General features: G+C 69.6%; 104 protein-coding genes, 1 tRNA gene, 1 pseudogene and 1 riboswitch (2 of these 107 running past the window's edge). Of the genes and pseudogenes, 43 read left to right on the top strand and 63 right to left on the bottom strand.

Translation table 11 applies throughout. The features are described from left to right. Positions 1-379 carry the 5' end (the start) of a transposase gene (locus tag AB0B91_RS11835; protein ID WP_358318256.1) on the bottom strand. 851 nt of this gene lie to the left of the window's left edge, so the window shows 379 of its 1,230 coding nt (coding positions 1-379); it begins with the start codon at positions 377-379; its stop codon lies off the left edge, out of view. Positions 380-515: 136 nt separating this feature from the next. Between AB0B91_RS11835 and AB0B91_RS11830 the strand changes: the two genes are divergently transcribed. Then, positions 516-1,649: a sensor histidine kinase gene (locus tag AB0B91_RS11830; RefSeq protein ID WP_358318255.1), complete on the top strand. Its 1,134-nt coding sequence runs from the start codon at positions 516-518 to the stop codon at positions 1,647-1,649. Then, positions 1,646-2,254: a response regulator transcription factor gene (locus AB0B91_RS11825; RefSeq protein ID WP_358318254.1), complete on the top strand. Its 609-nt coding sequence runs from the start codon at positions 1,646-1,648 to the stop codon at positions 2,252-2,254. Before AB0B91_RS11830 ends, AB0B91_RS11825 begins: the two co-directional genes overlap by 4 nt. Positions 2,255-2,257: 3 nt before the next feature. Here AB0B91_RS11825 and npdG read toward each other — a convergent pair whose 3' ends face one another. Next, a complete protein-coding gene (gene npdG, locus AB0B91_RS11820) occupies positions 2,258-2,908 on the bottom strand; it encodes an NADPH-dependent F420 reductase (RefSeq protein WP_358318253.1) in 651 nt (216 codons plus the stop codon). A 109-nt stretch (positions 2,909-3,017) separates the two neighbouring features. On the opposite strand from npdG, the gene AB0B91_RS11815 reads away from it, so the two are divergent. The 4 genes and pseudogenes from AB0B91_RS11815 (at position 3,018) to AB0B91_RS11800 (ending at position 8,998) form a co-directional block, all read left to right on the top strand. Then, complete coding sequence (locus AB0B91_RS11815) at positions 3,018-5,561, top strand: M14 family zinc carboxypeptidase (protein WP_358318252.1); 2,544 nt, start codon at positions 3,018-3,020, stop codon at positions 5,559-5,561. Positions 5,562-5,785: 224 nt separating this feature from the next. Then, a pseudogene (tnpA, locus tag AB0B91_RS11810) lies at positions 5,786-6,181 on the top strand (IS200/IS605 family transposase). Between the two features lie 6 nt (positions 6,182-6,187). Beyond that, positions 6,188-7,477, top strand: a complete 1,290-nt coding sequence (locus AB0B91_RS11805; protein WP_358318251.1) for a transposase — start codon at positions 6,188-6,190, stop codon at positions 7,475-7,477. Positions 7,478-7,582: 105 nt separating this feature from the next. Continuing rightward, positions 7,583-8,998: a hypothetical protein gene (locus tag AB0B91_RS11800; RefSeq protein ID WP_358318250.1), complete on the top strand. Its 1,416-nt coding sequence runs from the start codon at positions 7,583-7,585 to the stop codon at positions 8,996-8,998. Between the two features lie 50 nt (positions 8,999-9,048). Here the strand turns inward: AB0B91_RS11800 and AB0B91_RS11795 are convergent, their stop codons facing one another. The 5 genes from AB0B91_RS11795 to AB0B91_RS11775 all read right to left on the bottom strand — a co-directional run bounded on the left by AB0B91_RS11795 (position 9,049) and on the right by AB0B91_RS11775 (position 12,365). Further along, positions 9,049-9,492: a hypothetical protein gene (locus tag AB0B91_RS11795; RefSeq protein WP_358318249.1), complete on the bottom strand. Its 444-nt coding sequence runs from the start codon at positions 9,490-9,492 to the stop codon at positions 9,049-9,051. Between the two features lie 160 nt (positions 9,493-9,652). Continuing rightward, on the bottom strand, positions 9,653-9,916 hold the full coding sequence (locus tag AB0B91_RS11790) for a DUF3817 domain-containing protein (RefSeq protein WP_358318248.1): 264 nt from the start codon (positions 9,914-9,916) through the stop codon (positions 9,653-9,655). Positions 9,917-9,922: 6 nt separating this feature from the next. Next, positions 9,923-10,396 carry a hypothetical protein gene (locus tag AB0B91_RS11785; protein WP_358318247.1) on the bottom strand — a complete coding sequence of 158 codons (474 nt, stop codon included), beginning with the start codon at positions 10,394-10,396 and terminating at the stop codon, positions 9,923-9,925. A 224-nt stretch (positions 10,397-10,620) separates the two neighbouring features. After that, positions 10,621-11,382, bottom strand: a complete 762-nt coding sequence (locus AB0B91_RS11780; RefSeq protein ID WP_358318246.1) for a hypothetical protein — start codon at positions 11,380-11,382, stop codon at positions 10,621-10,623. Positions 11,383-11,405: 23 nt separating this feature from the next. Next, positions 11,406-12,365 (bottom strand): DJ-1/PfpI family protein, encoded by a 960-nt coding sequence (locus AB0B91_RS11775; RefSeq protein ID WP_358318245.1) that lies wholly within the window; start codon positions 12,363-12,365, stop codon positions 11,406-11,408. Between the two features lie 270 nt (positions 12,366-12,635). Here AB0B91_RS11775 and AB0B91_RS11770 point away from each other — a divergent pair, with 270 nt between their 5' ends. Continuing rightward, positions 12,636-13,106: a DUF5946 family protein gene (locus AB0B91_RS11770; RefSeq protein WP_358318244.1), complete on the top strand. Its 471-nt coding sequence runs from the start codon at positions 12,636-12,638 to the stop codon at positions 13,104-13,106. Positions 13,107-13,198: 92 nt separating this feature from the next. Here the strand turns inward: AB0B91_RS11770 and AB0B91_RS11765 are convergent, their stop codons facing one another. Continuing rightward, positions 13,199-14,092, bottom strand: a complete 894-nt coding sequence (locus AB0B91_RS11765) for a LysR family transcriptional regulator (protein WP_358318243.1) — start codon at positions 14,090-14,092, stop codon at positions 13,199-13,201. 125 nt (positions 14,093-14,217) lie between these two features. Between AB0B91_RS11765 and AB0B91_RS11760 the strand changes: the two genes are divergently transcribed. Beyond that, positions 14,218-14,727, top strand: a complete 510-nt coding sequence (locus AB0B91_RS11760) for a nuclear transport factor 2 family protein (RefSeq protein ID WP_358318242.1) — start codon at positions 14,218-14,220, stop codon at positions 14,725-14,727. Positions 14,728-14,759: 32 nt separating this feature from the next. After that, positions 14,760-16,067 (top strand): FAD-binding oxidoreductase, encoded by a 1,308-nt coding sequence (locus AB0B91_RS11755; RefSeq protein ID WP_358318241.1) that lies wholly within the window; start codon positions 14,760-14,762, stop codon positions 16,065-16,067. A 91-nt stretch (positions 16,068-16,158) separates the two neighbouring features. Here AB0B91_RS11755 and AB0B91_RS11750 read toward each other — a convergent pair whose 3' ends face one another. The 3 genes from AB0B91_RS11750 to AB0B91_RS11740 form a co-directional block, all read right to left on the bottom strand. Next, complete coding sequence (locus AB0B91_RS11750; protein WP_358318240.1) at positions 16,159-16,521, bottom strand: hypothetical protein; 363 nt, start codon at positions 16,519-16,521, stop codon at positions 16,159-16,161. Positions 16,522-18,023: 1,502 nt separating this feature from the next. Beyond that, positions 18,024-18,521 carry a hypothetical protein gene (locus tag AB0B91_RS11745; RefSeq protein WP_358318239.1) on the bottom strand — a complete coding sequence of 166 codons (498 nt, stop codon included), beginning with the start codon at positions 18,519-18,521 and terminating at the stop codon, positions 18,024-18,026. A 646-nt stretch (positions 18,522-19,167) separates the two neighbouring features. Further along, a complete protein-coding gene (locus AB0B91_RS11740) occupies positions 19,168-19,650 on the bottom strand; it encodes an RHS repeat-associated core domain-containing protein (RefSeq protein ID WP_358318238.1) in 483 nt (160 codons plus the stop codon). 196 nt (positions 19,651-19,846) lie between these two features. Here AB0B91_RS11740 and AB0B91_RS11735 point away from each other — a divergent pair, with 196 nt between their 5' ends. Then, complete coding sequence (locus tag AB0B91_RS11735; RefSeq protein WP_358318237.1) at positions 19,847-21,211, top strand: cellulase family glycosylhydrolase; 1,365 nt, start codon at positions 19,847-19,849, stop codon at positions 21,209-21,211. A gap of 87 nt (positions 21,212-21,298) precedes the next feature. Here the strand turns inward: AB0B91_RS11735 and AB0B91_RS11730 are convergent, their stop codons facing one another. After that, positions 21,299-22,498, bottom strand: coding sequence for a cysteine desulfurase-like protein (locus AB0B91_RS11730; RefSeq protein ID WP_358318236.1), 1,200 nt, complete (start codon positions 22,496-22,498; stop codon positions 21,299-21,301). Between the two features lie 93 nt (positions 22,499-22,591). Here AB0B91_RS11730 and AB0B91_RS11725 point away from each other — a divergent pair, with 93 nt between their 5' ends. Further along, positions 22,592-23,557 carry a LysR family transcriptional regulator gene (locus AB0B91_RS11725; protein WP_358318235.1) on the top strand — a complete coding sequence of 322 codons (966 nt, stop codon included), beginning with the start codon at positions 22,592-22,594 and terminating at the stop codon, positions 23,555-23,557. Here the strand turns inward: AB0B91_RS11725 and AB0B91_RS11720 are convergent. Continuing rightward, the gene (locus tag AB0B91_RS11720; protein ID WP_358318234.1) at positions 23,554-24,702 is read right to left on the bottom strand and encodes a lipase family protein; all 1,149 of its coding nucleotides are present in this window, start codon (positions 24,700-24,702) and stop codon (positions 23,554-23,556) included. The genes AB0B91_RS11725 and AB0B91_RS11720 overlap by 4 nt on opposite strands. Before the next feature lie 211 nt (positions 24,703-24,913). Between AB0B91_RS11720 and AB0B91_RS11715 the strand changes: the two genes are divergently transcribed. Continuing rightward, on the top strand, positions 24,914-25,492 hold the full coding sequence (locus AB0B91_RS11715) for a hypothetical protein (RefSeq protein ID WP_358318233.1): 579 nt from the start codon (positions 24,914-24,916) through the stop codon (positions 25,490-25,492). Between the two features lie 48 nt (positions 25,493-25,540). Here the strand turns inward: AB0B91_RS11715 and AB0B91_RS11710 are convergent, their stop codons facing one another. Further along, positions 25,541-26,497, bottom strand: a complete 957-nt coding sequence (locus AB0B91_RS11710; RefSeq protein ID WP_358318232.1) for a LysR family transcriptional regulator — start codon at positions 26,495-26,497, stop codon at positions 25,541-25,543. Between the two features lie 72 nt (positions 26,498-26,569). On the opposite strand from AB0B91_RS11710, the gene AB0B91_RS11705 reads away from it, so the two are divergent. After that, positions 26,570-26,821: a hypothetical protein gene (locus tag AB0B91_RS11705; RefSeq protein WP_358318231.1), complete on the top strand. Its 252-nt coding sequence runs from the start codon at positions 26,570-26,572 to the stop codon at positions 26,819-26,821. Next, the gene (locus AB0B91_RS11700; RefSeq protein ID WP_358318230.1) at positions 26,818-27,462 is read left to right on the top strand and encodes a cyclase family protein; all 645 of its coding nucleotides are present in this window, start codon (positions 26,818-26,820) and stop codon (positions 27,460-27,462) included. Before AB0B91_RS11705 ends, AB0B91_RS11700 begins: the two co-directional genes overlap by 4 nt. On the opposite strand, the gene AB0B91_RS11695 is transcribed toward AB0B91_RS11700, so the two are convergent. From AB0B91_RS11695 to AB0B91_RS11685, 3 genes are all read right to left on the bottom strand, one after another. Next, the gene (locus AB0B91_RS11695; RefSeq protein WP_358318229.1) at positions 27,437-28,438 is read right to left on the bottom strand and encodes an NAD(P)-dependent alcohol dehydrogenase; all 1,002 of its coding nucleotides are present in this window, start codon (positions 28,436-28,438) and stop codon (positions 27,437-27,439) included. The genes AB0B91_RS11700 and AB0B91_RS11695 overlap by 26 nt on opposite strands. A gap of 318 nt (positions 28,439-28,756) precedes the next feature. After that, a complete protein-coding gene (locus AB0B91_RS11690; protein ID WP_358318228.1) occupies positions 28,757-29,107 on the bottom strand; it encodes a hypothetical protein in 351 nt (116 codons plus the stop codon). 393 nt (positions 29,108-29,500) lie between these two features. Further along, complete coding sequence (locus tag AB0B91_RS11685) at positions 29,501-29,677, bottom strand: hypothetical protein (RefSeq protein WP_214637972.1); 177 nt, start codon at positions 29,675-29,677, stop codon at positions 29,501-29,503. Between the two features lie 32 nt (positions 29,678-29,709). Between AB0B91_RS11685 and map the strand changes: the two genes are divergently transcribed. Next, the gene (gene map / locus AB0B91_RS11680; protein ID WP_358318227.1) at positions 29,710-30,558 is read left to right on the top strand and encodes a type I methionyl aminopeptidase; all 849 of its coding nucleotides are present in this window, start codon (positions 29,710-29,712) and stop codon (positions 30,556-30,558) included. Here the strand turns inward: map and AB0B91_RS11675 are convergent. The 5 genes from AB0B91_RS11675 to AB0B91_RS11655 all read right to left on the bottom strand — a co-directional run bounded on the left by AB0B91_RS11675 (position 30,545) and on the right by AB0B91_RS11655 (position 36,889). After that, a complete protein-coding gene (locus AB0B91_RS11675) occupies positions 30,545-30,934 on the bottom strand; it encodes a hypothetical protein (RefSeq protein ID WP_358318226.1) in 390 nt (129 codons plus the stop codon). The genes map and AB0B91_RS11675 overlap by 14 nt on opposite strands. Before the next feature lie 205 nt (positions 30,935-31,139). Beyond that, entirely contained in the window at positions 31,140-33,116 is a 1,977-nt protein-coding gene (locus AB0B91_RS11670) for a bifunctional copper resistance protein CopD/cytochrome c oxidase assembly protein (RefSeq protein ID WP_358318225.1), read from the bottom strand. Further along, complete coding sequence (locus AB0B91_RS11665; RefSeq protein ID WP_358318224.1) at positions 33,113-33,727, bottom strand: copper resistance CopC family protein; 615 nt, start codon at positions 33,725-33,727, stop codon at positions 33,113-33,115. Before AB0B91_RS11665 ends, AB0B91_RS11670 begins: the two co-directional genes overlap by 4 nt. 44 nt (positions 33,728-33,771) lie before the next feature. Next, positions 33,772-35,055 (bottom strand): helix-turn-helix transcriptional regulator, encoded by a 1,284-nt coding sequence (locus AB0B91_RS11660; RefSeq protein WP_358318223.1) that lies wholly within the window; start codon positions 35,053-35,055, stop codon positions 33,772-33,774. A 334-nt stretch (positions 35,056-35,389) separates the two neighbouring features. After that, a complete protein-coding gene (locus AB0B91_RS11655; protein WP_358318222.1) occupies positions 35,390-36,889 on the bottom strand; it encodes a helix-turn-helix domain-containing protein in 1,500 nt (499 codons plus the stop codon). Positions 36,890-36,982: 93 nt separating this feature from the next. Between AB0B91_RS11655 and AB0B91_RS11650 the strand changes: the two genes are divergently transcribed. The 3 genes from AB0B91_RS11650 to AB0B91_RS11640 all read left to right on the top strand — a co-directional run bounded on the left by AB0B91_RS11650 (position 36,983) and on the right by AB0B91_RS11640 (position 40,882). Further along, positions 36,983-39,148 (top strand): molybdopterin cofactor-binding domain-containing protein, encoded by a 2,166-nt coding sequence (locus tag AB0B91_RS11650; RefSeq protein ID WP_358318221.1) that lies wholly within the window; start codon positions 36,983-36,985, stop codon positions 39,146-39,148. A gap of 29 nt (positions 39,149-39,177) precedes the next feature. Next, positions 39,178-39,408 (top strand): EF-hand domain-containing protein, encoded by a 231-nt coding sequence (locus AB0B91_RS11645; protein WP_358318220.1) that lies wholly within the window; start codon positions 39,178-39,180, stop codon positions 39,406-39,408. An 88-nt stretch (positions 39,409-39,496) separates the two neighbouring features. Then, positions 39,497-40,882, top strand: a complete 1,386-nt coding sequence (locus AB0B91_RS11640; protein ID WP_358318219.1) for an NCS2 family permease — start codon at positions 39,497-39,499, stop codon at positions 40,880-40,882. 21 nt (positions 40,883-40,903) lie between these two features. Here AB0B91_RS11640 and AB0B91_RS11635 read toward each other — a convergent pair whose 3' ends face one another. Further along, positions 40,904-41,395, bottom strand: a complete 492-nt coding sequence (locus tag AB0B91_RS11635) for an Rrf2 family transcriptional regulator (RefSeq protein ID WP_358318218.1) — start codon at positions 41,393-41,395, stop codon at positions 40,904-40,906. Positions 41,396-41,477: 82 nt separating this feature from the next. Between AB0B91_RS11635 and AB0B91_RS11630 the strand changes: the two genes are divergently transcribed. After that, positions 41,478-42,221 (top strand): NAD(P)H-binding protein, encoded by a 744-nt coding sequence (locus AB0B91_RS11630; RefSeq protein WP_358318217.1) that lies wholly within the window; start codon positions 41,478-41,480, stop codon positions 42,219-42,221. Between the two features lie 118 nt (positions 42,222-42,339). On the opposite strand, the gene AB0B91_RS11625 is transcribed toward AB0B91_RS11630, so the two are convergent. Then, a complete protein-coding gene (locus tag AB0B91_RS11625; RefSeq protein ID WP_358318216.1) occupies positions 42,340-43,326 on the bottom strand; it encodes an excalibur calcium-binding domain-containing protein in 987 nt (328 codons plus the stop codon). 171 nt (positions 43,327-43,497) lie between these two features. Here AB0B91_RS11625 and ald point away from each other — a divergent pair, with 171 nt between their 5' ends. Continuing rightward, the gene (ald, locus tag AB0B91_RS11620; RefSeq protein ID WP_358318215.1) at positions 43,498-44,619 is read left to right on the top strand and encodes an alanine dehydrogenase; all 1,122 of its coding nucleotides are present in this window, start codon (positions 43,498-43,500) and stop codon (positions 44,617-44,619) included. Between the two features lie 98 nt (positions 44,620-44,717). Here the strand turns inward: ald and AB0B91_RS11615 are convergent, their stop codons facing one another. From AB0B91_RS11615 to AB0B91_RS11605, 3 genes are all read right to left on the bottom strand, one after another. After that, on the bottom strand, positions 44,718-45,455 hold the full coding sequence (locus AB0B91_RS11615) for an alpha/beta hydrolase (RefSeq protein ID WP_358318214.1): 738 nt from the start codon (positions 45,453-45,455) through the stop codon (positions 44,718-44,720). 676 nt (positions 45,456-46,131) lie between these two features. Continuing rightward, positions 46,132-46,311: a DUF397 domain-containing protein gene (locus AB0B91_RS11610; RefSeq protein WP_358318213.1), complete on the bottom strand. Its 180-nt coding sequence runs from the start codon at positions 46,309-46,311 to the stop codon at positions 46,132-46,134. A 16-nt stretch (positions 46,312-46,327) separates the two neighbouring features. Beyond that, positions 46,328-47,263, bottom strand: a complete 936-nt coding sequence (locus AB0B91_RS11605) for a helix-turn-helix transcriptional regulator (RefSeq protein WP_358318212.1) — start codon at positions 47,261-47,263, stop codon at positions 46,328-46,330. 293 nt (positions 47,264-47,556) lie between these two features. Here AB0B91_RS11605 and AB0B91_RS11600 point away from each other — a divergent pair, with 293 nt between their 5' ends. Then, a complete protein-coding gene (locus AB0B91_RS11600) occupies positions 47,557-47,988 on the top strand; it encodes an ATP-binding protein (RefSeq protein WP_358318211.1) in 432 nt (143 codons plus the stop codon). A 128-nt stretch (positions 47,989-48,116) separates the two neighbouring features. On the opposite strand, the gene AB0B91_RS11595 is transcribed toward AB0B91_RS11600, so the two are convergent. Beyond that, on the bottom strand, positions 48,117-48,620 hold the full coding sequence (locus AB0B91_RS11595; RefSeq protein WP_358318210.1) for a DUF4265 domain-containing protein: 504 nt from the start codon (positions 48,618-48,620) through the stop codon (positions 48,117-48,119). A gap of 563 nt (positions 48,621-49,183) precedes the next feature. Here AB0B91_RS11595 and AB0B91_RS11590 point away from each other — a divergent pair. After that, on the top strand, positions 49,184-50,794 hold the full coding sequence (locus AB0B91_RS11590; protein ID WP_358318209.1) for an IS200/IS605 family accessory protein TnpB-related protein: 1,611 nt from the start codon (positions 49,184-49,186) through the stop codon (positions 50,792-50,794). Positions 50,795-50,800: 6 nt separating this feature from the next. On the opposite strand, the gene AB0B91_RS11585 is transcribed toward AB0B91_RS11590, so the two are convergent. Continuing rightward, entirely contained in the window at positions 50,801-51,508 is a 708-nt protein-coding gene (locus tag AB0B91_RS11585; RefSeq protein ID WP_358318208.1) for a DUF3105 domain-containing protein, read from the bottom strand. Positions 51,509-51,629: 121 nt separating this feature from the next. Between AB0B91_RS11585 and AB0B91_RS11580 the strand changes: the two genes are divergently transcribed. Further along, on the top strand, positions 51,630-52,271 hold the full coding sequence (locus tag AB0B91_RS11580; protein WP_358318207.1) for a DUF305 domain-containing protein: 642 nt from the start codon (positions 51,630-51,632) through the stop codon (positions 52,269-52,271). 140 nt (positions 52,272-52,411) lie between these two features. Beyond that, the gene (locus AB0B91_RS11575) at positions 52,412-53,818 is read left to right on the top strand and encodes an NAD(P)/FAD-dependent oxidoreductase (protein ID WP_358318206.1); all 1,407 of its coding nucleotides are present in this window, start codon (positions 52,412-52,414) and stop codon (positions 53,816-53,818) included. A 69-nt stretch (positions 53,819-53,887) separates the two neighbouring features. Here the strand turns inward: AB0B91_RS11575 and AB0B91_RS11570 are convergent, their stop codons facing one another. The 5 genes from AB0B91_RS11570 to AB0B91_RS11550 form a co-directional block, all read right to left on the bottom strand. Then, positions 53,888-54,934: a low specificity L-threonine aldolase gene (locus AB0B91_RS11570; protein ID WP_358318205.1), complete on the bottom strand. Its 1,047-nt coding sequence runs from the start codon at positions 54,932-54,934 to the stop codon at positions 53,888-53,890. Next, complete coding sequence (locus AB0B91_RS11565) at positions 54,931-55,560, bottom strand: SDR family NAD(P)-dependent oxidoreductase (protein ID WP_358318204.1); 630 nt, start codon at positions 55,558-55,560, stop codon at positions 54,931-54,933. Before AB0B91_RS11565 ends, AB0B91_RS11570 begins: the two co-directional genes overlap by 4 nt. Next, the gene (locus AB0B91_RS11560; protein WP_358318203.1) at positions 55,557-57,641 is read right to left on the bottom strand and encodes a DUF6421 family protein; all 2,085 of its coding nucleotides are present in this window, start codon (positions 57,639-57,641) and stop codon (positions 55,557-55,559) included. Before AB0B91_RS11560 ends, AB0B91_RS11565 begins: the two co-directional genes overlap by 4 nt. A gap of 88 nt (positions 57,642-57,729) precedes the next feature. Continuing rightward, complete coding sequence (locus tag AB0B91_RS11555) at positions 57,730-59,238, bottom strand: serine/threonine-protein kinase (RefSeq protein ID WP_358318202.1); 1,509 nt, start codon at positions 59,236-59,238, stop codon at positions 57,730-57,732. Continuing rightward, positions 59,238-60,761, bottom strand: coding sequence for a hypothetical protein (locus AB0B91_RS11550; protein ID WP_358318201.1), 1,524 nt, complete (start codon positions 60,759-60,761; stop codon positions 59,238-59,240). The genes AB0B91_RS11555 and AB0B91_RS11550 overlap by 1 nt, the downstream gene beginning before the upstream one ends. Positions 60,762-60,867: 106 nt before the next feature. Here AB0B91_RS11550 and AB0B91_RS11545 point away from each other — a divergent pair, with 106 nt between their 5' ends. Continuing rightward, positions 60,868-62,901 (top strand): hydantoinase/oxoprolinase family protein, encoded by a 2,034-nt coding sequence (locus AB0B91_RS11545; RefSeq protein WP_358318200.1) that lies wholly within the window; start codon positions 60,868-60,870, stop codon positions 62,899-62,901. Beyond that, positions 62,891-64,843 carry a hydantoinase B/oxoprolinase family protein gene (locus AB0B91_RS11540; protein ID WP_358318199.1) on the top strand — a complete coding sequence of 651 codons (1,953 nt, stop codon included), beginning with the start codon at positions 62,891-62,893 and terminating at the stop codon, positions 64,841-64,843. The genes AB0B91_RS11545 and AB0B91_RS11540 overlap by 11 nt, the downstream gene beginning before the upstream one ends. A gap of 15 nt (positions 64,844-64,858) precedes the next feature. Here AB0B91_RS11540 and AB0B91_RS11535 read toward each other — a convergent pair whose 3' ends face one another. From AB0B91_RS11535 to selD, 12 genes are all read right to left on the bottom strand, one after another. After that, positions 64,859-65,518 (bottom strand): adenosylcobinamide amidohydrolase, encoded by a 660-nt coding sequence (locus tag AB0B91_RS11535; protein ID WP_358318198.1) that lies wholly within the window; start codon positions 65,516-65,518, stop codon positions 64,859-64,861. 10 nt (positions 65,519-65,528) lie between these two features. Then, a complete protein-coding gene (locus tag AB0B91_RS11530; protein WP_358318197.1) occupies positions 65,529-66,410 on the bottom strand; it encodes an ABC transporter ATP-binding protein in 882 nt (293 codons plus the stop codon). After that, positions 66,407-67,405: an iron ABC transporter permease gene (locus AB0B91_RS11525; protein WP_358318196.1), complete on the bottom strand. Its 999-nt coding sequence runs from the start codon at positions 67,403-67,405 to the stop codon at positions 66,407-66,409. Before AB0B91_RS11525 ends, AB0B91_RS11530 begins: the two co-directional genes overlap by 4 nt. 14 nt (positions 67,406-67,419) lie before the next feature. After that, the gene (locus AB0B91_RS11520; RefSeq protein ID WP_358318195.1) at positions 67,420-68,367 is read right to left on the bottom strand and encodes an ABC transporter substrate-binding protein; all 948 of its coding nucleotides are present in this window, start codon (positions 68,365-68,367) and stop codon (positions 67,420-67,422) included. A 71-nt stretch (positions 68,368-68,438) separates the two neighbouring features. Then, positions 68,439-68,559, bottom strand: a riboswitch (cobalamin riboswitch). Positions 68,560-68,566: 7 nt separating this feature from the next. Next, positions 68,567-69,427 (bottom strand): Gfo/Idh/MocA family oxidoreductase, encoded by an 861-nt coding sequence (locus tag AB0B91_RS11515; RefSeq protein WP_358318194.1) that lies wholly within the window; start codon positions 69,425-69,427, stop codon positions 68,567-68,569. Between the two features lie 35 nt (positions 69,428-69,462). Next, positions 69,463-70,278, bottom strand: a complete 816-nt coding sequence (locus AB0B91_RS11510) for an SDR family NAD(P)-dependent oxidoreductase (protein WP_358318193.1) — start codon at positions 70,276-70,278, stop codon at positions 69,463-69,465. After that, positions 70,275-71,477 carry a cytochrome P450 gene (locus tag AB0B91_RS11505; protein WP_358318192.1) on the bottom strand — a complete coding sequence of 401 codons (1,203 nt, stop codon included), beginning with the start codon at positions 71,475-71,477 and terminating at the stop codon, positions 70,275-70,277. Before AB0B91_RS11505 ends, AB0B91_RS11510 begins: the two co-directional genes overlap by 4 nt. Further along, the gene (locus AB0B91_RS11500; protein ID WP_358318191.1) at positions 71,474-72,430 is read right to left on the bottom strand and encodes a phosphotriesterase-related protein; all 957 of its coding nucleotides are present in this window, start codon (positions 72,428-72,430) and stop codon (positions 71,474-71,476) included. The genes AB0B91_RS11505 and AB0B91_RS11500 overlap by 4 nt, the downstream gene beginning before the upstream one ends. Before the next feature lie 16 nt (positions 72,431-72,446). Beyond that, positions 72,447-73,208 (bottom strand): phytanoyl-CoA dioxygenase family protein, encoded by a 762-nt coding sequence (locus AB0B91_RS11495; RefSeq protein ID WP_358017153.1) that lies wholly within the window; start codon positions 73,206-73,208, stop codon positions 72,447-72,449. 45 nt (positions 73,209-73,253) lie between these two features. After that, positions 73,254-74,360, bottom strand: coding sequence for a hypothetical protein (locus AB0B91_RS11490; RefSeq protein ID WP_358318190.1), 1,107 nt, complete (start codon positions 74,358-74,360; stop codon positions 73,254-73,256). Then, the gene (locus tag AB0B91_RS11485; RefSeq protein WP_358318189.1) at positions 74,353-74,901 is read right to left on the bottom strand and encodes an RNA polymerase sigma factor; all 549 of its coding nucleotides are present in this window, start codon (positions 74,899-74,901) and stop codon (positions 74,353-74,355) included. Before AB0B91_RS11485 ends, AB0B91_RS11490 begins: the two co-directional genes overlap by 8 nt. A 141-nt stretch (positions 74,902-75,042) precedes the next feature. Further along, positions 75,043-76,038: a selenide, water dikinase SelD gene (selD, locus tag AB0B91_RS11480; protein WP_358318188.1), complete on the bottom strand. Its 996-nt coding sequence runs from the start codon at positions 76,036-76,038 to the stop codon at positions 75,043-75,045. An 18-nt stretch (positions 76,039-76,056) separates the two neighbouring features. Between selD and AB0B91_RS11475 the strand changes: the two genes are divergently transcribed. From AB0B91_RS11475 to AB0B91_RS11460, 4 genes are all read left to right on the top strand, one after another. Then, a tRNA-Sec gene (locus tag AB0B91_RS11475) sits at positions 76,057-76,150 on the top strand. 31 nt (positions 76,151-76,181) lie between these two features. Beyond that, on the top strand, positions 76,182-77,462 hold the full coding sequence (selA, locus tag AB0B91_RS11470; protein ID WP_358318187.1) for an L-seryl-tRNA(Sec) selenium transferase: 1,281 nt from the start codon (positions 76,182-76,184) through the stop codon (positions 77,460-77,462). Next, complete coding sequence (gene selB / locus AB0B91_RS11465; RefSeq protein ID WP_358318186.1) at positions 77,453-79,186, top strand: selenocysteine-specific translation elongation factor; 1,734 nt, start codon at positions 77,453-77,455, stop codon at positions 79,184-79,186. The genes selA and selB overlap by 10 nt, the downstream gene beginning before the upstream one ends. Continuing rightward, complete coding sequence (locus AB0B91_RS11460) at positions 79,125-79,610, top strand: rhodanese-like domain-containing protein (protein ID WP_358318185.1); 486 nt, start codon at positions 79,125-79,127, stop codon at positions 79,608-79,610. Before selB ends, AB0B91_RS11460 begins: the two co-directional genes overlap by 62 nt. Here the strand turns inward: AB0B91_RS11460 and AB0B91_RS11455 are convergent. The 6 genes from AB0B91_RS11455 to AB0B91_RS11430 all read right to left on the bottom strand — a co-directional run bounded on the left by AB0B91_RS11455 (position 79,603) and on the right by AB0B91_RS11430 (position 87,126). Further along, positions 79,603-80,799 (bottom strand): hypothetical protein, encoded by a 1,197-nt coding sequence (locus AB0B91_RS11455; protein ID WP_358318184.1) that lies wholly within the window; start codon positions 80,797-80,799, stop codon positions 79,603-79,605. The two genes, AB0B91_RS11460 and AB0B91_RS11455, sit on opposite strands and share 8 nt — an antisense overlap. Beyond that, positions 80,796-81,629 (bottom strand): PhnD/SsuA/transferrin family substrate-binding protein, encoded by an 834-nt coding sequence (locus AB0B91_RS11450; protein ID WP_358318183.1) that lies wholly within the window; start codon positions 81,627-81,629, stop codon positions 80,796-80,798. The genes AB0B91_RS11455 and AB0B91_RS11450 overlap by 4 nt, the downstream gene beginning before the upstream one ends. Then, entirely contained in the window at positions 81,626-82,756 is a 1,131-nt protein-coding gene (locus AB0B91_RS11445; RefSeq protein WP_358318182.1) for an acyl-CoA dehydrogenase family protein, read from the bottom strand. Before AB0B91_RS11445 ends, AB0B91_RS11450 begins: the two co-directional genes overlap by 4 nt. 286 nt (positions 82,757-83,042) lie before the next feature. Continuing rightward, positions 83,043-84,755 (bottom strand): PQQ-binding-like beta-propeller repeat protein, encoded by a 1,713-nt coding sequence (locus AB0B91_RS11440; RefSeq protein ID WP_358318181.1) that lies wholly within the window; start codon positions 84,753-84,755, stop codon positions 83,043-83,045. A 1-nt stretch (position 84,756) separates the two neighbouring features. Beyond that, positions 84,757-85,635: a hypothetical protein gene (locus tag AB0B91_RS11435; protein WP_358318180.1), complete on the bottom strand. Its 879-nt coding sequence runs from the start codon at positions 85,633-85,635 to the stop codon at positions 84,757-84,759. 132 nt (positions 85,636-85,767) lie between these two features. After that, complete coding sequence (locus tag AB0B91_RS11430) at positions 85,768-87,126, bottom strand: MFS transporter (protein ID WP_358318179.1); 1,359 nt, start codon at positions 87,124-87,126, stop codon at positions 85,768-85,770. Between the two features lie 167 nt (positions 87,127-87,293). Here AB0B91_RS11430 and AB0B91_RS11425 point away from each other — a divergent pair, with 167 nt between their 5' ends. The 4 genes from AB0B91_RS11425 (at position 87,294) to AB0B91_RS11410 (ending at position 91,853) form a co-directional block, all read left to right on the top strand. After that, entirely contained in the window at positions 87,294-87,971 is a 678-nt protein-coding gene (locus AB0B91_RS11425; RefSeq protein ID WP_358318178.1) for a GntR family transcriptional regulator, read from the top strand. Between the two features lie 47 nt (positions 87,972-88,018). Beyond that, positions 88,019-88,912 carry a dihydrodipicolinate synthase family protein gene (locus AB0B91_RS11420; RefSeq protein WP_358318177.1) on the top strand — a complete coding sequence of 298 codons (894 nt, stop codon included), beginning with the start codon at positions 88,019-88,021 and terminating at the stop codon, positions 88,910-88,912. A 170-nt stretch (positions 88,913-89,082) separates the two neighbouring features. Then, on the top strand, positions 89,083-90,216 hold the full coding sequence (locus tag AB0B91_RS11415; protein WP_358318176.1) for a sialidase family protein: 1,134 nt from the start codon (positions 89,083-89,085) through the stop codon (positions 90,214-90,216). Next, complete coding sequence (locus AB0B91_RS11410) at positions 90,213-91,853, top strand: hypothetical protein (protein ID WP_358318175.1); 1,641 nt, start codon at positions 90,213-90,215, stop codon at positions 91,851-91,853. The genes AB0B91_RS11415 and AB0B91_RS11410 overlap by 4 nt, the downstream gene beginning before the upstream one ends. A gap of 9 nt (positions 91,854-91,862) precedes the next feature. Here the strand turns inward: AB0B91_RS11410 and AB0B91_RS11405 are convergent, their stop codons facing one another. Next, positions 91,863-91,988 carry a hypothetical protein gene (locus AB0B91_RS11405; RefSeq protein WP_358318174.1) on the bottom strand — a complete coding sequence of 42 codons (126 nt, stop codon included), beginning with the start codon at positions 91,986-91,988 and terminating at the stop codon, positions 91,863-91,865. Between the two features lie 101 nt (positions 91,989-92,089). Then, positions 92,090-96,295 (bottom strand): HAD-IC family P-type ATPase, encoded by a 4,206-nt coding sequence (locus tag AB0B91_RS11400; RefSeq protein WP_358318173.1) that lies wholly within the window; start codon positions 96,293-96,295, stop codon positions 92,090-92,092. Positions 96,296-96,518: 223 nt separating this feature from the next. Here AB0B91_RS11400 and AB0B91_RS11395 point away from each other — a divergent pair, with 223 nt between their 5' ends. Then, positions 96,519-97,124 carry a hypothetical protein gene (locus AB0B91_RS11395; protein ID WP_358318172.1) on the top strand — a complete coding sequence of 202 codons (606 nt, stop codon included), beginning with the start codon at positions 96,519-96,521 and terminating at the stop codon, positions 97,122-97,124. Between the two features lie 1,032 nt (positions 97,125-98,156). Continuing rightward, complete coding sequence (locus tag AB0B91_RS11390; RefSeq protein WP_358318171.1) at positions 98,157-99,068, top strand: TIGR03621 family F420-dependent LLM class oxidoreductase; 912 nt, start codon at positions 98,157-98,159, stop codon at positions 99,066-99,068. On the opposite strand, the gene AB0B91_RS11385 is transcribed toward AB0B91_RS11390, so the two are convergent. Further along, on the bottom strand, positions 99,058-100,026 hold the full coding sequence (locus tag AB0B91_RS11385; protein ID WP_358318170.1) for a zinc-binding dehydrogenase: 969 nt from the start codon (positions 100,024-100,026) through the stop codon (positions 99,058-99,060). The two genes, AB0B91_RS11390 and AB0B91_RS11385, sit on opposite strands and share 11 nt — an antisense overlap. A gap of 59 nt (positions 100,027-100,085) precedes the next feature. Between AB0B91_RS11385 and AB0B91_RS11380 the strand changes: the two genes are divergently transcribed. Further along, positions 100,086-100,670, top strand: coding sequence for a histidine phosphatase family protein (locus AB0B91_RS11380; protein WP_358318169.1), 585 nt, complete (start codon positions 100,086-100,088; stop codon positions 100,668-100,670). Positions 100,671-100,725: 55 nt separating this feature from the next. Here the strand turns inward: AB0B91_RS11380 and AB0B91_RS11375 are convergent, their stop codons facing one another. The 6 genes from AB0B91_RS11375 to AB0B91_RS11350 form a co-directional block, all read right to left on the bottom strand. After that, positions 100,726-100,992 carry a sigma factor gene (locus AB0B91_RS11375; protein WP_358318168.1) on the bottom strand — a complete coding sequence of 89 codons (267 nt, stop codon included), beginning with the start codon at positions 100,990-100,992 and terminating at the stop codon, positions 100,726-100,728. Next, on the bottom strand, positions 100,992-101,879 hold the full coding sequence (locus AB0B91_RS11370) for a hypothetical protein (RefSeq protein ID WP_358318167.1): 888 nt from the start codon (positions 101,877-101,879) through the stop codon (positions 100,992-100,994). Before AB0B91_RS11370 ends, AB0B91_RS11375 begins: the two co-directional genes overlap by 1 nt. A 21-nt stretch (positions 101,880-101,900) precedes the next feature. Next, on the bottom strand, positions 101,901-102,659 hold the full coding sequence (locus tag AB0B91_RS11365) for a hypothetical protein (RefSeq protein WP_358318166.1): 759 nt from the start codon (positions 102,657-102,659) through the stop codon (positions 101,901-101,903). Between the two features lie 47 nt (positions 102,660-102,706). After that, positions 102,707-102,964, bottom strand: coding sequence for a hypothetical protein (locus AB0B91_RS11360; RefSeq protein WP_219533256.1), 258 nt, complete (start codon positions 102,962-102,964; stop codon positions 102,707-102,709). A gap of 87 nt (positions 102,965-103,051) precedes the next feature. Then, on the bottom strand, positions 103,052-103,288 hold the full coding sequence (locus tag AB0B91_RS11355) for a DUF397 domain-containing protein (RefSeq protein ID WP_214643800.1): 237 nt from the start codon (positions 103,286-103,288) through the stop codon (positions 103,052-103,054). Next, entirely contained in the window at positions 103,289-104,110 is an 822-nt protein-coding gene (locus AB0B91_RS11350) for a helix-turn-helix transcriptional regulator (RefSeq protein WP_214643811.1), read from the bottom strand. Positions 104,111-104,331: 221 nt separating this feature from the next. Between AB0B91_RS11350 and AB0B91_RS11345 the strand changes: the two genes are divergently transcribed. Further along, positions 104,332-104,838 (top strand): ATP-binding protein, encoded by a 507-nt coding sequence (locus AB0B91_RS11345; RefSeq protein WP_358318165.1) that lies wholly within the window; start codon positions 104,332-104,334, stop codon positions 104,836-104,838. A 79-nt stretch (positions 104,839-104,917) separates the two neighbouring features. Further along, on the top strand, positions 104,918-107,341 hold the full coding sequence (locus tag AB0B91_RS11340) for a helicase-associated domain-containing protein (protein ID WP_358318164.1): 2,424 nt from the start codon (positions 104,918-104,920) through the stop codon (positions 107,339-107,341). Here AB0B91_RS11340 and AB0B91_RS11335 read toward each other — a convergent pair. Next, positions 107,325-108,323, bottom strand: a complete 999-nt coding sequence (locus AB0B91_RS11335) for an ABC transporter substrate-binding protein (protein ID WP_358318163.1) — start codon at positions 108,321-108,323, stop codon at positions 107,325-107,327. The two genes, AB0B91_RS11340 and AB0B91_RS11335, sit on opposite strands and share 17 nt — an antisense overlap. A 134-nt stretch (positions 108,324-108,457) precedes the next feature. On the opposite strand from AB0B91_RS11335, the gene AB0B91_RS11330 reads away from it, so the two are divergent. Genes AB0B91_RS11330 through AB0B91_RS11320 form a run of 3 tightly spaced genes read left to right on the top strand, consistent with a single transcriptional unit; the run spans position 108,458 to position 111,281 of the window. Further along, positions 108,458-109,465, top strand: a complete 1,008-nt coding sequence (locus AB0B91_RS11330; protein WP_358318162.1) for an iron chelate uptake ABC transporter family permease subunit — start codon at positions 108,458-108,460, stop codon at positions 109,463-109,465. Continuing rightward, positions 109,462-110,469, top strand: coding sequence for an iron chelate uptake ABC transporter family permease subunit (locus AB0B91_RS11325; protein WP_358318161.1), 1,008 nt, complete (start codon positions 109,462-109,464; stop codon positions 110,467-110,469). The genes AB0B91_RS11330 and AB0B91_RS11325 overlap by 4 nt, the downstream gene beginning before the upstream one ends. Further along, positions 110,469-111,281, top strand: a complete 813-nt coding sequence (locus tag AB0B91_RS11320; protein ID WP_358318160.1) for an ABC transporter ATP-binding protein — start codon at positions 110,469-110,471, stop codon at positions 111,279-111,281. The genes AB0B91_RS11325 and AB0B91_RS11320 overlap by 1 nt, the downstream gene beginning before the upstream one ends. Positions 111,282-111,308: 27 nt before the next feature. Here the strand turns inward: AB0B91_RS11320 and AB0B91_RS11315 are convergent, their stop codons facing one another. Continuing rightward, positions 111,309-111,830, bottom strand: a complete 522-nt coding sequence (locus tag AB0B91_RS11315; protein WP_358318159.1) for an RICIN domain-containing protein — start codon at positions 111,828-111,830, stop codon at positions 111,309-111,311. Positions 111,831-112,078: 248 nt separating this feature from the next. Between AB0B91_RS11315 and AB0B91_RS11310 the strand changes: the two genes are divergently transcribed. Further along, positions 112,079-113,205 carry the beginning of an AAA family ATPase gene (locus tag AB0B91_RS11310; protein WP_358318341.1) on the top strand. It continues 1,870 nt past the right edge of the window, so only the first 1,127 of its 2,997 coding nucleotides appear in the window; its start codon is at positions 112,079-112,081; its stop codon lies off the right edge, out of view.

Here is a 113,205-nt window from a genome sequence, read left to right as displayed (position 1 = left end):
ACACGGTGCGGGCGTCACGATTGAAGCTCATCAGCCGGGCGTCGTAGGGGACGGCGCCATGCGGGCGGAAGATGTGGGCACGTTTCTTGCTGGCGCGCCGGTTGGCATACGCGCCGGCGACCCGGGCGATCGCCCGCACAGCCGCCTGCGCGCCCAGCCCCGCCACCTGCCCGCGCACCTCGTAATAGGCCAGCCGATGCAACTCCACCACAGCGAAGGTCCGGTGCTGCCAGGCCAGCCGGGACACGACGGTGGCCGCCTGATTGCACACCAGCACCGCCGCGGCCAGCGCGTCGGCCTGGGCCGGTGTCGGCGTGAGCCGCAGTTGCACGACCGTGGCCAGGCCGTGCCGTTTGGTGGCGGAGCGGCGGATCGCCATCACGCACCTCCTGTCACAGCGCCATCACTCACCGCACACATTACCTAACGTGACCGAGACTTTCCATACTGTTTTCGAAAGGAGTGGCGCCGCTTCCTCCCGGCCTGAAGGACCAGGTCTCCGCGCCACCATTCACATGAACTCCTCCTCCGCACAGCGGCTCGCCCGTGTCCTGATCACGACCGTCTCGGTCGCGTACTCGCTCATCGGGCTCATCTACTTCACCAGCGGCCCGCGGAACGGGTTCGTGGCGAGCGCGGCCGTGATCGGCGTCGTCGTCACCCATTACCTGAACATGCGGGCGGGCCTGCGCGGCGAGCGTCCGCCACTCTTCCCGCTCACGATGGTGCTGCAGGCGGTCGCCACGTACGTGCCCGACTACCTGCTGCCGTCAGGCTGGTCGGCCGTGTCGGCGCCGATGCTGGCCGGGAGCCTGCTGGTCTTCCTGCCGCTGCGCTGGAGCGGTCCGCTGGTCGGCGCGATTACGCTGTGGAACGGCGGCTCGATCTTCGCCTGGTCCGCCAATCCGGTTCTGGCCCTCTTCTACGGCCTCTCCGTAGCCACCACCGGCGCGATGATCTACGCCATGGTCCGGTTCGTCCGCGTGACGGTGGACCTCTCACACGCCAGGGCGGAGCTCGCCGAGGCCGCCGTACTCAAGGAACGCCTGCGCATCTCCCGCGACCTGCACGACGGGCTCGGCCGCAGCCTGACGGCGATCGCCCTCAAGGGCGATCTGGCCGGCCGCCTGATGGACCGCGACCCCGCCGCGGCGCGCGGCGAGGTGGGCGAGCTGGTGCAGGTGGCCAGGGAGGCGGCGCAGGACGTACGGCAGGTGGCGCGGGGGTATCGGGAGTTGTCGCTGGTGAGCGAGGTGGATCGAGCGGTGGCGCTGCTGGAGACCTCGGGGGTCGGTTGCCAGGCGCACCTGGTCGACGCCGCGCTGTCGAGGCAGTCGGAGGCGGCGTTGGCGTGGGGCGTGCGGGAGGCGGTCACCAACGTTTTGCGCCACAGCCGCGCCACTATGTGCACGATCAGCACGTCCCTGAAGGAGGGCCGGCTCCGGCTCGAAGTGGTGAACGACGGCGTCCCGGAAGCCCGCGACCTCAACGGGCATGACCCCAGCGACAGTGATCTCGGCCGCTGTTCTCCCGACTACGGCGGTGGGCTGACGGGGCTGGCGGAGCGGGCCGTCCAAGCGGGTGGGACGGCCACCGCCTCGGCGACCGGCACCGGCGGGTTCCGCCTGACGATGGAGGTGCCCGCGTGATCCGGGTCCTGCTGGCCGAGGACATGCACATGATCAGGGCGGCCCTCACCGCCTTGCTCCGCCTGGAGCCGGACATCGAGGTGGCGGCCGAGGTGACGCGCGGCGACGAGATCGTACCCGCCGCGCTGAAGACCCGCCCCGACGTGGCGATCGTGGACATCGACCTGCCGGTGATCGACGGCATCACCGCCGCCGCCGAGCTACGCGAACGGCTCCCGTCGTGCCGTGTCCTGATCCTCACGGCGATGGGCCAGCCCGGCCAGGTACGCCGGGCGCTCGCCGCGGGCATCGAGGCGTTCCTGGTCAAGGACGCGCCCGGCGACCGCCTCGCCGACGCCATCAGACGCACCGCCGCCGGACTCCGCGTGCTGGACGCGGAGCTGGTGGCCTCGGCGATGGAGTACGGCGAGAGCCCCCTCACCCAGCGGGAGACCACCGTGCTGAGGCAGGCCGCCAGGGGCGCGTCGGCCGAGGAGATCGCCGCCCGCCTCCACCTGTCGGCGGGCACCGTCCGCAACTACCTCACGGGGGCGATCACGAAGACGGGCGCCCGCAACAAGATCGACGCCATCCGCATCGCCGAAGACGCGGGCTGGCTCCTCTGACGGTCAGACGTCGGTGACGCGTACTCCGGCGTGGGCCTTGTAGCGGCGGTTGATGGAGATCAGGTTCGCCGTCAGCGCCTCGACCTGGAAGGCGTTGCGCAGCCGGCCACCATAGACACCGCGCACCCCGGGGATGACCGCCGCGAGCGCCTGCACCGTATCGGTGGCCTCGCGGTCGTCACCGAGCACCAGAACGTCCAGATCGACCTTGTCCACCGCCGGGTCCAGCAACACCACGGCCGACACGTGGTGGAACGCCGCCACCACCCGGCTGTCCGGCAGCACCGCCGCGGCCTGCTGGGCGGCACTCCCCTCCTCGACGGGCAGCGCGTAGGCGCCCTGCTTGTCGAACCCCAGCGGATTGACGCAGTCGACCACGATCTTGCCGGCCAGCTCGGTACGCAGCGACTCCAGCAGCGCCTTGTGCCCGTCGTACGGCACCGCGACGATCACCAGGTCGGCCTCGGTGGCGACCACCGCGTTCTCGGCCCCCCGGGCGCCGGAGCCGATCGACTCGGCCGCCTCCTGAGCCCGCCCCGCGCTCCGCGAACCTATCAGCACCGGGTGCCCGGCCAGCGCGAACCGCCGCGCCAGCCCCTTCCCCTGGTCGCCGGTCCCGCCGAGGATCCCGATCGAAACACCGTTCACAGTCATTCCGCATTCTTATCAGCCCGTTTCACGGCTGAGAACGCCGGGGCTGGTGCGTGGACCCGCTTCGTGGTACGGATCCGGCGAGATCACTTCCGTACCAGGGAGGTCTTCCTTGCGTTTATCCATCGCCCTCTTGAGCATCGCCATTCTCCTCACTCCCACGGCCGCGACGGCCCACGCCGTCGAGCCGCCCCCGCCGGCCGTACGGGACTTCGGCAACGGTCCCGAGCGGAACGAGCAGGCGGCAGAAGACTCCGCCGAGACCCTCCGCGCCCCCGCTGAGGAGCTGTTCCACGAGCGGGACCGCGGCTACCCCAGGCAGAACCAGCTCCCGATCCCCGCCGAGAACCCCGCCGACGCCTCCATCAAGCTGGGCCTCGTGCCGTACCACGGCATCGCAGCCAGGCTGAACGACCTGCAGAAGCGGAGCAAACGGGTGAGCGCCGAGATCATCGGCCGCTCGTACCAGGGCCGCGACCTCTACCTCGTCACCGTCACCGCACCGGAGAGCCGCGACGAGGCGCGCGAGCAGAGCAGGATCCGTGACCGCATCCAGCACGATGCGGCAGCGGCGGCCCGCGACCGGGGGCTGCCCAGGAAGTACAAGGCGCCGCTGTTCGTCAACAACAACATCCACGGCAACGAGTGGGAGGGCACCGACGCCGCTCTGCGCGTGATCGAGGAGCTCGCCACCAGCACGGATCCCCAGGTCGCCGACCTGCTCAGCCACACTCGGCTGTACTTCAACGTGACCGCCAACCCCGACGGCCGCGTCAACGGGGTACGCGTCAACGGCGCGGGCTTCGACCTCAACCGCGACTTCGTCACCGCCTCGCAGCCCGAGGTGCGCGCGATGCGCCAGGTGATGATCGACACCCAGCCGGTCACCATGATCGACCTGCACGGCTACGTCAACGGCACGCTCATCGAGCCCACCACCCCGCCGCACGGAGCCAACTACGAGTACGACCTGTTCATCAAGAACACCTACGCCAACGGGCTCGGCATGGAGGCCGCCATCAAGGCCCTGGGTCACACGCCCGAGGCCGACGGCGTGTACCCGCCGCAGATCCCGTTCCGCGACTCCGCGGAGGGCTGGGACGACTGGCCGCCGATCTTCAGCCCGCAGTACGCGCCGTTCCATGGCGCGGTCGCTTCGCACACCGTCGAGATCCCGCTGCGCGTCAACGGCTCCGACTACACTAATCTGCCCGTCGACGAGCTGCGCCGCCGTTCCGGGATCAACACCGCCATCGCCGCCGCCGCGATCCGGGCGACGTACGGCTTCGTGCGGGCCAGGCACGACCAGCTGATCGCCGACCAGATCGAGGTCTTCCGCCGAGGCGCCGCGGGCGAGCCTTCCCGGACCGTGCCGCTCGGCATCGTGCCCGGCTTCGGCCCCGAGGACGTCTACAACACCACCTTCCCCCGGGCGTACGTGATCCCCGTGGGTGGCGGGCAACGGTCCGCGACGGCCGCGGCCCGGCTGGTGGACCACCTCATCGCGAACGACGTCGAGGTGGGGCAGGCCAAGCGCTCGTTCAGGGCGGGCGGCAGGACGTACCCGGCGGGCTCGTACGTCGTCGACATGCGCCAGCCCAAGCGCGGCCTGGCCAACGTGATGCTGGAGGCGGGGGCCGACATCTCTCCCAGGGTCGATGCCATGTACGACATTTCCGGCTGGAGCCACGCCCTGCTCTGGGGCGCCACCGTGGACGGCGTCACCACCCTCCAGACAAAGGCGGAGCCGGTCAAGGCCGCCGCCCCCACGGGCTCGGTCCCGAGGGGCCACGGCCCGCTCGCGCTGAAGGTGATCGACGCCAAGGAGGTCATGGCGCTGAACGCGCTGCTGGCCCAGGGCGTCGCGGTGACCTGGGCGAACGACGGCACCGCGATCATCCCGGCCGCCGCGCGACAGGCCGCGCGCACGGTGTCCGACCGGTACGGCGTAGCGTTCACCCCAGCAGGTTCTGTAACGAGTACGCCGCTGTCCCAGGTGCGGATCGCGGCGGCCACCTCGGCGGACGAGCTGTTCACGCTGCGTGAGCTGGGTTTCCCCGTCACCCCGATCTCCACGGCCATCCTCAACGGCGGCTTCGACTGGAGCGGGACCGACGTGCTCTTCGTCTCCAGCGGGCTGAGCTACGCGGCACTCAACCCGGCGGCCAAGGCGGCACTCGACGCGTTCCTCGCCTCGGGCGGCGTGGTCACCCGAGGCAGCACCGGCGCCGCCTTCAACACGGCCGCCGGACTGCTCACCGCCACGTCCATCGCCGGGCGCGGCGATGCCAACGGCGTGGCTCGGGTCGTCTCCTCGACCGGTCCGGTGGGCAGCGGCTCGCCCGGCTACTCGTTCGTGTACTCGCCGCGCTGGTTCACCGGGCTCGGCCCTGAGGTCACGGTCGAGCAGACGTACGCGGCCGAGGGACCGCTCGTCTCCGGCCACTGGCGCCCCAACCCCGACGGGACCGGCGGCCAGGACGCGGCCAGAGGCCAGGCGGCCGTGGTCAGCGGCCGCGACGAGCGGGGCGCGGCCGTGGTGCTGTTCGGCACCGAGCCGATGTTCCGCAACCACCCCAAGGGCCTGTTCCCGCAGGTGGCCAGGGCGCTGTACTGGTCGGCGTCCGTCACGGGCGCGGCCGTCACCACGCCCTGATCCCTTCAGGTCGCCACGCGAAGCGAGCCCACAGCGACCTGTGGGCTCGCACGCGGCCGGGCCTCCTAGGTTGTCCCGTTCTTCAACGACCGCTTTCCCGGCGTTGTCCGGCCGGTTAGTTTCGATCGGAAACCTAGGCGCGGACCCCTGGCTTCAGCCATGGGGGTAAGCCCTTCTGTCGAATCTTTGAGCGGTAGATAGATCAACGCCGTATCTTGATCCGTGTGGCCGTGACCTTGCGGACGAACAGCAACATCGCCTGCCAGCGCGCCTTTCACGTGGTGTGGTGCCTCACATACCGCAGGCGGTGCTGGGCGAACGGATCGAGACCCGGCTGAAAGAGCTGATCCGCGAGGTGAACGAGGAGAAAGGGGGCGTGGCTGGTGGAGATGGAGGTCATGCCCGACCACGTTCACCTGCTGGTCGAGGTGGGTCCGCGGTTCGGGATCCACAAGCTGGTCAAGGCCGTCAAGGGTCGCTCCTTGCGCATCCTGCGTCAGGAGTTCCCGAGCTTGAGGTCGAAGCTGCCGACGCTGTGGGCCAACTCCTCCTTCGTGGCCACGGTGGGCGGGGCGCCCCTGGACGTCGCCACGTGGTACGTCGAGAAGCAGAGCCGGTGATCGCGGATGCTGACCGGACGTAAGTACCGTCTGAATCTGACTCCCGGCCAGGTGGTGTTCGCCGAGCGGATCGGCGGGGCCTGCCGCAGCGTGTGGAACACCGCGCTAGAGCAGCGCCGCGAGTACCGGCGACGCGGTGCGTTCATCGGCTACCACGAACAGGCCGGCCAGCTCGCCGAAGCCAAGCGGGAATTCGCGTGGCTGTGCGAGGTGCCCGGCCACTGCCTTCAGCAGACGCTCATCGACCTGGACCAGGCGTGTTCCCGGCACGGCACGTGGGGGGTCCGTTGGAAGTCCAAGGTCAAGAATCCGCCGTCCTTCCGGTTTCCTGAGGGCGGGAAGATCGCCATCGAGCGGTTGAACCGGCGCTGGGCGCGGGCGAAACTGCCCAAGCTCGGCTGGGTCCGCTTCCGCATCACCCGCCCGCTGGGCGGGACGGTCAAGAACGCCACCATCAGGCGGGACGACAAGCACTGGTACATCAGCTTCCTCATCGAGGACAGCCTGATCAAGCCTGAGCGGCATGCCCATCCCGGCGGTGCGGTCGGTATCGACCGGGGCGTGGTCAAGGTCGTCACCTGCTCGGATGGACGTTTCCACCATCAGGTGTTCGCCCGGGACTGGGAGGTCGGGCACACCAAGAAGCTCCAGCGGGACTTCGCCCGGACCACGAAGGGATCGGCCCGGCGAAACAAAGCCGCCGCACGGGTCGCCAACCTGGTGCGGAAGATCCGCCGACGCCGGGAGGACTTCGCCGCCAAGACCGCCTGCGCCCTGGCCACGAGCTTTGAGCTGGTGGTGTTCGAGGCGCTGGCGACCAGGAACATGACCGCCCGTGTCGCACCCCGGCCCGACCCCGAACGGCTGGGCGCGTTCCTGCCTAACGGGGGTGCGGGAAAGTCTGGCTTGAACCGGTCCATCCTGGACAAGGGCTGGCATCGGATCGAGTTGGCCACCCGCAGTAAGGCCCGCTACACGGGCACCTGTGTAATCACTGTCAATCCGGCGTATACGAGTCAGACGTGCAACGTGTGCATGGTGGTGGATCGCAAGTCCCGCGAGAGCCAAGCGGCCTTCCGGTGCACCTCGTGCGGACACACCGAGCACGCCGACGTGAACGCCGCCAAGAACATCCTCACCGCCGGGAGGGCGGAGTTCGTGCAGCCCAGACCGGGTGTACGGACTGGGGCGCGCAAACCACGCAACCGCGTGGGCCGCAAGGCGAACCGCCAAGCAACAGCAGCCCAGGCCACCGCGCAGACGGAGCCCGAGCTGGCTGGAATCCCCCGACTTTAGTCGTGGAGAGCGCTTCAACATTAGATCTGGCATCTGATCGGACCTGCTCACGGGCGCGATTCATCCCGCCCGCGGCGCAGTCCATGCAGCGGAGGAATCCCCCTGATGCGAGTTGTCCCCCTGTTGACCACGACGGTCGCCATCCTGGCCGGGTTGACCGGTTTGATCACCCCGGCCACGGCACAGGCCACACCCGCCGATACCGCCCACACGCGGTCCATCGAGGTCCGCCGCAACCACCCGGACACCCGGGTACCCGTCGTAGTGCGGAAGTCCGGCGAGGCACTCATCGACCTGAACGCATCCGCGCCAGGCACGGACTGGGCGAAGGCGGGCGCCGAATCGGCCGTCGTGTCCATCTCAGTCGACAACCGATATGCCGCCGACCTCGTGGTCTCCGGCGGCCAGCCCCTTCACCGCCAGCTCGCGCTGGGCCGACTCACCGCGGGGGTGCACCAACTGCGCCTGCACTTCGCCGTCGAGCGCTCCGCCGCGACGAGCAGATCCGTCGTGCTGGACACGCTGCGGGTCTCAACCTACGCCAAGGGCAGTCCCGAATACCTCGTGCTGCGGTACGTGCCCGTCGTCTATGGCCGCAACATCGCCACCCTCGGAAACCCGTACCAGAACGCGACCACCGACACCCCGCTCATCGCCTGGCACGAGTCGGCACCGGCCACCACACCCGGCCACACGAAGCTCACGTACTCGGTGGTGTGGAGCAACGAGGACGGCGGCACGAACACGCCCGCGCTGATGGCCCGCTGGGGCCGCACGACCGACATCGAGTGGATCTACAGCGTCGAAGTCGACCAGAACGGCGACCGCGTCGAGGGCAGCGACACCTACCAGGCCCCCACCCACCAGACCCTGCACTTCACCGGCCGCTACGAGAACGACCACGCCCTCCTGCAGACCTGTACGTCGAACAACAACATGTGCGACACCGTGGACGACCCCATGCGGTTCTTCCTGTCGTACCTGCCGACGCTGCCGGCCGACCAGGCCCGCGAATACCTCATGGACGCCAACCCCTGGACGTACGAGATCATGGCCAAGGAGATGCTCCGCGAGGGCAAGATCGAGGCCCCCTCGGCCACCACACCGGCCACGCCTGAGGTGAGCGACCAGCGTAACTACCTGTACGCGGTGGTCAAGAAGACCACGCAGCCGGCCAACGCGGGCTCATCCTGGGTCGGCGTCTCGCTCGGCGTACGCCTGGTCAGCGGCGACACCGTCTATCTGTCCAACCATGTGGATCCGACCTGGTCGATCCAGCGCGACGACCCAGCGGCGACCACGGTCGAACTGCCCGCGGGCACGACGGCTGACGACATCGCCGAGGTGACCGCCCACCGCGTCGTGGTCGGCACCGACACCGGCGCCACCGTGCACGTCACCGCGATCAAGCGCGGCTTCCTCCTCGGCCAGAACTATCTCCCCCAGCAGTCGTTCCTGACCTGGAACGGCGACGTCACCCTCAACAGCACCACCACCTCAGCCGTACTCTGGCACCGCTGACCCCACTTGCGTGGCGGGCGCCGGTCGGCGCCCGCCTGCTGGATCGCACGCTAGATGAAGGCGAGCGTCACCATCCAGCACAGCAGCGCACCGAACGCGGTGACCAACCCGACCCGGATCCAGTGCGTGGCGAGCAGCACGCGCAGCAGCCGGTGGTCATTTCGACGGCTGAGGCGGATCTGGAGCGGCGCCCAGTACGTCGCGGTCGCGGCCAGCATGGCCGCCTCGACGGCGAACGCGAGCCAGACGGCCCAGCCCGGCACGTATGACGGCCGCAGGACGATGAGCAACACCGCGCCCAGGAGGGCGAGGCCGTGCGGGACGAACGCCGTGCCCGGCAGGCGCCGCTTGTGGGCCTCGTGGTAGGCGCTCCAGTCCGATTCACTGACCAGCGCCCAGACGGGATAGACCACGACCTGCGTGAGCCAGATGACCCCGACGTTGAACATCGCCACGGTCAGCGTCCCCAGCAGCACGATTTCGCCCGTGTTCATCCGCGTCTCTCCCATGCTCGAGAAGTACTGTCTTCACTGCGCTGACGAGGCGTGCGCTGCGCAGTGGAACCTGATGTCTCTGCCGGACTCGGCCTCGCGCTGAAGATCCCTGACTCGCCGCCGGCGTGGGCGCGGCAGGTCTCCGGCACCGCCAGGCCGGTCAGGGAATGCTTGCTCGGGAACGCTCACGGAGTTGCCACAGCGCGAGCAGTCCACCGATGGCGGGGATGGCGGCGCACCGGCGGGCGCCGGATGAGGCGGTGGCCGGGGCCAGCAGGGCGGCTGAGATGACGACGAGGTAGGCCGTGCCGTGCAGCGGGCCGACGAGGGAGGTGATCGCTTTGCTGTGCGTGGTGAACAGGTTGACCAGCAGAACCAGCAAGGAGGCGGTCTCAACGCCGGCCGCGATCCGCAGTGTGCGCATGTCAGGTCACGCTCCCGGGGCCGCGCCGGGACGTACGATCATCAAAACGACGACGACCGCCCACAGCAGGTTGTAGATGCCGGCGTGCATGGACAGCGTGCGCAGCCGGTCGGGGTCGCCGGATCCGGCGAGCGCGTCGCGCTGGCGCGGATAGATCTGCAGCGCCAGCAGGACGCCCGCGGCGGCGGTGAGGGCAATGGCGACGGTGATCCAGATCTCGCCACTGCGGCCCTGGACGAAGGCCAGGACGATACCGGCGGCCGGCACGATCAAACCGAACGCGCTATAGCCACGGGTGATGCGGTGCAGCGCGACGGACACAGCGCGATTGCGCTCTTGCGCTGCTTCCGGCACAGGCGCGCCGACTGTGACGTCGGCGACGACCGGGAGATAGCGGGGAAACAGGCTCGTCGCGACCGCCGAGCCTCCGACGAACACGATGCCGGCCAGGACATGCACCGACAGCAACAAATGTTCCATGGGTTGTCTCTCTCTGGTTCAGGGCGCCTGGTGCTCAGCACGCAAGCATCAGGCGCCCTGATCGAGGTCTAGGTAGCGAAGTGCGAGCCTGGTTGCTCACTCTCCGGAAAATTGTGCAGATCATCTGACATATGACGTATGATAACGTCGATCTGAATCAGCCACATATGTTCATGGGCTCGGACAAGGGGCAGCGGCTCAATGAGCCGTGCTGAGACGCGCCGTCAGTCGTCCCAGCCGCTGGCGTCGAGGAAGCCCTGCCAGGTGATGTACGGAGCCTCGGGATGCCGCTGGTGCAGGATCTCGCCGGGCAGGGTCATGGGCGGCGCCTTGCGCGGATCGGCGAGGCCCTGCGCGATGATGGCGTCGGTCAGGACGCGGGCGCCACCGTGGCGGGGGTAGACGGCGTGTACGCGATCGGCATATCCGGCGGGCAGCTCCTCGGGGCCGCCGGTCAGGTCCAGCCCGATGCCGTTCTGGGCGACCGTGATCTCCGGCGGACGCCGGCGGGCGAACACGGGCGACTGGTGGAACCCGCTGGAGGTGTGCAAAGCGATACCGTCCCAGACGGTGTCGATGCGCCGGTCGGTGATGCCTTGCTCCTCCAGGAACCGGGCGGCGAAGTCGGCACCGTCGATCTCGAACCGCTGGCCGGTGTCGGCGCGTTCGGTCAGTCCCATGTCGTGCAGCACGCAGATGAGGAACATGACTTCGGCGTTGTAGTCGTGGCCCGGCCGAAGACCGGACTGCGCGGCGGCCGCTCGGCCGAACAGGAAGCTGCGCAGGCTGTGATTGCGCAGGTACGGCTCCTGCGCGTCCGTCACCAGCCGGTGGGCCGCCTGGGCGATACGGGTGGCGGGAAAGGACAGGTCAGCGTTCTGATCCCCGGCGTCGGCGGCGGAAGCACCAGGCATACCGACCGTCAGACCCGCCAGGCCGGCGAGACCGGCTCCCAGTAACGTGCGGCGGGGCAGGAAAGAGCTCATACGGTCTCCTTGAGACAGTCATGTCATTTGATGAATGAGATGGCGCGGGAGGTGCGGAAGCGTTGGCGATACTCGGTCGGGGTCGTACCGAGCACGTGCAGGAACGCCCGGCGCATCGACTCATCGGACCCGAAACCACAGCTACGGGCGACCGAGGCCACCCCGACGGCGCTGGTCTCCAGAAGGACCTGCGCCGCCTCCACCCGGACCCGCTCGACGTACTGACCGGGGGTGAGCCCGACCTCACGACGGAACAACCGGGTCAGATGACGCTCGCTCACCGCGGCACGGGCCGCCATCGCGGCGAGGCTGTGGTTCGCCGCCGGTTCGACCGCGACCGCGTCAAGGAGTCGCCGCAACGCGGGGTGGCGTGGCGTAGCGACAGCCTGACGAACGCTGAACTGCGACTGGCCGCCAGGGCGTTGCAGGAACACGACCATGTATTTCGCCACCGCCCGCGCGATGTCCGAACCGTGGTCCTCCTCGACCAGGGCGAGCGCCAGATCGATCCCGGCGGTGACCCCGGCCGAGGTCACCACGGGCCCATCACGAACGTAGATCGCATCGGGCTCCACGGTGACCTGCGGAAACCGGGACGCCAGATCAGCACAGGCGGCCCAGTGCGTCGTGGCCCGCCGCCCATCGAGCAGCCCCGCCTCCGCCAGCAGCAACGCACCCGTGCACACCGAGGCCACCCGACGCGCGCGATGACCGATCTCCCGCAGCAGACTCAGGTACGCCGCGTCAGGGCGGTCACCGTCGGGGGGCGCGTATCCCGGCACCAGCAACGTGTCGACCGGCCCCTCGACATCGCCCAGAGCTAGGTCCGCCCCCAAAGGCACACCGATGTCCGTGCGTACGGGCCGCCCATCTACGGAAGCAAGCCGTATCTGGTAGCCGCCGGACCCGTGCAGAACTTGCACTGGTCCGGCTACGTCCAGCAGCACCACCCCGTCATAGACGGCCACAACCACATCTCCCACCCCACCAGCCTCGCCGCCCCCGGAAAAGTCCACAAGGACGACTAGCCCACAGATCCGGACATTGCGGGTGCGTTCAAATTATTTATTCTGGAATATCAGGGAGTCATTAAAGTCTCATCCAACGGCTCCCCACACAAATTCACTGACACCGAGTTTCAAGTCTTCGTACAAGCAGTAAACGACCGAGAAGTCGCCGGCCCGACGCCGAAATCCTGTCGACAACGCTGTCGTCGGCCGCCTATGTTGCAGACCATGATAGATAGCTCCAGCATGAGTCAGTGCGACTGCGGTGCGATTGCCGGTCCGCTGGGCGTGTGCGTGGACTATTACCACGGAATCCTGGCCGAAGAGCAGGCCGATCCTCAGATGTACAGGTGGCACGCGCCTGTGGTCTGCGCGTATCTCCTTCAGCATCCTTCCAGAGCTCATGAGAAGTACCTTGACGGTCAGTTCCGCCAACTACAGCTCTACGTGAACAAGGGCATCGACGCGCTGCTTCGCGTGGCGGCTCATCAGGTGGCGCGCAACAGGCACGGGGCGCAGTCGGGCTACGACATGGCGCCGTTGGCGGCGTACGCGCCGCTCCCGCCGGGTCGACCTCCTGGGCATTTCCGCGCTACGTTCTGCGAGTTGCCGTTCAGGGACGGCAGCTTCATGTCTGATGGGCATCTGGCATACGGACACCGCATCGAAACCATCGCCGAAGCGACTGTGGAGTCCTGGAGATCCGCTCAAGCCTGATGCGCAAAAACTCGCGCGACATTATCCGCGCCTACTGCTCCAGCGGCGCACCTTGTCCGTCTCCGGCACGAGCACCCGCTGGCAACGGCCGTTCATGAAGAAGTGACCAGGTCGTGAGCGGCCTCGGCGAAGGCGCGGACGCGTGCGGTGGCGCCATCGGCCCGCCACAGCAGCCCCCATCGCAGCGGCGGGGCATCGCTGATGCGGACGTAGGCGACGTCAGGGCGCGCGTAGTAGCGCCTGGCCTGGGCTCCGACGGGGAAGGCGCCGTGCCCGGCGCCGATGAGGGTGAGCATCTCGTTGAACGTGGAGGCCGCGGGTCCCGGCTCGATCGGTCGTCCGTTGGGGGTAGTACGCGGGGTACGGTCCTGTCGCAACGAGACAGGCAGGGTGTCCGGCAGCTGGAGCAGCTTCACCCTGGCCAGATCGTCGAGCGAGATCGACGTACGGCGGGCGAACGCATACTGAGACGGCACAGCCAGCATGCGCGCCTCGGACACCAGCACCGGACCGGTGACGATGCCCGGCTCCTCGATGGGGAACGTCCCCAGCGCAAGGTCGATCTGGCCGTCACGCAGCCAGGGCATGAGATCGACCATCTGCGCTTCACGAAGCTGGACCTCACAGTCCGGCAGTCGCCGGCGGAACAGCTCGGCGGCCCCGGCGAGCAGTTGCCCGCCATCCGCACCGACGAAGGCCACCCGCAAGGTGCCGGTCAGGCCGCGGCCGGTGTCGATCGCCCGCGCGAATGCGGCGGCGATCTGGTCCCAGGCGGGCCGAACCTCCTCATACAGCTGGCGCCCCGCCCTGGTCAGCTCCACGCGACGGCTGGTACGGGTGAACAAGGGCACCCCGATCCGGCGCTCCAGCTTGGCGATCGTCTGACTGATCCGGGCGGTCGACACGCGCAGCCGCTCAGCGGTGCGGCCGAAGTGCAGTTCTTCGGCCAAGGTCAGGAACGCCTCCAGCTCATGCCGCTCGAGCATCTCACCCCCAGATCGTTAACCGCTGCTTCACGATCCTTCCACAGGGCCGCGTTGATCGGCCCCTCGCGCCAGACGAAAGTGGTCCGCACCAGCCACCTCCTCTCTGAGCCGCATGGGAGCAAGCCATGTACGTCACCGCTGAACGCGCCCTCTCCGCCCTGCCGAACGACGCGAACGCCCTCGTCCGGGAACTGCGGGACCGCGCCGAGATCCTGGACGCGTTGTACCGTTTCGGCCTGGGCCAGGACCTCAAGGACAAGGCACTGTTCGCCTCCGCCTTCGCCGTCGAAGCGGAACTCGACTTCCGCCCCGCCGCCGCCAAGTGGGGCGGCCGACCACCGGTGATGTCCGGACGGGACACGATCACCGACACCATCCTGGCCATGTTCACCGGCCGGGTGGACACCACCCACCAGGTCACCAACCCCCGCATCACCATAGACGGGGACACCGCGCGGCTGACCGCCCTGGTGGAGGCCCAGCATCTGCTCGCCGCCGACCACTCCGTCTTCGCCCTGCTGAAGAACCCCTACGACGCCGATCTGGTCCGTGATGGCGACCGCTGGGTCATCCGCCGCCTGCGCATCGACAACGCCTGGTACACCGGCGACCCCACCGCGATCTTCGGCGTCTGACGAGCACCCCTGCCACCGAGTTTGGAGGAAGAATGAGCAACAAGCTGAACGACCTGCGCACTCTCGTCCGAGGACGCGTCCTGCTCCCCGGAGACGACGGCTTCGACCAGGCCCGGCGCCCCTGGAACCTGGCCATCGAACAGTCGGTTCCCGCCGTGGTGGAAGCGGCCGACGCCGCCGACGTCGCGGCCGTGGTCCGCTATGCCCACGCCCACGGCCTGGCCGTTGCGGCCCAGCCCAACGGCCACGGCGCCACCCCGGACCTCGACGGCGCCATCCTGCTGCGCACCCGGCGACTGAACACCCTGGAGATCGACCCCGCCGCCCGGCAGGCCCGCGTCGACGCGGGCGTGTCCTCGGGCAGCCTCCAAGCCGCCGCCGCGCCGCATGGCCTGACCGGCCTGCCCGGCAGTTCCCCGGTCGTCAGCGTCGCCGGCGTCGCTCTCGGCGGCGGCCTGAGCTGGTTCGGCCGCAAACACGGCTGGGTCGCCGACCACGTCACCGCCTTCGACATCGTGGACGCAGAAGGCCGGCAGCGACGGCTCACCGCCGACACCGACCCCGACCTGTTCTGGGCCCTGCGCGGCGGTGGCGGCTCCTTCGCCATCGTCACCGCCCTCGAACTCGCCCTCCACCCCGCTCCGCACCTGTACGGAGGGCGCATGTCATGGGCCGCCCAGCACGCCCCGGACGTGATGGACGCCTACCGCCAGATCACCGCCACCGCCCCCGACGACCTCACCCTCTGGCTGGACCTGCTGCACTTCCCCGGTTCCGCACCCATGATCGCCATCGACGCCACCTATCTCGGCCACGCCGCCACGGCCCGCGCCCTGCTCAGCCCCCTGGACCACCTGCCCCACCCCCTCACCGACAGCAGACGCCCCATGTCGATCACCGAACTCGGCACCATCACCGCCGAACCCACCGACCCCGGCGCGGGCTCCTCACGCGGCGAACTGCTCACCGACCTGGATGACAGGGTGGCGAAGACCCTGCTGGCCGACCCCATCGCCCCGCTGATGAGCGTGCAGATACGCCACCTCGGCGGTGCTTTCGCCCTCCCGTCCGAGACTCCCCATGGCCCGCTGACCGAGCCCTACGCGCTCTACCTGTTCGGCGTGCCAACCGACCCGACGACCGCCGAGGCCATCACCGCCAGGCAACGCGCACTCACCGACGCCCTCCCCGTCAGCGGACGCAAACCCTTCACCTTCCTCAGCCCTGGCGAGACACCGGCCGACGCCTTCACGCCTGCCGCATTGGATCGCTTGCGCGACCTCAAACGCCACCACGACCCGTACAACACCTTCCGTGCCAACTTCCCCATCCTCAGCTAGCGCATCCATCCATCCAGCGAGACGCCATCGACCGGAGCGGCGACGGGGACAGCCTTCGTCCGCGGACGTTGCCCACTTCTCTCCTACGGCATCAGCAGTTTGAAGCCTCTCCAGTAATTCCGTAAACCACTTGCTCCTGCGGGTCATAAGCGGTTAGCCCATACCTTGCCGCCAAATCAAGTAGAACCGAGGAGGTTTCGCTGGAACGCGACCAGGAGATAGCCGCCATTACACACTCACTGGTGACGTAGAGAGGAGAGGCCCACGGCGACTCATTCACATTATCCTCAGTGAGATTCGGAAATACAGAGATCACGGCCTGGCAGAAATCATCAATAGCTGAACTTTCTTCGACGATACCTGCAAGCCCGTCCGTCAACTGGTCGTAAACCTGAGCCGCCTCCTCTGGGGTCGGAATCGACCTCTGACACCAAAAGGCAAGATCAAAACTCACCGTTACCGCTTTCCGAAATACTCAGCCCGCTCTATCGCGGAATCTCCTAGCGGGGCTTCGTCGATATCTTCGCTTCGGAGGCGGCGTCGGATGTGATGCAGACGCTCGATTCCACCGCTTGTGCGTGCGCCGTGCCAAGCTCGGCCAGCAAAGTTCCCCGACGTCGCCGTCAACGACATACGACGTACATTATCCTTTCTCCATCCGCTCGAGAATTAGATCGAAGTCGGATTCGATTTCTTGATCTGCCGTTAAGTGAATATGAGAACCTTCGTGCACGCCTACCTGAGCAAGGGTCAACAGGTGACGTGCCAGCGAGGTTAATCCGGCATGATTTGCCTTGATGACAACCTCCGTCGACCTGACCGTCAATTCAATTTCAAAAATTTTCGTCCCAAGCAAAACCTAGCCCTTCGCCAGCCCGGTATTCTGGAACTTCAATGCTTAGATTCATCGCTACTACCGCTCTCCGTGATGACAGTTCAGCGGGGGGAGTAATTGAGGGCTTTTCGCCTTTGATGGTGACATCCCCCTCCAGAGGCGAAGAGCCGGCTTCGCCCTGTTCAAGGGTCGTAGGCGGACCCTCCAGCACATCACCATCAACCCTGGCGGCATCGGCGCTTGTCCTCACCCATTTTGGGCCCGACTACTTACCGGCAACTCGCTCGCATCATCTCAATGACGCAAGTCGCTCTTTTATTTCTCTAGCATCATCGAGGTGATCGCCGATTCGGATGCCCCACTCAGTGCTATCTAAAGCTTCAATCACTACGAGAAGTTCTGGGTTAGAAGCCTGATCGAGGCTTGGGCGCGTAAGGGCAAAGGGGGATCTAGTGGCCGCGATTAGACAGTCATGAACTTGATCCAAGCTGGAAGCAGTGCTTACCAGCTCGCGCCAACCCAATTGATATCCGGCATCAGAGGATGAGACGTAGTCTTCGAATGACTGCATCGTCATTCCCTGGGGCGCGATACCGGTTCCCCATAGCTCCAGCATGCTCCATGCCCACGTATTCTCAGGGAGGGTACCGAGAATCTGAATGAGCCTAACAGTTTCTTCGGAAGATTTATGCATGGGTATCACGACAGTCGACATGTCATCATGCCCATGACTCTGCTGGTCCGCGCTGCTTGTTCCACCGTCGGATTTTCTGTGCATCAATGCTGATGTGGATAACATGGCCCGGAACATCGAGTCGCCCATGATTGGTGAAGTGATAGTCTCGCATCACCTCACCATTATCTCCGAACTCTCGAGCCTGCGGGTAGCTATCGCGCCTCCCCTTCTTCCATCCTAGCTGCGTTTGGGGAGAGTCAGACTCAGGTTTCGGATTGCCATGTTTATCGCGCGGCAGCTTCCGATTCGGGAACCACTTGCCGTCCGTCTTGGGGCGCGGTCCTGCGATCTTCCCCATCGTGGTTGCAGCTTTTACAACCCTCGCTCCCCTTGCCGGAGCCCCTGGTCGCAACTTTCTTTAATATCATTCTACGATGAAACATTTTTAGTTATTGTACTCGTCAAGCCACTCTTGCGCGTTCTCGCGGCACCTGTCGCCATATTGAGGAAGAGAAGCCCGGAGATGATCGATGAATCGATCTTTATCTTCATTCATGAAGCCGATAAAGTCCATCGCCATAAAGATCATGTCTTCATCTGTGCTGACAACATCCTCCCACGCCTGCGGTAGTGCTGCCTTTAGTCGACCATGACAGCCAGAGGCCAGCGGAACCTCAGCGCCGCTTATGTCGTCGATAACCTGCGGTTCCGGCTCGGACGGTTCAGACAGCGCGATCTCTGTCAGAATATGGTAGATTCCTATCCTTATTTCTAGTGTACGAAGTCTCAGCAATTCAAGCAGTGCTGGAATGACGTGATATGCACCTATATAGAGCTGATGCCCCCGGGCGACAGCCTGATCGATTCCGAAACGTGCATTGTCGAGATCTCTTGCTTTACCGGAGGTCTGCAGCGTGTGCAAATATAAGGGCATTTCTTCCACGTACTGTGGATGCGATACCCAGCTATCTCGCCATGAGACGGGCTCCGGGACTCCGGGCATCATTTGCTCCTATTCGACGTCTTGCCGAATATAGTCCCCCAAGGAAAGGGGCCGAATGGATAAGGACGTTTGCCATAGATCGGCTGGCAAACAGTGCAAATTGGTTGCTGTTCGCCCGTGCGAGGACGTATTGCTTTGCTAAAAAGAATGCCCTCCTTGTTGTTGCCGAGTCTTTCAACGACATCGTCCTCTGCGCACTTGCCCTTCGATGAACATCCCCACGCCGACTGGCCGGTCTTCTTATTTTAGCCGCCCGTAACTGCCCCGACCTTGCTTCGCTGAGTCTTTGACAGCTTACCCAGTTCAGCTAACCCCACATCACGCGCAGCACGTGCTTTGCTGAACCCGGCCACTGCACGCGCTCCACGGACAACCCCAGCCACGGCCCCAACGCCGAGCTCTGCTGCTATTGCAGTTTCGATCGTGCCTTCGCCCTCGCCGATGAGACCAGCCCGCTCCGCGGGGCCCGCGTCGCACGGCGGCTCCGAGCAGCCGTGCTTCCTGATATTTTCCCGAATCTTGAATTTTTGTTGTGCAGTCTTCTTGTCGCGAATTTGAGCGTCCCGGGTTCGGTTGCGCTGCTCCCTTATGCGGTCCCGCTCGTACTGCCGCTGCCGCTGCCGCTGCCGGTGAATCGTTCTTTCGCGGGCAGTCTCTTCTTGCCGCTGGCGTGGTGGGTTGCGGCGAATGTGTTGTCGGATTTGGCGTTGCTGTCGACGCGGCGGCCGTCGGGGTCGGATTGGGTGATGGGGTCGTTGGCGGCGTAGGAGTAGGGGTTAGCCCATTCGGGGGTGCGGAGGTCGAGTTCGGGGTCGGTGGAGATGAATTTGGCGATGGCGGGGTCGTAGTAGCGGGCGCCGAGATAGTCCAGGCCGGTGGAGGTGTCTTCGATCTTGCCGAGGAGGCCGCGGTCGGTAATGGGCAGGTCGTCGCCGCCGCGGCGCTGACCGTACGGCAGGTAGCGTTCGCGGTTGACAGTGCCGGTGGCCGCGTTGATGGCCAGTTGGGTGCTGCCGTGCTGGCCTGCGAGCAGCCAGGTCACGCCGCCTGTCGGGTGTGGAACTTTCATGGTCACGTGAGTCCCGGCGAGAGCGTCTTAGGCAGGTTTGACCAGCTTGAGGCCGCTTAGCGATTAGGGAGCTGGGCCGGGCCTTATGGGCCTTGGCGGGGCGGTGTGGCAGCGGCTGTACGGGTGCAGCGGCTCTGCGTACATTCTGGGTGCGTTTCAGCAGGCCCCTGAGTTGCCGACCGCGAGGAGATTCGCGATGAGATCGATGCCGTGGCTTGTCTCGGTCGGCGCGGCGTTCGTCGCCGTAGCCGTGTCGTTGTGCGCCGTCATGTTCACCGCCATCCAGCCCGCGCACGCGGCGGTGGGGCTCCACGTCAGCGGCACGAGCATCGTCGAGGCCAACGGCCAGAAGTTCATCATGCGCGGGGTCAACCACCCACACGTCTGGTACACGAACCAGACCAGCTCGTTCGCCAACATCAAGGCTCTCGGCGCCAACACCGTGCGGGTGGTGCTGGGCAGTGGCAAGCGGTGGGGCCCGTCCACCGACGTCGCCAACGTGATCTCCCTGTGCAAGCAGAATCGGCTGATCTGTGTCCTGGAGGTGCACGACACCACCGGATACGGAGAGGATGGCGCGGCGGCGACGCTGGACGAGGCGGTCAACTACTGGATCAGCCAGAAGAGCGCGCTCGTGGGCCAGGAGAGCTACATCGTCATCAACATCGGCAACGAGCCGATCGGCAACACCAACGCCGGCCAGTGGACCAGCGCGACCACCGCCGCCATCCAGAAGATGCGCGGCAACGGTTTCGAGCACCTGCTCATGGTCGACGCGCCGAACTGGGGCCAGGACTGGCAGTACGTCATGCGAGACAACGCCCAGACCATCCTGAACGCCGACAGCCAGCACAACACTGTCCTGTCGATCCACATGTACGCCGTGTTCAACAGCGCCGCGGCGATCACCGACTACCTCAACCGGTTCCAGACCAATGGGTGGCCGCTGGTCATCGGCGAGTTCGGCTGGCGGTTCAGCGCCAGCGAGGTCGATCACGAGACATTGCTGTCCGAGGCGGCGGCCCGGGGACTCGGCTACCTCGGCTGGTCGTGGAGCGGCAACACCGACCCGATTCTGGACATGGCGACCGGCTTCAACCCCAACCAGCTCACCACCTGGGGCCAGCGGATCTTCAACGGCGCCAACGGCATCAAGGCCACCGCCAAGGAGGCCACCATCTACGGCGGCACCACCCCAACCGTCACCCCGACCGTCACCCCGACGATCACGCCCACGCCGTCGGGCTCGTGCCGCGTGGCGTACGTGATGAACACCTGGAACACCGGATTCACCTCCAACATCACGATCACCAACACCGGCAGCTCGGCGACCAGTGGCTGGCGGCTGGTGTTCAGCCTGCCCAGCGGGCAGACCATCACCAACGGCTGGAGCGCGTCGTACGCGCCGGCCAGCGGCCAGGTCACCGCCACCAACGCCGCCTGGAACGGCAACCTCGCGCCGGGCGGCTCCACCACCATCGGCTTCCAGGCCACTCACACCGGCAACACCGCCGCCCCCACCTCTTTCACTCTCAACGGAGCCGCCTGCCAGGTGACATGACCCCTCATCGATCCATGCCGTGCCGCCCAGGTACGAGGTCGGCCTGCACGGATCCTTCTGGGGGCTGCCTGACTGAGGTCTTCGGAGTCAGAGGAAGGCGGCGAGGCCTTCGAGGAGCCGGTCCACGTCATCGGTGGTGTTGTACGGGGCCAGACCCACTCGCAGTGCGGGGTCCTTGAGCTTCAGCGCGGTGAAGGGCTCGTGGGCGTAGAACGACCCGGCCATTGCCACCACGTCGCGCGCGGCCAAGTGTGCCTGGGCCTCGCGTGCGTCGCGGTCCTCGAGGGTCATGAGGAGCGTCGGGGTACGGTCGGGGGCGTTCGAGTGCAGGGTGACCGCGTCGCCGAAGGCCCCCAGACCCTCCTGCAGTCTCGTCCGCAGCGACTGCTCGTGCTCATGCATGGAGCCCAGCGATCGCGTCAGCCGCTCCCTGCGCGAGGTCTCCGTACCCGGGTCCATCGCCGCCAGGAAGTCGACGGCGGCGGTGGCGCCTGCCAGGATCTCGTAGGGGAGCGTGCCGAACTCGAAACGTTCCGGCACGGTGTCAGGGGACGGCAGGAGCTTGTCCGGGCGCAGGGTTTCGAGGAACTCAGGTGCTGCCGCGAGTACGCCGCAGTGCGGTCCCAGGAACTTGTACGGCGAGCAGACGAACAGATCGGCTCCGAGAGCGGGCACGTCCACGAGGTGGTGCGCGGCGTAGTGGACCCCGTCCACGTACACCAGGGCGCCGACCTCGTGGGCCCGGTCGGCGATCCGGCGGACGGGTGGCTTGGTGCCCAGCACGTTGGAGGCCGCCGTGACCGCGACCAGCCGGGTGCGCGATGAGAGGGCCCGATCGTAGGAGCCGAGGTCCAGTTCCGTGGTGCCGTCGTCGATCTCGATCCAGCGGACCGTCACTCCGGCGCGCTCGGCCGCCTGGATCCAGGGGCGGACGTTGGCGTCGTGGTCCAGGCGGCTGAGGATGATCTCGTCGCCCGCTTTCCAGCCCTTGGCCAGGTGGCGGGAGAAGTCGTAGGTGAGCTGGGTGGCGCTGCGGCCGTGGACGATGCCGTTCGCGGGCAGGTGGAGCAGGTCGGCGTAGGCGGCGCGGAAGTCCGCGACGGCGCGCTCGGCGTTGAGCTCCGACGGGCTGATGGTTCCCCGGTTGGACAGGGGACCGGTCAGCGTCGCGGCGATGGCGTCCGCGACGGAGCGGGGGGTCTGCGTTCCGGCCGGCCCGTCGAAGTAGGCGAGGCCGGTCTCGAGGGAGGGGAAGTGGGCCCGGAGAGCGGTGAGGTCGATGGCCATGGTCTCGGCTTTCTGTCAGGCGGGTGCCTTTACTCTGGTGTCGACCTCGCGACCACGTAAAGCGATGGATCTCGAAGAGAAAGTTCATGATCCATGAAGTCTCAGCCGGATCTGAAGCTCCTGGCCACCTTCCTGGCCGTGGTGCGCCAGGGCTCGATGGCCGAGGCCGCGGCGGCGCTCGGCTACGTGCCCTCGGCGGTGTCCCAGCACATCGCCGCGCTGGAACGCGACATGGGCATCGAACTGATCGTCCGCCGCCCCGGCAGCCGGCTGATCCTCACCGCGGCCGGCCGTTCCCTCGCCCAGGCGACCGAGACGCTTTTCGATGCGACCGCGCGGTTCCAGGACACCGCCAACGGCATCGCGAACCGCGAGATCGCCGAACTGCGCGTCGGGACCTACCCCAGCGCCATGACCTACCTGCTCCCGGAGATCCTGTCCACGCTCAGGGCTCGCCGCCCGGGTCCCTGGATCCGGCTCATCGTCGTGGAGACGAATGAGGGGGTGCCGAGGGTCAAGTCAGGGGACATGGATCTGCTCGTCGCCTACCGCTACCTGCCCGAGGACCCACCGGCCCCGTCCGAGGCGTTGACGATCACCGTCCTGGGGCGCGAACCGCTGGTCCTGGTCACGGGTGCCGAGCCTGGGCGCCGACACCCGGTGGAGCTGGCCGAATGCCTGGAACGGGAGTGGGTCTCCGGCCACGCGCACAACCCCGACCGGCGGCTGCTGCTCCGCTGGGCCGGACAGCTCGGGATCGCGCCCCAGGTGACACTGGAGACCGAGGACCTGCACAGCATGCTCGCCATGATCCGAGCCGGCCTCGCGGTGGGCCTGATCCCGGCCACGCTCCTCGGCGCGGGACACGACGCCGGCATCGAGCGGGTGGTTCTGCCACCCGGGGTCGCTCCGCTCCACCGGGAGATCCTCGCCGTCAGCAGACCCGGCGCCCGCCCCCCGATCGTCAACGAGCTGGTCACACTCCTTACCGGTGCCGTGGAAGGGGCACCGGGCCCGGCGCAGGATGGAGGGGTACGCGCCGAGCCCGGTGGGATCTAGCAGTTGCCGAACGCCGGCAGCCCGAGGACCCGGAGCCCGAGCCACTCGATGGCCAACGGCCCACCCTCAATGGCCCCCGTCACATGACTGGGCGCTGGCAGAGACACCCACCGCACGTTGACCCCAGCCCGGCAGTACTCGGAGCGCAACGTGGCGGAGATCGCCTGCGGAATGATCTCGTCCCCCTGAGCGTGGTAGATGAACATCGGCACCCGCGGCGCGACCGAGCCAAGCCGGTTCTCGGCGAGCCGGGCCAGCCACTTGGGCTGGTTCATCAGATCCACGGGACTCAGGTCGGAGAACCGAAGACCGGCCAGCTTGCTCTCCAGGTCGCCCACACAGTCATCTGCGGCGTCCGCGAGCAGCGCGCGCCCGCGGTCGTTGAGGTCGGCCTGAATGTTGAGCTCCGGATAGGCGGCGTCCAGGCCGATCCCGGCCGCGGCGGCCAGGCCGAAGTTGGCATCGCCGTCGAGGTGGGTCGCCACCGCGCGCAGGTCGGCGGGGACTCCGCCCGCGGCCACGCCCTTGAGCTTCAGCTCCGACGCGTACGACGGCTGGAGCTGGGCGGCCCACGCGGCCGACGCGCCGCCCTGCGAGTAGCCCATCACCGCGACCGGCCCGCCGGCGGACAGGCCCGAGCCCGACACCCGTGTGGCGGCCCTGATCGAGTCCAGTACGGCGTGGCCCTGCGAGATCCCGGCCATGTACGTGTGCACGCCGGGCGTGCCGAGGCCCTCGTAGTCGGTGATGGCCACCGCGAACCCCTTGAGCAGGAACAGGCTGACCAGCGCGAGCTCGGCCTCACCGCCCTTGCTCATGCTGACCGAGGGGGCGCACTGGTCGCCGAGGCCGTGGGTGCCGGTCGCGTATCCGATGATCGGGCGCCTGCCCAGCGCGTAGCCCGCCTTGGGTACGAGCAGGGTGCCGGACACGGCGTTCAGCGAGCCGGTGGCGGAGGTCGAGCGGTAGAGCAGGTGCCAGGCGTTCACCGGGACTTCGAGCAGTTTGCCCGGCAGCAGGTAGACGGTGGTGGGCTGGGCGGTGACCACGTCCCCGGCCGCGGCCGCGCGGGCCGGCTGGGTCGCGACGAAGGACGCGATCAGTACGATGATCAGGGACATGCTGGCGCGAACACGTAACCTCATGTGCCACCCCTCTCCGTGGGGTTCACTCATGGGAAGTCGGCGCCGCGAGCCGATCGTTACCCGTCAGTAACCCCATGTCAAGGCCCGAAAAAACGGCTAACCCGAGTCGGGCTCAGACTGCCTCCCACGCCACATAACACTGGCCACCACCGCATCACCGGGCCGCCGGGAAACGGTGAACTCGACCGCGAGCGTCGGGCACCATGGACGGATGGATGCTGGCTCGGTGACCTTTCTGCGCGAACTCCTCGCCGAAACCGGCTGGGTGGAGCGCACCCGCGAGCTCGGCCTGGCACTGCGGACCACGCGCTCGCCCGGCGGCCTGCTGCTGGTGGGCACGCCCGACGACGAGCCGTGGCACCTCACCGCGCACCTGTCTGACGAGGCCCGGTTGTCCGATCTGCCGCAGCTCGCCCCCACGCTGGTCCGCTGGGCGCCGCGCGCCGACGGCCCGGCCCACCTGCGGGTCGGGCTCGACCGGATCCAGCAGGCGGGGCGGGGCGAGACGCTGTTCGTGGTGGCTGAGCAGGACGCGCCCGAGCCGCTGCTCGAACGGGTCGACGACGCCCGCCGTACGGGAGCGACGATCTTGGCGTTGGAGGGGGGCGACACGGCGCTGAAGGGGCTGGCGCACGACGCGATCGCCGTGCCGCGGCTCGGGCCGATCACCTTCGACGGCGCCCAGCACCTGGTCAGCATGGCCGCGGGCGAGCTGCCGCAACGTCCGGGGCTGCGCGAGCGCCTGGCCCGCCTGCTGGAGAGGGTCAACGGCCCGCAGGTCGCCGACTGACGACGGCCGGGCCGCTACGGCCGAAGACAAGTCAGCCGGCCGAGGTCGCTACGAGTCGAGCGGCTGGGCGGTGCTCTGGAGATGGCCGACCAGGTTGGCGTCGAGCGCGGCCGTAGCGTCCTCGATCGCGCCGATCACGACCGCCAGCACCGGGTCCGGCTCCCCCGATCTCGTACGGCTGACCCGCGTGACGGCATCCAACCGCCGCGACCCCACATCCCGTATTTCGCTGACCCGCACTTCCCCCTCCGGCAGGTCCAGCAGGGCGAGCGACGGCACGATCGCCACCCCGTACCCGCCCGCCACCAGCGCCAGCGTGGGGTCGTACTCGGTGATGACGTGCACCTTGCGCGGCTCGAACCCATGCAGCCCGGCGAGCCGGTCGAGCGCCTGGCCACACGCCTGCTCGGGCTCGCTCGCCACCCACGGCAACTCCGCCAGGTCGGCGATCGTGCGCGGTTCGGGCCAGTCAGGTGGTATCACGATGCGGTACTCGTCCACGTACAGGGCGCGAGTGGCCAGTGACGGCTGCGCCAGCACCGGCAGGCTCATGTCCTGCTCGGTGATCAGCACGTCCACGGCCCCCAGCCGCAGCTCCTGCAGCGCGGGCGGCCCGAACACCTCGTGGATGACCGGGGCGATCTTGGGGTGGCGGACGGCGAGGTCGCGCATGGCGGGCAGCAGCAGGTGCTTGATCGCCGTCGCGAAGGCGGCGATCCGCACCGGTCCGGCCAGCCGTTCGGTGAAGCGGGTGAGTTCGCGCCGGGCCTCCGCCAGCTCGTCCTCGACGCGTTCGGCGTATCCGGCGAGCACCCGGCCCGCCGGGGTGAGCGAGACGCGGCGCTGCGAGCGGTCGATGAGGGCGAGGCCCACCTCGCGTTCGAGCTGGGCGAGTTGCTGGGAGACGGCCGACGGCGTCAGGAACAGGGCCTCGGCCGCGCGCATGACGCCGCCCCGGCGGGCGACCTCATGCAGGACACGCAGCCGGCGGGGGTCGATGTCCATGCAGATCAGCTTACGCCAACCTTTAGCAATCTTTATTTGCGCTTCAGCGCAATAAATCCGGAGAATTGCGGCATGAGCTTCCTCGTTGACGTGATCGGCTGGCTGGGCGCCGGGTTACTCCTGTTCGGGTACGCCATGATCACCGCGGCCCGGATGTCCAGCGACGGCACCCCCTACCAGCTCGTCAACCTGGCCGGCTCGATCGGCCTGATGGTCAACAGCGCCTGCAACGCCGCCTGGCCCTCGGCCGGCCTGAACCTGGTCTGGGCCCTGATCGGCGCCATGGCCCTCTACAAGCTCGTCAAGATCGGAATAGCCAAATGATCGTCGAACTCAGCCACCGCATCACCGACGGCATGGTGACGTACCCGGGCATCCCTGGGCCGGTGGTCGGCACGCACCTCAGCAGGGAGGCCTCGCGCGAGGTCTACGAGCCGGGCACCGAGTTCCACATCGGGATGATCACGCTGGCCGCCAACACCGGCACCTATCTGGACACCCCGCACCACCGCTACGCCGACGGCCAGGACCTGTCACAGGTCCCGCTGAGCAAGCTCGCCGACCTGCCGGGACTGGTGGTGCGCGCCGAGGGGGTCAGGCAGGTCGTCCTCGACGAGGGGCTGGACGTACGCGGCCGGGCCGTGCTGATCCATACCGGGTGGGACCGGCACTTCGGCACCGACGAGTATCAGCACCGGCACCCCTATCTCGCGCCCGAGTCGGCGGCCTGGCTGGCCGAGCAGGGCGCGGCGCTGGTCGGCATCGACTCGCTGAACATCGACGACACCCCGTCGCGCGGCCCGCGTCCGGCCCACTCGGTGCTGCTCCGGGCGGGCATCCCGCTGGTCGAGCACCTGACCGGTCTCGCGGCGCTGCCGGATGAGGGCTTCCGCTTCCACGCCGCGCCGCCGATGGTGGCGGGCATGGGGACGTTCCCGGTCAGGGCGTACGCGGTGCTCCCATAGGGTCCATGGTGATGACGATCTTCCCGGTGGGGTGGCCTTCGGCGAGGTAACGGATCGCGTCCGCGGCGTCGGCGAGGGGGTAGGTGCGGCCGATCACCGGGGTGACCGCGCCGGACTCGATCAGCTGCGCGAGCTCCTCCAGTTCCTGGGCGCGTTCCTTGGAGGCCAGGCCGCGCAGGTGCTGACTGGTGAACATCGAGACCAGGGGCGCGCGCAACTGGCGGGTGTAGCCACCGAGCAGTCCGCCGGCGTCATGCCCGCCGCCGGCCAGCACCAGCGTCCCGCGCGGGGTCAGGGCGCGCCGCAGCAGCGACAGCGAGCGGCACCCGGCGAGGTCGATGATCACGTCGTGGCTCGGCCCGTCGCGGTCGACCTCCTCGCGGGTGTAGTCGATGACCTCGTCGGCGCCGAGCGAGCGCACCAGGTCCACCTTGCCGGCGCCGCACACGCCGGTCACCCTCGCGCCGGCCGCCTTGGCGATCTGCACCGCGAACGACCCGATGCCGCCGGCCGCGCCGATAACCATCACCTTCTGCCCCGCCCGCACCCGGCCGCCGTCGCGGACGCACTCCAGCGCGGTCACCCCGGAGATGGGCACCGCCGCGGCCTGCTCGAACGACAGTCTGGGCGGCTTGGGCGCGAGCCGCCCGCTCACGGCGGCGGCGTATTCGGCGAACGTGCCGGCCGAGCTGGTGCCGTACACCTCGTCACCGGGCTGGAACCGCCGCACGCCGGAGCCGACCGCCACCACCACCCCGGCCAGCGCCCGGCCGCGCACCGCCACCTTGGGCTTGGTCAGCCCGAACGCGACCCGCGCCCCGTACGGCCGGCCGGTCATGCAGATCCACACGCCCGGGTCCACCCCGGCGGCACGCACCTGGACCAGCACCTGGTCCGCTCCGATCGACGGCTGGTCCACCTCGCGTAACTGGAGGACCTCGGCCGAGCCGTAGACGTCCTGGGCGATCGCCTTCATGATGAAGCCTCCTCGATGTACAGAATCTTTGACATCTCGAAGGTAGCAAATCTTTGACCTCATGTCTAGAAACTTTTACATCGATCGCCTTGGAGGGCCCGCCAACGCAGGGACGGCCACCGCTGAAGATCATGCGGTGGCCGCACGGGGCCTGGACCAACAGGTAGACGCCGAAACGTCTATTAAGAAAGGCTCGGCAATAAAGAATGACCTGAAAAGCAGACTACGGCGAGCCGCCGCCCGGTCAGCGGCCCGCCGTAGCCTTACTATTCTCTGCGCCCCATCACTTCCGGGCTCCCATCCGAGCCCGGTCGTGAGTTATTTGCAGGTGGACGCGATACAGATGTTGATCTTCTTGATGATGACCGTCGGGCTGAACGTGGAGTAGGTGTTGAACACCGAGTCCTTGATGACCGCGAAGTTCACCGTGGTCTTGTTGAGGTTGTTCTGGAGGATGCCGATCTCGTTGCCGTCGAGAGCCCGGTTGCCGGTGATGTTGAGCTTCACTGGGATCCCGGCGACCGTGTTGTTGCAGGTGACGACGTTGGCGAGGCCGTTGGAGCAGGAGTAGCCGCCGGTGGCCTGCGCCATGGAGGCGCCACCCACCAGCGCGGAGCCGAAGAGGCCGAGCATGAGTGCGACCGAGGCCACTCGCGTGTTCGTCTTCATGGAATTAGCCATCCCTCTTTTTGTGGTTTTCACCGCGGTCCATTGCCATCCCCATCTGGAGCTCCGGACCGCCGGCCGGCGATGCGAAAACAATTCAATTTTTACATCGGAGCCGTGCCCCCCTTTCGTTGCCTTGGACTTTATATCTCACGCCCTCCGCCGATGACCAGTCCAGAATTTTTCGGCTAATCGCCGTCGGCGTTTTAAACCATGGCCTTATGCGGGCTGCATAAGCATTTGTCCGTTAAAGGGCTGGTTTATTTTGGGCGCGTTTGTCCGATGCAACGAATTGGAGTCACAGGGAATCGGTCTCAGCCGACCGGAAGCGGGCAGCACAAAGCCTGACATCGGCCCTCAGGTCCACCGATGCCAGGAGCTGCGGAGATCGTCAGCCTAGTCGTCGTCCCCGTCGGCCTCGTCCCACGCCTTGTTGCGGTCGGAGGCGCGCTTCAAGGCGCCGGCTGCCTCCTGCTCGCTCTCGTAGGGGCCCATGCGGTCCTTGTTCGGGCAGCCCTGGTCGGGCTCGACGCGCATGTGCTTGAGGCAGAACCACCACTGGCCATCGCTCACAGGATCAATCCTGCCCCGTAGACTTGCCTTTCATGACGACATTGCTCCAGCCAGGGCGAGTTTCGCCCATCCGAAAGGTTCCCGCGCACATCCAGCGGCCGGAGTACGTCGGCAAGAAGCGCCCCCAGACCGGCGAGTCCGACGTCAAGACCCCGGAGACGATCGAGCGGATGAGGGTGGCCGGCCGGATCGCGGCGCAGGCGCTCGAGGAGGTCGGCAAGCACGCTCAGCCCGGTGTCACGACCGACGAGCTGGACCGGATCGGCCACGAGTTCCTCGTCGACCACGGCGCCTACCCGAGCACGCTCGGCTACAAGGGCTACCCCAAGTCGCTGTGCACCTCGATCAACGAGGTGATCTGCCACGGCATCCCCGACGACACCGTGCTGCGTGACGGCGACATCGTCAACGTCGACATCACCGCCTACATCGGCGGCGTCCACGGCGACACCGACGCGACCTACCTGGTGGGCGACGTCGACGAGGAGTCGCGGCTGCTGGTCGAGCGCACGCGCGAGGCGATGATGCGGGCGATCAAGGCGGTCGCGCCGGGCCGGCAGCTCAACGTGGTGGGGCGGGTCATCGAGGCGTACGCCAAGCGGTTCGGCTACGGCGTGGTGCGCGACTTCACCGGGCACGGCATCGGCACCACCTTCCACTCGGGCCTGATGGTGCCGCACTACGACGACCCGTCGCTGAAGGTCGAGCTGGTGCCGGGCATGACGTTCACGATCGAGCCGATGCTGACGCTGGGCACGATCGACTACGACATCTGGCCCGACAAGTGGACCGCGGTGACCAAGGACCGCAAGCGCACGGCCCAGTTCGAGCACACGCTCGTGGTGACCGACACGGGCAGCGAGATCCTCACCCTCGCCTAGGCACCACGCCGCTGACGGTGGTGCCCTCCCCCTGCGTGCCGGTGACCGACAGGCTGCCGCCCAGTTCGGTGAACGTGGCCCGCATCCGCGCGATCCCGCGACCCGCCCTGAGCGTGGCGAAGCCCTCGCCGTGGTCACGGATCGTCATCCGCAGGCCGCTCGCGCCCGAGGTCACCGCAACGGAGACGAGTCTCGCGCCGCTGTGGGTCTCGACGTTGCTGAGTGCCTCGCGCGTGGCGGCCAGGACGCCCGCCGCGATGCGCGACGGCACGTCGGTCGAGGGCAGCGCCCAGGTCTCGACGGCGATGCCCGTGCGCTCCGACCACTCCGCCAAGTAGGTCTCCAGCGCCTCCGCCAGGCTTTGCCCCCCGCGCATGCGCGTCTCTTTCGACAACTCTTATCGCCTCTCTGAGCGCATGGGCGCCTCATCGGCCCCCATGCCGATGTCCCATGCGCGTGCGCGCAATCCCCCTCCAGGCTTACGCACACAGCTCATGAGGTTATGCCCGTCTCCCCTGCGAGCAAGGCTACCCGGCGGTTCGGTTACGTGCGGGTGAGGATAGAAGGCCATGGCCGAACGGCTATGAGCCGCTGTCACCACGATTGAGCTTGGCGAGGTAGTCGTTGTAGGAGTCGAGTTCGGGGTCGCCCTTGCCGGTGCGATCGGCCTTGCGGTCGGCCCGCCGCGCCTGCCGCTCGTCGTCCTGGTACCACTGCAGGGCTATCGCCAGCAGCACCATCAGGGTCGGGATCTCGCCGAACCCCCACGCGATCGCGCCGCCGTTCTGCTGATCCTCCAGCAGCGGCCCGCCCCACGTACGGCCGAGCTGGTCGTACCAGCCGGAGGCCATCACGGTGCCGGTCATCATCAGCGCGATGCCGAAGAACGCGTGGAAGGGCATCGTGACGAAGAGCACCAGCAACTTGCCCACGTACGGCAGGCGGTGCGGAGCCGGATCGACGCCGATGATCGTCCAGAAGAACAGCGAGCCACTGAGCAGGAAGTGCAGGGTCATGAAGATGTGCCCGAGATGCTCCTCCATGGCCGACTCGAACAGCGGCGTGAAGTACAGCGCGTACGTCGAGGCGATGAAGATGGCCGTCGCGATGGCCGGATGGCCGACCACCTTGACGAACCCGCTGTGCAGGATCGTCGTCAGCCACTCACGCGGCCCCCGGTCGCCGCGCTTGGCGGCCGGCCTGAGCGCACGCAGCGCCAGCGTGACGGGACCGCCGAGAACCAGCAGGATGGGCACGACCATGGACAGCGTCATGTGCTCGACCATGTGCACGTCGAACATGACCTTGGCGTAGCGGGCCACACCGCTCTGGGTGGCCACGACCAGCAGCGCCACCCCGCTGAACCAGGCGGAGGTGCGGCCCCACGACCAGTGGTCGCCGCGCCGCATCAGCCTGATGACCCCGGCCGCGTAGAGGCCGGCCAGGGCGGCGGCGACCACCGCGAAGAACAGGTCGAGCCACCAGAGCGAGGCCAGGTTGCCGAGCGTGATCGGCGGCGGCATCGGGAAGCCGAGCAGGTCGAAGGCCCGGTCGGCGGGCAGGCTGACCGGCGGCGGCGCGGTGCGCGAGAGCACGACGGCCAGGCCCATGGTGGCGGACATGAGCAGGAGCTCGCCACCGGCCAGCCGGGTGAACGCGCCGTGGCGGCCCGCGGCGAGCCCGCCCAGGGTGCGCTGCCGGTGCCACCAGCCCACGTAGCCGAGCAGGACGAACGCGATGATCTTCGCCACGATCAGCACGCCGTACGCCGACGTCCAGAGGTCGGAGACGGCGGTCAGCCGGGCCAGCACGCTGAACACCCCGGACACGCCGACCCCGATGTAGCACCACAGGGCGAGCCTGGAGAACCTGGCCGCGGCGATCTCCAGCTGCGGCAGCTTCCGTACGGCGTGCAGCGCCACCACGGCGAGGCCGCCCACCCACAGCGACAGCGCGAGCAGGTGCAGCGACAGCCCCGAGGTGGCCAGGTCGTGGTTGGGCGAGGAGGAGGAGTGACCGGTGAGCGCCGGGGGCAGCAGTGTGGCCAGTGCGAGCACCAGCAGGCCCGCCGCGGCCCCGGCGGTGATGGCGCCCCGCGAGAACAGCGCGATGGCCACCCCGAACAGCACCACGAGCGTGAGCGAGATGCCCTGGCTGTACTGGGTGGCGAAGCCGGTCAGGTAGTTGGACTCGAAGACCTCGGTGACCGGGCGGGCAAAGAAGTCGGCCGCCCCGAACACGATCGCGGCGAACGCGGCGGCGGCCCAGGACAGCGCGCTCCAGGATGCGGCCTTGACGTAGCCGAGCGCGGTCTTGCCGAGCAGGCCCTTGTCGTTGGGCAGCAGCGCGGCCGCGGCCAGCAGCAGGCCGATGGTGACCACGCCCGCCGCGTCCATCCACAGCTTGGAGACCGGCAGCCCCCATCGGGTGATCGGGCCGGCGTCGGGCAGGCCGGGGATGATCCGGGGGAACGCCGCGCCGCCGGCGACCATGGCGATCACCAGGGCGACGAGCGCCGCCCCCACCGCCGCGAGCGCTAGGCGCGCGGCCCTGGTCACGGCTTCTTCTTGTCCGCGGGCGGCTTCTTCCGCGCGCTGAACAGGAAGCCGATGCCGACGCCGACGAGCGCGCCGACCACGATGAGCAGCCACACGGGGAACGACGCCGAGGTCGCGGACTCCACGGCCACCGCCCGGTCGGCCGACGCCTGCGAGGCCGGGGCCTGCGAGGCCGCTTGGGAAGGCGCCGCGGAAGCCGGCGCCTGGGTGACGGGCGCCTGCGACTCCGCGCTCGCGGAAGGCGACGGCGCCCCCTTGACCGTGAACGGGATCTCCCCCTCGATCGGGTGACCGTCGGAGGAGACGACGCGGTAGGCGATCGTGTACTTCCCGTTGGGCAGCGTGCCCTCCAGCTCCTGCGTCACCACCTTGCCGCCGGCGTGGGGATCGCCACTCTGGTACGCGGTGCCGCCGGGGCCGCGCACGATCACGACCGGTATGCGTACGGGGGAGGTGAACTCGAGCCTGACCTTGTCGATGGACTCGACCGTGGCGTCCTTGGCCGGGTCGCTGCTCTTGAGAGCGTCGTGGGCCAGAGCCGGTCCTGCGGTGCCCAGCAGGACCAGGGCGGCGAGAAGCGCGGTAAGAGCCGCGAACGGGGATCTCTTCATGACACCCCCAAGGCTACCGAGGTCGCCGCCCGGTCCCGACCTCGCTACAGGCCGGCGCAGGCCAGGGCTCGCTGGTAGGCCTCCACGGCACCGTCGGAGTCACCCAGCTGCTCCATGGTCTCGGCGGCGGCGTACCAGGTGGCGGCGACGCTGCGGGAGTCCGGCAGCGGGCTGATCCACCGGCGCACGATGTCGACCTCGTGCCGCGCCTCGCCGAATCTGGCGAGGCCGCCGTAGGTGCGGCTGAGTACGAGGCGCAGCTCGGCGCCGAGGGTCTTGGCGGTCTCGGGCTGCAGTTCGGCACCGGTCCGCGCGTACCTGAGCGCCTGCTCGTAGTTTCCGTCGAGGATCTCGGCGCGGGCCAGCTCCACCAGGCAGCTGGCGCGGTCGGCCGTGCTGGAGGAGGACTGGGCCAGCTCCTGGTCCGCCTTGATGAGCAGTTGGCGGGCCTCCTTGGCGGCCGACGGCCGGGCCCTGAGCATCAGTGCCGCGTACGCCTGGCGCATTCTGGCGAGATTGCGCGGCTGGCCGGTCTCGGACTGGACGGCGAGAGCGCGCTCCGCGAAGCCGAGAGCCTCCTCGCCGTGCCCGGTGGTCTCGGCCACGATGGCGGCGTTCCAGCACGCGGCGACCATCGACCTCGGTGTGCCGAGCAGGTCGGCCGCGTTCAGCAGTTCGGCGGCGAACTGGCGGGCGCGCAGCAGGTCGCCGCGCCCCACGTAGGCACCCAGCAGAGAGGCGCCCAGCTCGATGATCAGATCGGACCAGGCCGGCCGGGTCGGCCCGCTCAGGATGCCTTCCCCGATCTTGACGGCCTCGGTCAGCCTGTCGCTCGTCTTATAGACCCGGCACAGCGCGATGGACACCTCGATGCGACGGTCAGGCGAGATGTCCTCGCCGTTCAGCCGGTCGAGGAGGGCGATGGCCCCGGCGTGGTCGCCGCAGGCCTCGGTGGCCAGGGCCAGTCCGAATTCGGTGTCTTGACGGAGCGACGTGAGACCTGTCAGGTTATTGTTCGCCATAAGCTCGGCGAAGCGTGTACGCGCCTCAGAGACCTCACCGTTCTCCAGGGCCAGCCGGGCATAGCCGAGAGCGAGCTCGATGTCCTCCATCTGTTCGGCGGTCACACCATTGACCAGATAGGAGAGCGAGCAGTCCAGCTTCTGAGCCAGCAGCTCAAGAACGGCGGGAGTCGGGGTACGCTTGCCACTCTCGATCAAGGAGACGTAACTGTCCGATAGCTCAGGGTGCGCGAGCTGCGCCTGTGACAGGCCACGCTGTCGCCGAACTGTCTTAATACGGAGTCCGACCAGGTCCGATGTGGTCACAGTTGCCGCTCCTTGGGATGATGACAAACGCATAACACATATTGGCGAGGGAGCCCTAGATGCGCACGCGTCTTATCTTGTCAGCACTTGCTGCCCTGATTGCGACCGTACTGGTCGCAACCACCAATGCTACGACCGCAGATGCCAGTACGTCTCCTAACAGCCCCTACGGTGTCATCGATTGTTGCTAGGTCGACGCCGACCACGTGATCGCAGCACATCGTCACTGCGCCGCCGCGTCTCACGCCGCTGCCGCTCGTCGTGATCGCCACGTCCGCAGCACCTGGAACTCCCCGCCCGAGCGCGCCCACCCCCCACGCAGGGCGTCCGATCGTCAACCAGCCCTGAGCGCCAGGAAGAAGTCGACCCGGTCTGTCATCGTCGACAGATCGCGGCCGGTCAGGTCCTCCACCCGTCTGATCCGATAGCGCACCGTGTTGACGTGCACGTGCATCCGCTCGGCGCACGCGTTCCACGAGCCCGCGCAGTCGAGGAACGTGCTGAGCGTCCGCACCAGCTCGGACTGGTGCCGCCCGTCATAGTCGAGCAGTGGGGCGAGCAGCCGGTCGGCGAACGAGCGCCGCACATCGCCAGGGGTGGTGGCCAGCAGCAGGGCGTGGGTGTAGATCTCGTCGCTGGTCACCACGCCGCCACCCCGCGCCTCCGCCAGCCGCCTGGCGTGCCCGGCCTCCCCGGCCCCGCCCTTCACGGCCGCCGCACCGGTGAGCGCACCGCTCAATCCGACGCAGACCCGCGTGCCGGGCAGCGCGGAGAGCACCTCCACCCCGGCGCGCAACCGCCCGGCCACCCCGCTCACCGTCGAGCCCCGCAACGGCACCAGCGCCACCGCCCCGTCCGGCCGTACCGCCGCGACGACCTCGCGGCCCAGCAGCTCCTCCACCACCTGCCCGCCCAGCTCCGCCGCGTCCGTCCCGCCCACCGGGTCCGGCTCGCCCGGCCTGCCCGCCGGCAGGACGGTCACGTTCACGATCGCGTACGGCTCGGCGGCGTCCAGCCCGCAGGTGCGGAGCCTGGCGTCCAGCTCGGCCAGCCCCGCCTCCGCCAGCGCGGCCGTGAGAAGCTGCGCGGCCAGCCGCCGTTCGACCCGGCGGCCCTCCTCCATCCGGCTGCGCTCGACCGCGACGCAGTCCGCCAGCTCGTAGCCGAGGTCGGGCCGGTCCAGCAGGTCGCCGTCGCAGACCAGCACCCAGCCCGCGGCCCGGTCGCCGCGCCCGACGCCGAAGATCGTGTGCTCGCCGACGAGACAGGGCAGCCGGGACGCCGTCAGGTACGCACGGGCCGGCCGTACCGGATCCTCGATGGAACCCACGATCACCTGGCCGGCGGCTGAGACGACGGAGCCCGTGACGCCGAGCTCGGCCGCGGTCAGCGCGAACAGCTCCGGCAGCGCGGCGCCCTCGGCGACGGCGGCGAGCAGCCGGCGGTGGCGGCCGAGCGCGTCGCGCACGTCGCCGGACAGGCGGGGCACGACGAGCTCGGCGACCGTACGGAAGGAGACCTCGGTGGGCACCTCGATGAGCGTCAGCCCGGCCGCCGCGCACGCCGCCACGACGTCGGCCGGAATGTGGCCGAGCCACGCCTGGCCCGCCCCGAGCGCGGCCACCCCGGCCTCGACCAGCGCGGCGACGAAGCGGGCCGCGTCGTCCGGTGTGCCGCGCCACATCATCCCCGTCAGCACCAGCTCCCCGCCCGACAGGTAACGTCCGGGCTCGGGCAGGTCGGTGATGTGCACGCCGGTGAACTCCGTGGCCGGGTCGCCGGTCAGGAGTCTGAGACGCAGCTCGCCGATGGCCAGCAGGTCACTGATGCGCACTTGGAGGAATATACAAGTCGATCGGGCAAGCTCTGACCTCGATTTAACGTCACACGCATAGGACCGCCCGCACGCCGGTGCTCTACTCGGAGGATGACCGAAACGGACAGCCTGACGCGGCAGCTCGGGTCCCTGGGCGTGGGCGAGAGCGCCCGGCGGCCCGACGCGACGCTGAAGGTGACGGGCGAGTTCGCGTACGCCTCCGACCTGTGGCTCGACGGCATGGTGTGGGGCGCGACACTGCGCAGCCCGCACGCCTCGGCGTGGATCCGGTCGATCGACGTCGGGCCCGCGCTGGCGATCCCCGGGGTGTTCACGGTGCTGACGCACGAGGACGTGCCCGGCGAGAAGTTCTACGGCCTGGAGCTGAAGGACCAGCCCGTGCTCGCCATCGACCAGGTCCGCTACCAGGGCGAACCGGTCGCGCTGGTGGGCGCCGACCACCCCGAGACCGCGCGCAGGGCCGCCGCGGCGATCGTGGTCGAGTACGAGCCCCGCCCCGCCGTGACGGACCCGCGTGAGTCCCGGGATTTCGTCCGGCGCCAGCCGGTGCGGGTGGGTGACACCTTCGAGGCGGACGTCGTGGTGACGGCCGAATACGAGGTCGGCATGCAGGACCAGGCGTTCCTCGGTCCCGAGTCCGGCCTGGCCGTCCCCGCCGAGGACGGCGGCGTGGACCTGTACATCGCCACCCAGTGGCTGCACGTGGACCGCGACCAGCTCGCTCCCTGCCTGGGCCTGCCGCCGGAGAAGGTACGGCTGACGCTGTCGGGCGTCGGCGGCGCGTTCGGCGCCCGGGAGGACCTGTCGATGCAGGCCCACGCCTGCATGCTGGCGCTCCGGCTGAACCGCCCCGTGAAGATCGTCTACAGCCGGGAGGAGTCATTCTACGGCCACGTACACCGCCACCCCGCCTGGATGCGCTACGAGCACGGCGCCACCCGCGACGGCAAGCTCGTCTACGTCAAGGCCGACATCCTGCTCGACGGCGGCGCGTACTGCTCCTCCTCCCCCGCCGTGGTCGGCAACGCCGCCTCGCTCGGCGCCGGCCCGTACGAGGTGCCGAACGTCCGGATCGACGCCACCGGCGTCTACACCAACAACCCGCCATGCGGGGCGATGCGCGGGTTCGGCGCGGTGCAGGCGTGCTACGCCTACGAGTCGCAGATGGATCTCCTGGCCGAGGCCTGCGGCCTGTCACCCATCGAGATCCGGGTGCGCAACGCGGTGTCGCAAGGCTCGTCGCTGGTCACCGGTCAGATCATCGACTCGCCCGCACCGCTGGCCGGCATGCTCCGCGAACTCGCCGCGATGCCCCTGCCGCCTTCCCGGGGAACCGATCTGCGCGCACTGCCGGGCGGCGTCTCACAGACCACCCACGGCGAGTCCGTACGACGCGGCGTCGGGTACGGCGTCGGCATCAAGAACATCTGCTTCTCCGAAGGCTTCGACGACTACTCGACGGCCAGGGTCCGGGCCGAGCTGATCGGCGGCGAGCCGCACGTCACCGTGCACACCGCGGCGGCCGAGGTGGGTCAGGGCCTGGTGACGATCCAGGCCCAGATCGCCAGGACCGAGCTGGGCGTCGAGGATGTGACCGTGGCCACGGCCGACACGACGGTGGGCTCGGCGGGCTCGTCCTCGGCCTCGCGGCAGTCGTACGTCACCGGCGGGGCGGTGAAGGCGGCCTGCGAGGCGGTCCGGGCGCGCTTCGAGGGGCTGCCCGCCAGGGAGGCGCTGGAGAAGTACGGGCCGATCGAGGAGACGCGGGAGTACCGGCACCGGCCCACGTTCCCGATGGACCCCGAGACCGGGCAGGGCGACTCGCACACCCAGCTCGCCCTGTGCGTGCACCGGGCCGTGGTGGACGTGGACGTCGAGCTGGGCCTGGTCAAGGTGGTCGAGCTGGCGGCCGTACAGGATGTCGGGCGGATCCTGAACCCGCAGGCGCTGGAGGGCCAGATCCACGGCGGCTCGGCGCAGGGGCTCGGGCTGGCGCTGATGGAGGAGATCCAGCTGCGTGACGGGCGGCTGCTGAACCCGTCGTTCACCGACTACCTGATCCCCACCATCCTCGACATGCCGCCGATGGCGCTGAAAATCCTCGAAAATCCCGACCCCGCCGCGCCATACGGCCTGCGTGGCGCGGGTGAGCCGCCGACGCTCTCGTCCACGCCCGCCATCGCGGCGGCGGTGCGGGCGGCGACCGGGCGGCGGTTGACGCGCGTTCCCATCAGACCCGAAGATATCGCCCTGTAACAGCCGGATTGACTACGGGGAGGAATCCGATGACCAGCGCACATGACGCCGCCCGGGCGGAGTTCGAGCGGTTCGATACCGATGGCGACGGTCTGCTGTCGACCAGCGAGATCAGGCAGGTCAACGCGGCCCTCGGCGGGCACGGCGTCGACGACGGTGAGATCAGCGCGTTCATCGACGCCGCCGACAAGGACGGCGACGGCCGGATCGGCCTGGAGGAGTTCGTCGCCCTGCTGGGCGGCGGCAAGCACGAAGCATGACGTACCGGCGGCCCGAGGCGTGATCACGTTCCGGGCCGGGTAGGGCATCCGGCGATCCCCCTTGATCCCCCCTTGATCGCGAGGGGGGATGGCCGTGCTCGACAGGTTCTTCGAGCTCTCCGGCCGGTCGACGACGGTCGGCCGCGAGGTGCGCGGCGGGGTCACCACGTTCATGGCGATGGCCTACATCATCCTGCTCAACCCGATCATCCTGGCCGGAGCCCATGACATCACCGGCGCCAGGCTCTCCATCGTCCAGCTCACCACCTCGACCGCGCTGGCGGCGGCCATCTCGACGCTGCTCATGGCGTTCATCGGCAACGCGCCGTTCGGGCTGGCGGCCGGGCTCGGCCTGAACGCGGTGGTGGCCTACCAGGCCGCACCGTTCATGACCTGGGCCCAGGCGATGGGCCTGGTCGTCCTCGAAGGTCTCGCGATCATCATCCTGGCCGTGACGGGCCTGCGCACCCTGATCATGAACGCGATCCCGCTGGCGCTCAAACACGCGATCAGCGTGGGGATCGGACTGTTCATCGCGCTGATCGGGCTGGTCGACGCGGGCTTCGTGGCGCCGGGCTCCGGCACTCCCGTGCAGCTCGGCGCGACCGGGCACCTGTCGGGCTGGCCGGTCACGGTGTTCTGCTTCGGGCTGCTCCTGATGATCGTCCTGTACGTCCGCAGGACCCCGGCGGCCATCCTCATCAGCATCGCGGTGACCGCCGTGCTGGCCGTCGTGGTGAACTCGCTGGCCACCATTGACCCCAAGACGTGGGGCGTGGTGGTCCCCCGGATGCCGGCGTCACTGGTCGCCGCGCCCGACTTCGGGCTGGTGGGGCGGTTCGATGTGTTCGGGGGATTCGTGAGCGCGGGGGCGCTGACGGCGAGCGTGGTGCTGTTCACGCTGGTGCTGTCCGGGTTCTTCGACGCGATGGGCACGATCATCGGCGTCAGCGACGAGGCCGGGCTGGTGGACGACCAGGGGCGGGTGCCGCGCCTGGGCGCGATCCTGACCGTGGACGGCGTCGCCGGCATGGTCGGCGGGACGGTCAGCGCGTCGGCGAACACCGTCTTCGTGGAGTCGGCCGCCGGCGTGGGCGAGGGTGCGCGGACCGGGCTGGCCAGCGTGGTGACCGGGGCGCTGCTGGGTCTGGCCCTGCTGTTCACGCCGCTGGCCGGGATGGTGCCCGCGGCCGCGGCGGCGCCCGCGCTGGTGCTGGTCGGGGCGCTGATGATGACGCAGAGCAGGAACGTGCCCTGGGGCGATCCGGAGCTGGCCGTACCCGCGTTCCTGACGATCGCGCTGATGCCGTTCACGTACTCGATCACGAACGGGGTCGGGGCCGGGGTGATCTCCTACACGCTGCTCAAGGCGGCTCGGGGGAAGTTCCACGAGATCCCGTGGCTGCTGTGGGTGGTCTCGCTGATCTTCGTGGCCTATTTCGGGATCACCGCGCTGGAGGAGCTGTTCGGCTAGCCACACGTGAAAACCAGGGCACTAGCGCGAGGGCGCAGGGCGCGTCGTGCTCGCCAGGCGTGATCGGGTACGGGCCGGCGCCGTCGGGGGCAGCGTGGTGAGGATGTCGGCCAGCGAGACCCCGTCGAGGCTGCGCCGCCACGCGTCGTGCGCCTCGCGCATCTTCGCGGAGAGGATGCAGACGCGCTGGCACTCCTCGGGCGACAACGCACCCCGTCCCTGCTGGCGGATCTCGCGGCACTCGTACGGTGAGGACGCGCCGTCGACCGCCTCCACGATCTGTAGCAGCGTGATCTCGGAAGCCGGCCGCCCGAGCCGGAACCCGCCACGCGGGCCCGTCGACGCCGACAACACCCCAGCCTTGACGAGCGCCTGCAACTGCTTGGCGAGATAGGGCGCGGGAAGGTCGTAGTAATCCGCGAGCTGCGCGGCCGACGCGGTAGCCCCAGGCTCGAGCTGCGCCAGCGTCGTGGCGCAGTGCAACAGCCATTCGGTGCTCACTGGCAGCTTCACGAGACCCAGCATAACCCGGATATTGAGGATCTGTTTAGTCCGAGATATGGTCGGCGCGTATCGGAATGAAGGAGAGCTCACCATGCGGATCGCAGTCGCCGGCGCGACCGGGAACATCGGTTCCCTGACCGTCGCCGCCCTCGACCGGGAGGGACACGATGTCATACCCATCAGCCGCTCGCTCGGCGTGGACCTCGTAACCGGTGACGGGCTCGACGACACCCTCACCGGGGTGGAGGCGCTCATCGACGTCACCAACGGCCCCGCGGCCGACCGGGACGAAACGGTGGCGTACTTCACCGCCACCACACGCAACCTGCTCGCCGCCGAGGAGCGAGCCGGCGTCCGGCACCACGTGCTGCTCTCGATCGTCGGGATCGACCAGATCGAGGGCAACGCGCACTATGCCGGCAAGCGGGAGCAGGAACGCCTGGTGGCCGCCGGACCGGTGCCGTGGACGATCGTCCCGGCCACGCAGTTCCACGACTTCGCCGCGATGGTGGCGAGCTGGACCGAGCAGGACGGCGTCGCCACCATCGCGCCACTGCTCGTTCAGCCGATCGCGCCGGCGGACGTGGCCGACGTATTGGCCGAGATCACGGTGGGCGCGCCGAGAGGGCGCTATGTGGACGTCGCGGGGCCCGAGCCGCAAGACCTCGTCGACATGGCCCGGCGCACCAACCAGGCGCGCGGGCTGGAGGTGAAACTCGTGCCGACGTGGTCGGGGTTGTTCGGGCCGTCGATGGCGGGCAACATACTGCTGCCCGGCGATGGTGCCCGCATCGCGCCGACCACCTTCGACGAGTGGCTCGTGGGACAGCGCTAGAGCCTTTTCCGCACGTCACCGCAACTGGCTCGCGCTTCTCCCGCACTTGGGTGATGGTCCTATGGAGAGGGGCGCGGCAGGCCGATGGCGGCCGACCTGCTACTTGCGGAATGCAGCGCTAGCGGATGTCGGCGGTGTTGCAGGCCACGTCGTTCTTGTCGACGTCGGGGTACCAGGCGTACTCGGGGTGACGGCCCTTGTAGTAGGGGCCGTCGCCGGCGGCGACGGCCTCCTTGCAGCTGCGGTAGTGCGGGTCCAGGGGTTTCTGGGTGCCGCGGACGGGAGAGGTGGCACGGCCGTCCGTGGCGGAGGAGGTCGAGGTCGGAGCCCCCGCGTTGGGCGAGCTCGTAGTGGTGGTGCCCGTGTTCGGCACCCCGGTGCCGGCCGGGTCCGAGGTCGGCGCTCCACCCGTCGGCGCTCCACCGGTCGGCGCCCCACCCGTCGGCGCTCCACCGGTCGGCGCCCCATTCGTTGGCGCGGCGGAGGTCGGTGCCCCATCGGCCGGTGCTCCGGCGGTCGGTGAAGTGCTGAGCAGGCTGGCGGCCAGCGCCTCGGCCTCCTCCTTGCCGAAGCCCGCGATGCTCAGGCTGTCACCGTCCATGGGCTGCGTGACGATCGGCGCCGCCAGGACGGTCTTGGGCACCAGGACGACCGCCACCTGCCGCTGGTCGGTCACCAGCTCGTCGATGAGGTCCGACACCTTCTGCTTGAACGCGGGCGCGATCGCGATGCGCACCGAATAGGTGCCGTCCTTCTCGCGTACCGCCTCGATCCGCTGCACGGCGTTGACCGTGACCCCGTCCTCCAGCAGGTAACAGGTGGTCTGCTCCTTGTCGAGCACGGCCGTGTCACCCGGGCACGGCGCCGGCTTGGTCTCTCTGACCGGCGCGAAGTGGATCGGCGTCGCCAGCCGCTGCGGCGGCACGGCGCCCAGAAACGGCGAGTCGGGACTTTTGGTCATCAGGACGGCGACCGTGCCCAGCACTCCGGCGATGAGCACGAAGACGACCAGCGAGACGATCAACACGATGGTGGTTAATCTGCTGGCCTTGGGTTCTCCGGGCTCTCCGGGCTCCGCGGGTGGCGGCTCTTCCGGCATCTCCATCGTTGGCGACCCCATCCTGACGTTCGGGCTGCGGGTGAGCCTATCGAGGACAGGCGGGAGCGGGGTAATCAGCCGAATAATCCTCAGCTTCCCGCAAAAAGCAGGGAAGATTGAGGGAAGCGTTACAGATTGTCGATGGATCCTCCCGGCCGTCCGGAAGAAGGTGAAATCATGAAGGTCGGCGTTCCCCGCGAAGTCAAGGACAACGAGCACCGCGTCGCACTCACCCCCGCGGGCGTCCACGAGTTGGTACGGCACGGCCACCAGGTCTATATCGAGCACGAGGCGGGCCTCGGCTCCTCGATCCCCGACGCCGACTTCGTATCGGCCGGCGCCGTCATCGTCGCCCGGGCCGACGACGTCTGGGCCGGGTCCGACCTGGTGCTGAAGGTGAAGGAGCCGATCGCCGAGGAATACCACCGGATGCGCAAGGGCCAGATCCTGTTCACCTACCTGCACCTGGCCGCCTCCCGGGCCTGCACCCGGGCGATGCTCGACTCGGGTGTCACCGGGGTCGCCTACGAGACCGTACAGACGCCGAACGGCGCGCTCCCACTGCTCGCCCCCATGTCGGAGGTCGCGGGACGGCTCGCGCCGCAGGTCGGCGCGTACCACCTGATGCGCTCGCAAGGCGGCCGGGGCGTGCTGATGGGCGGCGTGTCAGGCGTGCGCGCGGCCCACGTCGTGGTGATCGGCGCCGGCGTGTCGGGCATGAACGCGGCGGCCATCGCCCTCGGTATGCAGGCCGAGGTAGTCCTCCTCGACCGGAACATCGACAAACTCCGCCAGGCCGACATGATCTACCAGGGCCACTGCCAGACGGTCGCCTCCAACACCCTGGAGATCAACAGGGCCGTACGCGAGGCCGACCTGGTCATAGGCGCGGTCCTGATACCCGGCGCGAAGGCGCCCAAGCTGGTGACCAATCAACTGGTCAGCCGGATGAAGCCCGGCTCCGTACTGGTCGACATCTCGATCGACCAGGGCGGCTGCTTCGAGGACTCCCGCCCCACCACCCACGCGGAGCCGACGTACCGGGTGCACGACTCGATCTTCTACTGCGTGGCCAACATGCCGGGCGCGGTGCCGCACACCTCGACGTTCGCCCTGACCAATGTGACGCTGCCGTACGCCCTGGCGATCGCCGACCGGGGCTGGGCGCGGGCCATGCGCGAGGACCGCGCGCTCGCGCTGGGGCTGAGCACACATGAGGGACGCCTGACCAGCGAACCGGTGGCCGAGGCTCACGAGCTCGAGTGGACGCCTTTGGACGACGTACTGGGTCAAGCCTGACGAACACACCAGCCGGTGCTTCGTGCCCGGCCCGCGCGAACACGCTGGCCGATGCTTCGTTTCCGGCCGGCGTGTTCGCGAACTACGCGGTAGCAGCCCTAGCCAAGGTGCCGGGCGAAGAATCGCAGTGAGCTGTCCATCTCGAACTCGGGGATCTCCCCATGCTTGCCGGGGTTGGCGTGCAGCGTCTTCTCAGCCGAGGCCAGAGCGTCGAACAGCGCCAGGCCCTGGTCCCGCGGCACCAGATGGTCGTCCCACTGGAGCAGGAACTGCACCGGGACGGTGACCCGGGCAGCGGTCTCGGCCAGCCCGTGCACGCCGAGCAGGCCCAGTACCGCAGCGCGGATCCGCGGTTCCGCGGCGAGCAGCGGCACACCGAGCCCGCAGCCCATCGACACACCCCAATAACCGACCGGGCCGGCACCCACGTGGTCGAGTTCCTGTACCGCGGTGATGACCGCCTGCCAATCGGCGACGGCTTGGCCAGCGATGAGCTCGTGCAAGGAGGCGACCACTGTGGCGGTGTCCTCGCCAGCGCCGATCCGGCCCCGGTTCTCGGTCATGAACCGGACGAATTCCTCGTCTTTCGGCCGATCGCCGTGGTTGGGCGCGTCGATCGCGACGACGGCGAAACCGCCTTCACCGGCGAGGCGGCCCACGCGGGCCGCGATACCGGGGGCTTTCTTGTGCTGACCGCCGCCGTGCCCCACCAGGATCAGGGGGCGGAGGCCCGTGGCGTGTTCCGGTGTCCACAGCACACCGGGAATCTCACCGACGGTGAACGACTGTTCGGTGACGCCGTCCGACGACGTCTGGGAGAGGGAAGTGAAGCGCATAGCGTTTCAAAGCCTTTCGGGGTGCCTCTTGCGGGCGCTCCCTAGCCCATGCAAGGGAGGGAGCCCCGACCTGTCACAGCGTTGATCGGTCTCACCTCCTTCAGTTCGCAGAGCCGCATGGCGACAGCGAACGTATCACAGCGCGAATGTTGCCGATGCGGCATACCCTCCGATCGCGACGATCGAACAGGAGCCAGCAGTGAGCGTCACCAGCGCGTGTACCTGGTCCGTGCACAGCGCGCACGCAGACGCGGCGCGGACGCCACGACGGTGATCGAGCTGATCCGCGAGGCATTGGGCCGCTGCAACGAAAGCGACCCACCGGGCTCACCGGCGCTCGCCAGCGCGGCGCGAGATCTCGGGGGCCCTGAGGCGATGGAGGACTACCTCATGGCAGTCCGGGACATCCATCGGTGGTGGCCGTGACGAGCGTTCGTCCCAGCGGGACGCGGTCCTCGTCATGACCAACATGACCGCAGGTCTGTGCCACTTGAAGGAGGAGAATCTCGAACGCGGCCATCTACCGGGTCGCTACGGTGGGGTTCCCCGAGTCACCGCAGGCGAGATCGTCCGCGAATTGGCGGGAGACGAAGGCGACGGCGTGAGCGGGCGCTTATGAGCGGAGCAAAAAAGGCCGTTTATGGTGATGACGAGCGCCTGATTGCCATACGGAAAGTCAGATCAGGTCGTCGAATTCGCCGTCCTTGACGCCGCCGAAGAATGCCTTGAGCTCAAGATCAGTGAACGCCAGGACGGGGCCGTTAGGGTTCTCGCTGTCACGGATGAGCACCAGAGGTCCCCGGTTGGCCTTGTGAGGGGCGTCGGCCGGCGCGCCATCCGTGACCGCCACTTCCACACACCCATTGCCCCCGTCACTGCGCCGACTCTTCCGCCACGTGAGGGTGGCGGGGTCGATCGGGTTGCTGCGCATGTCTCGCGGGTCCTCTTTCCATCTGTAGACGGCCGGCCGTCTGAGAGATCAACTCTGCCGACTCGTCAGGGCTTACGGCGATTGCGCGAAGTTGATCAAAGGCGAGACTGTAGCGATGAACCTCACTGTCGTTCTCAATCCACAGGCTACTCGCCAGTGTCTCGATGTAGACCACGTCGGGGTCGTACACCTCAGGGAAGGCCAGGATGGAGAAAGGGGTGGTCCCGCCGGGGTGTGCTCCGACAGCGCTCGTGAGGATCTGAATAGTCACGTTTGGTAGCTCGCACTGTTGGACCAAGAACTCACACTGTCGCCGCATGATGTCTCGATCACCGACCACCCGATAGAGGGCCGCCTGATCGAGGATCATCCAGACATTCAGTGGAGGATCTTGCTTGAGGATCTTCTGCCGCGTCATACGAACCTCAACCCGACGGTCGATCTCAGCGGCGGGCGCAAACGGGATCAAGGCCGCCCGAATGACCGCGTGGGCGTAGTCCTCGGTCTGCAACAAGCCGTGGATCAGGGTTTGCGAGAAGCACCGGATAGTCCTGGCCTCGGACTCCAAACTGATGTAGTTGGCGTACTCCGTGGGGATCGACTCGTAGGTATCCCACCACCCGCGCAGGGCGGCGGTTCGTGCAAGCTCCGTGAGCGCGTCTCGCCTGCTGCCCGACACGCCGTACAGATCGAGGAGAGCCGCGAGGTCGCGGGCCCTGACACCGACCTGGCATGTTTCGATCCGGCTGATCTTGCTTACTGACCACCCGAGTTCGGCGCCTGCCTGCTCGCCGGTGATTCCAGCACGCTCCCGCAGGATACGAAGCTCCGATGCCAGTCTGCGGCGGCGGAGAGTGGGACCTCGTCCCCCAGCCATGTCCGGCCCTCCTTCGGTTGTGACTCTCAGTGTTCCGCATGTCACAGGTGTGCGTATCACGAGTCGTGCACGAGGGATCGAACTGCAAATTTGCAGATCTACTTGCGCCCATTGATACAGTGAGTCACCATACAGCTACGCATCGACGCGAGCCGCGCGGATAGCGAGGTCATAAGCCCAACCCCACGACTGAACGGCGAGGTGAGCCTGTGAGCGGAGCGGCCAAAAGCGAGTGGTCCATTTATGGAGAGGTCCCTTCTGGCGCAGTTGCGGCAGATCTGGCAGCTCCTTCAATGGGCGGCACTGTGATGTGCAGGCACCTGGGTCACTTCTTGCTGCCCGGCGTAGGCGCGTCGGTCTCGGTGGCGCGGCGGTGCACGGCTGCGCTACTCGCGGCTGCGGAGTGCCGGAATATCGGTGACGCGCTGCTCGTGACGAGCGAGCTGGTGACGAATGCCATCGTCCACTCCCGCTCCAGCGAGGGCTGGGTGCGGATCGGGGTCGTCGACATTGGGGATGGCCTGATCGATATCGAGGTCCTCGACGAGGGGGCCGCCACCGTGCCTTTTCCGCGAATACCGGACGACGGTAAGCCCTGTGGGCGGGGGCTGTGGCTGGTTGATGAGCTGTCGGCGAAATGGGGCGTTCGCCGCACGGGCGACGAGCGTTCAGCGGTATGGGCGCTTGTGGACACGCCCGAAAAGCAGGTGAAGGCAGACGAGTGATTGATCTTTACCAGCGCCATCCGGACCGTCTCCGATCGGAGAGTGACACAGCATAATCCCTGCGTAGGAATCTGCTCTTTGCGTCACGCCGTCACCCCCCGTTAAGCGCTCGCGAACAAAATCGACCGTTAAGCGCTTCGCCAGGCGTCGGTGATGCAGGACTCTTCGAAGTGCCACCAGCCATCCACTTGGCCTCGCGTCAGCAGCGCCTTTATCTGTCCAAGATCTGCGTCAGCCGGCACGGTGAAGGCGACCAGGAGAAGCTCTGCGCTGAAGGACTCCCCGCCCAAGCCGAACGGTGCCAGCCGCTCATGCACGGCCTGCGCGCTTCGCCCCAGCGGTCCATCAGGTACTGGCAGGACCCGGACCGTGCAATTACCCGACGCCGCTACCCGCCCACAGGCCCAGTGAAGACCGTCGTCGTCGGTGATGAAGCGCACCACGTCTCCCTCGGCGACGCCATCCTGCAGGAATGGGACGTTCGCCACACGGGCGGTATCCGGGCTCAAGCGCATAGCCCAGAGCCCTTCGGTGTCATAGGAAAGCCAGTCTTCCCGAGGGTCGAACTGGAACCACACCTTGATCAGACCTGGCTCTGTGGGGAGGCGTTCGGTGGGGACTGCAAGGACCATGCCCACATGATCGCGCAGTCTGTCGAGCGCCCGTGAAAAACTGATCGCGAGTATGCCTGGAGCGGGTGCGGAGATGCGGCGATAAATCCTTGCGGCTGGCGGAGTACTGCCGCCTCCAGGCCGACTCGACATTCCAGCCACCGCAACACCCGTTCCTCTTCCCGCCACCAGAAGAGTGATCGTGTGCGGCAGGTTACCCAGCTGTCGGGGTGGGCGGCAAAGCCCGGTCATCCTGTCGTGCGGGTGGCCACAAAATGCCGGTGTGGTGTCGATCGGCGCCTACCACTGCTCGATCACCCCCGCCCTGGCCCGGATGCCGACCGTGGTGGCGGGGCGAGGTCGCGAGGGGCGCATAGTGGCTGCGTATCGCTCAAACGTTCTGCCTGGGCAAGGCTAAATTCAGGTAGTCTAGCGATCACTGTCGGTGAATGTGTAGGGAGTGCAGATCATGCGGACGCACCGGTTCGCTTCCGCGGTGAATGCGCTGGCCTCGTGGTGCGGCCGCCGACATGCTGGCCGGCCGGTGAAAGATCGTGCGTGCGCGGTGCCGCAGGCGGCTGCGCATGGCTGAGCCGTTGCGGCCGATCGCTGCGTCGTTCGTGGCTGCCGGGCCGTCCGGGGTGGCGATCCGGGACCGGCTCAAAGGCCTGACAGCCGAGGACGAGCAGGTGCTGCGCATGGTGGGCGCGCATCTGGGCGTGCTGGCTTCGAGGGATCTCGCGGTGCGCTGCCGTGATGGGCTGGAGCACTCCACGAACCGGTGGGCGGCGCGTAAGCGGGAGCTGACACCTGAGTCGTCGTCACGGTGGGCGGGTAGCGTCACCAAGGCCAGCCATGACCAGTGGGCGCTGGCCCGCCGCTGCCAGTTGGCCCACCTCCAGTCCCTTGAGGCGGGCATCGCCGCGATCACGCACCGGCTGTCTCAGCCGATCGGCGCAAAGGGTTCGAAGAAGGCGCCGGGCGGTTACCGCAGCAGGCAGGAGTGGCACGCCAAAACCCGCCGCCTGCACGTGCTGACCGGGCGGCTGGAGCGCGAGCGCGCCAACTGGAAGGCTGGGCGGGTGCACGTGGTGCGGGGCGGCAACCGGCTCGCCCGCACCCGGCACCACCTGGCCGCCGCCCACCTCACCGAGGCCGAATGGCGAGATCGGTGGCAGGCCGAGCGGTGGTTCCTGCGGGCCGACGGCGAGTCGGGCAAGCGGTACGGCAACGAGACCATCCGCGCCACCCCCGACGGCCAGGTGAGCATCAAGCTCCCGGCCCCGCTCGCCGCGTACGCCAACGCCGGGCACGGCCGGTACGTGCTGGCGGCGAGGGTGCGCTTCGCGCACCGCGGGCAGCAGTGGGTCGGCCAGGTGGAAGCCGACCGGGCCGTCGCCTACCGCATCCACCTGGACGTGGCGCGTGGCCGCTGGTATCTGACCGCCTCCTGGCAGCATCAGCCAGCCGCAACGATGCCGCTGCAGGCCGCGCTGGCCGACGGGGTGATCGGGGTGGACACCAACGCCGATCATCTGGCCGCCTGGCGGCTGGACGTGCACGGCAACCCGATCGGTGATCCGCGCCGTTTCGGCTACGACCTGTCCGGCACCGCCGGGCACCGCGACGCCCAGATCCGGCACGCCCTGACCCGCCTGCTGCACTGGGCCCGCTCGTGCCAGGTGACCGCGATCGCCCTCGAAGACCTCGACTTCGCCGCCGACAAGACCCGCGAGAAACACGGCCGCAACAAGCGGTTCCGGCAGCTCATCTCCGGCATGCCCACCGGCAAACTCCGCGCCCGCCTCACCTCGATGGCCGAAGCGACCGGCGTCGCGATCATCGCCGTGGACCCCGCCTACACCTCCAGGTGGGGAGCCCAGCACTGGCAAAAGCCACTCACCTCGAACAACCGTAAGACCACCCGCCACGACGCCGCCGCCGTGGCCATCGCACGACGCGCCCAGCAGCACCCGATCCGGCGACGGACGGCACCGCCCCCACATGACCAGAGCGATCGTATGGGGCATCGGACCGCCCAGGCCGACCGGCGTGCCGCCGGGCGTGAGGAAACCCGCCACCGCACACCGGACCGCGCACACGATGCGGACGGCCCGGACGCGGCCAGAACGCGGGAGACCAGCGCGCCCAACACCGTTCGGGGCACGCCAGTGCAACTCACGTTGACTGTCTAGGAACGGTTATTTGTTGGTGGGGCTGGGGCTGATCATTTCCGTTGGGGGCTGGGATTGGGTGCCCTTGGGCTCGGGCGGGAGGGGGGCCTGGTCTGCCGTGGTGGTGATGGCGTCGGCGCCGCCGCAGCTGGCGCCGGCTTCAGGGGTGTCCGGGCCGTTCTGGTACTTCTTGATGAACGCCGCGAGCTTCGGGTCGTCGGCCTTGTCCAGCTTGAGCTGGTGGCCCCAGGATGATGCCACGACCGGGGCGGGCAGGTTCGGGTACGGGCTGACCAGCATGTAGTCCTGCTGGCCCGTCGAGGAGGCCGTCTTCTTCAGCGCGTCGATCTGCGCCTTCGGCAGGTCGGGGCGGTACGTGATCCACAGGGCGCCGTGCTCCAGCGAGTGGACGGCGTGCTCGTTGTGGATGGGCTTGTCATAGATCGCGCACTGCTGCCAGTAGTTGTTGTGCTCGCCACCGACCGGCGGGGTCTCCTTGTACGTGACCGCGTTCCAGACGTGCTGGCCCGCGTCGTACTTGTAATTGGCCACAGCACCAAGTGACGTCTCCTTGGCCTGCTTGACCAAGTAGAAACCGACCACTCCGACGAGCAGCACGATGACGAGTCCGCCTGCCCCCCACATCAGCAGCGCGGCGCGGCGCTCCTTGCTCTTCTGCTGCGCTCGCATCTTCTGCAGATGCTCGCGGCGCGCCTGCGCCTTCTCCTTCGTCATCGTTCCTCCATCGGCGTGCCAACTCCGGGTCACCCTATGCCCTTGGGCAGTATGCGGAGAATAAGAGCGACCTAAGTGCGCGTACCGGCCTCGGCTAAGGGATGGGTACGCTGGACAAGCCATGGAAAAGCCCGCGAAAAATTCGCTGCTCGTCGCTTGCGCCGTGTTGGTCCTCGCCGCAGCGGCGATCTTCCTCGTGTGGGGCCGGGGTGGCACGCCCGGCGACACCTCGGCGGAGGCCGGGTTCGCTCGCGACATGGCCACGCATCACGCGCAGGCCGTCGACATGTCGTTCACGATCAGGGACAAGACGCAGTCCAAGGACGTCCGCAACCTGGCCTACGACATCATCACCACCCAGTCCAACCAGCGGGGCATGTTCATCGGGTGGTTGCAACAGTGGGGGCTCGATCAGGCCACCGACCGGCCGCCGATGGCGTGGATGGCCGAGCATGGTCACGGCGGGACCGGCACGGTGGCTGTCGCCGCCGGCGGGCTGATGCCGGGCATGGCCACGCCGGACGAGCTGACCAAGCTCAAGGAGTTGCAGGGCACGGCGGCCGAAGTGCTCTATCTGCAGCTGATGATCCGCCACCACGAGGGCGGTGTGCAGATGGCCGGGGGGCTGCTGAAGCTGTCCACGCGGGACGAGGTGGTCAGCATGGCCCAGAAGATCATCAGCGGGCAGACCGGCGAGATCAAGCTCATGACCGAGATGCTCAAGCAGCGCGGCGCGCAGCCGTACCCGACGATCCTGAAGTGATCGCGCGACAGCGCGCGACGCGGGCGAGGGCGGGCTGGAATGAGCGCGCGGGGGCAGGACTGCTGTGAGCGCGCGAGGGCGCGCGACGGGTTCAGTGCTGCGGTGAGTGCGACGGCGCGCGAAGCAGGGGCGGGGCCGAGGTGAGTGGCGACGCGGTGGTGGTGGGGTCCGGGCCGAACGGGCTCGTCGCGGCCATTCTGCTGGCGCAGGCGGGGCGCGAGGTGGTGCTGCTGGAGGCGGCCGATCAGTTCGGGGGCGGGCTGCGGTCGGCGGAGCTGACACTGCCTGGGCGGGTGCACGACATGGGTGCGACCGTGATGGCGATGGCGCTGGCCTCACCTGCCTTCCGGGAGCTCGGCATCAACGGGTTCGGGGCGGTCGAGTTCGTCCATCCCGAGGTGGTCGCCGCTCATCCGCTCGACGATCGCCCCGCCGTACTCGTGCACCGCGACGCCCGCCGTACCGCGGCCGGGCTGGGCCGGGACGCGGCGGTGTGGCAGGCGACGGTGGGGGCGGCGGCGCGGGCCGGGTTGCCGCTGGTGGATCTGATGCTCAAGCCGCTCGGGCCGTGGGAGCCGCGGCCGCGGGCGTTCGCGCAGGCGGCCAGGTTCGGGGCGGCGGCGGTGCTGCCCGTCACGACGCTCGCCCGGCGGGCGTTCACGACCGTCGAGGGGCGGGCGGTGCTCGCGGGCATGGCCGCTCATTCGATGCTCGACCTGCGCTCGCCCATCACGAGCGGGTACGGCCTGCTCCTGGGCGCCCTGGCTCATCTGGTGGGGTGGCCGATGGTGAAAGGCGGGTCGCAGGTGCTGGCCGACGCGCTGGTGGCCAGGTTCAGGGCGTTGGGTGGGCAGGCGGTCAGCGGGCACCGGGTACGCCGGCTGAGGGAGCTGGACGCGGAGACGGTGGTGCTGGATGTGACCCCCAGGCAGTTCCTGCGGATGGCGGAGCTGCCGGCGGGGTATCGCAGGGGGCTGGAGCGCTATCGGTACGGGCCAGGGGTGTTCAAGCTGGACTGGGCGCTCGACGGGCCGGTGCCCTGGCGGGATCCGGCGGTGGCGGCGGCCGGCACGGTGCATCTCGGGGGGACGCTGGAGGAGATCGCGCTCAGCGAGGCCGAGATGGCGCGCGGGCGGCACTCGCCGCGGCCGTACGTGCTGCTCGCACAGCCGTATGCGGCCGATGACAGCCGGGGCGGGCATACGTTGTGGGCCTACTGTCATGTGCCGAACGGGTCTCGGGTCGACATGACGGACGCCATCGAGGGGCAGATCGAGCGGTTCGCGCCCGGGTTCCGTGATCGGGTGCTGGCCAGGCACGCGATGGGGCCCGCCGAGTTGGAGGCGGGCAATCCCAACCTGGTGGGTGGCGACATCGGGGGCGGGCTGGCCAGTCTGGGGCAGTTCGTCCGACGGCCGGTGTGGTCGGTGGCGCCCTGGCGGACGCCGCTGCCGGGGGTGTTCCTCTGCTCGTCGTCCACGCCGCCCGGGGCCGCGGTACACGGCATGGGCGGCTGGCAGGCCGCCCGCCTCGCACTCAACCGCTGAGCCCCTCAACCGCTGAGCCCCTCACCTGCTGAGCCCCTCAGGAACAGAGCGCGTCAGGCACAGAGCGCGTCAGCGCATCTCCTCCCGGATGGCGGCCGCGAAGGCGTCCACATCCGCTTCCGTGGTGTCGAAGGCGCACATCCACCGCACCTCCCCCGTCGCCTCGTTCCAGGTGTAGAACCGGAACCGCTTCTGCAGCCGCTCCGTCACCTCACGCGGCAGCACCGCGAACACCGCGTTCGCCTCCACCGGCCGCGGCACCTCGACACCGGGGATGTCGCGGACCGCCGCCGCCAGCCGCCGCCCCATGGCGTTGGCCTGGCGGGCGTTGCGCAGCCACAGGTCGCCGGAGAGCAGCGCCTCGAACTGGGCGGACACGAACCGCATCTTCGACGACAGCTGCATGAACGTCTTGCGAAGGTAGTCGACGCCGGTGGCCGCCTCGGGGTTGAGCACCACGACCGCCTCGCCGTACAGCAGGCCGATCTTGGTGCCGCCGAAGGAGAGGACGTCGACGCCCGCGTCGGTGGTCAGCGCCCGCATCGGGACGTCGAGGGCGGCGGCGGCGTTCGCGAGGCGGGAGCCGTCGAGGTGGACGAGGAGCCCCCGGTCGTGCGCGTGGGCGCAGACGGCCGCGATCTCCTCGGGGGTGTAGAGGGTGCCGAGTTCGGTGGTGTTGGAGATGGACACCACGCGCGGCTGCGCGCGGTGGACGTCGCCGAAGCCCCAGGCCTGGCGGTCGATCAGCTCGGGGGTGAGCTTGCCGTCGGGCGTGGGTACGGTCAGCAGCTTGATGCCGCCCACGACCTCCGGCGCGCCGCCCTCGTCGGTGTGGATGTGGGCGGTCTCGGGGCAGATGACCGCCTCCCATTGGGCGGTCATGGCGCGGAGCGAGACGACGTTCGCGGCGGTGCCGTTGAACACCGGCCACGCCTGCGCCCGCTCGCCGAAGTGCCGCTGGAAGACCTCGCGCAGGGCCTCGGTGTAGACGTCGTCACCGTAGGCGATCTGGTGGCCGCCGTTGGCGTCGGCGATGGCGCGCAGGATCTCCGGGTGCACCCCCGCGTAGTTGTCGCTGGCGAAGCTTCTGAGCTGAGGGTCGTGCCGGGAGATCACTGAGTGAGGTCCAATCGGGTGCCGTTGAGCTGGGCGGCGGGCCGGTCGTAGAGGTCGCCGATCGTCTCAGCCAGCGTATTGACGTCGGTGAACCCGGCAAAACGGGCGTCCGGCTTGGCGGCGCGCATGGCGTCGTTCACCAGGGCCTTGACGACCAGGATGACCGCCGCGCTGCCGGTGTCCTTCAGGGCGTCGGCGAGGGCGAGCGTCCACGCCTCCGAGGCCGCCTTGGCGGCGGCGTAGGGGGCGCCGCCCGCCGTGGGGTGCTGGGCCGCCTTGGCGGAGACGATCACGAACCGGCCGTTCTGGCTCTTGCGCAGCAGCGGCTCGAAGGCCAGCGAGACGTGCTGGAGCGTGCGGATCAGCAGGTCGTGCAGGGCGTCCCAGTCGTCGAGGTCGGTCTCGGCGAACGACTTCGCGCCGCGCCAGCCGCCGACCAGGTGCACCACTCCGTCGACGTGGCCGTGCTCGGCGGAGATCCGGTCCGCGAGTGCCTGTACGGCCGCGCGGTCGAGGAGGTCGACGTCGCCCCTGCCGACCCCGATCACAGTGTGCCCATTTTTCCGGAAAAATCCGGAAACGGCCTGGCCGGTGGGCCCGCCGGCACCCGTAACCAGAATGATCATGCCCGGATCCCCCTAGTCGATTCGACCACTTCGCCCAGCTTACGGCGCAGTGCCTCGTAGAACATGCTCAGCGGGAACTCGTCCGCCAGCACCGCGTCCACCTTGGCCTTCTGCTCCTCCGGCAGCGCCTGGATCCCCTTGGCCCAGGTCGATCCGGGGTTCGGCTCGACGTACCCGCTCACCAGCTCGTACGCCGCCAGCCAGTGCGCCAGCTTGGACCGGTCGATGCTGTCCCGGTACAGCTTCTCGACCTCGCCCCGCAGGTCGGCCACGCCGCCCGCCACGCGCGCCCAGTCGATCGTGAGCCGGTTGTCGGTCCACCGCACCACGTCGTTACGGTGCAGGTACGCGAAGAGCAACTGCCCGCCGAGCCCGTCGTAGTTACGCACCCGCGCCCCGGTGATCGGGAAGCGGAACAACCGGTCGAACAGGATCGCGTGCTGAACGTACCGCGCGTGCGGCACGCCCTTCTCCTCCAGCCGTACGGCCTCACCGAACGCGGTCAGGTCGCAGCGCAGCTCTTCGAGCGAGTACAGCCAGTACGGCATGCGCTGCTTGATCATGAACGGGTCGAACGGCAGGTCACCGTGGCTGTGGGTACGGTCGTGGATCAGGTCCCACATGACGAAGGTGTCCTGGGCCAGCCGCTGCGACTCCAGCAGCCGGGCCGCGTCGGGCGGCAGGTCGAGCTTGAGCGTCGCGGTGGCGGCCGTGGCGACCCGCCGGAACCTGGCCGCCTCCCGGTCGGCGAAGATGCCGCCCCAGGTGAACCGCTCCGGCGCCTGCCGTACGGCGACGGTCTCGGGGAAGAGCACCGCCGAGTGGGTGTCGTAGCCGGAGGTGAAGTCCTCGAAGGCGATCGGCACGAACATCGGGTTGTCGTAGCCGGACGACTCCAGCTCGGCCAGCCAGTCCGGCCAGATCGTGCGGAGCCAGACGGCCTCCAGGTTGCGGTCCGGGTTGCCGTTCTGGGTGTACATGGGGAAGACGACCAGGTGCTCCAGGCCGTCCACCCGCTGGGTGTCGGGGTGGAACAGCTGCAGGGAGTCCAGGAAGTCCGGTACGCCCAGATCCTGGGCGCTCCACTTGGCCAGATCGTCGCGGACCGCGGCCAGATAGGCGGCGTCCTGGGGGAAGTACGGCGAGATCTCGGCCAGCTTGCCGCCGATCGTGGCCACCAGTTCCTTGGCCCGGGGCTTGTCGGCGGAGGCGGGCACCGAGCCGTCCTTGACCTGGAGCGGCCGCAGTTCCTCGACCGTCGCCTTGAGGTCGGCGAACAGGCTCGCCTTACGCTCGTCCCGGGAGGCGGCGGCGTTGTCGTCCGGCACGCGGGCCGCCCAGGTCACCACGTTCCCCCACAATGCGCGGTGGTCGTAGTCGTCGATCGAGTCGTCACCGAACAGGTCCGAGTCGGCGAACACCACCACCCGGCCCCGCCCGTGCCGTACCGCGACGGCCAGCGCCGCACCGGCCGGATCCGCGCTCGCCGAGCTGGCGAACAACACGGTGGCATCCCCGCCGTCGGACGCCGGGGCAGTGAGGGTCAGCACGCCGGAGCGGTAGAAGCAGGCGGCCTTGACGCCCGCCAGCAGCCCGTCGCTCGTGGCCCGCTCGCCGAGCACCCAGGTGGCCACCCCGCGATGCGCGTGGCCGGGGTCCCGCACGGTGGCGTGCTCGACGCCTACCCCGAACCGTCCCAGCAGCTCGGCCAGGTTGTTGCCGTACTTGTCCTGCTCCTCCTCGGCCAGCACCACCAGCCCGCCGCCACCCGCCACGAACGCCTCCACGGCGTCGATCTCGGCGGCCGAGAACATGGGACTCCCCTGGCCCGTGGTGCGCTCCCACCGCTCCCCCGACGGATGCGCGATGACCAGGACGTCCTGCTCCTGGAGCGTTCCCGCGTCGAGCGGGCCCGCCAGCCGGGCCGTCACCGTATGCCCGAGACGCCGCAGCAGCTCGGCCGCGCGGGCGTAGCTGTTGTCGTCGGGGTGCGCGGGGTTGATGGCCTCCGCGACGTCACGCCGGATGGTCCACGACTCGCTGTGGGCCTCGTCGAAGAGCACCCTGGGGAACGCCTGCATGAAATATCTCCCGCCATAACCGTCTTCTAGCGGAAAATATACATACAGCCCAGCCCAAAACCGACAATCATGTCCGCATGGTGAGATATCAGGAGAGGTGGACGCTCTGCCGGACGCGGCCCTCGGTGGCGTCGTCGCAGCGGTTCTTGGCGCAGAAGTAGAGGACCAGCACCGGCTTGGGCCGGCGATCGATGACGTAGCTGACGAAGCCGAGCCGGTTGCCGCTGTTGCGGTCGCGCAGGGAGCCGTCGTACCGCGTGGCGTCGCTGTCGCCCGCCCGGTCGGGGACGGGCTGGTCCACCACGATCTCGCCGGGCAGCAGCCCTTCGAGCATGGCCTTCATCTGGGCGGCGGTCGCGCTGGCGCTGAGCGCGTCGGAGACCTGCACGTAGACGCCCACCGCGTTGTCGGTGTCGCCGGTGATGACCTGGTTCACCGCGGTCCAGTCCGCGGCCGCGCCGGAGACGAACATCCCCTCGAACTCGGAGGCATGCGGCGAAGCCACCGCGAACAGGTCGCCGTGTGTCTTGACGGTCCAGTCGGCCGGGTACTCGAAGGTGAGCGGGGCGGCGGTCGTGCTCTGGTAGCGGGCCCAGGAGTCGCCCTTCTGGGTCATGACGAGTAAGACGACCAGCGTCAGCGCCGCGATGGCCGCGACCAGCGTGGCCACCACGAGTGGCAGCCGGCTCGGGCCGGTGGAGCCGGCTTTCCGGCTCTTGCGTACGGCCGACGGCTGCGTGGGAAGGGGCACCCCGGGCTGGCCGCTGATCGCGTCGCGCAGCGCGGTGACGAACGCGGTGCACGACGGGTAGCGCTGCTCGGGCGACTTGGCCAGCGCTCGCATCATCACGCCGTCGACCTCGACCGGCAGCTCCGGCCTGACCTGCGACAGCGGCGTGGGCTGCTCGGCCAGGTGCGCCCAGAGCAGCGCGATGTCGTTGTCACGCGGGAACGGCAGCCGCCCCGACAGCGCCTCGTAGGCGACGCAGGCCAGCGCGTACTGGTCGCACCTGCCGTCGATGTGCTCCTTGTTGATCTGCTCGGGCGCCATGTAGCGGGGCGTCCCGATGAACTGGTCGGTCTGGGTGAGCCCGGAGATGGACGTACGGTGCTTGGTGATGCCGAAGTCGGTCAGGTAGACGTGGTCGCCGGCCAGCAGGATGTTGGCCGGTTTCACGTCGCGGTGGATCAGGTCGTGCGCGTGCGCGGCGTCGAGCGCGGCGGCCACCTGGGCGACGATCTGGTTCGCCTGCCCGATCGGCAGCGCTCCCCGGTCGTAGATGAGGCGGCGCAGGTCGAGCCCGTCGACGTAACGCATCGCGATGTAGAGCACGCCGTCGACGTCGGCGTTCGCCTCGTAGATCGGGATGATGTTGGGGTGTTCGATGCTGGCGACCGTCCTGGACTCCAGGATGAACCGCTGCCTGAACCGGTCATCGACGCTGAGCACCGGGTTGAGGATCTTCAACGCCACCCGGCGGCTCAGCCTCGGATCGAGCGCCAGGTAGACGACGGCCATGCCGCCCTTACCGACGATGTCCTCGATGTAGTACCCGGCCACCTCCTGGCCCACGAGCGATCTGTCATTCACCGGCATCACGTCTCGATGGGGTGGCCGCAGTAACCGCAGAAGCGATGCGCGGCCCCCAGCCGCATTCCGCACGCGGTGCAGTATTTGACGGACGGCTGGTCCTGCGCGGTGAGCACCTGCTGCTGCTTCGGGATCACCTGGAAGGGCTGCGACCTGCGGACCACGACGGTCTGGTTCGCGCCCTCGTCGAGCGGCAGTGGTGGCGAGGTCGGCGCCGACGATGTGGCCGACGCTGCCGCCGCAGCTGCCGCCGCCGCGACGAGGGGTGGTGGCTGGTCCGGTTTCTCCTCAGGGGTACGGCGGCGCCGCCACAGCAGGAACGCCCCCGCGCCCGCGGCCACGAACAGCACCGCGGCGGTGACGATGAACGGCCAGAGCGGCATGCTCCGGGGCGCCGGCGCCACGGCCTGCTTGCTGCCCGCGTCCTCCGGGCCGCCGCGCTTCTGCAGGGAGGTCTTCAGCAGGTTCGCCGCCACCACGTTGCCCGGGTAGAGCTCCAGGACGCGCTGGAAGCCCGGCGCGGCCTCGGTGTAGTACTTGGTGTGATAGCGGGTCAAAGCCGCCTCGAACGCGGCGTCGATGGCGCCACGGCGCGGCGCGACCCCGGCCTTGGCCAGCGCGGCGAGGATCTCCCTGACGCCGATCATCCTGGCGTCCTTGCCCCCGCCGATGAGCATGCCGATGACGTGGCCGTCCTTGTCACCGATGACCGGCGCGCCGAGCAGGCCGCGGTCGGCCAGAGCGCCGAGCTTCACGGGCTCGTCGACCTTCTTCTCCGGGTCGGAGAACTGCCGGCCGGTGTCCTGGCCGCCGCCGCCCTTGCCCAGGTGCGCGATCTCCACCGTCTCCTTGACGTTCACGCCGGGCCGGTCGGTGAACCCGGCCACGTTGGTGGGCGAGCCCTGCTGGTCGGGCACCTTGTCGGCGAGCGGAGCGGTGGGCATGCCGACGCTGCCGACGACCCGGCCCGAGGGGACCAGCACGGCCGGACTGTCGGGCTGCGAGCCGACCTTGACGATGTCGGCCTTGAGGCCCTTGGGGTCGGCCGGGGAGACGTTCGGAAATATCGTGACGTTGGTGGTGACGTTGATGATGCAGGTCGACACGCTGGTCTTGGGCGGGTAGCACTCTTTCAGGTGATGCTGGAGCAGCGGGTCCTTGAGCTTGTGCCGCTGGTAGTCGAGCGGGATCTTCACCTTGTGGTGCTCGGCGTAGATCTTGTTGGCGGCGTACACCGCCACGTCCTTGTCGGTCTTGACCACGCGGGTGAGCGTGACGACGGCACCCTCGGGGTTGACCACGATGCCCGTACCCACGCCTATGGGGATGTCGTAGGACCGTTCCACATGCAACAGCTCGCCCACGTGATCGAGCAGAGTGATTTCAACGTGAGAGGAGGCTTCCACGCGCACCACTGCCGGAGTCACCAGGTCGGTGATCCCGCTGGGGTGCTCGTGCGCTGCCGCGGGCAGTGCGAGCAGCATGAGTGTCCCCGCGACACCCCCGGCCAGAGCTGTGAGACGCGCCATCTCCGCTCCCATTCCACAGTTATAGAAATAAGGGTCCCAATCACCCACCGGAAGTCAATAGATGAGCTCGTAGACAAGCGCTTGCTTGGACGTCTACGGTACCTGAATGGGCTACGCGATCGGCGTCGACGTGGGCGGAACCTTCACTGACGTGGTCCTGCGCGGTCCTTTGGGCGAGATAACGGTAGCCAAGTGTTTGAGCACCCCCTACGACCCCATCGCCGGAATCGCGAACGGTGTTACACGAGTACTCGCGGGCGTGGACCCCGCGCTGGTCACCCGGGTCGTGCACGCCACCACGCTGGCCACCAACGCCGTGCTCGAACGCAAGGGCGTTCGGGTGGCCTATGTCACCACCCAGGGCTTCCGCTCGGTCATCCCGCTGGGCCGGTACGCCCGGGTCGAGGAGGACCGCTACGACCTGCGCTTCACCCCGCCGCCCCCGCCGGTGGCCGCTGGCGACTGCTTCGAGGTGGTGGAGCGGGTGTCGGCGCGCGGGGTCGTACTGACGCCCCTCGACCTCGACTCGGTACGGCGGGCGGCGGCCGAGATCGCGCGGCGGGGCATCACGTCGGCGGCGGTGTGCCTGCTGCATTCCTACGCCAACCCCGCACATGAGCGGCAGGTGGCCGCGATCCTGCGCGAATCCATCGAGAACGTGGTCACCTCCTCCGACGTGTGGCCGGAGATCCGCGAGTACGAGCGGGCCACCACAACCATCATGTCCGCCTATATCGGGCCGATCATGGCCTCGTACCTCTCCAGGCTGAGCGAACGGCTGGCCTCTCTGGGCGTGCGCGCGCCCGTCCACGTCATGGAGTCGAGCGGCGGCGTGATCTCCGCCGAGCTGGCGGCCAGGCGGGCGGTCGCCATGATCGAATCCGGCCCAGCGGCGGGGGTGCTCGCGGCCGCGGGCAGCGGGTTCGCGAACGTCATCTCGTTCGACATGGGCGGGACCACGGCCAAGACCTGCGTGGTGCGGGACGGGCGGCCGGAGATCACGCACGAGTTCCACGTGGGTGGCAAGGGCAGCTTCGGCGGGCGGCGGGCCGGGACCGGGGTGCCGATCAAGACCCCGGCCATCGACCTGGCGGAGGTGGGCGCGGGCGGCGGCAGCATCGCCTGGCTCGACGCCGCGGGCGCGCTGCGCGTCGGCCCGCACTCGGCGGGCTCCGACCCCGGGCCTGCCTGCTATGGCCTGGGCGGCTCCGAGCCGACGGTGACGGACGCGAACCTGGTGCTCGGCTACCTGTCATCGGCCTCGATCCCGCTCTCCGCGCCGCTCGCCGACAAGGCGCTGGACCGGCTGGCGGGGCCGCTCGGGGTGTCCAGGGCAGCGGCGGCGCATGCCGTACACGAGATCGTCAGCGCCTCGATGGCGTCGGCCGTGCACGTGGTGACCGTGCAGCGAGGGATCGATCCGCGTGGGTACGCGCTGGTGGCGTTCGGCGGGGCGGGGCCGATGCACGCGGCGCGGGTGGCGGAGCGGTTCGGGATCGGGACCGTGGTGGTGCCCGCCCACTGCGGGGTCGCGTCGGCGGCCGGGCTGCTGGTGGCCGACCTGTCGACGGACCGGGTGCTGTCGCGGCTGGACGCGACGGATCCCGCGGAGGTGTTCGGGGCGCTGGCCGCGTCGGCGGCGGCGGATCTCGGGGTGTCGCCGTCGGATCCCGGGGTGCGGGTCTCCCGGTCGGTGGACGTGCGGTTCAAGGGGCAGTCGCATGATCTGACCGTGGCGTGGAGTCCGGCGCGCGCGGAGCTGGAGGCGCGGTTCTTCGAGAGGTACGAGCAGGTGTACGGGATCGCGCAGCGGGGCGAGGTGGAGATCGTCAGCTACCGGGTCCGCGTCACTCTGCCCGCCACCGACGGCCCGGCGGTCGCTCACGTCCCCGCGGCCTCCTCCGGGCCGGTCGGGACGCGGCTCGCGTACTTCGCCGAGCTGGGCGGGTATGCCGAGGTGCCGGTGCACACCCGGGACACGCTGGCGGTGCTGTCCGGCCCGGGGATCATCGAGGACGCCGAGTCCACGATCGTGGTGCCACCCGGATGGACCGCCGCGCTCGGCCCGGCGCGGGCCGTCCACCTGACGAACTCGGCTGGCACGGCCGGACGCCTGACCGAGGAGCCGCATGAGCAGTGACGTGCTGACCGCCGAGGTGTTGCGGAACGCACTGGTGGTCGCCGCCGAGGAGGCCAGCATCGTCGTGGTGCGGTCGGCGTACTCGACGTTCATCGTCGAGGGGTCCGACGCGTCCGCCGCCGTCCTGGACGCTCGCGGGCGGCTGATCGCGCACTCCATGGCCACCACGCTCATGAACAGCATGGCGCTCAAGGTCGCCCTGCCCGAGCTCATCCGGGACGTGCCCCTGGAGACGATGCGTCCCGGAGACGTGTACGTGCTCAACGACGCCTACCGGGGCGGCGTGCACACCAACGACCTGCTCGTCTATCGGCCCGTCTTCGTCGGGGATCGGCCCGCGTACTTCGCCGCGACCATGATCCACGTGTCGGACCTGGGCGGGCTGTCCGCCGGTGGCATGGCGCCGCTGGCCACCGACATCTTCCTCGAAGGGCTGCAGCTTCCTCCCGTACGGCTGGCGACGTCCGGCGGGCTCGAACCGGCGGTGGAGGCCATTCTCCGGGCCAACAGCCGTACCCCGGACAAGGTCATGGGCGACGTGCGGGCGCTCGTGGCGGGCACGGCGGTGGCGGCCGCCCGGGTCGGCGCGCTGGTCTCGGAGTACGGAGCCGACGGGCTGGCGGCGGGGATCGACGACTACCTCGACTACACGGAGGCCAGGACGCGGACCGCGCTGGCCGACCTGCCCGAGGGCCGCTTCGAGGCGTCCTACCCGATCGACGACGACGGGATCGATCAGGAAAAATCCCACTACATCCGGGTCGCTCTCACCCTCGAAAACCACCCCTCCGATGGCACCGGACGGCACGACTCGGGGGACATCGGACCGCAGTCCCCCGAGGTGATCGCCGGGCTGCCCGAGACGCAGGGTCCCGGGGGTTCCGAGGCTGCCGAGAGTCCTGCGGTTGCCAAGGATCCTGGGGTTGCCGGCGGTCGCGAGGGTCCCGGGATTGCCGGAGTTCCAGACGGTCCCGGGATTGCCCGAGTTCCCGAGACACGGGTTCCCGGGGATCCCAGGATGCGGGTCCCCCGGGTTCCCGAGGTGGGGGTTGTGGTGGATTTCGCTGGGACCGGGCCGCAGGTGCCGGCGGCGGTCAACGCGTCCGCGTCGCAGTCGCTGGCCGCGGCTGTGTTCGCGGTGCGGTGCTTCCTCGATCCGACCATTCCGATGAACGACGGCTGCCTGCGCGCGATCGAGGTTCGGCTGCCGGAGGGGTCGCTGCTCAACGCCCGCTCCCCCTACCCGTGCGGTGGGCGGTACGTGCCGATCTACGCGGCCATGGAGGCCATCTTCCAGGCGCTGTCGGACGCCGTTCCGGAGCGGGCCATCGCGCCCAGCGGCATCCTCCAGCCGTTCTCCATCGCGGCCGTCGGGGCGCCGTACTGGATCCATCTCTCGTACGACTTCGGCGGTGTCGGCGCGCGACAGGGGCTCGACGGGCCGGACGCGACAGGCGTGCACTTCGGCATCGGCCGGAACTCGGTGCCGCAGGTCGAGCCGGTGGAGAGCCGCTGCCCGCTGGTCGTCGAGTCGATCGAGACCATCCCCGACTCCGGCGGCCCCGGGCGGCATCGTGGGGGGCTGGGGTCGCGGACCGTGTACCGGTTCCTGGCGGACTGCCATGTCACGACGCGCGGCGACCGGCTGCGCCTGGCCCCGCCTGGACGCGACGGCGGGCTGCCGGGGCGGCTCGGCGGCTTCTTCAAGCGGCACCTGGACGGAACGGTCGAGCGGCTCGCGTCGAAGGTGAACAATGTGCGGTTCGCCGCAGGCGAGGCGTTCGTGGTGGAGACGACGGGCGGGGGCGGAATGGGCTCCCCGCACGAGCGAGACCTTGAGGCGGTACTCGCCGACCTCGCCGCAGGCCACGTCACAGAGCGGGGCGCCCAGGAGGACTACGGCCTGACACGCCGGCAAGACCCGGTGAGGTGGGCGCGGTGAGCCAAACCCGGGGAGCTAGGTGCGGGGGTGCCAGGAGGCCGCGCCCCGGTGGACGGCGGAGTGGACGGCGCGGGCCAGGCGGGCGCCCCAGGTCGAGCGTGGGCCGCCGAAGAGTTCCGCCGGCCCGTCAGCGCGTACGGCCAGGCAGAGGGCGTCCGAGGCGGTGCCGGTGCACGGGAAGCCCGCCTCGATCAGCGCCTGCGATTTGGCCTCCGTCATCGTCATCACGGCGTTGACCAGGGCGGCATCGGTCATCGCGACCGGCACCACGGCCATCAGGTTGATCGTCCCCACGGGCGGCCCGGCGGCGGCAGGCTCGGCGAGCATCGGGGCCAGTTCGGGGTCGGTGGCGCCTTCGGGGGCGGCGGCCCAGGTGGGGACACGTAATCCGACCGTCGCCACGACCTCCACCTCCCCGTCCACCGCCCGCGCGTACCGCTCCACCGAGGCCGCCGTCATCATGCCCACCCCGAGGCCGTCAGGACCGAGCTCGCGGAGGTGATCAACCGGGTCCATCCGCGAGTAACCTGCCACGACCTGCGCGTTCAGCACCCACGTACGCTCCCCGATCCCCCCGCCCAGGAGCGCCGAGGAGATCATCCGCCACCCAGGCCCGAACTCCCACAGCAGCGACCCGAGCCGCACCCCGTCCTCGACCCGATACGCCAGCTTCACCAGATCCCCCTCACGAGCCGCCTCTGACCAGGTGCACGACGGGCCGCCCGCCGGGACCGAGTGAGATCTCCACTCGGGCGTCGAAGTGCGTGCCGACCAGCGCCTCCGTGAGCACCTGTCCCGGCTGCCCGGCGGCGACGGCCCGGCCGCCGGCGAGCAGCAGGAGCCTATCGGCGTACTGCCCGGCGAGGGTCAGGTCGTGCAGCGTCGTCACCACGGTCAGCTCGTCGGCGAGCCTGAGCCGGTCGACCAGTTCCAGGACCTGCTGCTGGTGTCCGAGGTCGAGCGCGGTCGTGGGCTCGTCGAGCAGGAGCGCGGGCGCCTGCTGGGCCAGCGCCCGGGCCAGGACCACGCGCTGCCGTTCGCCGCCGGACAGCTCCCCCAGCCGGCGTTCGGCGAACTCGGCGAGGTCGAGCCGTTCGAGCACCGACCCGGTGACCTCCCGGTCGTGGCGGCTCTCCCTGCCGAGGTAGGAGATGTACGGGGTGCGGCCGAGCAGGGCGTAGTCGTACACGGTCATGTCGGGCGGCAACGAGGGCGTCTGGGGCGCGTAGGCGACCAGCCTGGCTCTTTCTCTCGGCCGGAGCGTGCGCGCGGCCCGGCCGCCGACTGTGACGTCGCCCCGGTGGGCGACGACGCCCATGACGGCCTTGAGCAGGGTGGACTTTCCGGCGCCGTTCGGGCCGATGATCGCCAGCCATTCGCCGCGCCGGACCGACAGATCGACGTCGGTGAGCACCTCGCGCTCGCCGAGCCGTACCGAGAGAGCGCTGGTCTCGATCATCCGCCCCGGCAGGGCCGCTGCCGAGTCAGTGGTACCGGTCGGGTGACCGTCCGCCTGGTCAGTGGTGCCGGTCGGGTGACCATCCGCCCGGTCAGAAGTGCCGGTCATGTGGCGGTCTGCCGGGTCATGCGCAGGATGGCCACGAAGAACGGCGCGCCGACGAACATGGTGACCACCCCGATGGGCAGCTCGGCGGGGGCGATGACGGTGCGCGCGATCAGGTCGGCGAGCACGAGGAAGGCGGCGCCGCCGATCAGCGACAGCGGCAGCACGATCCGGTACGAGCCGCCCGCCAGCCGCCTGACCACGTGCGGGATGACAATGCCGACGAACCCGATGAGACCGCTCACCGCCACGGCCGCCGCGGTGGCCAGGGACGCGGCCAGCAGGACCGCCAGCCGTACCCGACCGGCCCGCACGCCCAGGCTGGTGGCCTCCTCGTCCCCCACCGAGAGCACGTCGAGCATCCGCCCGTGCGCGAGCAGCAGCACCGAAGAGACGACGGCGTACGGCAGCACCAGCCAGAACTGGTCCCACCCGCCGCCCACGTCGCCCAGGATCCACGAGTAGATGCGCTGCAGCTCCTCGACCTTGAACTGCTGGATGAACGTCTGGATCGCGGTCAGGAACGAGGTGACGGCCACCCCGGCGAGCACCAGCGTGGCGGTGCCGCCCGCGCGCCCGGCGGTGTTCCCGAGCACGTACGCCAGGAACACCCCGCCCACGGCCCCCACGAAGGCGGCCACCGGAATGCCGACCACGGGGGTCGGCACGAGCACGATGACCACGGTGGTGGTCAGCCCGGCGCCGGCGGCGGCGCCGAGCAGGTACGGGTCGGCCAGCGGGTTGCGGAACACCCCCTGGTAGCCGGCCCCCGCGATGGCCAGCAGCCCGCCGACCACGGCCGCCACCAGCACTCTGGGCAGCCGCAGCTCGAACAGCAGCCCCTGTTCCACGGGCGCCAGCCCCGAGTCCACGTGCACGTACGGCAGCCAGTCGACCGCCTGGAGCACCACCTGCCACGGCGAGATGTCGGCGGCCCCGCCGAGCAGCCCGGCCACCATGGAGACGGCGAGCACGCCCAGCGCACCCACCGTCCACATCAGGCTGGACCTCACTAGCGGGTGGCCGCCTTGGCGACCGCGTCACTGATGGACTGGGCCAGGTCGACGACCCGCGGGCCCCAGCGCGAGGCGAGGTCGTCGTCGAGCTGGATCACCTGGTCGCTCTTGATGGCCGACAGTCCCTTCCAGCCGGGCCGCTTGGCCAGCGTGTCCTTGCTCTGCTGGCAGCACTTCACGTCCGCCAGGAAGATCAGGTCGGGGTCGGCCTGGGCGACGAACTCCGCCGACAGCTTGGGATAACCGCCCGCCGGGTCCGGCGCCTTGTCGGCGATGTTGGTGAGGCCGAACATCCCGTAAATCTGCCCGATGAACGTGCTCGACGTCGCCGCGTAGGGGGTCTGGTCGAGTTCGTGGTAGTAGGTGAGCTTTTTGTCCTTGGGGGCGTTCGCCGCGAGCTTGTCCAGGGCCGTCTTCATGCCTGTCACGACTTGTCCGGCCTTGTCGGTGTTGCCGGTGGCGGCGCCGAGGTCGGTGATCTCGTCGTACGCCTCGTCGAGCTTGGTGGCGGCCGGTTCCAGGAGGACCGGCACGTTCAGCTTGCCCAGCTCGGCGACCACCTTGTCGATGTCGTTGGAGACGACGACCAGGTCGGGCTTCTGGGCGACGATGGCCTCGACGTTCGGCTTGAAGCCGGACAGGTCGGTCTTGGGGACGCCGGCCGGGTAGTTGGACTGGTCGTCCACCGCGATGACCTGGGGGCCCGCGCCGATGGCGAAGAGCGTCTCGGTGTGGCTGGCGGAGAGCGAGACGATCCGCTCCGGCTTCTTGGCGATGGTGACCTTGCCGTTGGCCGCCTCGACCGTTACGGGGTAGGCGGTGGAGCCGGTCGAGCCGGTTGAGCTCGCGGGTGACGGGGTGGTGGTAGTGCTGTTCTGGCCGCATCCGGTCAGAACGAGCGTTCCCAGCAGCGCGCCCGCGAAGGCCGTGCGTACGGGCCTCACGAGAAGTCCTTTCACACTGTCGGAACCGAGAGACCCGCTGAGAGCGACGGATCACCCTTTTCCACGAGGGTTGATGACGTCAGCGCGGAGGCAGGCGACCTGGCTATGACAGTTGCGGGACAGCGCCGGACTCGCACCGGACTTCGCTGCAACTCTGCGCGTCGGACAGACGCTATCAATGCTCCGGATGGACGCTAAGTCAAGGGGTGGCCAACTGGGTCTCCGCCTCGGCGATGATCCGCTGCAGCCGGAGACCGTGGGCCGCGTCCAGCGGGTGTCCGCCGCCCTGGCGTACGGTCCGCGCGAACTCCTCGGCGATGGTCGCGAACGGATCGTCGTCGCCGGGCAGCAGCACCGCGTTGCCCGTTCTGCCGTACACCGCGATGCTCGACGGCGGCAGGTCGCCGGCGGCGGCCATGCTCAGCGACGCCTCGCTGACCGCGCCGCCCTCGTGGTCGAGCAGCAGGCCGGTCCAGCCGAGCGGGTTCCCGTGCGCGCGTACGCCGGTCACCGGGCCGAGCGCGGCGTCGAGCAGGTCGATCACGTGCGGCCCGACGTCCAGGAGCGCGCCGCGCTGGAGCCGCCACGGGGTGCCGAAGGGGTGGCCGCCCAGCAGGACGTTGGAGATGTTCGCGGCGTGGCCGCCGAACGCCTCGATGCCGGCGCAGCGTGCCAGAAACTCTCTGACCTGCGTGGTGTAGCGCATGGTGAGGACGAGCTGCGAGGCCACCCCGGCCTCGCGCACGGCGTCCGCGAGGCGCCGCGCGTTCTCCAGTGAGTCGGCGAGCGGCTTCTCCAGCAGCAGCGCCTTCCCGGCCCGCGCCGCGCGCACCCCCAACTCGGCCTGTACGCCCGGCGGCACGCAGAACGCCACGGCCTCGCACGCGTCGAACAGCTCCTCGATCCGCTCGAACACCGGCGCCCCCAGCCCGGCGGCGGCCTCCGGACGGCGCGCCCATACCCCGGCGAAACGGAGATACGGGCTCTTGACCAGCATCGGCGCGTGAGCGCGCTCCGCCCACGGCCCCGCTCCGATCAACCCGACCGACACCGGTTCCATACATCCCCCTTTGATCCGCTTGAAGAACCCTAGAGTCATTCAGCGGCGTCGCGCCATTGGCGCAGGGCATGCTCGGGGCGGTGGGCGAGGGTGCCGGAGTCGATGACGATGGTCTGTCCCGTGATGCACCGCGACTCGCCCGAGGCGAGGAAGGCGACGAGGTCGGCCACGTCCTCCGGGGTGCAGGCCCAGGGCAGCAGGCGCTCGGCCGCCTTGTCGGCCAGCCGGTCCCGGCCGAGGGCCTGCGCGGCCACGTCGGTCAGGACCAGGGCGGGGGCGACGGCGTTGCAGCGAATGCCGCGCGAGCCGTACTTGGTGGCCACGTAGCGCACGAAACCGGTCAGCGCCGCCTTGGAGGTGCCGTAGGCGACGTGCGCCACGTCGCCCAGCAGGCCCGAGACCGACGAGGTGAGGACGAAGGCGCCACCGTCGGCCATCACGGGGGCCGCGTGCTTGACCATGAGCAGGGCGCCGCGCAGGTTCACCGCCATCGTGCGGTCCCAGACCTCCACGTCGAGCGACTCGAGGTCCTGGTCGCGGCCGTAGGTGCCGGGGCCGAGCGCGGCCGCGTTCGAGTGGACGACGTCCAGGCGGCCGAACGAGGCAATCAGGTCGCCGATCGCCCCGGCCACCTGCTTCTCGTCCGACACGTCGCAGGTGAGCGCCGTGGCCGTGCCGCCTCTGGCGCGGATCGTGGTGGCGACCGACTTGGCGCCGGCCGCGTGCACGTCCAGGACGCCCACGCAGGCGCCCTCGGCGGCCAGGCGCGCCGCGCACGCCGCGCCGATGCCCGAACCCGCGCCCGTCACCAGGGCGACCCGCCCGTCGAACCGGCCCGGCGCGGCGCTCACCACGTCACCCTCAGGGCCGTCAGTCCCCGTCCCACGATCGACTTGCGGTAGACGATGGGCTCGTCCGCGAGCCTGAGGCCGGGCAGGCGGCGGCCGAGCACGTCGAGCGCGGTGCGGAGTTGCAGCCGGCCGAGCGCGGCGCCCACGCAGAAGTGGATGCCGTAGCCGAACACCATGTGGGCGTCGGCGTTGGGCCGGTCGATGACGAACCGCTCCGGGTCGGGGAAGACGGTCTCGTCGTGGGCGGCGGAGTCGATGGAGAGCAGCACCAACGACTTTTCCGGAATTATCACGTCATGTAGCGAAATATCCGTCGTGGCGTACCGGAACGATCCGAGAGCGGCGCCGTCGATGCGCATGCACTCCTCGACCGCGTTCTGGATCAGCGGCGGCGGGACCGGCCAGGCGTCCTCGCGCAGCAGGCGCAGGACGCTGTTGGCGAGCTGGTTCGGGACGGTGTCGTTGCCGCCGAGCAGGATCGTGGAGATCAGCTCCACCACCTCGCGGTGGCTGAGCTCGGAGCCGATCAGCGAGGTCATGAGCGAGGTGAAGTCGTCGCGCGGCTCCTTGGCACGGGACGCGACCAGCCGATCCACGAAGTCCAGATAGGCCAGGAAACTGTCGGCGAGTTCGAGCTGCCGGTCGGGCGGCTGCGGCGACAGGAAGAGCTGGAACCAGTCCTTCACGTGCGCCTGCACGAACGCCTCGTCCGCCTCGGGCACCCCGATGAACCGGGCGGTCAGCTTGACCGACGGCTCATGCCCGATCTCGGAGACGAAGTCGGCCGCGCCCTTCGGCGCCACGCGGTCGAGCAGGTCCTCGTTGAGCTGCCGGAAGTGCTGCTCCATGGCCGAGACCGCCCGTGGCGTGAACGCCTTCGACACCGAGCGCCGCAGCCTGGTGTGGTCGGGCGGATCGACGTTGGCCACGAAGCTCGACAGGAACGAGCCGTGCTCGCCCAGCTTGTCGCGCGTCTCGCGGGTGAGGCTGCGGGAGATGGTCAGCGAGCCCTCCGAGGAGAACCGCCTCGGGTCGCCGTACGCCGCGCGCACGTCGGCGTGCCGGGTCAGCACGTAGGCGCCGAGGTGCTCACTGTGGAACACCGGCCGCTCCCGGCGCAGCCCGGCGAGGAACTCGTACGGCGCGGCGACGTGCCAGTCCGAGCCGACGTCGAAGTCCTCGATCATGCCGTTGCTCACGAGAAGATCCTCCGGGGGTTGTCGACGAGCATCTGGTGGATCTGCTCCTCGGTGACGCCCCTCTTGCGCAGTTCGGGCAGGACGTCGCGGGAGATGTGCAGGAGGTGGTAGTTCGGGTGCCGCTGTCGTACGACGTCGGCATCGAACCGGTCGTTAAAGCAGTAAGAGTCGTGACTTAGCACCATTTGTCGGGCGTGGCCGCGCTCGCACATCGCCGCCACGATCGACACCCGGTCCTCGAACGGCGAGATCGTCTCGATGCCGAACCGGTCCATGCCCAGGTAGGAGCCGTTGGCGGCGAGTTCCTCCAGGTAGGCGACGTCGGTCGAGTCGCCCGCGTGGCCGATGACGACCTTGGTGAGGTCGACGCCGAGCTCGCCGAGCAGCCGCTGCTGCGCCAGGCCGCCCTGGGAGGCGCTGTGGGAGTGGGTCGTGATGGGCACGCCGGTCTCCAGGTGCGCCTCGGCGACCGCCCGGAACACCCGTTCGGTGCCCTTGGTCATTCCGAGATGGTCGGTGGCGCACTTGAGCATGCCCGCCTTGACCCCGGTCCTGCCGATGCCGTGAACGATGTCCCGGACGAAGAACTCCGCCAGCCGGTCGGGCCCGCCGAACAGCGAGCCCGGACCCCGGTTGCCGAAGTATGGGGGCAGGGCGTCGTAGGTGTAGAGGCCGGTGGCGGCGACGATGTTCACACTGGTCAGCTCGGCCACCCGCTGGACGGCGGGGACGTACCTGCCGAGCCCGATGACGGTCAGGTCCACGATCGTGTCGATGCCCTCGGCCCGCAGGTCGTCCAGTTTGGCCGCCGCCTCCCTCGCCCGCTGCTCAAGGTCCCAGTTCTCCGGGATGTCCGGCCAGTTCCAGAGAATCTCCGGACTGAGCCCGAACACGTGCTCATGCATGAGCGTGGCGCCCAGCTCGCCCACCGGCCCTCTTACGGTCTCAGGCATGTGCCCTCTTCCACGGTCACACGCACGGGAACCTCGGGTGGTCGAACGGCCGGTTCACCTCTAGGCCGAGCCCGTCCGTCTGCTGGTACGGGGTGCCGGTGTAGAGGGAGGCGGCGTCGAAGTACGTGACGGTGAACGACAGGCGCGGCTGGTCGCGGTGGTTGGCGGGCGCTCCGTGCACGGTCAGGGTGTGATGCACGGTCGCGTCGCCCGCCGCGAGGTCGAGGGGCGGCGACAGCTCCAGTTCCTTGATCCACGGATGCTGGCTGAGCTGGTCGTCGCCCGCCCGGGTGAAGCTCCGCCCAAGAACGCCGTACCGGTGCGAACCATTGAAGAAGCGCAGCGAGCCCATGTCCGCCGGCACGTCCACCAGCGCCAGCCAGACCGTCAGCATCGCCGAGCGGTCCATCGGCATCCAGGGGAAGTCCTGGTGGAACTCGGTCGCCGCGTGCTCCCCCGGCTCCTTGACGAGCAGGTTCGTGACCTGCACGCGCACGGCTTCCACGCCGCGCAGCAGCCGGGTCGCGTTGGCGCCCATGGCCGGGCTCAGCGCCAGCGCGCGGAACGCCTCGTCGCTCTCGGCGATGTCACGCGACTGCCCGAACGCCTGGTCCACCAGTGTCCGCCGCTGCTTCTCGCGCGCCGCGAGGTAGCCGGTCGCCCGCTGCCGCAGTTCGGCCACGGCGTCGGGGGGCACCAGGGCGGGCAGCCGCACCCATCCGTGTTCCTGAAAGAAGCCCGCCTCGTCGTCCGACGCGGCGCGCACGGGGATCTCCATGCCCCCAGTCTGGCATCTTGAGCAAGCGCTTGGTAAGTGCCTTGATTACTTGGCCTTGCAGGACTTCGGCGGGGTGGGGCGGTTCGCGATCCACCCCGTCCCGGGCGCCTGCGCGCTGTAGTAGGTCAGGATGTCGCCTCCGGAACCGCCCCAGCTGGTCTGGGCCAGCGCGGCGCCGGTCGCCATGTCCAGGAAGGTGCGTGCGCGGGGCGACTTCGGTCCCGGAGTCTGAGGCTGCCCGGTGTCACGGGTGAAAGTGACCGACAACGCCGGCCGGCCCAGCGGGTCGGTCGCCGTGCCGTACACCTTGGTACCGGGAAGCTTCGCCAGCAGGCGCAGGATCGCGGCACGGAGCTGCGGTCGGATCGGCATGGACAGAAGATTGCCCGCTTGAGGGACGAAGTCCGCGAACGGCTGCTTGAACCCTCGTCTCTCCCAGATGCGGTGATAGTCGCGGAGCTTGGCGAGCAGGCCGTCGCGGTCGGCGGGGATGGCGGCCAGATCGGCGAGGGTGAGAGCCGCGACGGAGCTGTTCCCTACCTGAGCGTCGTCCCCGTCGCGCCATCCGCAGACATGGAGCTGGTCGGTGACTCGCATCTGTTCGCACTTGGCGGCGGGGGCGCCCTTCTTGGAGCAGGGCAGCTTGATCCGGGTCGGCGCTCCCGCCGCCCGCCATGCGCGTTCGTCGACTGCGGAGGCCGGAAACGCGCTCGACGTGGAGGTCTGCAGTATGGATCTCTCCGCGGTGTCCAGCGGCGCCGTTCGCTCGAGGCGCTGCCGCGCGAACAGGTCGTAGCCGCCCGCGGAAAACCGTGAACCGGTGATGATCACCTCCCGCCAGTAGGCGCCCCTTTGTTCAGGCAGGCGCTCGACCCGGTCGGCCAGCTCGAGCAGCTCGTTGTTCCGTGGCTGCACCAGCACCTGAGCAGGCGCGGAAACCAGGTTGGCCACCAACGTGACCGCTATGACCATCGCGGCGGTGGCCACGCCCGCGCTCAGCGTCCATGCCCACACACGCGGGCGGGAACGGCCGGTGGCGGGGCGGACGCGCGCGCCGTCGGCGACGAACCGGGCGCGAGCCCGCGAGACCGCCTCGGGCGAGAGCGGGGGCGCGTCGGGCAGCGCCCGGGCGAGCAGTTCGAGCTCATCCATCGAGGTCCTCCTTCAGCGCGCCGAGCGCCGCGCGCAGATGCTTGCGTGCCCTGTTAAGCCGGGACGCGACGGTTCCATAGGGAATGTCCAAGGCGGCGGCGACCTCGGCGTGGCTCAGACCGCCGAACACGATCAGCAGCACCACGTCACGGTCGCGCTGCTTCAGCCCGGCCAGCGCCCCCGCGAGCGGGCCGGTGAAGCGCGCGGCGTCCACCCGATCGAGCACCCGATCCAGTGCGGAGTCCTCGTGGCCGTCCCACTCGCGCCCCGCCGCGCGGCTGAGCGCCTTCCACCGCGTGGTCTCGGTACGGCGATGCCGCGCGACCAGGTTGGTGGCGATGCCGTACAGCCAGGGCCTGACCTCCCCCACGGCCGGGTCGTATCCGCCGCGCAGTGCCGCGACGAAGACCTCGACGGCCAGGTCTTCGGCGTCGTCCACGGGCAGGCGACGGGCGATGTAGCGGTGGATCTCGGCGAAGTAGCGGTCGAAGAGATCGGCCGGAACCGCCGGCTGATCTCTCCCGCTACGCGTCTTGTACACGATCACAACCGTTCTTGCCGCGGCGGCGAGAATGCTTTCACGCGCACGGGTTCCCACCACCCGTGAAGCCGGCCCCGTCCTCCGCCCCCAGCTGTGGGCAACCCGCCCGGCTCTGTGGCGCGGGTTGCCCACAGCTGGCGTCTACTTCGCCATGAGCAGGTGTTCCCCACGAGGGACGAGTTCGCCTATCACCGGAAAGCCGGGGATCTCACCCGCGACGAGCAGGCCGCCCGAGGTCTGCGCGTCGGCGAGGAGAAGCCGCTCGTTCTCCGGCAGGTCGCCGAAGTCGCAATGAGGGGCGATCCAGTCGAGGTTCCGGCGGGATCCGCCGCTGATGTATCCATCACGGATGGCCTCTCGGGCTCCCTCCAGGTAAGGCACGGCGGCGCTGTCGACGACGGCGGAGACGCCGCTCGCCCTGACCAGCTTGTAGAGATGGCCAAGGAGGCCGAAACCTGTGACGTCGGTGGCGCAGAGAACCCCCGCGGCCAGCGCCATCCGGGAGGCGTCGCGGTTGAGCGTCGTCATGGCGGCAACCGCCTCGGGGAAGATCTCCCCGGTCGCCTTGTGCCGCGTGTTCAGCACCCCGATGCCGAGAGGTTTGGTCAAGGTGAGGGGGATGCCGGGCTTGCCCGCGTCCACGCGCAGCAGTCGGTCGGGATCGGCGAGGCCGGTGACGGCCAGCCCGTATTTGGGATGGGGGTCATCGATGCTGTGGCCTCCCGCGAGATGACAGCCCGCCGCCTGCGTCATCGCGGAACCGCCGCGCAGCACCTCGCGAGCGAGCTCGAGGGGCAGGACGCCGCGGGGCCAGCCGAGCAGGTTCAGAGCTATGACGGGTTCGCCGCCGACGGCGTAGACGTCGGAGAGGGCGTTGGTGGCGGCGATCCGGCCGAAGTCGTACGGATCGTCGACGACAGGGGTGAAGAAATCCGTCGTCGCGACGATGGCCCGGGTCTCGCCTTCCACCTGGAGCACCGCCGCGTCGTCACCCTGGTCGATACCCAGCAGCAGCCGGCCTGTCGATGGAGAAGAGGTCGGTAAGAGTCCGGCGACCAGCTCCTCCAGCTCGTCTGGAGGGATCTTGCAGCTGCAGCCGCCTCCGTTGCCGTATTGCGTGAGCCTGATGTTGTTCATGGGTCTATGATCCACTTCGGAGGCGTTTAGGTGTCTGGTGGCCCTCCTGGTCTTCAAAACCAGTGGCGCCGAGCATCTCGGCGCGGCGGGTTCGATTCCCGTCCGCCTCCGCTGATGATCAGCGAGTCCGGGGATGGTCGTGAGTGGATCGACGGAGTTCTGTACCGCGGACCGACGTCATGCTGGCCGACCCCCGGTTGGCCGCCGCGCAGGAGACGCTCGGCCGTAGCCTCGTCAAGGCCGCGGTGGCGAACGCCCAGCAACGTGTCCGCGAGGGCTTCACCGACCCCGAGGGCGCCCTGGACGCCGCGCTCGCCCTCCTGCCGGCGACCGCCGGCGGTCTCCAGCACGTCGTCAACGCCACCGGTGTGCTCGTGCACACCAATCTGGGCCGGGCTCCGCTCTCACCCGCCGCCATCGCGGCGGTCACCGCGGCCGCCGGCTACACCGACGTCGAGTTCGACCTCGCCGACGGGCGGCGCGCCCGCCGTGGCCGTACGGCTCTCGCCGCGCTGGCGCAGGCGGTCCCCGAGGCGCGGGCCGTGCACGTGGTCAACAACAACGCGGCCGCACTCGTACTCGCCGCCACGGTGCTCGCGCAGGGCAGGGAGATCGTCATCAGCCGCGGTGAGCTGGTGGAGATCGGCGACGGATTCCGCCTGCCCGAGCTGCTGGAGTCCGCCGGTAGCCGGCTCCGCGAGGTCGGCACCACGAACCGGACCGCCCTGCGCGACTACCAGAACGCCTGCGGCCCGGAAACCGGCTTCATCCTCAAGGTGCACCCGTCCAACTACCGGATCGAGGGATTCACCTCCGAGGTCTCCATCGAGGAGCTCGCCACGATCGGGCCGCCCGTGGTGGCCGACATCGGCTCCGGGCTGCTGCGCCCGGAACCGCTGCTGCCCGGCGAACCGGACGCGGCCGGCGCGCTGCTCCAGGGAGCGGCGCTGGTCACCGCCAGCGGCGACAAACTCCTCGGCGGCCCGCAGGCGGGTCTCCTGCTCGGTGACGAGCACCTCGTGGAACGGCTTCGCCGCCATCCCCTCGCCCGTGCGTTGCGGGTGGACAAGCTCACCCTGGCCGCGCTCGAAGCGACCCTGCGCGGCCCGCGACCGCCGGTGCACCGATCGCTCCACGCGAGCACCACCGAGCTCATGGAACGCGCGGAGCGCCTCGCGCGCCGGCTCGGCGGCCGGGCGGAGGCGGTGCCGACCATCGCCAGGGTCGGTGGCGGGGGCGCACCGGGAGTGGAGCTGCCCAGCGCGGGAATCGCCGTGGACAAGAAGCTGACCCTGCGGCTGCGCTCCTACGATCCTCCCGTGATCGGCCGGATCACCGACGGGCGGCTGGTGCTCGACCTGCGCGCGGTCGAGCCCGATCAGGACGAGGTCATCGCCGCCGCGGTGGAGCATGCGTGCATGTGATCGCCACGGCCGGGCACGTGGACCACGGCAAGTCGACGCTGGTCCGGGCGCTGACCGGGATGGAGCCCGACCGCTGGGCCGAGGAACGCCGCCGCGGCATGACCATCGACCTCGGGTTCGCCTGGACCACGCTCCGATCGGGTGAACGGATCGCGTTCGTCGACGTTCCCGGGCACGAACGGTTCGTCACCAACATGCTGGCCGGAGTCGGGCCGTGTCCGGCGGTGATGATCGTCGTCGCGGCGGACGAAGGCTGGCAGGCCCAGTCGGCCGAGCACCTGGCCGCGCTCGACGCCCTGGGCGTCCGGCACGGCCTCGCGGTCATCACCCGGGCCGACCTCGCCGATCCGGAGCCTGCTCTGAGGCAGGCTCACGGCCACCTCGAAAAGACCAGCCTGGCGGGGATCGACAGCGTCGTCGTCAGCGGACGGACCCGGCAGGGATTCGCCGAGCTGGAGGCCGCCCTGGCCCGGCTCGCCGCCGCGCTGCCCGAGACGGACACGGAAGGTGCGGTCCGGTTGTGGATCGACCGGGTCTTCACCGTCACGGGCGCCGGGACCGTCGTCACCGGAACGCTGACCAGGGGCACCCTGCGCGTGGGCGACGAGCTGGACGCAGGCGGGCATCAGGTCAGGGTTCGCGGACTCCAAACCCTCGGAGAGAAAGCCGAGCAGGTCTCGGCGACCGCCCGCGTCGCCATCAACCTGCGCGGTGTCGACCGTGACGACCTGTCTCGTGGCATGGCGCTGGTGACACCGGGCGCCTGGATACCGACCCAGGTCATCGACGTGCGGCTGGATTCCGGCATGGACCAGCGGGGGGACGCGGTCCTCCACATCGGGTCGGCCGCCGTTCCCGTCCGGCTCCGCCTGCTGGGCGCCGACACCGCCAGGCTCACCCTCGGCCGTTCCCTGCCACTCAGGACGGGCGACCGGGGCCTGCTCCGCGACCCCGGCAGGCGGGAGATCGTCGCCGGACTCCGAGTGCTGGACATCCGTCCCGTCGAACTGCGGCGCCGGGGTGCCGCAGCCGCCAGGGCGGCCGCGCTCGACGAAGTCGACCTGCCCGACTCCGCTACCCTGCTGCGCTGGCACGGCCTGCTGACGGGAAACGAGCTGACGGCGATGGGCTGCCCGCCCAGCGGTTCGCCCGTGGCCGGCGACTGGTACGCCGATCCCGGACACTGGTCGTCGCTGGGACACCGTCTCGCCGACCAGGTCTCGCGACGGCCCCCGCTCGATCCGGGGATCACCGTGGGCGCCGCCGCTCAGCTGCTCGGCCTGCCTGATCGGCGACTGGCCGAGGCGCTCGTCGCACCGCCTCTGGTAGTTAAAGCCGGGCGGATCCTTGTCGCCGGCCGGTCTCTGCCTCCCGCGATCGCCAGGGCGGTCGCGGAGCTGGCCGCCGGCCTCGCCGAGCATCCCTTCGACGCCCCCACCGCCGAGCGCCTGGAAGAGCTCGGCCTGACGGGGAAGTCACTGGCGGCCGCGCTCCGCTCGGGCGCGGTGACGTCGATCGGGAAGAACGTCATCCTGCTGCCCGACGCGCTGGACAAGGCGGCGGACACTCTCGCGCGGCTTCCCTCACCCTTCACAGTCAGCGATGCGCGGGTCGCCCTGGCGACGACCCGCCGCGTCGCCCTACCTCTCCTGGAGTGCCTCGATGCCCGTGGAATCACCCGGCGTACCGATAACGACCGGCGAGTATGCCGCCCCCGCGACTGACGTCGACCGGCTGCTGGCCCAGGCCCGCACGGGGCTCCATCGCCTGAGTCCCGCCGAGGCCTGGGCAGCCGTGCGCAGCGGCGGGAAGATCGCCGACACTCGTCCCGAGTCTCAGCGCCGGGCCGCGGGCGAGATACCCGGAGCCGTCGTCATCGAACGCAACCATCTGGAGTGGCGGCTCGACCCCACGTGTGAGTCCCGCATTCCCGAGGCCGGCTCCCATGACATCCAGTGGATCGTGATCTGCGCCGAGGGATACTCCTCCTCGCTGGCCGCGGCGGCGCTGCGGGAGCTCGGGTTGTCCAACGCCACCGATGTCGTCGGCGGGTTCGAGGCATGGGTGGAGGCCGGCCTGCCGACAGTCCGCCCTGCTCGGCCCACGGTGCCGCGCGGCCCGAAAGAAGGCGAACACGAGGTCACATGAAGTTGCGTGTGTGCAGAGCGGAGAGTTCGGCTGCCTCCTCGGCGGGGAAACCCAGGCGGATCAGCCGGTTTCTCCGCCCGTCGTACATGTCCAGGTGCAGGCGTTCAACGGCGGCGTGTCCACGGGCGATCGCGGGCGCGGTCCATTCCCCCGCGGCCAGCACGGTCAGCGCGTCCAGCACGTCCTGATTGATGCCCGCGGTGCTGAGCAGGGCATCGTGACGGCGCTCGATGGCCCCTCTCAGCCGCGCGGTGAACGCGGGGTCGCGTCTGGACTGCTCCCGCAGATGCCCCATGCCGAAGGCCACGTGCCGGGCTTCGTCCTGGTGCACCAGCGTCACGACCTGGCGGGTGACCGGATCGGGGGCGTGCTCGGCCAGGAAGGACAACAGGTTGAGGAAGGTGCCCTCGCCCAGCACTGACAGCAGGAACAAGGCGAGCGAGAAGTCCGGTTCGGCCAGCAGTGACGACAGGGAGCTACGCCCGGAGACGGAGGAGGTGCCCAGGTCGTGGCCCTTGAGCAGCGCCCTGCGGGTGAACACCTCGACGTGCCGGGCTTCGTCGGCCGCCTGTACGGCGAGCAGCTGGAGCACCTCACGAAAGTGCGGGTGAACCCGGGCCAGCAGCCGGGCGGGGATGACCAGGGCGGCCTGCTCGTTCTCGATCAGGTAGGTCATCACCTGAACGACCGCGCGCTCGATCTCAGCGGGCAGGTCGAAGGGAGTGTCCCAGCCGATCGCGGTCGCCGGGTCCCACTGCCTGGCCGCCGCCTGCGCGTACAGCTTCGGCGCCAGGTCGGCCCACACCAGTTCCTTGCGGTCGAGGTCGAAGGACAAGACGGGTCCGCCGGCCTCGACCAGGGCGCCGCGAGCGGCCAGACCCCAGTGCGCGGCCGGCCGTAGCACCGCGGCGGCGGATCCGGCCGCGCCCGCGCGCTCCGCACCCGCCCACCGATCGTGAACGCCGCGGCCGCACACCACCCACGTCCGTACCCCGGCGGTATCCGCCGGGGTCTCGACCCGATGCCCCTGCGAGCGGCACCAGGCGGCCAGGTGGAGGGTGAGCGCCGCGTCCGTACCCGTGACGCCCAGCCGTCCGCCCACCGGCATCATCGCCAGTTCGCCGGCGAGCAGGATGTGAGCGCCTCGGTCGAACCCGACGTCACCCAGGTCGACGACCCGATCCGTCACGGCTGGTAGTCCTCCGCGACCAGACCTCCCTGTCCGTCGTAGAAGCCGCTCACCGCGACCTCCAGCGCGCCGTACCCGCTCGTGCGGCCCTCGTTCCAGGCGGTCAGCCCTTCGAGGTCCAGGAGGGGGCGAACCTCGGGATCGGCGTAGGACATGCCGAGCAGCAGCTCGGCGAAATGCCGGACGTGCTCTTCCGGAGCGGTGTCGGAGACGGCCATGACGCAGTGATCATAGGGTTCGGTGGCGGTGAGGATCCGGGTGGAGCCGGCCGGCAGCGTCCCCTCCCGCCCGAAGAGGAGGTGGTTGGCATCGATCATGCACGCCGCGGCCGCCTCCCCGGACATCAGCGAGCGGGCCGCCTCGCGCTCCCCGCCGATGTGGTCGCCGTGCAGGCCGACTCCGATGTCGAAGCGCCGGACGTCGACCTTCACGCCGGCTTGACGCAGGTGGTCCAGCGGCAGCAGCGTGGCCTGCGGCGAGTCGATGGCACCACAGGCCACGACCCGGCCGGCGAGGTCGTCCACCGTCTGGATGCCGGAGTCCGCACGTACCACCACCACCGACCGCAGATCTCGATCGGTGTCCCGCATCACCAGCGGTCGCACCGTACGTCCGAGCGCCTCGGCCATCCGCCGGGAGCGGATCCAGGCCAGCGGAGAGTGCCAGGCCGCGTGGATCCGGCCGGCGACCAGATCCTCGGCCTGCCGCTCGTAGTTCGAGTACAGGACGAAGTCGTACGGCAGACCCTGGCGCACGAGCCAGGCGCGGAACCCCGACCAGATCGTCACCACCTTCGGGTCGTACGCCACGGCTCCCATGAGCAGCGTCATCGCGCCGCCTCATCGAACAGCGGGAGCCCGAGCGAGGCTCGCCCGACGAAGTCCAGCAGCGCCTCGGTGGTCGGAGCCATGACCCGGGCGGCCAGCGCGTCGCGGAAGTGACGCTCGATACTCAGGTCCCGGCGGAAGGCGGAGCCGCCGCACAACCGCATGACGTCATCGGCGACCTCAGCCGCGGCCTCCGCCGCGACCGCCTTGACCTGGAGCACGCGGAGCATGGCGTCCTCGCGGCCGGACTCCAGCGCAGTCAGCGTGTCGTCCAGGAAAGCGCGGGTCTGGTGGACTCTGGTGAGGATGCGGGCGAAGGCGGATCGAGGGGCGTCCTGATCGGCCAGCCGCTGCCCCAGATGCGTCAGAACCGTGCGAGAGACGTGTTCCCCGGCTTCGTCAGCCAGCGCCTGTGCGATGCCGATCGAGCAGGCCGCATTGAGCACGAGGAAGCCGGGCAGCGCTGTGGCCAGCGCGAGGTCCAATCCTTGCCCGTCCGCACCCAGCATCGCGCTCATAGGCACCCGAGCCCCGTCCGCGGCCATGGGACTGGACGCGTTACCACGCAGACCAAGCCCGTCGAACGCGCCTGTGACGGTCAGGCCCGGCGTGTCGCCGGGCACCAGCCACAATGTCATCGGCCCCGTGCTCGCGAGCGGCCGGCTGGACCACACATACCCATCGGCGTGTCCGGCCGCGGTGACGAAGCTCTTGCGCGTGTCAAGCGCGACCTCGCCGTTCTCCGCTTCCGCCGCGGTGCCCACAGGAGCCCAGAAGTGGCTGCGCGAACCCGTCTCGGAGAAGGCCAGGGTGGTGAGGTAACGGCCTTCGGCCACAGCCCGGCGGGTCTCCGCCGGGCCGTGCGCCTCGATCACCGCGGTGGCGGCGAAGTGCATGAGCACGATCATGGCGGTGGATCCGCAGGCCGCGGCCAGCGAGGTGATGACCTGAGCCGCCTCGCGCAGCCCCTGGCCGGCTCCCCCTACCTCGGTCGCGCTGACCAGGCCCAGGACTCCCGCCTTGCCCAGCGCTTCGATGCCCGCGGCGGGAAAGACTCCGCCGCGGTCGGTCTCGACGGCCGCGGGTCCGATCACATCGGCGATCACCGTCTCCAGCTCAGCCTCAAGCATGTATCCCTTTCATATGATCATCAGGCGCGATGGAGCCCAGGGTCATCAGCATCCGCTCCCCTATGACATTCCGGGCATGACGCCGGCAGCGAGCATGCAGGTCATATTGAGCCGGCACCCGGCGAGGTTGACGTTTTCCCAGGCCGCGAAGGCATGATTCCAGCCGGCCGCATTACCGAGCCGGACCACGACAGGACCATGATCGCACGACCCGCTTCGAACGAGAAGCCTCTTGAACCGGTTCGAGGGCAGAACCCGGCAGGGCCGGCCGAGCAGGTCGCCCACCTCATGAGCGGTGACCATGACGAGGGCCGGCAGAAGTCCGCAGGTTGTCTCGCAATCTGGGCGCGAGCCGCCGCACCGTCTCCGGTGTGGAGGCCACGAGCTTGGTGACGACCGGACCCACGCTGACCAGAGCCCCGTACTGGTCACCGGCGGGATGGCCCAACTGGTAGTACACGATGTCCGGCCCATCGCGGCCCTTGATGGTGGTGTCGAGCCCGTAGCGGACCTCCTCGGCCGCCAGGCGCCGCGCCTCGGACGTCGAGGGCGCCGTCCAGGTGACGGACACGGAGACGACGTCGCCCTTGTCGGTCGGCGGGATCCAGTCGCAGACGGCGGGTTTGGGCAGCGGGCTGCCCGCCAGCGTGCGCGCGTGCGGGTAGGCGAGGTAGCCCGGGGCCAGCAGGCTCAGGTCGCGGTCGGTGAGCAGGCCGCAGGCGTCCGGCCAGTCTGCCGCCGGGGCGACGCCGGGCGGGTTCGCCGGGGCCCGGTTGGCACGGACAAGGCGGTAGGCGGTGATCCGGGTGCCGTTCTTGACACCGGTGCTGTCGTCGTCCCGCGTCGGGGTGCTCACGAAGACCAGGCCCCCGGCGCCTCCCTCCAGGAAGGTGGCGCCGCCGGTGGCGGGCAACGGGAGCTCGCTCGCCTCACCTGTGGCGGCGTCGATGGCCAGCAGGTAGGCGTTCAGCGGCCAGGGTTCCAAACCCGGGTAGTTCCCGCTCTTCGTCACGAACAGGTCCCCGGTCGCGATGAACGACGTCGACCCCGCTACCCCCCGGGTCCAGCGGATGGCAACGGTGGCCGGATCGATTCCCTGAACGTAGCCTCCTCCGTCCGGGATCGATGTGTTTATTACAACGCCCTCCCCTGTGATGATCGGCGACCGGGTGGCCTCGCCATGGATGCCGGCGGGCAGCCGCCTGCCGTCCGATGCGTACAGGTAGGGGGTGTCGGAGAGGTGGACAAGGACGGTTCCGTCCGCGGCGGTCGCCACGCCCATGTCTGTCCGCGGGTCCGCCCCCTCGGCCGGTGGCCACTGCTGTGGCCGACGGTACGTCAGGTCACGGGTCCAGTAAGGGCGGCCGGTTTCCGGATCCACGGCGGCGAGGTGGACGCGGTCGTTCGCGCAGAGTTCGAGCACGGCGACCAGCTCGTCGGCGGCCGCCGCGGCCGCGGTGCAGCCCTGCAGAACGGGCATGACCGCTCTGGTCGCCCCGGTCCTGGCGTCGAGCAGTTGGACGTCCGACGCCGTCAGTGCCGCCACGGCTCGCCGGGTCACCACGGCCTCACGGGCGAGTCTCCAGCCCCACAGCCGCTGTCCCGTGGCCAGGTCGTAGCCGGTGAGCACACCCTCGAACTCGGCTCCCGTGCGTCCGGGCTGCTCTCGTAGGACGACGAGGGCTTCGTCGGCGACCCACAGCTCACGTACGTCCCCGAGCCGGGGTTCGGCCGGCACGGTGCTCAGGACGCGCCCCGTGACCGGGTCGAGGATGAGGATCCGGCCTATGCGCGCCGCCACCGCGAGGGCACGCTCGGACGCCACGAGAGTGTGGCTGTAGACGATGGCGTCCTCGGTCAAGCCGAACGAACGGTTGTCGAACGCCGCCGACCATTCGGCCCGCCAGCCCACCGCCTTCCGCACGACGGCCGGGGCGTCGGACACGAGGGCCAAGCAGGTCATCAGCGCCAGCAGCGGTACACCGACCAGTCGTCGCACGTCAGCACCCCTCGATGCGGTACTTGCCCGGCTTGCTCCGGACGCTCCAGGCACCCATCGAGGACTGGTCGTACACGGTGCGGTAAGCCCGTGCGGGACCGGTCAGCCGGAACGGGAGCCCGCCCGGTCTGCGGATCACCACCTGCTCGGCGCGGCCGTTGCTGACGACCGTGGCCACGAGTTCGAACTCGTAGTACGCCTTGCAGGCGGTGAGCGTCATGATGAAGGTCACCCGTTCGTCCCGGACCAGATCGATCTGCTTGGTCTCGAAGTACGGGGTGTCGCGATCCTTGACCGAGGTGAACCACGGCGTCGGCCGGTCGAGATCGGCCGCGACCTCGATGGTGCCCTGCTCGCCGGCATGGGCGGGGCTCAACAGCGCGCCGTCGGGCACCGGCTCGCGGGTCAGGATGCGCGGTCTGATGTCGGCGATCCGCAGGCTGGCGCGGTTGCCGTTCAGGACGACTATGGCCCTCGTCCGCCCGACCGGGGCGGCGCGGTAGCGCTCCAGAAAAGCCTCATGTTGCGCCGCGTCCGGCCTGCCCAGCAGGATCGCCCGGTCCTGCGCGGCGGTCACCGGCTCGCGCAGAGCGAGGTCGGGGTCATCGGTGCCGATCATCACATAGGCGGCCGTGACGGGCGCCTCTCGGCTGATCTCATCGAAGGCACCGGGCCCGAGCGAGCCGAACCAGCCGGTGAACACGGCGCCGGCCGCCGCGACGATCACCGCACCGACGACCCCGGCCACCCACGCCAGCACGGCTCGACCCGGTCTCGCCCCACCCGCGCCTTCCTCGACCGGCTCGCTCGGCTTCTGCTCGGGGGACTTCTTACCACTCGCGGGGGAATTGCCCCGCTTCGTACGACGAGCTCTGGGCATAGGCCGCCCTCTCCAGCCTGGGGAAAAGCCGGGAAACGTCCGAGCCCATCATCGCGTTTCAGGTCGTCTTCTGTCCCGCTCCCGCGGAACTCGACCGCGCCGCCGCTTTCGCGGCCGGCCGAGCACCCGCCGTCAGCGGACCGTCGTGCCCGTGGCGCTGAGGTCGCGGCGGAAGGACTCCGGCGCCTTGTACACGGCCACCATCGTGATCACCGCACCGACCATGACGTACGCGGCGACCAGCGGCCACCGGCTGCCGTCGGACCCGGCCAGCGCCGTGGCCACGAACGGGGTCAGCCCGCCGGCGAAGATCGAGGCGATCTCACGGCCCGCCGCGGCGCCGGTGTAGCGGCGATCCGCCGGGAACAACTCGGCGAAGAACGCGGGCTGGATGGCATTGATGGCGTTGTGCCCGAGGTTGAGCACCAGCACGTACCCGAGCACGATCAGCACCATCGACCCGCTGCGCAGCATGAAGAAGAACGGGAACGCCATCACGAACACCACGACCGCGCCGAAGAAGTAGACCGGCCGCCGCCCGATCCGGTCGGAGATCGCGGCGAACACCCCATGGCTGACGAAGGAGAGCACGGCCGCGACGAGGATCGCGTTGTTCAGCTGGCCCTTCTGCAGGCCGAGCGTGCCCGTGCCGTACGACAGCGCGAACACCGTGAGCAGGAAGTACGGCAGAGCCTCGGCGAACCGCAGCCCGATGATCAGCAGCAGGTTGCGCCAGTCGTCGACGAAGATCGAACGGATCGGACCATGAGCCGGGCGGTCCGGCTTCGCGGCCGCCTCGGCCACGTCACCCGCCGCCGGCGCGGCGGCGACGGCCTCGGTGAAGACCGGGGTCTCGCGCAGGCTGCGCCGCATCCAGAACGTCACGACGAGGACGGCCGCCGACAGCAGGAACGGGATCCGCCATCCCCAGGCCTGCAGTTGGTCATCGGGGAGCGTGTAGACGTAGGCGAAGACGAGCGTGATGAGGATCTGCGCCGAGAATCCGCCGGTGTTGGGCCAGGCGCTGAAGAAACCTCGGCGGTTCGGTGGCGCCGACTCCAGCACGATGATCATGGAGCCGCCCCACTCACCGCCCACCGCGAATCCCTGGAGCAGCCGCAGCACCACCAGCAGGATCGGGGCCCAGATCCCGATCGCCCCGTAGGACGGCAGCAGTCCGATGAGGATGGTGCTGAGCCCCATGACGGTGAGGGTGATCATCAGGGTGGACTTGCGGCCGTGCCGGTCCCCGCGACTGCCGAAGAAGAGCCCGCCCAGCGGCCGGGCCAGGAAGCCGACCGCGAACGTGCCGAAGGCCGAGAGCGTGCCAACGAAGCCGCTGGCGTCGGGGAAGAACACCTTGGGGAAGACGACGGCGGCCGCCGTCCCGTAGACGAGGAAGTCGTAGTACTCCAGCGTGTTGCCGAGGAAGCTGGATGCCGTGACCTTCCAGGTGTAGCGGCGGTCTGTCTTCGGAAGGGTCGCAACCATGGCGTCTCCCTTTCTGCCAGCGGCTTTGCACATTTCCGCAGGGATTCGGTTGTCGCACACTATGTCTTGGGAAACGGTTAACCGTCAACGGTCACCTGTTATCGGTTAACGTTGACCGTCTGCAGTAAGCAGAGATACCGTGGGCGGACAACACGGGAGGAGAGCTGGTGACGATCATCAATCCGTTGCGCAATCCACCGCTCGGAGATCAGCTGCTCGTCCAGCTCCGCTCGCTCATCGTGCGCGGCGAGCTGAGCGTGGGCACCCATCTGGTCGAGGGCAAGATCGCGGAGCGCTACGGGGTGAGCCGCGGGCCGGTCCGCGACGCGCTTCGCCAACTGGAGATCGAGGGGCTGGTCGAGACGCGCAAGCGGGGCGTCTCCGTACGCGGGCTGTCCGACAAGGATCTCCTGGAGCTTTACTCGCTGCGCGGCGCGCTGGAGAGCCTGGCCGTCCGGGAGGCCATCGCGCGCCTCGACGCCGCCGACTGGACCCCGATCGACGAGGCGCTCGACCAGATGCAGTCCGCGGCCGTGGCCGCCGACGCCGCCAAGTTCGCCGCGGCCGACCTCGATTTCCACAGCGGGTTCTACACGCTCGGCGACAACCGCTGGCTCACCGCCACCTGGGCGCTGCACCGGCCGCTGTTCGCGACGGTGTTGGAGATCACCAACACCGACCGGGATCTGGTTCCCGTCGCCGACGACCACGTCTACCTGAGGGACGTCATCCGCTCGGGCGACGTCGACGCCGCGCTCACCGCGCTCACCGCTCATCTCGACGGCTCCTGCAGCCGGATCCGCGCGACGCTGAGCGGGCGACCGCGCCCGCAGCCCGCCTTCTGACCCCAGTCACCGTCCGCCCGCCATCCATGACGAACCGAGGCTTTGCCATGCCAGAAAATACCCGACGCCGGGCGGAGGTCCTCGCCGCCGTTCCCACCTTCTTCGACGAGGCGGGCGAGCTCGACCACGCCACCACCAAGGCGCACTTCACCGATCTCGCGCGTCACGTCGACGGGGTCTTCGTCTGCGGCACCACCGGCGAGTTCCCGGCGCTGGACCGGGCGGAGCGCCGTACGCTGGCCGAGACCGCGCTGGCCGTGTTCGGCCCTGACCGGGTCGTGGTGCACGTCGGCGCCGCGGCCACCCGAGAGGCGGTGGTAGTGACCCGCGACGCCGTCGCCCTGGGGGCGCGCAGGCTGGCCACGCTGACTCCGTACTACCTGCCCGCCGACACCGGCGCCGTCCTCCGGCACTTCGCCGCGGTGACGGCGGCCGCGGGCCCGGCCGCCGTCTATGGCTACCTGTTCAGCGAGCGCTCGGGCGTGGTCGTCGAGCCCGCCGAGTTCGCCATGATCGCCGCCGAGACCGGGCTGGCCGGCGCCAAGCTGAGCGGCCTGGCGGCCGAGCGGTTCGAGGAGTACCGCGCCGCGCTCCCGCCGCAGGCTCGGCTGTGGTCGGGCGCGGACACCAAGCTCGCCGAGGTCGTCCGCCACGGCGGCGCCGGAGTCGTCTCCGGGCTGTCGGCGGCCTTCCCCGAGCCGTTCGCGATGCTCGCCGACGCCGTGACCGGCGACGACGCCGCAGTGGAACGCTCCGCCCAGGCGCGGGTGGACGAGGTGCTGGCCGCGCTGGGCGGCACCGTGGAAGGCATCAAGCTGGCGCTGAGCCACCTGGGTCGCGGAACCGGCGCCCTCCGCATGCCCGCCCCCGAGATCGGCCCCGACCAGCGACAGCACATCGCACGCCTGGCCGAGACGGCGTCGGCATCCCACGCGGAATGAACCGCGCCTCCATGGACCATGATCACGTGAGCTCGGCCGGCGCCGCAGGGACCCCTCGCGAAGCCGCGGAGCTCCGGCGCGAAGACGCAGGGACCCTCCCGGACGACGTGCGGACCCATCGCGAAGAGGCGGGGAGCCTCGGAGAGGTCGCGGGGATTCGCCGGGAGTTCGTGACCGTTGATGATCTGCGCTGGACGCAGTGCCATGCGTCCACGCTCGCGGTGGTGGACCGCGTTCCCGTGGTCGCGTGGTTCGCCGGGACCAGGGAGGGGACGCCCGACAACCGTATCCGGATCGCCCGGGACGGCCGGATACGCACCCTGGAGACCGGCAGGGCCGTCGCGCACTGGAACCCGGTGCTGGCGGTGGGGCCGGACGGTGCCCTGTGGCTGTTCTGCAAGGCGGGTGCGCGCATCTCCGAGTGGGTCACGCTGGTCACCCGGTCGTACGACGGCGGCGCCACGTGGGAGCCGGTCCGCGAACTCGTCCCGGGAGACCGGTCCGGCGGCCGCGGGCCGGTCAAGAACCCGCCGCTGCTCGCTCCCGGCGGCCTGCGCTGGCTGGCGCCGGGCTCAACAGAGCAGTGGGGCGAGCAACCCCGCTGGGATCCGTTCGTCGACGTGTCCGATGACGGCGGGCTGAGCTGGACGCGGTGCCCGATTCCCGTCGAGCACGCCGCCTTGACCGGCGCCGGGCACATCCAGCCCACGCTGTGGTGGGGAGCAGGCGGTCCTGTCGCCCTGATGCGCAGCACCGAGGGCCGGGCGTACCGCTCGGTCTCCGCCGACGGCGGGCGCACCTGGACACCCGCCGAGCCCACGGGCCTGCCGAACAACAACAGCGGCCTCACCGCGGTCACGCTGCCGTCGGGCCGGGTGGCCTGCGTGCACAACCCGGCCACCGAGTCGTGGGGCAGCCGCTGCCCGCTCGTCGTCTCGCTGTCGGACGACGACGGACTGACCTGGCACGCGGGACCGATCGTGGACGACGGCGCCGTCTCCATCGATCCGGCCGTCCCACGACTCCTGAACCCCGGCCCTGCCCGCAGCTCCGGCACCGCCCCCGGCACGGGCACCACTCCCGCCACAAGCTCCGGCACCGCCCCCGGCACAGGCTCCGGCACTGCCTCCGGCACAGGCTTCGCGCCGGGTGACGCCGGGGTCGTCACCAGCGGCGTCGCCGAGTACAGCTATCCGGCCGCGATCGTCACCTCCGAACACCTGCTCGTCACCTACACCTGGCAGCGCCGGGGAATCGTCCTCGCCCGGCTACCTCTCGCCGACCTGGAGCCGAACACGCCATGACCAGCCCGTACCGCCAGCCTGTCGCCCGCCCGGAGCGCTCCGCCGCGCCGCGCACCGCCTACCTGATCGCCAGCGGCGACCTGCGCCTGGCGGCCAACGTCGCCGGCTGGCCCGCCCAGGAAGCCCTCGAAAAGGCGGTCGCCTCGGCCTTCGATGACCTCGGATGGAGCGTGGTCCGCGCGAACGAGGTGGATCCCGCCAAGGGGCACGGCTTCATCGACAGCCAGCGGATGGGTCTGGAGGTCTTCAAGACCATCCCGGCCGACGCGCCGCTCATCGTCGCCGAGGCCGTATGGCAGTACAGCCACCACGTGCTGGCCAGCCTCCGCACCCACGAAGGCCCGATCCTCACCGTCGCCAACTTCGACGGGACCTGGCCCGGCCTGGTCGGGCTGCTCGGCCTCAACGCCGGACTGACCAAGATGGGCCGCCCGTACTCGACGATCTGGTCGGTCGACTTCTCCGACCGCTACTTCCTGGACGGCATCGCGAGCTGGGTGCAGGCCGGCCACATCGACCACGACGCCTCGCACGTCCGCCCGCTGCCACCGCTGCCGCCCGGCCCGGAAGCCGAGCTCGGCGTCGCGCTGGCCGAGGAACTGCTGCGCGACAAGGCCATCATCGGCGTCTTCGACGAGGGCTGCATGGGCATGTACAACGCGATCATCGACGATGAGCTGCTCAACCCCCTCGGCATCTACAAGGAGCGGCTGTCCCAGAGCGCCCTGTACGCCGAGATGCTCAAGGTGCAGGACGCCGAGGCGACGGCCGTGCGCGACTGGCTCTCCGCCGCCGGGATGCGGTTCGCCACCGGCACGGACGAGGCCACGGAGCTCACCGACCGGCAGCTGCGTGAGCAGTGCAAGATGTACGTCGCCGCGCTGCGGATCGCCGACGACTTCGGCCTGGACGCCGTCGGGATCCAGTACCAGCAGGGGCTGAAGGATCTCACCCCGGCATCCGACCTGGCGGAAGGGCTGCTCAACAACGTCGTACGCCCGCCGGTGACCAGCCGTGACGGCACCCGGGTGCTCTACGACGACGCCCCGCTGCCGCACTTCAACGAGGCGGACGAGGGCGTGGCCGCGGACGCGCTGGTGACCAACCGGGTGTGGACCGCCATGGGCCTCGACCCGGCGACCACGCTGCACGACGTCCGCTGGGGCGAACGGTACGGTGAAGACTTCGTCTGGGTCTACGAGATCTCCGGCTCCGTCCCGCCGTCCCATCTGACGGGCGGATACGCGGGCGCGGTGAGCCATCGACAGAACCCGATGTACTTCCCGGCGGGCGGCGGCACGATCAAGGGAGTGAGCAGGCCCGGGGAGATCGTCTGGTCCCGCCTCTACATCGCCGAAGCCCGCCTCCAGCTCGACATCGGCCGCGCTTCCGTCGTGGAGCTGCCCGAGGAGGAGACCGAGCGGCGGTGGGCGGCGACCAACCCGGAGTGGCCGATCGCGCACGTCGTCCACCACGGGGTCACCCGCGACCAGTTCATGGCCCGCCACAAGGCCAACCACGTCCAGATCGCCTACGCCCCCGACGCCGCCACGGCCGACAAGGCGCTCCTCGCGAAGGCGGCGTTCTTCCACCGCCTGGGCGTCGAGGTGCACCTGTGCGGCGACGTCAACCTCTAGGGCAGGGGCTCAGGCCGGGGAGAAGGCGGCGCGGCCGATGAGGGACGTGACGAGGGCCTGGACGATACGAGTGATCAACGCTTGCAGGAGCATCATGGCCGCCTTCGCGAGCACAGAGGCCAGAAATTCGGACACCGAATACCTCACATCACTAAATCTACCGTTAGCGAGATAATTCGCCACAAATGTTACATTTCGACGGTCGGCATGGTGTCCGTTTGGTGAACCGTTGGTGACTACCCCGCGCTCGCCCGTTCCATCAGCGTCGCGACCCACGCCGCCACGACGGCGCAGCCCAGGCCGATGACCCAGCCGAACGGGCCGACCGGACGGCAGCCGAAGACCTGGCTGAGGCCGGGGACAGAGACGATCACCATGAGGGCGGCCAGCGACGACACCGACGCGAGGAACACCGTCCGGTCCCGGCCCCCCACCGTCAGCGTCTGCAGCAGTTGCGCTCCCACCAGGCCGATGAGCCCGACGGTGGAGGCGCGACCCTGTGTGCCGGTCATCCGGCCGAGCAGCCACGCCGCGGTCGCCGCCGCGGCGGTGGTGACGGCGCGTACGTAGATGTCGCGGGTCAGGGCGGTGCCGAGCGAGACCTCCGGCCCCTCGGCGAGCAGCCGCTCCGGGCTCTCGGTATCCGGTGGGCGCACGGCCACGGCCATGGCGGGCAGCATGTCGGTGAGCAGGTTGACCAGGAGCAGTTGGCGGGCGTTCAGCGCGCCGCGCCTGGACAGCAGGCTGGAGCCGACCGTGAAGGCGATCTCTCCGACGTTCCCGCCCAGCAGGATGCCGAGCGAGTCGCGGACGGAGCCCCACATCGCCCGGCCCTCGGAGATCGCGTCGATGATCGTCTCGATGCGATCGTCGATCACGACGATGTCGGCGGCGGCCCGGGCGGCGGGGGTGGCCAGGGGTCCGAGGGCGATGCCGACGTCGGCGAGCCGGATCGCGGGGACGTCGTTGGCCCCGTCACCGGTGACGGCCACCACCTTGCCCGCGCGCCGCAGGCACGAGACGAGGCGGGCCTTGTGCTCGGGCGTGGTGCGCGCGAACACCGCCACCTCGGGCAGCACCGCGATCAAGGCGTCGTCGTCCAGCCGCTCCAGCTCGGGTCCCGTCATCACCCGCTGGCCGTTCAGAACGTGGATCTCGGCGGCGATGGCCTCGGCCGTGCTCGGATGGTCGCCAGTGATCATGACGACCCGTACGCCGGCTCGCATCAGTCCCTCGACGCTCCGCTTCGCCGTCGGCCGGACGGGGTCGGCCAGGCAGAGGAACCCCAGGAAACACAGGCGCTCGATGCGGGACTCGTCCAGATCGGCGCGGCTGGACGCCTGGCGCTCGGCGACGGCGAGCACCCGGAATCCCTGCAACGCGAGCCTGTCAACCTCCTTCTCCAGCTCGCGCCTGCTCTTCGCGCCCATGAGGACCGGCCGGCCGCCGCGGATCAGTTCGGTGCAGCGGTCGAGCACCACCTCGGGCGCTCCCTTGACGCTCAGCAGATGGCCCGACTCCGACAAGCCGAGCACCGCGTGGTAGCCACGCGCGGGTTCGAAGGGCAGCTCGTCGACCCGGTGCCACTCCCGCAGGCCGTCCTTGGGCGCGATGTGCAACCGGGCGGCGCCCTCCACGACGGCGCGGTCCGTGGGATGGGGGATGGCCCGCCCGCCCTCGAAGCGGGGCCCCGCCCGGAGTGCCGCGCCGACGATCTCCTTCAGCTCCGGCGTCAGTGTCTCGAGCGGCCGGGCGTGGTTTCCGTCGGACACCTGGCGCAGGCTGATGCGGCCTTCGGTCAGGGTCCCCGTCTTGTCGAAGCAGAGCACGTCGACCCGGCCCAGGGCCTCGATCGTCGACGGGTTGCGGACCAGCGTGTTGCGCTTGGACAGCCGTCTGCTCGAAGCGAGCTCGGCCACGGTGGCGATGAACGGCAGCCCTTCGGGCACCGCGGCGACGGCCAGGCTCACCGCGGGGGCGACAGCCGCGGACAGGGGTGAGCCGCGCAGCAGGTTCAGCACCATCAGGAAGGCGCCCGACCCGATCGCGGCGGGCAGGATCCTGCGGCTCAGTCTGCGGAGCCTCAGCTCCACGCCGCTCACCAGCGGCCCGTCGGGGGCCAGTCTGGCGGTCCTGCCCGCCTGGGTCTCCTCCCCTGTCGCCACCACCACTGCCAGACCGTGACCGGCCGCGACGGTGGTGCCCTCGAACACCATCGATCGGCGGTCCGCGATGGCGGCAGCGGCGGTGGGCGTCTCTGTCTTGGCCACGAGCTGCGACTCGCCGGTCAAGGTGGACTCGTCGATCTCCAGGCCGACCGCCTCGATCAGCCTGCCGTCGGCCGGTACGGCGTCGCCGGCACGCAGCTCGATCACGTCCCCCTTCACCAGGTCGTCGGCGACGCCGGAGACGCCGCCGCCGGGCCTGCGCAGCCGTACCCGCACGGCGGTGATCTCGGTGAGGCGGTGCAGTTCCCTGTCGGCGCCGCGCCGTTGCGCCCCGCCGATGACGGCGTCGACCACCATCACGCCGCCGATCAGCACGGCGTCCAGGGCCGAACCGACCGCGGCCGACAGGCCCGCGCCCGCGGCCAGGACCGGCGTCAACGGGTTGGCGAGCTCTTCCACCGACGCCATGACCAAGGAGGTGGGCCCGGTGGAATCCGGCCGCGCCGGCTTCGTCCTGCGGCGCGCGGCCTCCTTCTCGGTCAGCCCGTGCGGCGACGTACGCAGCAGGTCGAGGACGTCAGGCACCGTCATCGCATGCCATGGCGTACGGTCGGCGTCCACCGGCGGCGCCGTCCGCCTGACGTCGCGCCCCGCCCACTCCCCGGTGACCAGGGCGGCCACCGAGGTGCAGTCGCGTATCAGGTGCGCCCGCGCGACCGCTGTCCCGGCCGGCCCGAGAACGGCCAGGCCCGCGCCGACGACCCCCGCCGCCGCGGCCAGCCGTACGCTGCGCCTGCTCGCGCTCTTCGCGTACGGCACGCAACTCAGCAGCAAGTGGACCCCGTCGAGATCGCTGATCACGTCGGCGTCCCACGGCACGCGCCGCGCTCCCCTGAGCACGCCGATGCCCAGGTCGGCCTGACGCAGGCCACGCCTCGACGTACGGGACACCACGGCCACGACGTGCCCTTCGGACTGCAGCGCCCGCACCGAGGTGGCCAACCGGGAGCCGCCGTCGACGACCCGGTCGACACCGAGTCGCAAGGCAAGGCCCGTCTCCCCGCCGGCCAGGATCACGGTGCCCGCGCCTTTCGCGGCGGCGGCCACGGCTTCGGCCAGCGGGTGGGGCTCGGGCGCCAGCCCGACCAGCGCGATCGGGACGCCCTGCCGCGAGACGCTGACCGGCCGTACTCCCTGCCGGCGCCACTTCCGTACTTCCGGGGATTCGCGCGGCGCCGAGTACGGTCTGACCGCCCATCCGTCACGCTCGCGCGCAGCCGCGGGATCGGTGAGGTCGACCAGTGTGTAGAGCCGCGCGTGCAACTCGTCCAGGTCCTGGTCCGTGTCCAGCGGGATGACACCATCGATCGTCCACGCGCCTGTGGCCAAGGCGGTGGCGTCGAGGATGACAGTGTCGACGCGATCCATGCGGCGCAGCGCGTGGCGGTCGAGCACCATTCCGCCGCGTTTGGCCAGGGCACGCATGAAGGCGCCGCTGAAAGCGTCCCTGCCGACATGCGCGGCCTTCGGGATCCCTGTGACGAGCGTGGAGAGCCCGCGCTGGTGATCGCGGCTCACCAAGGTGACGACGGCGTCCGTCGCCAGCGTGACCGCGCTCGCGGCGTCGGCGTACCGCTCGATGGGGCCGTGCGGCAGCGGAACGGGACGAGGCCGCCCGGCGACCCGGGTGTGACGGTAGGCCCCGTCGGCGTCGGCGAACTCCTCTTCACGCAGCTCCCAGGCCCGGCGCCCGGCGCACGAGTCGATGTAGCGGCCGGCCGCGGCGACGGAGTCGACGAGCATCGACAAGGGCCGCATGGCCAGCGTCTGGGTGACGACGCGCGACGACGCGACCAGCGCGTCCGCGGCGGGCCTGCCCATGTGCCGCTCCAGCTCCCGGCGGATCCGCGGGGCGTGCTCGGCCAGCGACAGTACGGCGGGCACGGCCGGCGACAGCTTCGGCAGACGGGCGACCTGCCCGGCCAGAGCGAGCCCGGTGCCGACGAGGTGCAGGCTGAGACTCACCGCGGCACGGGCCTGCTGCTCCACGCCGTCGAGCGCCAGTGGGCCACCGGCTTGACCGCCGTCCACATCGAATTCATCGACGATGGCCACCAGCTTGTCCAGATCGGCTGTGGCCGCGTCGCAGCCCACGAACACGCAGCCGAGCGCGCCGTTCACCTCGGCCCGGTCCATGCCGACCGCGCGCATCCGGTCTTCGAGGGCCCGCGCGACCCGGTCCGTGCCAGGGCCGCCGATGTGCCGCAGTTCCACGCGGACTCCGCCCGCGCACTTCTGTATCCGGCGTGGGCGCGGGAGCATGCTCCGGACCGGTTCGGGGAGCATGCTCAGGACGGTGTCAACGGAGAACGGCCACATGCCGCCCCCTCGACGGAACCGTCCAGTCGGGCAGGCTGCTCAGAACGGGGGGCAACCCGGGCCTCACCCGCCCGACCGCGCACGCCCGGCGGTGCTCTTTCGACCACCTCGTGACGTGGTGGATTCGGACGTCCGCCGAGAGGAGGCCCTCGTAGAGCTGCCGGCGCCCGCGGCGGCACGCCTCGACGCGGCGGCCGAGGAAGTGGCACCCTTCGCCGCGGCGGCGCGCTTCGACGAGCTGGCACGCTTCGGCGCAGCGGTGGAGGCGGTGACACCCTTCGACGCAGCCGTGCGCCTCGACGCGGCGGTCGCGGTGGAACTCTTCGACGCGGCGGTGGAAGAGGTGACACCCTTCGACGCGGCCGTGCGCCTCGACGCGGCGGTCGTCGTGGAACTCTTCGACGCGGCAGTGCGCCTCGGCGCAGCGGTCGCGGTGGCGCCCTTCGGCGCGGCCGTGCGCTTCGGCGCGGCGGTCGCGGTGGCACGCCTCGACGAGGCGGCCGACGCAGCGGCGCGCTTCGGCGCGGCAGTGCGCTTGGGTGCCGTGGTCGCGGTGGTCGCGGTGCTGGGTCGCTCGGCGGTCGGGGATCCCTGCGCCCTGCGGGCGGGTGACCCGCTCTCCCCTTGCCATCCGCGCCGCGCGATCAGCGTCCCGGCGCCGATGGCGGCGGCCACCGGCCACTCGAGCACCCCGAAGGCCGCGAGCACGCCGAGCGCGCCATAGTAGGCGATGCGCTCAGGCGGAGGAAGGAGCGTCCGGGCCACGTCCACGGCATGGCCAACCTCCTGCCGGGAAATGCGCGGCATTTCCAGATGCGGCATCCCGACATGTGGCATCCCGACATGCGGCATCCGCAGATCCGAAGGACGGACCTTGATGCTCAACAGCGGCATGTCAAGCGAGAGCTCTTTGGACGAGCTCGCTCGAGACTGGGCAACGGCCATGATTCCTCCCCCATTTGAGGACGTCAGACGCCCCTGGCACGCTCCGGCCCCCACCGACGCACCACGAGCACCTAGACAACCTTCATCCTTCGATCCTTCGCGAAGCCGCATCCGACAAACAAGAGCCCCGTGCCTACTTTTATGGTCATATATCCGCTTCGTGGCACTCCATCCGCTTTAGACGGCACGGCTTCACAGAGCACCCTCAACCGGAAGACCGGGGCAACAGCCCTCAACGAGGTAACGCTCGGCACCAAACCCCGGAGACGGTCAACAATGCGCACGTAACGGCGCCCGGCCACGTGCGGGTTCAGCGGCCGTTTTCCTGGAGGCCCCCAGCCGCGAACGGCGGGTGGCGGCCAACCCGGCCGTGCCGTAAAGAAAAGAAAAGAAAAGCCCGCAGGTAGGCACGCGAGCCTGAACAGAGCACGCATGGCAAGCACAAACAGAGCACGCACGGCGAGCACGAACAGCGGGCACGACAGGGCGCGAACGGCGAACAGCCACGGGCGCGGTCGACAGGCACGGACCAACACGATGGCCCCGACACCGGACGCGGACGACAGACGCGGGTCAGACGCGAGTTGCGGGCAAGGGCAGCGCACACGGACAGCAGACGCGGGCGGCGGGCGCGGGCGGCGGACACGGATGACTAACGCGGACAGCTGACGCGGACAGCTGACGCGGACAGCTGACGCGGACAGCTGACGCGGACGGACGTGAAGAGCGGCGGGTGGTGCCATGTGGGGTGATCGCCTTTAAGCTAGCGGATCAGACAAGCGCTTGCTCAAATCAGAAAATGAGGTGGCCCGTGCGGCGGTTCAGGTTTGGGGCGGTGGTGCGGCAGGCGGAGTCGGGCAAGGCGTGGGCGGACAAGGCCAGGCGGCTGGAGAGCGCCGGGTTCGAGGTGCTGCTCGTGCCCGACCACCTGGTCGGGCCGCGATTCGCCCCCGTGGCGGCACTGGCCGCCGCCGCGAGCGCCACGACGCGCCTGCGGATGGGGACCCTCGTGTTCGCGAACGACTTCCGGCATCCGGCCGTGCTGGCCAAGGAGACGGCGACCCTCGACGTGCTGTCCGACGGGCGGCTCGACGTCGGGCTCGGGACCGGCTGGATGGCGGACGACTACCAGCAGGCGGGTCTGCGGTTCGAGTCGCCCGGGGTGCGGGTGGAACGGCTGGGCGAGGCCGTGGCCGTGCTCAAGGGGCTGTGGGGCGACGGGCCGTTCAGCTTCGACGGGAAGCATTACCGGATACGGGCGCTCGACCAGCAGCCCAAGCCCGTTCAGCGGCCACATCCGCGACTGCTGCTCGGCGGGGGCGGGCCGCGGATGCTGCGACTGGCCGCGCGGGAGGCCGACGTGGTGAACCTGGGGATGCGGGTACGCGCCGACGGCTCCGGCCCCGATGGGAGCGACGGCGGGCGGCAGGCGTTCATGGACAAGCTCCAGACGGTGCGCGCGGCCGCCGGCGACCGCTACGACCGGCTGGAACTGGGCACGAGCGTGGTCCAGGTGGGCGTGCGCAAGCCGGAGGAGACCTGGAGCGCCGCCGACACCTCACAGCTGGACGAGACGCCCCAGGTACTCCTCGGAACCCATCGCGACATAGTCGACAAGCTCCGCCACTGGCGGGATGAGCACGATATTTCGTATTTCGTGGTGCATCATGAGCGCGACCTCGATGCCTTCACCCCGATCGTCGAGGAGCTCGCTACGGGATGAGGATCACCTTGCCCATGGTGTTCCTGCTCTCCAGGGCCGCGTGGGCGGCGGCGGCCTCCGCCAGCGGGAAGGACTGGACCGCGGGCGTGAGTTCGCCGTTCGCCGCCGCCTCCAGGGCCCGGTCCCGCAGGTCGGTGCGGCCGCCCTCGCGGCTGAGCAGGTAGCCGATGCCGTCGTACGAGGTCACGCCGCGGGCCTTCAACTCAGCCTCCTCCGGGTGGAACCACTCCCCCGACGCCTGCCCGAACACGACCTGCCGCCCGCCCTCGCCGAGGAGCTCGAACGCGGCCCGGCCGAGCTTGCCGCCCACCCCGTCGAAGACGATCGTGACGTCGCCGATCGACTCCCGCACCACGTCGGCCCAGTCGGGCGCGTCGTAGTCCACCGCCAGATCGGCACCCAGCGAGCGGACCCGGGCCGCCTTCGCGGGACCGCCCGCGGCTCCGACGACCGTCGCGCCCACCCGGCGGGCGTGCTGGACGAGCAGCGTGCCGATCCCGCCGGCGGCGGCCATGACCAGCACCACGTCCGAGGCGGTCACGGGGGCGAGCTCCAGCACTCCCAGCGTGGTGGCGCCGGTCGTGTGCATGGCGACCGCCGCACCGTACTCCAGCCGGTCGGGCAGCACCACGAGACCGGAAGCGGGCGCGATGGCGAGGGAGGCGTAGCCGCCCGACGTCACCTCGCCGGTCACCACACGGCTGCCCACCAGGCCGGCGTCGACGCCGCCACCTACCGACTCGACCACTCCCGCCACCTCCTGACCGAACGTCGTGGGCAGGTCGGGCGCGGGGTGCGGGCCGACGGGCATGCCCCGTCTGAACAGCGTCTCGATGAAGTGCACCCCGATGGCGTGTACGGCGATGCGGACCTCGCCGACCCCTGGGGAGGGGTCGGGGGCGGACTCATAGCGGAGGTTCTCGGCGGGACCGAAAGAATGGAGCCTTATCGTGTGCATGCCTCCCAGCCTGCTACCTGAACCATGGTTGAGGTCAACCGTGCCGGATGATGGGAGGCATGGATGAGATGGTGTTGCTCAGGCACGGCGCGACAGAGTGGAGCACGGCGGGCAAGCACACGGGCCGCACCGACGTGCCGTTGACGCCCGCCGGCGAGGAGCAGGCGCGGGCGCTGGCGCCGCTGGTCAAGGAGGTGCCGTTCGATCTGGTGCTGGTGTCCCCCGCCCAGCGGGCCCGCCGCACGGCGGAGCTGGCCGGGCTGGAGGCGTACGAGATGGATGCGGATCTGTGGGAGTGGGACTACGGCGGCTACGAGGGCATCACCACGCCGAAGATCCGGGAGACCCATCCGGGCTGGTACCTATGGCGTGACGGCGTGATCCCCGGCGACGCCGAGCACCCCGGGGAGAGCGCGGCCGACGTCGGAGCGCGGGCCGACCGGGTGATCGCCAGGGCGAAGGCGGCCGAGGGACGGGTGGCGCTGGTGGCGCACGGGCACTTCCTGCGCGTGCTGGCGGCCCGCTGGCTGGGCCTGCCACCCGCCGACGGCCGCCTGCTCAAGCTCGACACCGGCACGTACTCACGGCTCGGCTTCGAACACGCCGAACCCGTGGTGACGACCTGGAACGCCCCGGTCACCTGACCTCAGCGCACCCGCGCCGACACCCAGGTCACCTGACCCAACCCGTACGCGCCGGTCAGCCGACCTCAGCCCGTACGGCCGACGCGTGCAGCGCCTTGCTCACCAGCCAGCCGCGCAGCGAGCCGTACCGGGGCTCGTACGACAGCGGCCGTTCCCACAGCGCGACGAACACGTCCTGGGTGATCTCCTCGGCGAACGCCCGGCTCCCCGTGACCTTGACCGCCACCCCGTACACGAACGGGCTGTGCTCGTCATAGGCGGCGGCGAGCGCGTCGAGGTCGCCCGCGACCAGGCGGGCGTGCAGGTCCAGGTCGCCGGCCATCAGTCACACCCCAGCGTGGCCGCGGCCCGCATCAGCTCGCGGGCGAGCGCGGGATCTCCCTCGGCCGCGTACGGAAAGGAGCCCGGCGGCCACCGGTTGGCCAGCAGCTTGCAGAAGTGGACCGCGTCCGCCGACACCAGCACGGCGACGCGGTCCGGCGTCGGCGAGAGCGGGACCGTCCACGTGCCGCCGCCGGCACCCGTCAGCATGACGGTGGCGGCCACGTCGCGGCGCGGTCCCTTGACGGCCTTGGGCAGCAGGGCCAGCCCGAACTCGGCGATCATGCGCACGTGCTCGTCGGCCGGGGGCGCCGAGGACCTGGCGGTGGCGCTCCTGATGTCGTCGGCGTGCGTCCAGGTCTCGAACGTCCGCTGGATCATCGCGTGCCGCAGCGGCCCGCGCACCGGGCGGGTACCGGTCCCGGCCAGTTCCACCTCGACGCCGAGCAGCACGCCGGAGCTGCCGGAGACGCGTTCGAGCAGGGAACCGGCCTGCGCGCGCCAGCGCCGGTGGACCGGCAGGCCGGCGACGGCCGGTAGGCCCATGAAGGCCGCGACTCTGGCGTCGTTGGCGGCCAGGTGCTCGACCATGCCGTGTACGGTGCCGTGCTTGGCCAGCGGCGCCTCCCACTGCGCCACGCTCAGCTCGCCCAGCAGTTCGTCCATGAGCGCCACCTGCTGGGCGTAGGGAACGGCCACGGCCGCGACCGCGGTCTCGGCGGGGCTGCGCCGCAGCCGCGCCTTGGACAGCATCGCGTCGCGCAGCCTGGGAGGTGGGGCGACCGCCTCACCCGGCGCGTCGAGGAGCGCGATGGCCGCGCTGCAGTCGGGACACGAGGCGACGTGGTCGTCGGAGCTCTGCCCGTTAGAGAGGTACGAGTCCGTCATGGCTACCTCCGCAGCACGACGCTAACTCGATGCGCCTCCGGGCGCCAGACGGCTGCCGGGGAAGGGTGACAGGAGGGTCTCGCGCCACGGCCCGTCGAGGAAGTCGCGGGCCCGCCTGGACCAGTCGAGCAGGCGCTTGTCGGGCGGCACCTCGTCGTCGAGGCCGAGGGCGGCGTCACGGGCCCGCTGCGTCCTCAGGTGGTCATCGAGCGACACGCCCCAGACCGTGACGGCCTCGGTGTCGCAGAACAGGACCTCGTACAGGCCGACCAGGTGGTGGCCGTGCTCGGCCAGCAGCGGGGCGCGTTCGGTGCGGACCGCCTCCAGGTAGTCGAGGGCGGCGCCGGGTCGTACGCGGGCGCTCTCGAACACGTAGAGCTCGGCGGTGTCCACCTCGCTCAGGTCCGGGCAGCCCGGCACGGCGCCGAGCGGACGGGAGAACGCGGAGAAGCGCAGGTCGTCGATGTCGGAGAGGAACAGGCGTTCGTCCACGCCCTGGTAGATCTCCATCATCTGGCGCCAGCCGCCGTCCCAGCCGCCGTGACAGTCCCACAGCGTGACCGCCTTGAACTGCGGGTGGCCGGTGATGCCCACGGCGTAGAAGGCGCCGGCCAGGTCGATCTCACGGGATCTGATGGACATGCCGGAGGTCAGCGTGGGCGCCTGGCGGGCCTCGTCCTCGCGCTTGTAGCGGGTCAGCCAGGTCAGGTACTCCATCGGCCGGCGCGAGTTCATGGGCCGGAAGTCGACCTCTTCGAGAAGGTAGATCCCACGCCGCATCCAGGGCTCCTTTGACCAAGCGATTGCTCGGCCTTCACCCTAGCTGATCAAGCGACCGCTTGGGTAGGCTGCGGCCCCCTCCCCGTCAGCCACTCCAGCACCCTGCGGTGCCCGGAGGCGGCATCCTCGAAGTGTCCCCAGTGCCAGTAACGCGGTTGGTCACGGACGCCCGTGACCCAGGTGCGATAGGAGACGGCACCGCCGGAGGCCGCGGGCGCGACGCCGTAGGTGCGTATCACGACCTTGCCGCCGGGTGCGAAGAGCACGTCGTCGGCGATCGGATAGAGGGTCATTTGGTCGAGCATGTCTCGATCATGGAGGCCGGAGGAGGCAGGGCGGTTACGCCTCCGGCGCGCCTCCGTTAAGGAGCCGCGCCGGAGGTTAACAGCCTGTTACACCAGCAGGCCGTCGAACTCCCCATCCTTCACTCCGAGCACGAGGGCCCGGATCTCGTCGCGGGTGTAGATCAGGGCCGGGCCATCGGGGAAGCGTGAGTTTCGCACCGCCACCCCGCCGTCGGGGAGCTTCGCGAGTTCGACGCAGTTCCCCTGTGAGTTGCTGTAGCGGCTCTTGCGCCAGGCGACCTGCTTGAGGTCGGCCGCGGGCATGCCGTTATAGGTCTGCTTCATCTACATCTTTCTGAGAAGACCGCCGATGAGCTCGACTGTGCCCCCTGGCGTGGTGCTCTCCACGCATAACTGCTCCATAGCCGTGAGATATGGATCGATGTCCTCACGCTTGTCCAGGTACAGGGCACCCCAGAGCTGCTCGACATAGACAACGTCCGACAAGTCGGACTCGGGAAATCGCAAGATGCTGAAAGCGCCACCTTCAGCGGCATGCATGCCGTACCTGAAGGGCATCACCTGAATGGTGATGTTGGGAAGGGCGGCGACTTCCAGCAGATGCTGAAGCTGCTCGGACATGACCTCCCGCCCGCCGATGGTCCTCTTGAGGGTCGCTTCGTCGATGACCGCCCACAGTCGTGGGCCGTCCTTCTGCGTGAAGCGCTCTTGTCGCTGCATGCGCAGATGCACGCGGCGCTCGATCTGCCCAGGGGTCTCATCGGGGTTGCCGAGTCGGTATACCGCGCGTGCGTATGCAGCCGTCTGCAACAGGCCAGGCACGAACTGCACCTCATAGGTACGGATCACGCTGGCTGCTTCCTCCAACCCCACGTACGTGGTGAACCACGCGGGCAGAACGGCTGAATACTTGTGCCACCACCCGGGGGTGTTGGCTTCGCGGACCATCTCCAGCAGAGCACGGCGCTCGGCGTCGTCGACGACGCCGTACAGGGTGAGCAGGTCCTCCACATCGCGTGTCTTGAATCCGACGCGACCGAGTTCCATTCGGCTGATCTTGGACTCGGACGCCCGGATGTGGAATCCGGCCTGGTCGCGGGTGAGCTCGCTGGCTTCACGCAGCCGCCGCAAACTGGCGCCAAGCATGATGCGCCGAACGGTCGAACCTGAACCGGGCGGATCGAGGGACACGTGCTGCTCCTTGGTCGTTTCCTTAGCACACAGTCTGTCACTCCACGGCCGAAAGATCATATGCCGCGGACAAGATCCCCTTTCCCACCGATTGACCTTTTGAGGCAAAGGTAGCGGTTGCACGGGGTGTCTGCACGTGCATTCGCTCTTGCACCTGCACGAGAGTTTGCTCCAGAATGATCAATGTGCAAACCACCACGGCGACGCAGGGCCAGTGGACCACGTTCGACTGGTGGCCCCCGGTCGACTGGTGGCCGGAGGCCGCGCGTGACCTGCTGGTTCCAGGGCCGGCCATGAGCGCCACGTTCGTGCTCCCGCCCACGCCGTCCTCGATCCACGCCGTCCGCAGCTACACCAACGGCACCCTGACGGCGTGGGGGCTCGGCGAGCTGATCGAGAACATGGAGCTGGTGGTCTCCGAGTTGGCGACCAACGCGCTGCGGCACGGGTTACACCTGGCCGAGGGCCGTTGCCAGCGCCCGGTCCACATGTCCCTGGTGCGCCGCGGCCCACTGGTCACCAGCGCCTTCACCGATCCAGGCTCATCGGTGCCCACGCTGAGATACCCTGGCCCTCTCGACACCGGCGGCCTCGGACTCCACATCGTCGAATCGCTCAGCCATCGATGGGGCTGGTCCGCACTCGCGCCCCACGGGAAGATCGTCTGGGCAGTCCTCTCCTGACCGGGGGTGATCTGCATTACCGTGGATGCTCATGGCTCACGGTGAGTCCCTGCGTGCGACCCCATGAGAGTGCTGACAGATGGATGATCACCTGCTCGGCTGGCTACGAACACTTGACGAAGACAGGCTGGGACGCATCCTGGCGACCCGGCCCGACGCCATCGCGGCGCCCTGGCCGCGGCGGCTCGACACCCTGGCCCAACGGCTCGGCAACGGATTCGCCGTGATGGAGGCCCTGCGCGGCCTGCCTCTTCCCTGCCTTGAGCTGGCTCAGGCGTGCCTGGTCGTCCGGCACGCCACTCCCGAGCGGCTGGCGGCCTTCCTCGGCGTGCCGGCCGAGGAGATGACCCCCTGGCTCGACCTCCTCCATGATCACGCACTTGCCTGGCCCGACGGCGAGGGCGTCATCCGCCTGGCCGAGGGCGTGTCCCGGTGGTGGACCGCGCCACTCGGCCTGGGCGAGCCGCTCGACCACTACCTCAACTCCTGGACGATCAGCGCCGACACGCTGCGCTCGCTCGCCCGAAACCTGGGGCTCCCGCCCCACGGCAACAAGCGCCGCACGATCAGCCGGGCGAGCGAGGTGCTCGGCGACCGCGCGCGGCTCGACGCGTTGCTGCGCCACGCCCCCGAGGGCACGGTCAAGCTGCTCGACGGCTTCGCCTGGGACGGCCCCGTACGCGACGTCGACGGCGGCCGGTTCGTCATACCCGGCACGCCGGAGAAGTGGTCCGCCGACCACGGCCTCCTCTACCGGCCGAGCTGGCACGTCGCCGAGATGCCGCGCGAGGTGGCGCTCGGCCTGCGCGGGCCCGGCTACCACCCGCCGTTCACCCCCGAGCCGCCCGAGGTGGTCACGATCCCGATCGACCCGGAAGAGGTCGATCACCTGATGACGCTGGCCGCCCCGCACGTGGTCGAACGGTGCGCGGCGCTGCTCGACAACACCTCCAAGGCGCCGCTGCCACTGCTGAAGACCGGCGGCGTGGGCGTGCGCGAGGTACGCAGGGTGGCCAAGGAGACCGGCTGCGACGAGGACGAGACCCGGCTGCTGCTGGAGGTCTGCACCGTGGCCAGGCTGCTGGCCTGGGACGAGGCGTCCGGCGGCATGATCCCCACCGAGCGGTTCGACCGCTGGCGGCTCGACGAGGGCTCGGCCAGGCTGCGGGTGCTGCTGTCGGCCTGGTGGCGCATGGAGCGCTCGTCGCTGCGCAAGATCGACGGCAAGTACGGCACCGTGCTGGGCGACGACCAGTCGGGCGCCGCCGTGGCGCGCGTGCGCCGGGCGGTGCTGTCGGTCCTGTCCCATCTGCCGTCCGGCACGGCCTTCGCCGACCGCGCCGCCCTGGTCCGCAACGTCCACTGGCACTCTCCGCTGCTCGACCAGGCGCTGCTGGCCGAGTGCACGTCCGCGGTGCTCGACGAGGCGCGGCTGCTCGGCCTGCTGGCCAACGACTCGCTCACCGACCTGGGCCGGGCGCTGGCCGGGCTGGCCGCCAAGGCGGGCGACGAGAGCGACGACGCGGTGCCGCTGGTCGAGCACGACCCGATGCTCATGGAGGCGTCGACCAGGGCGCTGGCCAGCGTCCGCAGGAGCGCGCTGTTCGGGCCCGACCTGACCGCGGTGGTGACGGGACCGCCGTCCGCCGAGCTGGCCGCGCTGCTCGACCGGGTGGCCGAGCGGGAGTCGCGGGGCGCGGCCTCGGTGTGGCGGTTCACCACCGAGAGCGTGCGCCGCGCGCTGGACCACGGCTACGAGGCCGACGAACTGCTGACGGAGCTGTCCGGCGTCGGCACCATCCCGCAGCCTCTCGAATACCTCGTACGAGACGTCGCCCGCAGGCACGGCGAGGTGACGGTGACCATGGTGGGCTGCGTGGTGCAGGCCTCCGACCCGGCCCTGCTGGCCGAGATCGCCGGTCACCGGCGGCTGACCCGGCTCGGCCTGCGGCTGCTCGCCCCCACCGTGCTGGTGAGCTCGGCGGGCCCCGAACGGACGCTCGGCGCGCTGCGCGAGGCCGGCTACTCACCCGTCCCGGTCGTCGACGGTGGCGGCGAGATCACGATCCGCCGCACCCGTGTCGAGGAGCCGCCGAACGGCAAGCTCATCCTGCTGCCCGGCGGTCAGGTGGCCGAGCTGTCGGAGTTCGAGGCGATGGCGGAGTTCGAGGCGATGCCGCACAACATCGCCGAACCGATCCCCGACCCGCACGAGCACGCCGCCCGCCTGATCTCCGCCGACCGCGCGGCTAGCGAGCGCAGCGGTCGCACCTGGGCCGTCATCGGCCGGATGGCGACCAGGCTGCCGACGGCGCAGCAGTCACTTCTCGGCTTCGTCGTCGACCGGGGCGTACGCGCGGGCATCACGCTGACCGACGGCCTGACCGCGACGATCAGCCACGGCGAGCTCAAGGGCGGTGCCCTCGACGCCTGGTGCGAAGAGGCCGGCGATTACCTGGAGTTCCCGCTGGCCGAGATCGTCGAGGTCACGGGAGCTTATTAGCCTTCTTCAGGTTGGCGACCAGGCCCTCCACGAAGTCGGCGTAGCCCTGATAGCTGTAGGGGGCCTCGGCGCTCCACGGGTAGAGCTGCCCGGCCTTGACCGCGGGCAGCTTGGCGAAGGTGGGCTTCTTCATCATCTCCGCGGGTTTGAGCGACTGGGTGCGGGTGTCGTACAGGATGACGTCGGCGTCGTAGGTGTCGGCGTTCTCCCAGCTCAGCGTCTGGAAGAAGCCGCCCTCGTCGACCTTGGCGGGCGTGACCACGTTCAGGCCGTTCTGGGTGAGGTGCACGATGTCCGGGTACTCGGGCGGGTTCACCACCCACATGGAGTCGGGGCCCGCCGACATCATGAGGATCTTGAGGTCCTTGAACGCCGCCAGCTCCTTGCTGGCCGCCTCCAGGCGGGCCTTGGCCTCCGGCACCCCCTGCAGGTCCGCGCCCAGCGACTTGGCCAGTTCCTCGTACTTGCCGATCACCTGCATGGCGCTGCGCCCGGTGAGCATGATGCCGGCCGTCGGGGCGACCTGCTCGATCGTGGCCTTCGACTTCTCCGGCACGTACCAGAGCGTGCCCTTGATGTACATGCTGCTGACCAGCAGGTCGGGTTGGAGCGCGATGTACTGCTCGACGTTGAACTCGTCCCAGACGTTGCCCAGTCCCTGGACCTTGGTGATGTCGACGTTGCCCACCTGGGGGTCTCTGGTGCCGTCCTTGAGCTTGTGCGGGCCGAAGACGCCGACCGGGCGCACGCCGAAGTCCCACAACGCCGCCGCGGAGCCGACCTGGGCGACCACCCGGGCAGGGCGCTTGGGCAGGCTCAGCTTCTTGTCGCGGTCGTCGGTGAACGTCCACCCGCCCGCCGCTCCGGTCGGGGCCGCCTGGGTGGGGGTGCCCTCGTCACCGCAGGCCGCCAGCGTCAGGGCCGCCGCGAAACCTGCCGTGGCCGCGAGGAACCCCCTGCGTGGCAGTATCGGTCCCGACATGTCAATCTCCTAAGGTTAGGCTTGCCTTGCTACCGAGGCTTTACATTAGCCTCGCGTAAATTCGGCTGGGACGAAAGGGGGTGGGGTTGCCTGTGGGTGAGCAGGTCACAACGTTGGTCGCGGACGAGCCTGTGGTGTCCCGGGGACGTCCGGCCGCGCTGGCCGGTGGGCTGGTGGTCGCGTTCGGCGTGCTGGTGCTGGTGGCGATGGCGAGCGTGGCGCTGGGGGCGCGGTCGGTGCCGCTGTCCACGGTGCTGGACGCGCTGACCGCCCCCAACGGGTCGAGTGACCACACGGTCATCCGCGAGCTGCGCGTCCCGCGGACCCTGCTGGGCATCGGCGTGGGTGCCGCGCTCGGGCTGGCGGGGGCGCTGATGCAGAGCCTGACCCGCAACCCCCTGGCCGACCCCGGCCTGCTCGGCATCAACGAGGGCGCCGCGCTGGGCGTCACCCTCGCGTTGGGGCTGTTCGGGCTCTCGGACCCGGCCGTCTACGTGTGGTTCGCGTTCGGCGGCGCCGCCCTGGCCTCCGTCGTCGTCTACGCGCTGGGCTCGTCCGGCCGCTCCGGCGCCGGTCCGGTACGGCTGGCGCTGGCCGGCATCGCCGTCGGCATGGTCTTCACGGCGGTGGCCTCGGCCATCCTGCGCATGGACTCCCAGACGTTCGACCGGATGCGGTTCTGGCTGACCGGTTCCCTGGCCGGGCAGACCTCCGACGTGCTGCTGCGGCTCGCGCCCTTCATGGTCATCGGCCTGGTGGTGGGGCCGCTGCTGGCCAGGCCGCTGAACATGCTCGCGCTGGGCGACGACGCCGGCAAGGCGCTGGGCGTGGCCGTCACCCGCACGCGGGTCCTCACGGCCGTTTCGGTCACGCTGCTCTGCGGCTCGGCCACGGCCGCGGCCGGGCCGCTGTGGTTCGTCGGGCTGGCCGTGCCGCACGCCGTACGCGCCGTGGTGGGTCAGGATCAGCGGTGGGTGCTGCCGTACACGATGCTGGCCGCGCCCGTGCTGCTGCTGGCGGCGGACGTGGCGGGGCGGCTCATCGCCCGGCCCGGCGAGGTGCAGGTGGGCATCATGTGCGCCGTGGTCGGCGCGCCGATCTTCATCCTGATGGCCAGGCGCAGGAGGCTGGCCGCGCTATGAGCCTGCGTTTCGGCCCCTGGTCCGTACGGCTGGCGCCGCGGGCCCTCGTCGTCGGCCTGGTCCTCGTTCTGGTCGCGTTCGCCGTGGCCGTGGCGGCGATCTCGACCGGCGAGTTCACCGTGCCCGTACCCGATGTGCTGACCGCGCTGTTCGGCCACGGCACGCCCGTCGCCGAGCTGATCGTGGGCAAGCTGCGCGCGCCCAGGGTGGTCACCGGGCTGCTGGTGGGCGCGGCGTTCGGGGTGAGCGGGGCGATCTTCCAGAGCCTGACCAGGAACCCGCTCGGCAGCCCCGACTTCATCGGCTTCACCGCCGGCGCCTCGACCGGGGGCATCCTCGGCGTGATCGCGGGCGGCACGGCGCTGCAGATCGCGGGCGGCGCGCTGGCGGGCTGCGTCGGCACCGCCGTGCTGGTCTACGCGCTGGCTCATCGTGGGGGCGTGCAGGGGTACCGGCTGGTGCTCGTCGGGATCGGCGCGAACGCGCTGCTCCTGTCCGCCAACTCCTACCTCCTGACCAGGGCCAACATCAACGACGCCGCCACCGCGGGCGCGTGGCTCACGGGCAGCCTCAGCGGGCGCGGCTGGGACCACGCGATCCCGGTGGCGGTGGCGCTCGCGGTGCTGCTGCCGGTCTGCGCGTTCGTGTCGCGGCCGATGCGGATGATCGAGATGGGCGACGACGCGGCGAAGGCCATGGGCATCCGGGTCGAGGCCGTGCGGGCCACGGCCATCGCCGTGGGCGTGCTGCTGTGCGCGGTCGCCACGGCCGCCGCCGGGCCGGTCATCTTCGTCGCCCTGTCGGCGCCGCAACTGGCCAGGCGGCTGACCCGCTCGCCCGGGGTGACGATGGTCGCGTCGGCGCTCATGGGCGCCGTACTGCTGACGGGCGCCGATCTGGCCGCCCAGCGCGTGCTCGCCCCCACCCAGCTGCCCGTCGGCGTGCTCACCGCCGCGATCGGCGGCGCGTACCTCGCCCTGCTCCTGCGGAAGGACCGTTACTGATGGCACTCCCCCGGTCCGCCCGGCTGTCGGGCAGCGACCTCACCCTCGCCTACGACCAGCGCGTCGTGGCGGCCGAGCTGGACGTGACGATCCCCGACGAGTCGTTCACCGTGATCATCGGGCCGAACGCCTGCGGCAAGTCCACCCTCCTGCGCGCCCTGGCCAGAATGCTCAAGCCCAGGAAGGGCGCGGTCCACCTCGACGGCAGCGTGATCACCTCACTGCCGTCGAAGGAGGTGGCCAGGCGGCTCGGGCTGCTGCCGCAGAGCTCGATCGTGCCCGACGGGATCACCGTGACGGACCTGGTGGCCCGTGGCCGCTACCCGCACCAGAAGCTGATGCGGCAGTGGTCGCGCGCGGACGAGGCCGCGGTGACCGAGGCGATGCGCGCCACCGACGTGGCCGAACTGGCCGACCGGATCGTGGACGAGCTGTCCGGCGGCCAGCGGCAGCGGGTGTGGCTGGCGATGGCGCTGGCGCAGGAGACGCCGATTCTGCTGCTCGACGAGCCGACGACGTTCCTCGACATCTCCCACCAGATCGAGGTGCTGGACCTCTGCGCCGACCTGCACGAGGCCGGACGCACGATGGTGGCGGTCCTGCACGACCTCAACCAGGCGTGCCGTTACGCCACCCACCTCATCGTCATGCGCGACGGCGCCATCGTGGCCGAGGGCGAGCCGGCCGGGATCGTCACGCCCGAGCTGGTGGCCCAGGTGTTCGACCTGCGCTGCGAGATCATCGCGGATCCCCAGTCGGGCACCCCGCTCATCATCCCCGAGGCGCGCCGCCGGGTGCGGACGACGGCCTGATCCCGGCACACGCGCGAATATGGCGTTCTAGTCCGCCGAGGTGCCGAGGAAAGCCTGGTTGAGGCCATTGTGGTAATACCAGGTGTCGATGGCCGCGCCCTGGGCGCCGCTCGCGCCGAGGACTTCCATGAACAGGCCGCTGGCCACGTTCTTGATCGGGTAAGCGAACGCGTTGCCCGGGGTGAGGGTGGTGTCCCAGAGCTGGAGGTCAGTGCCCTTGCAGCGCCACTGGTAGAGCTGGTGGGCGACGCCGCCGTCGCTGGTGATGCACTTACCGCTGTGCCGGTTGACGATCTGGAAGTGCGATCCGACCGGCTGGAACTGCCAGATCTGGTTGTCGCCCGATAAGGGCCACTGGATGATTCTGGCGCCGTCTCCCGTGGCGCCCCCTTCGACGTCCACGAACAGGAACGCGTTGGACACCGGAGAGAGACGGACGGTGAAGCCGCTGGCGGCGTTGGCGGTGCCGGTGCCGGCCAGCATTGCCGCTGCGGAAACGGCGCCGATCGCCGCGATGGTCTTCGCTTTCTTGAGCGAGGTCCTGAACATTTTATGCTCCTATCGAATTTCCTCCGGTCGAAATACCGGGTGGCGAAATGAACGTTATTCGCTAAGGAGCCGGCCGCACTTCGGGCAACAACCTTATTCGCGATCCACGCCGTACCTTAGATGTGCGGGGGCTCTCCCTAGCTGCGAGGTTCCAGAGCATCGGCCGCGCTTCGGGCGGCAGCCTGCCTACGGCGTCTGCCGTACGTCGGATCTGTACAAGATTGTCGGCAGGTGCGAGTGTGTCGGTCATGCGCGGGATGGTGGTCAGCCCGGTCTTCGTGGGACGACACGAGGAGCTCGCGACCCTGGCGAGTGAGCTGTCCAAGGTACAAACGGGACGTGCCTGTTTTGTCCTGGTCGGTGGCGAGGCGGGCATCGGTAAGACACGCCTGGTCGATGAGGCCACCCGGCTGGCCGAGACGTCCGGCCTTCGTGCCCTCACCGGCCGCTGCGTGGAGCTCGGCCCGGAAGGGCTGCCGCTGGCGCCGCTGGCCGAGGCGTTGCGGACGCTGAGCCGGTCGGCCTCGCCGGAGCAGGTGGACGCGTGGCTGGGGCCCGCCCGGGGTCCGCTGGCCCACGTGCTGCCCAGCCTGGAGCCGATTCCCGGCACGGCTGCCGATCAGGGCGCGCACCTTCCCGAGCTGGTGCTGGGGATGATCGAACGGCTCAGCGCGGACCGGCCGCTGATGCTGGTCCTGGAGGACCTGCACTGGGCCGACCAGAGCACGCTGAACCTGCTCACGTACCTGATACGAACTCTGCGCGAGGCCCCCGTGCTGATGGTGGGGACCTACCGGTCCGACGAGATCCACCGCAGGCACCCGCTGCGCCCGCTGCTGAGCGGCTGGGAGCGGATGCGCCAGGCGCGCCGCCTGGAACTGGTCAGGTTCCGCCGCGACGAGGTGGCCGCCCAGGTCGCGGCCATCCTCGGCCGGCCCGCCGACCCCGGCACGCTCGACCTGGTACTGGATCGTTCCGAGGGGAACGCCTTCCTGGTCGAGGAGATGGTCGAGGTGGTACGCGACGGCGGCGGCGATGCCGCCGGGCTGTCCCCGACGCTGCGCGACCTGCTGCTGATCCGCGCCGAGGCTCGCTCGGCGGCGGCCCAGCGGTTACTCCGTGCGACGTCGGCGGCCGGACGGCAGGTGCCCGAGCGGCTGCTGGCGGCGGTGGCCGGAGGGGAGCCGGCGGCGCTGTTCGAGGCGCTGCGCGAACTCGTGGAGAACCATCTGCTGCTGGTGGACGAGGGCGGCCAGGGGTACGCCTTCCGGCACGCCCTGGCCAGGGACGCGGTCTATCACGACATGCTGCCCGGCGAACGGGCCGGCTGGCACGTGGCGTACGCGCAGGCGCTGTCGTCCAATCCCGATCTTGC

It is taken from the genome of Nonomuraea sp. NPDC049141, assembly GCF_040648415.1.
Classification (GTDB): domain Bacteria; phylum Actinomycetota; class Actinomycetes; order Streptosporangiales; family Streptosporangiaceae; genus Nonomuraea.
Note: the sequence above shows the minus strand (reverse complement) of the source record. Positions and strands in the feature narration are given on the sequence as shown.

Excerpts from the sequence above, each read along its gene's own strand:
- AB0B91_RS11625 (WP_358318216.1), bottom strand. The coding sequence starts at position 43,326 with ATGGAGATGCCGGAAGAGCCGCCACCCGCGGAGCCCGGAGAGCCCGGA.
- AB0B91_RS11725 (WP_358318235.1), top strand. The coding sequence starts at position 22,592 with ATGAAGTCTCAGCCGGATCTGAAGCTCCTGGCCACCTTCCTGGCCGTG.
- AB0B91_RS11545 (WP_358318200.1), top strand. The coding sequence starts at position 60,868 with ATGGGCTACGCGATCGGCGTCGACGTGGGCGGAACCTTCACTGACGTG.
- AB0B91_RS11780 (WP_358318246.1), bottom strand. The coding sequence starts at position 11,382 with ATGAGCTCTTTCCTGCCCCGCCGCACGTTACTGGGAGCCGGTCTCGCC.
- AB0B91_RS11760 (WP_358318242.1), top strand. The coding sequence starts at position 14,218 with ATGTACGTCACCGCTGAACGCGCCCTCTCCGCCCTGCCGAACGACGCG.
- AB0B91_RS11795 (WP_358318249.1), bottom strand. The coding sequence starts at position 9,492 with ATGAACACGGGCGAAATCGTGCTGCTGGGGACGCTGACCGTGGCGATG.
- AB0B91_RS11805 (WP_358318251.1), top strand. The coding sequence starts at position 6,188 with ATGCTGACCGGACGTAAGTACCGTCTGAATCTGACTCCCGGCCAGGTG.
- AB0B91_RS11830 (WP_358318255.1), top strand. The coding sequence starts at position 516 with ATGAACTCCTCCTCCGCACAGCGGCTCGCCCGTGTCCTGATCACGACC.
- AB0B91_RS11365 (WP_358318166.1), bottom strand. The coding sequence starts at position 102,659 with ATGCGGCGTGGGATCTACCTTCTCGAAGAGGTCGACTTCCGGCCCATG.
- AB0B91_RS11445 (WP_358318182.1), bottom strand. The coding sequence starts at position 82,756 with ATGCTTGAGGCTGAGCTGGAGACGGTGATCGCCGATGTGATCGGACCC.
- AB0B91_RS11375 (WP_358318168.1), bottom strand. The coding sequence starts at position 100,992 with ATGGCCGGCGACCTGGACCTGCACGCCCGCCTGGTCGCGGGCGACCTC.
- AB0B91_RS11325 (WP_358318161.1), top strand. The coding sequence starts at position 109,462 with ATGAGCCTGCGTTTCGGCCCCTGGTCCGTACGGCTGGCGCCGCGGGCC.
- AB0B91_RS11640 (WP_358318219.1), top strand. The coding sequence starts at position 39,497 with ATGGCCGTGCTCGACAGGTTCTTCGAGCTCTCCGGCCGGTCGACGACG.
- AB0B91_RS11735 (WP_358318237.1), top strand. The coding sequence starts at position 19,847 with ATGAGATCGATGCCGTGGCTTGTCTCGGTCGGCGCGGCGTTCGTCGCC.
- AB0B91_RS11650 (WP_358318221.1), top strand. The coding sequence starts at position 36,983 with ATGACCGAAACGGACAGCCTGACGCGGCAGCTCGGGTCCCTGGGCGTG.
- AB0B91_RS11370 (WP_358318167.1), bottom strand. The coding sequence starts at position 101,879 with ATGACGGACTCGTACCTCTCTAACGGGCAGAGCTCCGACGACCACGTC.
- AB0B91_RS11715 (WP_358318233.1), top strand. The coding sequence starts at position 24,914 with ATGGATGCTGGCTCGGTGACCTTTCTGCGCGAACTCCTCGCCGAAACC.
- AB0B91_RS11560 (WP_358318203.1), bottom strand. The coding sequence starts at position 57,641 with ATGCAGGCGTTCCCCAGGGTGCTCTTCGACGAGGCCCACAGCGAGTCG.
- npdG (WP_358318253.1), bottom strand. The coding sequence starts at position 2,908 with ATGACTGTGAACGGTGTTTCGATCGGGATCCTCGGCGGGACCGGCGAC.
- AB0B91_RS11770 (WP_358318244.1), top strand. The coding sequence starts at position 12,636 with ATGAGTCAGTGCGACTGCGGTGCGATTGCCGGTCCGCTGGGCGTGTGC.
- AB0B91_RS11690 (WP_358318228.1), bottom strand. The coding sequence starts at position 29,107 with ATGAAGACGAACACGCGAGTGGCCTCGGTCGCACTCATGCTCGGCCTC.
- AB0B91_RS11730 (WP_358318236.1), bottom strand. The coding sequence starts at position 22,498 with ATGGCCATCGACCTCACCGCTCTCCGGGCCCACTTCCCCTCCCTCGAG.
- AB0B91_RS11550 (WP_358318201.1), bottom strand. The coding sequence starts at position 60,761 with ATGGCGCGTCTCACAGCTCTGGCCGGGGGTGTCGCGGGGACACTCATG.
- AB0B91_RS11430 (WP_358318179.1), bottom strand. The coding sequence starts at position 87,126 with ATGGTTGCGACCCTTCCGAAGACAGACCGCCGCTACACCTGGAAGGTC.
- AB0B91_RS11315 (WP_358318159.1), bottom strand. The coding sequence starts at position 111,830 with ATGTTCAGGACCTCGCTCAAGAAAGCGAAGACCATCGCGGCGATCGGC.
- AB0B91_RS11490 (WP_358318190.1), bottom strand. The coding sequence starts at position 74,360 with ATGGATGAGCTCGAACTGCTCGCCCGGGCGCTGCCCGACGCGCCCCCG.
- AB0B91_RS11340 (WP_358318164.1), top strand. The coding sequence starts at position 104,918 with ATGGATGATCACCTGCTCGGCTGGCTACGAACACTTGACGAAGACAGG.
- AB0B91_RS11345 (WP_358318165.1), top strand. The coding sequence starts at position 104,332 with ATGATCAATGTGCAAACCACCACGGCGACGCAGGGCCAGTGGACCACG.
- AB0B91_RS11460 (WP_358318185.1), top strand. The coding sequence starts at position 79,125 with ATGCCCGTGGAATCACCCGGCGTACCGATAACGACCGGCGAGTATGCC.
- AB0B91_RS11720 (WP_358318234.1), bottom strand. The coding sequence starts at position 24,702 with ATGAGGTTACGTGTTCGCGCCAGCATGTCCCTGATCATCGTACTGATC.
- AB0B91_RS11565 (WP_358318204.1), bottom strand. The coding sequence starts at position 55,560 with ATGATCATTCTGGTTACGGGTGCCGGCGGGCCCACCGGCCAGGCCGTT.
- AB0B91_RS11385 (WP_358318170.1), bottom strand. The coding sequence starts at position 100,026 with ATGCACACGATAAGGCTCCATTCTTTCGGTCCCGCCGAGAACCTCCGC.
- AB0B91_RS11630 (WP_358318217.1), top strand. The coding sequence starts at position 41,478 with ATGCGGATCGCAGTCGCCGGCGCGACCGGGAACATCGGTTCCCTGACC.
- selD (WP_358318188.1), bottom strand. The coding sequence starts at position 76,038 with ATGAACAACATCAGGCTCACGCAATACGGCAACGGAGGCGGCTGCAGC.
- AB0B91_RS11350 (WP_214643811.1), bottom strand. The coding sequence starts at position 104,110 with ATGCTTGGCGCCAGTTTGCGGCGGCTGCGTGAAGCCAGCGAGCTCACC.
- AB0B91_RS11755 (WP_358318241.1), top strand. The coding sequence starts at position 14,760 with ATGAGCAACAAGCTGAACGACCTGCGCACTCTCGTCCGAGGACGCGTC.
- AB0B91_RS11515 (WP_358318194.1), bottom strand. The coding sequence starts at position 69,427 with ATGGAACCGGTGTCGGTCGGGTTGATCGGAGCGGGGCCGTGGGCGGAG.
- AB0B91_RS11700 (WP_358318230.1), top strand. The coding sequence starts at position 26,818 with ATGATCGTCGAACTCAGCCACCGCATCACCGACGGCATGGTGACGTAC.
- AB0B91_RS11605 (WP_358318212.1), bottom strand. The coding sequence starts at position 47,263 with ATGGCTGGGGGACGAGGTCCCACTCTCCGCCGCCGCAGACTGGCATCG.
- AB0B91_RS11785 (WP_358318247.1), bottom strand. The coding sequence starts at position 10,396 with ATGGAACATTTGTTGCTGTCGGTGCATGTCCTGGCCGGCATCGTGTTC.
- AB0B91_RS11765 (WP_358318243.1), bottom strand. The coding sequence starts at position 14,092 with ATGCTCGAGCGGCATGAGCTGGAGGCGTTCCTGACCTTGGCCGAAGAA.
- AB0B91_RS11600 (WP_358318211.1), top strand. The coding sequence starts at position 47,557 with ATGGGCGGCACTGTGATGTGCAGGCACCTGGGTCACTTCTTGCTGCCC.
- AB0B91_RS11410 (WP_358318175.1), top strand. The coding sequence starts at position 90,213 with ATGACCAGCCCGTACCGCCAGCCTGTCGCCCGCCCGGAGCGCTCCGCC.
- AB0B91_RS11740 (WP_358318238.1), bottom strand. The coding sequence starts at position 19,650 with ATGAAAGTTCCACACCCGACAGGCGGCGTGACCTGGCTGCTCGCAGGC.
- AB0B91_RS11580 (WP_358318207.1), top strand. The coding sequence starts at position 51,630 with ATGGAAAAGCCCGCGAAAAATTCGCTGCTCGTCGCTTGCGCCGTGTTG.
- AB0B91_RS11530 (WP_358318197.1), bottom strand. The coding sequence starts at position 66,410 with ATGACCGGCACTTCTGACCGGGCGGATGGTCACCCGACCGGCACCACT.
- AB0B91_RS11595 (WP_358318210.1), bottom strand. The coding sequence starts at position 48,620 with ATGGTCCTTGCAGTCCCCACCGAACGCCTCCCCACAGAGCCAGGTCTG.
- AB0B91_RS11360 (WP_219533256.1), bottom strand. The coding sequence starts at position 102,964 with ATGCTCGACCAAATGACCCTCTATCCGATCGCCGACGACGTGCTCTTC.
- AB0B91_RS11710 (WP_358318232.1), bottom strand. The coding sequence starts at position 26,497 with ATGGACATCGACCCCCGCCGGCTGCGTGTCCTGCATGAGGTCGCCCGC.
- AB0B91_RS11705 (WP_358318231.1), top strand. The coding sequence starts at position 26,570 with ATGAGCTTCCTCGTTGACGTGATCGGCTGGCTGGGCGCCGGGTTACTC.
- AB0B91_RS11540 (WP_358318199.1), top strand. The coding sequence starts at position 62,891 with ATGAGCAGTGACGTGCTGACCGCCGAGGTGTTGCGGAACGCACTGGTG.
- AB0B91_RS11800 (WP_358318250.1), top strand. The coding sequence starts at position 7,583 with ATGCGAGTTGTCCCCCTGTTGACCACGACGGTCGCCATCCTGGCCGGG.
- AB0B91_RS11320 (WP_358318160.1), top strand. The coding sequence starts at position 110,469 with ATGGCACTCCCCCGGTCCGCCCGGCTGTCGGGCAGCGACCTCACCCTC.
- AB0B91_RS11615 (WP_358318214.1), bottom strand. The coding sequence starts at position 45,455 with ATGCGCTTCACTTCCCTCTCCCAGACGTCGTCGGACGGCGTCACCGAA.
- AB0B91_RS11500 (WP_358318191.1), bottom strand. The coding sequence starts at position 72,430 with ATGCCTGAGACCGTAAGAGGGCCGGTGGGCGAGCTGGGCGCCACGCTC.
- AB0B91_RS11590 (WP_358318209.1), top strand. The coding sequence starts at position 49,184 with ATGGCTGAGCCGTTGCGGCCGATCGCTGCGTCGTTCGTGGCTGCCGGG.
- AB0B91_RS11645 (WP_358318220.1), top strand. The coding sequence starts at position 39,178 with ATGACCAGCGCACATGACGCCGCCCGGGCGGAGTTCGAGCGGTTCGAT.
- AB0B91_RS11335 (WP_358318163.1), bottom strand. The coding sequence starts at position 108,323 with ATGTCGGGACCGATACTGCCACGCAGGGGGTTCCTCGCGGCCACGGCA.
- AB0B91_RS11380 (WP_358318169.1), top strand. The coding sequence starts at position 100,086 with ATGGATGAGATGGTGTTGCTCAGGCACGGCGCGACAGAGTGGAGCACG.
- AB0B91_RS11555 (WP_358318202.1), bottom strand. The coding sequence starts at position 59,238 with ATGCCGGTGAATGACAGATCGCTCGTGGGCCAGGAGGTGGCCGGGTAC.
- AB0B91_RS11585 (WP_358318208.1), bottom strand. The coding sequence starts at position 51,508 with ATGACGAAGGAGAAGGCGCAGGCGCGCCGCGAGCATCTGCAGAAGATG.
- AB0B91_RS11695 (WP_358318229.1), bottom strand. The coding sequence starts at position 28,438 with ATGAAGGCGATCGCCCAGGACGTCTACGGCTCGGCCGAGGTCCTCCAG.
- AB0B91_RS11665 (WP_358318224.1), bottom strand. The coding sequence starts at position 33,727 with ATGAAGAGATCCCCGTTCGCGGCTCTTACCGCGCTTCTCGCCGCCCTG.
- AB0B91_RS11790 (WP_358318248.1), bottom strand. The coding sequence starts at position 9,916 with ATGCGCACACTGCGGATCGCGGCCGGCGTTGAGACCGCCTCCTTGCTG.
- AB0B91_RS11420 (WP_358318177.1), top strand. The coding sequence starts at position 88,019 with ATGCCAGAAAATACCCGACGCCGGGCGGAGGTCCTCGCCGCCGTTCCC.
- AB0B91_RS11675 (WP_358318226.1), bottom strand. The coding sequence starts at position 30,934 with ATGCGCGGGGGGCAAAGCCTGGCGGAGGCGCTGGAGACCTACTTGGCG.
- AB0B91_RS11525 (WP_358318196.1), bottom strand. The coding sequence starts at position 67,405 with ATGTGGACGGTGGGTGCGCTGGGCGTGCTCGCCGTCTCCATGGTGGCC.
- AB0B91_RS11450 (WP_358318183.1), bottom strand. The coding sequence starts at position 81,629 with ATGACGCTGCTCATGGGAGCCGTGGCGTACGACCCGAAGGTGGTGACG.
- AB0B91_RS11495 (WP_358017153.1), bottom strand. The coding sequence starts at position 73,208 with ATGGAGATCCCCGTGCGCGCCGCGTCGGACGACGAGGCGGGCTTCTTT.
- ald (WP_358318215.1), top strand. The coding sequence starts at position 43,498 with ATGAAGGTCGGCGTTCCCCGCGAAGTCAAGGACAACGAGCACCGCGTC.
- map (WP_358318227.1), top strand. The coding sequence starts at position 29,710 with ATGACGACATTGCTCCAGCCAGGGCGAGTTTCGCCCATCCGAAAGGTT.
- AB0B91_RS11435 (WP_358318180.1), bottom strand. The coding sequence starts at position 85,635 with ATGCCCAGAGCTCGTCGTACGAAGCGGGGCAATTCCCCCGCGAGTGGT.
- AB0B91_RS11355 (WP_214643800.1), bottom strand. The coding sequence starts at position 103,288 with ATGAAGCAGACCTATAACGGCATGCCCGCGGCCGACCTCAAGCAGGTC.